This window comes from Rhizocola hellebori, from assembly GCF_016862955.1.
Lineage (GTDB): Bacteria > Actinomycetota > Actinomycetes > Mycobacteriales > Micromonosporaceae > Rhizocola > Rhizocola hellebori.
In genome coordinates this window covers 1-84,700 of the sequence record NZ_BONY01000043.1, presented here as the reverse complement: position 1 = coordinate 84,700, position 84,700 = coordinate 1, and the positions used below count along the sequence as shown (strand labels likewise).

The 84,700-nt window shown below is 67.3% G+C and carries 72 protein-coding genes and 1 pseudogene; 42 read left to right on the top strand and 31 right to left on the bottom strand.

From position 1 onward, the window contains the following. The 5 genes from Rhe02_RS30180 to Rhe02_RS30160 form a co-directional block, all read left to right on the top strand. Positions 1-1,293, top strand: a 1,293-nt coding sequence (locus tag Rhe02_RS30180; RefSeq protein WP_203911793.1) for a helix-turn-helix transcriptional regulator, incomplete at its 5' end; no start/stop codon positions are given. A 248-nt stretch (positions 1,294-1,541) separates the two neighbouring features. Then, complete coding sequence (locus Rhe02_RS30175) at positions 1,542-4,949, top strand: M28 family peptidase (RefSeq protein ID WP_373320726.1); 3,408 nt, start codon at positions 1,542-1,544, stop codon at positions 4,947-4,949. 100 nt (positions 4,950-5,049) lie between these two features. Beyond that, the gene (locus Rhe02_RS30170; RefSeq protein ID WP_203911792.1) at positions 5,050-6,264 is read left to right on the top strand and encodes a helix-turn-helix domain-containing protein; all 1,215 of its coding nucleotides are present in this window, start codon (positions 5,050-5,052) and stop codon (positions 6,262-6,264) included. A gap of 353 nt (positions 6,265-6,617) precedes the next feature. Continuing rightward, positions 6,618-7,385, top strand: coding sequence for a hypothetical protein (locus tag Rhe02_RS30165; RefSeq protein WP_203911791.1), 768 nt, complete (start codon positions 6,618-6,620; stop codon positions 7,383-7,385). A 20-nt stretch (positions 7,386-7,405) separates the two neighbouring features. Beyond that, positions 7,406-8,944 carry an Hsp70 family protein gene (locus Rhe02_RS30160; protein ID WP_203911790.1) on the top strand — a complete coding sequence of 513 codons (1,539 nt, stop codon included), beginning with the start codon at positions 7,406-7,408 and terminating at the stop codon, positions 8,942-8,944. Positions 8,945-9,035: 91 nt separating this feature from the next. On the opposite strand, the gene Rhe02_RS30155 is transcribed toward Rhe02_RS30160, so the two are convergent. Genes Rhe02_RS30155 through Rhe02_RS30145 form a run of 3 tightly spaced genes read right to left on the bottom strand, consistent with a single transcriptional unit; the run spans position 9,036 to position 15,036 of the window. Then, the gene (locus Rhe02_RS30155; RefSeq protein WP_203911789.1) at positions 9,036-12,191 is read right to left on the bottom strand and encodes a helicase HerA domain-containing protein; all 3,156 of its coding nucleotides are present in this window, start codon (positions 12,189-12,191) and stop codon (positions 9,036-9,038) included. Continuing rightward, on the bottom strand, positions 12,188-12,820 hold the full coding sequence (locus Rhe02_RS30150; protein WP_203911788.1) for a hypothetical protein: 633 nt from the start codon (positions 12,818-12,820) through the stop codon (positions 12,188-12,190). The genes Rhe02_RS30155 and Rhe02_RS30150 overlap by 4 nt, the downstream gene beginning before the upstream one ends. Then, positions 12,805-15,036, bottom strand: a complete 2,232-nt coding sequence (locus Rhe02_RS30145) for a hypothetical protein (protein WP_203911787.1) — start codon at positions 15,034-15,036, stop codon at positions 12,805-12,807. Before Rhe02_RS30145 ends, Rhe02_RS30150 begins: the two co-directional genes overlap by 16 nt. A gap of 295 nt (positions 15,037-15,331) precedes the next feature. Here Rhe02_RS30145 and Rhe02_RS30140 point away from each other — a divergent pair, with 295 nt between their 5' ends. Further along, on the top strand, positions 15,332-15,940 hold the full coding sequence (locus tag Rhe02_RS30140) for a DUF8371 domain-containing protein (RefSeq protein ID WP_203911786.1): 609 nt from the start codon (positions 15,332-15,334) through the stop codon (positions 15,938-15,940). Positions 15,941-16,635: 695 nt separating this feature from the next. Here the strand turns inward: Rhe02_RS30140 and Rhe02_RS30135 are convergent. The 5 genes from Rhe02_RS30135 to Rhe02_RS30115 form a co-directional block, all read right to left on the bottom strand. Further along, positions 16,636-17,169: a GNAT family N-acetyltransferase gene (locus tag Rhe02_RS30135; RefSeq protein WP_203911785.1), complete on the bottom strand. Its 534-nt coding sequence runs from the start codon at positions 17,167-17,169 to the stop codon at positions 16,636-16,638. Between the two features lie 154 nt (positions 17,170-17,323). Further along, the gene (locus Rhe02_RS30130; protein WP_203911784.1) at positions 17,324-18,175 is read right to left on the bottom strand and encodes a DMT family transporter; all 852 of its coding nucleotides are present in this window, start codon (positions 18,173-18,175) and stop codon (positions 17,324-17,326) included. Positions 18,176-18,257: 82 nt separating this feature from the next. Then, positions 18,258-19,478 (bottom strand): helix-turn-helix transcriptional regulator, encoded by a 1,221-nt coding sequence (locus Rhe02_RS30125; RefSeq protein ID WP_203911783.1) that lies wholly within the window; start codon positions 19,476-19,478, stop codon positions 18,258-18,260. Between the two features lie 870 nt (positions 19,479-20,348). Then, positions 20,349-20,675: a hypothetical protein gene (locus Rhe02_RS30120; RefSeq protein WP_203911782.1), complete on the bottom strand. Its 327-nt coding sequence runs from the start codon at positions 20,673-20,675 to the stop codon at positions 20,349-20,351. Next, a complete protein-coding gene (locus Rhe02_RS30115; protein ID WP_203911781.1) occupies positions 20,659-20,931 on the bottom strand; it encodes a hypothetical protein in 273 nt (90 codons plus the stop codon). The genes Rhe02_RS30120 and Rhe02_RS30115 overlap by 17 nt, the downstream gene beginning before the upstream one ends. 240 nt (positions 20,932-21,171) lie before the next feature. On the opposite strand from Rhe02_RS30115, the gene Rhe02_RS30110 reads away from it, so the two are divergent. The 3 genes from Rhe02_RS30110 to Rhe02_RS30100 all read left to right on the top strand — a co-directional run bounded on the left by Rhe02_RS30110 (position 21,172) and on the right by Rhe02_RS30100 (position 24,152). Then, positions 21,172-22,473: a tetratricopeptide repeat protein gene (locus tag Rhe02_RS30110; protein ID WP_203911780.1), complete on the top strand. Its 1,302-nt coding sequence runs from the start codon at positions 21,172-21,174 to the stop codon at positions 22,471-22,473. A 31-nt stretch (positions 22,474-22,504) separates the two neighbouring features. Then, complete coding sequence (locus tag Rhe02_RS30105; protein WP_444544532.1) at positions 22,505-23,539, top strand: sigma-70 family RNA polymerase sigma factor; 1,035 nt, start codon at positions 22,505-22,507, stop codon at positions 23,537-23,539. Positions 23,540-23,603: 64 nt separating this feature from the next. Beyond that, positions 23,604-24,152, top strand: coding sequence for a dihydrofolate reductase family protein (locus Rhe02_RS30100; RefSeq protein WP_203911778.1), 549 nt, complete (start codon positions 23,604-23,606; stop codon positions 24,150-24,152). A 43-nt stretch (positions 24,153-24,195) separates the two neighbouring features. On the opposite strand, the gene Rhe02_RS30095 is transcribed toward Rhe02_RS30100, so the two are convergent. Continuing rightward, positions 24,196-27,255 carry a glycoside hydrolase family 9 protein gene (locus Rhe02_RS30095; RefSeq protein ID WP_239124137.1) on the bottom strand — a complete coding sequence of 1,020 codons (3,060 nt, stop codon included), beginning with the start codon at positions 27,253-27,255 and terminating at the stop codon, positions 24,196-24,198. A gap of 177 nt (positions 27,256-27,432) precedes the next feature. Here Rhe02_RS30095 and Rhe02_RS30090 point away from each other — a divergent pair, with 177 nt between their 5' ends. From Rhe02_RS30090 to Rhe02_RS30080, 3 genes are all read left to right on the top strand, one after another. Then, positions 27,433-28,221: an RNA polymerase sigma factor gene (locus tag Rhe02_RS30090; protein WP_203911803.1), complete on the top strand. Its 789-nt coding sequence runs from the start codon at positions 27,433-27,435 to the stop codon at positions 28,219-28,221. 57 nt (positions 28,222-28,278) lie between these two features. Next, positions 28,279-29,262: an aldo/keto reductase gene (locus tag Rhe02_RS30085; protein ID WP_203911776.1), complete on the top strand. Its 984-nt coding sequence runs from the start codon at positions 28,279-28,281 to the stop codon at positions 29,260-29,262. A 111-nt stretch (positions 29,263-29,373) separates the two neighbouring features. After that, the gene (locus tag Rhe02_RS30080) at positions 29,374-31,206 is read left to right on the top strand and encodes a discoidin domain-containing protein (RefSeq protein ID WP_203911775.1); all 1,833 of its coding nucleotides are present in this window, start codon (positions 29,374-29,376) and stop codon (positions 31,204-31,206) included. Between the two features lie 44 nt (positions 31,207-31,250). Here Rhe02_RS30080 and Rhe02_RS30075 read toward each other — a convergent pair whose 3' ends face one another. The 6 genes from Rhe02_RS30075 to Rhe02_RS30050 are packed head-to-tail and all read right to left on the bottom strand — an operon-like array spanning position 31,251 to position 38,596. After that, the gene (locus tag Rhe02_RS30075) at positions 31,251-31,754 is read right to left on the bottom strand and encodes a hypothetical protein (RefSeq protein ID WP_203911774.1); all 504 of its coding nucleotides are present in this window, start codon (positions 31,752-31,754) and stop codon (positions 31,251-31,253) included. 25 nt (positions 31,755-31,779) lie between these two features. After that, on the bottom strand, positions 31,780-32,220 hold the full coding sequence (locus Rhe02_RS30070) for a type II toxin-antitoxin system VapC family toxin (RefSeq protein ID WP_239124136.1): 441 nt from the start codon (positions 32,218-32,220) through the stop codon (positions 31,780-31,782). Beyond that, a complete protein-coding gene (locus Rhe02_RS30065) occupies positions 32,217-32,462 on the bottom strand; it encodes a type II toxin-antitoxin system Phd/YefM family antitoxin (protein ID WP_203911773.1) in 246 nt (81 codons plus the stop codon). The genes Rhe02_RS30070 and Rhe02_RS30065 overlap by 4 nt, the downstream gene beginning before the upstream one ends. 12 nt (positions 32,463-32,474) lie before the next feature. Beyond that, positions 32,475-33,521, bottom strand: a complete 1,047-nt coding sequence (locus Rhe02_RS30060; RefSeq protein WP_239124135.1) for a 1-acyl-sn-glycerol-3-phosphate acyltransferase — start codon at positions 33,519-33,521, stop codon at positions 32,475-32,477. Between the two features lie 14 nt (positions 33,522-33,535). Then, positions 33,536-34,378, bottom strand: coding sequence for a patatin-like phospholipase family protein (locus tag Rhe02_RS30055; protein WP_203911772.1), 843 nt, complete (start codon positions 34,376-34,378; stop codon positions 33,536-33,538). A gap of 12 nt (positions 34,379-34,390) precedes the next feature. Beyond that, on the bottom strand, positions 34,391-38,596 hold the full coding sequence (locus tag Rhe02_RS30050) for an ATP-binding protein (protein ID WP_203911771.1): 4,206 nt from the start codon (positions 38,594-38,596) through the stop codon (positions 34,391-34,393). 131 nt (positions 38,597-38,727) lie between these two features. Between Rhe02_RS30050 and Rhe02_RS30045 the strand changes: the two genes are divergently transcribed. The 4 genes from Rhe02_RS30045 (at position 38,728) to Rhe02_RS30030 (ending at position 44,399) form a co-directional block, all read left to right on the top strand. Next, the gene (locus Rhe02_RS30045) at positions 38,728-39,795 is read left to right on the top strand and encodes a class I SAM-dependent methyltransferase (protein WP_239124134.1); all 1,068 of its coding nucleotides are present in this window, start codon (positions 38,728-38,730) and stop codon (positions 39,793-39,795) included. A gap of 37 nt (positions 39,796-39,832) precedes the next feature. Further along, positions 39,833-40,354 carry a GNAT family N-acetyltransferase gene (locus Rhe02_RS30040; RefSeq protein WP_203911770.1) on the top strand — a complete coding sequence of 174 codons (522 nt, stop codon included), beginning with the start codon at positions 39,833-39,835 and terminating at the stop codon, positions 40,352-40,354. Positions 40,355-40,427: 73 nt separating this feature from the next. After that, a complete protein-coding gene (locus Rhe02_RS30035; RefSeq protein WP_203911769.1) occupies positions 40,428-43,679 on the top strand; it encodes a hypothetical protein in 3,252 nt (1,083 codons plus the stop codon). 96 nt (positions 43,680-43,775) lie between these two features. Then, positions 43,776-44,399, top strand: a complete 624-nt coding sequence (locus Rhe02_RS30030; protein ID WP_203911768.1) for a hypothetical protein — start codon at positions 43,776-43,778, stop codon at positions 44,397-44,399. A 48-nt stretch (positions 44,400-44,447) separates the two neighbouring features. Here the strand turns inward: Rhe02_RS30030 and Rhe02_RS30025 are convergent, their stop codons facing one another. The 7 genes from Rhe02_RS30025 to Rhe02_RS29995 form a co-directional block, all read right to left on the bottom strand. Beyond that, positions 44,448-46,058 (bottom strand): sulfatase-like hydrolase/transferase, encoded by a 1,611-nt coding sequence (locus tag Rhe02_RS30025; RefSeq protein WP_239124133.1) that lies wholly within the window; start codon positions 46,056-46,058, stop codon positions 44,448-44,450. Further along, complete coding sequence (locus Rhe02_RS30020) at positions 46,048-46,707, bottom strand: GTP cyclohydrolase II (protein ID WP_373320725.1); 660 nt, start codon at positions 46,705-46,707, stop codon at positions 46,048-46,050. Before Rhe02_RS30020 ends, Rhe02_RS30025 begins: the two co-directional genes overlap by 11 nt. An 8-nt stretch (positions 46,708-46,715) precedes the next feature. Beyond that, the gene (locus tag Rhe02_RS30015) at positions 46,716-47,411 is read right to left on the bottom strand and encodes a RibD family protein (RefSeq protein ID WP_203911767.1); all 696 of its coding nucleotides are present in this window, start codon (positions 47,409-47,411) and stop codon (positions 46,716-46,718) included. Next, on the bottom strand, positions 47,404-48,342 hold the full coding sequence (locus Rhe02_RS30010; protein ID WP_203911796.1) for a lysylphosphatidylglycerol synthase transmembrane domain-containing protein: 939 nt from the start codon (positions 48,340-48,342) through the stop codon (positions 47,404-47,406). The genes Rhe02_RS30015 and Rhe02_RS30010 overlap by 8 nt, the downstream gene beginning before the upstream one ends. 79 nt (positions 48,343-48,421) lie before the next feature. Next, a complete protein-coding gene (locus Rhe02_RS30005; protein ID WP_203911766.1) occupies positions 48,422-49,528 on the bottom strand; it encodes a glycosyltransferase family 4 protein in 1,107 nt (368 codons plus the stop codon). Beyond that, positions 49,525-49,923 (bottom strand): 6-pyruvoyl trahydropterin synthase family protein, encoded by a 399-nt coding sequence (locus Rhe02_RS30000; RefSeq protein ID WP_203911765.1) that lies wholly within the window; start codon positions 49,921-49,923, stop codon positions 49,525-49,527. Before Rhe02_RS30000 ends, Rhe02_RS30005 begins: the two co-directional genes overlap by 4 nt. Before the next feature lie 8 nt (positions 49,924-49,931). After that, on the bottom strand, positions 49,932-50,912 hold the full coding sequence (locus Rhe02_RS29995; protein WP_203911764.1) for a zinc-dependent alcohol dehydrogenase: 981 nt from the start codon (positions 50,910-50,912) through the stop codon (positions 49,932-49,934). 46 nt (positions 50,913-50,958) lie between these two features. Between Rhe02_RS29995 and Rhe02_RS29990 the strand changes: the two genes are divergently transcribed. After that, positions 50,959-51,735, top strand: a complete 777-nt coding sequence (locus tag Rhe02_RS29990; protein ID WP_203911763.1) for a CDP-alcohol phosphatidyltransferase family protein — start codon at positions 50,959-50,961, stop codon at positions 51,733-51,735. Here Rhe02_RS29990 and Rhe02_RS29985 read toward each other — a convergent pair. Continuing rightward, the gene (locus tag Rhe02_RS29985) at positions 51,652-52,392 is read right to left on the bottom strand and encodes an FkbM family methyltransferase (protein WP_203911762.1); all 741 of its coding nucleotides are present in this window, start codon (positions 52,390-52,392) and stop codon (positions 51,652-51,654) included. The two genes, Rhe02_RS29990 and Rhe02_RS29985, sit on opposite strands and share 84 nt — an antisense overlap. A 55-nt stretch (positions 52,393-52,447) precedes the next feature. Continuing rightward, on the bottom strand, positions 52,448-53,587 hold the full coding sequence (locus Rhe02_RS29980; RefSeq protein WP_203911761.1) for a sensor histidine kinase: 1,140 nt from the start codon (positions 53,585-53,587) through the stop codon (positions 52,448-52,450). Between the two features lie 134 nt (positions 53,588-53,721). On the opposite strand from Rhe02_RS29980, the gene Rhe02_RS29975 reads away from it, so the two are divergent. Further along, positions 53,722-54,309, top strand: a complete 588-nt coding sequence (locus tag Rhe02_RS29975; protein ID WP_203911760.1) for a hypothetical protein — start codon at positions 53,722-53,724, stop codon at positions 54,307-54,309. Between the two features lie 29 nt (positions 54,310-54,338). After that, the gene (locus Rhe02_RS29970; RefSeq protein ID WP_203911759.1) at positions 54,339-55,001 is read left to right on the top strand and encodes a response regulator; all 663 of its coding nucleotides are present in this window, start codon (positions 54,339-54,341) and stop codon (positions 54,999-55,001) included. A gap of 4 nt (positions 55,002-55,005) precedes the next feature. Here the strand turns inward: Rhe02_RS29970 and Rhe02_RS29965 are convergent, their stop codons facing one another. Then, on the bottom strand, positions 55,006-56,145 hold the full coding sequence (locus Rhe02_RS29965; protein ID WP_203911758.1) for an alpha/beta hydrolase: 1,140 nt from the start codon (positions 56,143-56,145) through the stop codon (positions 55,006-55,008). Positions 56,146-56,269: 124 nt separating this feature from the next. On the opposite strand from Rhe02_RS29965, the gene Rhe02_RS29960 reads away from it, so the two are divergent. The 15 genes from Rhe02_RS29960 to Rhe02_RS29890 all read left to right on the top strand — a co-directional run bounded on the left by Rhe02_RS29960 (position 56,270) and on the right by Rhe02_RS29890 (position 72,037). Continuing rightward, positions 56,270-57,403 (top strand): sensor histidine kinase, encoded by a 1,134-nt coding sequence (locus tag Rhe02_RS29960; RefSeq protein WP_203911757.1) that lies wholly within the window; start codon positions 56,270-56,272, stop codon positions 57,401-57,403. Further along, positions 57,400-58,080: a response regulator gene (locus Rhe02_RS29955; RefSeq protein WP_203911756.1), complete on the top strand. Its 681-nt coding sequence runs from the start codon at positions 57,400-57,402 to the stop codon at positions 58,078-58,080. The genes Rhe02_RS29960 and Rhe02_RS29955 overlap by 4 nt, the downstream gene beginning before the upstream one ends. Positions 58,081-58,099: 19 nt before the next feature. Further along, positions 58,100-59,059, top strand: a complete 960-nt coding sequence (locus Rhe02_RS29950) for an anti-sigma factor RsbA family regulatory protein (RefSeq protein ID WP_203911755.1) — start codon at positions 58,100-58,102, stop codon at positions 59,057-59,059. 54 nt (positions 59,060-59,113) lie between these two features. Beyond that, positions 59,114-59,974 (top strand): STAS domain-containing protein, encoded by an 861-nt coding sequence (locus Rhe02_RS29945; RefSeq protein WP_203911754.1) that lies wholly within the window; start codon positions 59,114-59,116, stop codon positions 59,972-59,974. Then, positions 59,974-60,387, top strand: coding sequence for an STAS domain-containing protein (locus tag Rhe02_RS29940; RefSeq protein ID WP_203911753.1), 414 nt, complete (start codon positions 59,974-59,976; stop codon positions 60,385-60,387). Before Rhe02_RS29945 ends, Rhe02_RS29940 begins: the two co-directional genes overlap by 1 nt. Beyond that, entirely contained in the window at positions 60,384-60,803 is a 420-nt protein-coding gene (locus Rhe02_RS29935; RefSeq protein WP_203911752.1) for an anti-sigma regulatory factor, read from the top strand. Before Rhe02_RS29940 ends, Rhe02_RS29935 begins: the two co-directional genes overlap by 4 nt. Continuing rightward, positions 60,800-61,807: an ATP-binding protein gene (locus Rhe02_RS29930; protein ID WP_373320724.1), complete on the top strand. Its 1,008-nt coding sequence runs from the start codon at positions 60,800-60,802 to the stop codon at positions 61,805-61,807. The genes Rhe02_RS29935 and Rhe02_RS29930 overlap by 4 nt, the downstream gene beginning before the upstream one ends. Continuing rightward, a complete protein-coding gene (locus tag Rhe02_RS29925) occupies positions 61,804-63,129 on the top strand; it encodes a sensor histidine kinase (protein WP_203911750.1) in 1,326 nt (441 codons plus the stop codon). The genes Rhe02_RS29930 and Rhe02_RS29925 overlap by 4 nt, the downstream gene beginning before the upstream one ends. Beyond that, positions 63,126-64,664 carry a fused response regulator/phosphatase gene (locus Rhe02_RS29920; protein ID WP_203911749.1) on the top strand — a complete coding sequence of 513 codons (1,539 nt, stop codon included), beginning with the start codon at positions 63,126-63,128 and terminating at the stop codon, positions 64,662-64,664. The genes Rhe02_RS29925 and Rhe02_RS29920 overlap by 4 nt, the downstream gene beginning before the upstream one ends. A 12-nt stretch (positions 64,665-64,676) precedes the next feature. Next, positions 64,677-65,024: an STAS domain-containing protein gene (locus Rhe02_RS29915; RefSeq protein ID WP_203911748.1), complete on the top strand. Its 348-nt coding sequence runs from the start codon at positions 64,677-64,679 to the stop codon at positions 65,022-65,024. Positions 65,025-65,154: 130 nt separating this feature from the next. Continuing rightward, positions 65,155-68,196, top strand: a complete 3,042-nt coding sequence (locus tag Rhe02_RS29910) for a carbohydrate binding domain-containing protein (protein WP_239124132.1) — start codon at positions 65,155-65,157, stop codon at positions 68,194-68,196. Between the two features lie 17 nt (positions 68,197-68,213). Beyond that, positions 68,214-68,702 (top strand): SsrA-binding protein SmpB, encoded by a 489-nt coding sequence (smpB, locus tag Rhe02_RS29905; protein WP_203911747.1) that lies wholly within the window; start codon positions 68,214-68,216, stop codon positions 68,700-68,702. A gap of 50 nt (positions 68,703-68,752) precedes the next feature. Continuing rightward, positions 68,753-69,490 (top strand): hypothetical protein, encoded by a 738-nt coding sequence (locus Rhe02_RS29900; RefSeq protein ID WP_203911746.1) that lies wholly within the window; start codon positions 68,753-68,755, stop codon positions 69,488-69,490. A gap of 11 nt (positions 69,491-69,501) precedes the next feature. Then, positions 69,502-70,410 carry an LLM class F420-dependent oxidoreductase gene (locus Rhe02_RS29895; protein WP_203911745.1) on the top strand — a complete coding sequence of 303 codons (909 nt, stop codon included), beginning with the start codon at positions 69,502-69,504 and terminating at the stop codon, positions 70,408-70,410. Then, entirely contained in the window at positions 70,403-72,037 is a 1,635-nt protein-coding gene (locus Rhe02_RS29890; RefSeq protein ID WP_203911744.1) for a non-homologous end-joining DNA ligase LigD, read from the top strand. The genes Rhe02_RS29895 and Rhe02_RS29890 overlap by 8 nt, the downstream gene beginning before the upstream one ends. 3 nt (positions 72,038-72,040) lie before the next feature. Here Rhe02_RS29890 and Rhe02_RS29885 read toward each other — a convergent pair whose 3' ends face one another. Continuing rightward, positions 72,041-72,445 (bottom strand): VOC family protein, encoded by a 405-nt coding sequence (locus Rhe02_RS29885; RefSeq protein ID WP_203911743.1) that lies wholly within the window; start codon positions 72,443-72,445, stop codon positions 72,041-72,043. Positions 72,446-72,640: 195 nt separating this feature from the next. Between Rhe02_RS29885 and Rhe02_RS29880 the strand changes: the two genes are divergently transcribed. Together Rhe02_RS29880 and Rhe02_RS29875 are read left to right on the top strand one after the other, a co-directional pair. Next, positions 72,641-74,434 carry a galactose-binding domain-containing protein gene (locus Rhe02_RS29880; protein ID WP_203911742.1) on the top strand — a complete coding sequence of 598 codons (1,794 nt, stop codon included), beginning with the start codon at positions 72,641-72,643 and terminating at the stop codon, positions 74,432-74,434. A 112-nt stretch (positions 74,435-74,546) separates the two neighbouring features. Further along, positions 74,547-75,602: a hypothetical protein gene (locus tag Rhe02_RS29875; RefSeq protein WP_203911741.1), complete on the top strand. Its 1,056-nt coding sequence runs from the start codon at positions 74,547-74,549 to the stop codon at positions 75,600-75,602. A gap of 83 nt (positions 75,603-75,685) precedes the next feature. On the opposite strand, the gene Rhe02_RS29870 is transcribed toward Rhe02_RS29875, so the two are convergent. After that, entirely contained in the window at positions 75,686-76,903 is a 1,218-nt protein-coding gene (locus Rhe02_RS29870) for an NAD(P)/FAD-dependent oxidoreductase (protein ID WP_203911740.1), read from the bottom strand. Beyond that, the gene (locus Rhe02_RS29865) at positions 76,864-78,207 is read right to left on the bottom strand and encodes a DUF2207 family protein (RefSeq protein WP_203911739.1); all 1,344 of its coding nucleotides are present in this window, start codon (positions 78,205-78,207) and stop codon (positions 76,864-76,866) included. Before Rhe02_RS29865 ends, Rhe02_RS29870 begins: the two co-directional genes overlap by 40 nt. A gap of 93 nt (positions 78,208-78,300) precedes the next feature. On the opposite strand from Rhe02_RS29865, the gene Rhe02_RS29860 reads away from it, so the two are divergent. Both Rhe02_RS29860 and Rhe02_RS29855 read left to right on the top strand, forming a co-directional pair. Continuing rightward, positions 78,301-78,768: a CBS domain-containing protein gene (locus Rhe02_RS29860; protein ID WP_203911738.1), complete on the top strand. Its 468-nt coding sequence runs from the start codon at positions 78,301-78,303 to the stop codon at positions 78,766-78,768. A 3-nt stretch (positions 78,769-78,771) separates the two neighbouring features. Then, entirely contained in the window at positions 78,772-78,945 is a 174-nt protein-coding gene (locus Rhe02_RS29855; RefSeq protein WP_203911737.1) for a DUF1059 domain-containing protein, read from the top strand. 13 nt (positions 78,946-78,958) lie between these two features. Here Rhe02_RS29855 and Rhe02_RS29850 read toward each other — a convergent pair whose 3' ends face one another. The 3 genes from Rhe02_RS29850 to Rhe02_RS29840 all read right to left on the bottom strand — a co-directional run bounded on the left by Rhe02_RS29850 (position 78,959) and on the right by Rhe02_RS29840 (position 81,677). Then, positions 78,959-79,258, bottom strand: a complete 300-nt coding sequence (locus Rhe02_RS29850) for a GlsB/YeaQ/YmgE family stress response membrane protein (protein WP_203911736.1) — start codon at positions 79,256-79,258, stop codon at positions 78,959-78,961. A 52-nt stretch (positions 79,259-79,310) separates the two neighbouring features. Beyond that, positions 79,311-80,069, bottom strand: coding sequence for a MerR family transcriptional regulator (locus tag Rhe02_RS29845; RefSeq protein ID WP_203911735.1), 759 nt, complete (start codon positions 80,067-80,069; stop codon positions 79,311-79,313). A gap of 1,044 nt (positions 80,070-81,113) precedes the next feature. Next, positions 81,114-81,677, bottom strand: a complete 564-nt coding sequence (locus Rhe02_RS29840; protein ID WP_239124131.1) for a GNAT family N-acetyltransferase — start codon at positions 81,675-81,677, stop codon at positions 81,114-81,116. 124 nt (positions 81,678-81,801) lie between these two features. Here Rhe02_RS29840 and Rhe02_RS29835 point away from each other — a divergent pair, with 124 nt between their 5' ends. The 4 genes and pseudogenes from Rhe02_RS29835 (at position 81,802) to Rhe02_RS50085 (ending at position 84,618) form a co-directional block, all read left to right on the top strand. Next, the gene (locus tag Rhe02_RS29835; protein WP_203911734.1) at positions 81,802-82,875 is read left to right on the top strand and encodes a hypothetical protein; all 1,074 of its coding nucleotides are present in this window, start codon (positions 81,802-81,804) and stop codon (positions 82,873-82,875) included. Between the two features lie 91 nt (positions 82,876-82,966). Beyond that, the gene (locus tag Rhe02_RS29830) at positions 82,967-83,500 is read left to right on the top strand and encodes a hypothetical protein (protein ID WP_203911733.1); all 534 of its coding nucleotides are present in this window, start codon (positions 82,967-82,969) and stop codon (positions 83,498-83,500) included. An 11-nt stretch (positions 83,501-83,511) separates the two neighbouring features. After that, a pseudogene (locus Rhe02_RS50090) lies at positions 83,512-83,934 on the top strand (ASCH domain-containing protein); the annotation flags it as partial. After that, a complete protein-coding gene (locus Rhe02_RS50085; RefSeq protein WP_373320727.1) occupies positions 83,908-84,618 on the top strand; it encodes a maleylpyruvate isomerase family mycothiol-dependent enzyme in 711 nt (236 codons plus the stop codon). The pseudogene Rhe02_RS50090 and the gene Rhe02_RS50085, both read left to right, overlap by 27 nt. The last annotated feature ends 82 nt before the right edge of the window (positions 84,619-84,700 follow it).

Sequence of the window (84,700 nt, the reverse complement as noted above, 5' to 3'; positions counted from 1 at the left end):
CGCCATAATCACAGCATGCAGTTGGGGGCTCGGATTCGTGACCTGCGGGTCGAGCGGGGGTTGACGCAGCGTGAGCTGGCCGAGCCCGGCTACAGCCGGGGGTTCCTGGCCGCTGTCGAGTCCGGCCACCGGGTGCCCACCGATGAGGCGCTGGCCTATCTCGCCGACCGGCTCGGCGTCGGCACCGACGATTTGCGCTACGGCCGGCCGATCGGCGTGCGTGAAGAGCTGGTCGAGCGTCTGGCGCAGGTTCGCCGGCGACTGTCGGCCGGCGATGACGGCTTCGCAGCCAGCGAGGCGGCGCGGGTGCTGGCCGAGGCGCAGCGTTACCACCTGCCCGATCTGGCCGGGCTGGCCCGCCTGGTCGAGGGCGACGTTCTGTTGCACCGCAACGATCCGGCCGCCGCGCTCGCCGCCTTCCGGGCCGCCGCGGCCGAGCCGATCACCGGGGTGGTCGCCGCGGAGACGATCGCCCGCGTGTCCAACAGCCTCTTCCTGACCGGTCAGACAGCGGCCGCCATCGAGCTGGTCGAGTCGGAGCTGCGGGCCGTGCGCGCCGCGCCGCCCATCGATCCCGCGGTGGAGCTGCGCCTGCTCACGCCGCTGATCTACCCGTATGTCGAGGTGGGAGCCGTTCAGCGGGCGCGGCGTCTGGTCGACGACGGGCTTGCGCTGCTGCCCCGGGTCACCGACATGTCGATCGTGGCGTCCTTCCACACCGTGGCCAGCCAGGTGTGGAATGCCCAGGGCGTGCTGGCCGAGGTCGACGCCGCGCTGAACACCGCCCGTCGCATCTGGGCCGAGCTTGGCATGGAGCGCGAAATCGGGCGCTGCCATTGGATGCGCGGCTATGTGCTGTTGCGCATGGACAGGCTGGCCGAAGCCGACGGTGAGCTGGTGCTGGCCCGCGACATTCTGGGCCGGGTGGGCGCGCAGCACTTCTACGGCGGAGCCACCATGGAGCTGGCCGAGGTGCGGCGGCGGCAGGGCCGCTTCGACGAGGCGGAGTCGCTGTGCCTCGAGGCGGCGCAGGTGGTCAACGCCGCCGGGTACGACGAGGGCATCGCCGAGGCCGACCGGCTGCTGGGCCGCATCGCGGTGGCGCGCGACGACCTGCGCGGCGCGGAGGCGCTGCTGTCGAGGGCTGCCGACCGGTACGAGGCGGCCGGATTATTCAACGAATTGATGCGCACTTGCCGTGAGCTGGGTGAGCTGCTGGTCGGGCAGGAAAGGCTGACCGAGGCCGTGTCTGTTATGCGACGCGGAGTGTCCTGTGTAGACAAGATCGATTGAAGTTTGCCTCTTGACAGGGACCTGCGCCATCCTCTTAACTCCGGTGTTACAGGAGCAGTAACAGAAGTTAATATCGAAGAAGCACTCTCCATTCTGCTTCACCCCTGACCCGGATTCTGGCCGCGCGCAACGGGCCTGACTTTGCGTTGGGAAATCCATTTATTCGCATTAATAAACAGCTAGGCCCATCGGTCGGCCTGATCGACGCTGCCCGGCCACCGGACGCACCGAAGGAAGGAGCACCTCACGTGAGACCGAGAGCCAGACTCGCCACGACCGTGGGCATCGCCACGATCGTGGCGATGGCACTGTTCACGCCCACTGCCGCGGCCGCACCGACCCCCGAGGGCCCCACCACCACCACGGCAAGCCAGGACCCGGCGGCGCTCGCGATCGCGGTCGCCGACCGTGCCGCCGCCAGCGGTCTGGACGCGCTGCGCAAGGGACTCGACGAGAGCTTCCAGCGCCGCACCGTGGTCCCCGCCGCGGGCGGCATTTACTACATCTCCTACGAGCGCACCTACCGTGGCCTGCCCGTGATCGGTGGTGACGCGGTGGTCGTCACCGACTCCGCCGGCCGGGTCAAGCACACCACCTCAGCCGCTTCGCAGCCGCTGCGCGCCATCTCCACCCGCGCCCGGGTGAGCGCGGACACCGCCCTGGCCACCGCGAAGAACCAACTGTCGCGAGTGGACGATTCCGCCGCGCCGCGCCTGGTCGTGCTCGCGTGGGGGCAGGCGCCCGTGCTGGCGTGGGAGGCCGTCGTCTCCGGGATCGCCGACGGCAAACCCGCCATCCTGCACGTCTTCGTCAACGCGCAGACCGGCGCGATCAGCGACTACTACAACGACGTGCACGCCGGAACGGGCAACAGCTACTACAACGGCACCGTCACCATCAACACCTCCGGCTCGGGCACCTCGTGGTCGATGGCCGACTCCACCCGCAGCGGCATCCGGTGCGGCGGCCAGACCGGCACCACGTTCACCGGTACCGATGACACGTGGGGCAACAGCTCCGGCACCAACCTCGAAACCGCTTGCGTGGACGCGCTTTACGCGGTGCAGCGGGAGTGGGACATGCTCAGCTCCTGGCTGGGCCGCAACGGCATCAACGGCAGCGGCGCCGGCTTCCCGGCCCGGGTGGGCCTGAACGAGGCCAACGCGTTCTGGAACGGCAGCTACACCAACTTCGGCCGCAACTCGGCCAGCACCCAGCAGGCCACCGCGATCGACGTCGTGGCCCACGAGTTCGGCCACGCCATCTTCCAGACCACCCCCGGCGGCGCGGGCAGCGGCAACGAGAACGGCGGTCTCAACGAATCCACCGGCGACATCTTCGGCGCGCTGACCGAGCACTTTGCCAACAATGCCAACGATCCGCCGGACTACCTGGTCGGCGAGGAGATCAACCTCTCCGGCTCGGGTGAGATCCGCAACATGTACAACCCGTCGGCCGAGGGCGACCCGAACTGCTGGTCCACATCGATCCCCAACACCGAGGTGCACTCGGCCGCGGGTCCGCTCAACCACTGGTTCTACCTGGTGGCCGAGGGCTCGTCGCCGGGTGGCGGCAAGCCCAGCAGCCCGATCTGTTCGGGCGGCCCGGCTTCGGTGACCGGTATAGGCATCCAGAAGGCCGGCAAGATCTTCATGGGCGCCCTCAACCGCAAGACGTCGACCTGGCGCTACGCCAACGTGCGCTCCGCGTCGCTGGCGGCCGTGGTCGAGCTCTACGGCGCGGCCAGCACCGAATGCGCCACCACCAAGGCGGCCTGGAACGCGGTCAGCGTTCCGGTGCAGTCGGGCGAGCCGACCTGCAGCACGCCCGGCAACGACTTCTCGATGTCGCTCAACCCGACCTCGGGATCTGTCCAACCCGGACAGTCGGCCACCTCCACGGTCGGCACCCAGACCACGAGCGGTAGCGCCCAGACGGTCAACCTGAGTGCCACCGGGCTGCCCAGCGGCGCTACCGCCTCCTTCAGCCCGTCGTCGGTCACCTCCGGCAACTCGTCCACCCTGACCGTCGCCACCTCGGCGTCCACCCCCAACGGCAGCTATCAGATCACCGTCACCGGCGCGGGCAGCACCAGCCACAGCGTGACCTTCACCCTCACCGTGGGCGGGGGTGGGCCTGGACCTGGTACCCCACCAAATGTGAATGTCGATAATGTGCGGGCGCATCTGCAGCAGCTGCAGACCATCGCCTCCAATAACGGCGGCAACAGGCGCTCGACCGGCGCGGGCTACACCGGCTCGGTGTCCTATGTGGAGCAGAAGCTGGTCGCCGCTGGTTATAACGTTGTTCGGCAGAACTGCGCCTCGGGCTGCACCGCCGGAGCCGGGCCGAACCTCATCGCGGACTGGCCGGGCGGTGACGCCAACGAGATCTACATGTTCGGCGCGCACCTGGACAGCGTGTCGGCGGGGGCCGGCATCAACGACAACGGGACCGGATCGGCGGCGCTTCTCGAGACGGCGCTCGTGCTCGCCGAGCAGAACCCGCAGATGACCAAACACGTCCGCTTCGGCTGGTGGACCGACGAGGAGCAGGGCCTCAACGGCTCCGAGTTCTACGTCAACAACCTTGCCGCGACTGAGCGGGCAAAAATCAAGGGATACTTCAACTTCGACATGGTCGGCTCGACCAACGCCGGCTATTTCATCGATGCCATCACCTCTACCCTGGCGGGCAACCTGAAGGGGTACTTCGACTCCATCGGCGTGCAGACCGAGGAGATGAGCGAGTGCTGCAGCGATGACGGCCCATTCCGCAACGCGGGGATTGCGGCAACGTTCCTTTCCACCGGGGCGTCGGCGGTCAAGTCGTCGGCCCAGGCCCAGAAGTGGGGCGGCACGGCAGGTCAGGCCTTCGACTCCTGCTACCACTCCTCATGCGACACCTATCCGAGCAACGTGAGCACCACGGCTCTGGACCGCAGCTCCGACGCGGTCGCCTGGGCGCTGTGGAAGGTCGCGGTCGGCACCATCACCCCGCCGACCCGGGACTTCTCGCTCGCGTTGAGCCCGACAGCGGGGACAGTCCAACCCGGACAGTCAGCAACCGCCACGGTGAACACCCAAACCACCGCGGGCACCGCACAGACAGTCAACCTCACCGCCGCCGGGCTGCCCAGCGGCGCCACCGCATCGTTCAGCCCGGCCACGGTCACCTCGGGCAGCTCCTCGACGATGACCATCAGCACCTCCGCCTCGACCCCGGCCGGCAGCTACAGCGTGACCGTCACCGGAGCCGGGGAAACCGCCACCCGAAGCGCCACCTACACGCTGACCGTGCAATCCACCGGTGGCGGGCGGACCTTCACCAACGGCACCAACTACAACATCTTCGACAACAGCTTCATCCAAAGCCCGATCACCAGCACGGCCACCGGTGCGGCGAACTCACCGGTCACCGTCTCGCTGACGATCGTGCACAGCTGCGCGGAGGACCTCGACATCTGGCTTCGCGGGCCAAATGGCGTCTGGTACCAGCTGAAAGCCGAGACCTGGGGAACGTGCACCCCATGGTCGGGGCCGCGCAGCTACTCCGTCCCGGTAAGCCAGCAGGCCGCGGGCACCTGGTTGCTCTACGTCGGTGACAACTTCGTCAACGACACCGGCTATCTGGACACCTGGAGCATCACGCTCTAAACCGTGGGTGGGGAATAGGCGGCCCCGGGATCTCGTGGATCCCGGGGCCGTCTGGTTACAGTTAACCGAATCGACCACCGGAGTTGACTGGAGGCGCCGGGTGAGCGACGCGCCCGACGACCTCGGCCAACGCATCCAACAGCTCCGGCTGGCCCATGGCCTGACCCAGCGAGCCTTGGCCGAGCCCAAGTACACGGCCGCCTATGTGTCCTCGGTGGAAAGCGGTAAGCGCAGCCCATCGGGCGAGGCGTTGCGCCACTTCGCCCAGCGGCTGGGAGTCCCCGACGCCGAGCTGACCGCCGGGCAGCCCGGTGACAGCCTCGGCCTGGAGCTGGCGCTGACCGACGCGCTCGCCACCGGCTCCGGCTTCATGTCCGTCGCGGCTGCCGCCGAAAAGGCTGGCGATTCACGGAGATGGGCCTGGGCTCTGCTCTTCCTCGACCCCGAAGCCCACCTGGCCGATGCCGCCCGGATGCTCGAGGGCGAGCCACCTTCCGATCGCGTCCCGCTAGTACTGGCCCAGGCCCGCGCGGCCGAGCCGCGCTACGCGATCTACCTGCTGGAGGAGTTCCGCGATGCTTTGCACCGCGGCGGGCTGCCCGACCCCGATGCACGTTACGTCTTGCACGCGCACCTCGCGGAGCGGTACCTGCAGATCGGCGACGAGGAACGGGCCGCCGCCGCCGCACAGGTGGCCCTGGCCCTGGCCGGGCCGCAAGACCCCGCCGCCGTCGGCGCCGACTACCTGGCCACCGCGCAGGCCCTGCTAGCCCTGCGCCGTCCCGCGGACGCCGCTGTCGCGCTTGGCCAAGCCAAAGCCGCTTTCTTGCGCGCCCATACCCGCCCAGCCCTGGCCGCCTGCCATCGCGCCCGCGGCTGGATGCGCCGCGAAGCCGGACAGCTGGAAGAGGCCGCCGCCGACCTGGCTCAAGCCCGCCACCTCTACGGCCCCACCGAAGCCGCCCTCGACATCGGTGTCGAACTGGCCGAAGTACAACGCCGCCGCGGCCGGCCAGACCAAGCCGAAACCTTGCTTTACGAAGCCCTACAAGCCTCCACCGACACCCAAACCGCACCCCTCCGCGCCGCCGGCGCCTACCGCGAACGCGGCCTACTAGCCCTCGACCGCGGCGACGACACCGAAGCCGAATCGATGCTGCGCCAAGCCATCGCCCTGTACCGCGACACCGGCCCCCGCCGCGAACTAGCCCGCAGCCTGCGCGCGCTCGGCGACCTACTGACCGCCCAAACCCGCCTAGCCGAAGCAGCCGACCTCCTCCGCACCGGCCTACTCGACCTCGAACGCATGGAGTGACCGGCTTTCAGTCACACGCCGCCGGGCCAGACGCGCCAGAATGCGAAGAGGATCATCGCCGTGGTTGGCAATCCTCTCGCAGTGTCCACGGCGGGATCTCGATGAGCCCTATCTCGCAGCCCGCCATACTACGAATGACCCGCCATACTACGAATGAGTCGCCGGCGGCGTGAGCCTCAGCGCCGAGGACCGGCACTACTGATTTCGGCCATGCCAGTCGAAATCGCCCAGTTGAGCAGATTCGCGCCGCTCTGGCTGCAGCGTTCCAGGAATGATCACCTGCACGGATCATGGAAGAACCGTAAGCCGGTGCGATCCTGTTACTCGATTGATCGAGGTACTACAGTGCTGTCGTGACCAGACCTGGCAAAGCTCCACGTGGACGGACACTGGCGACCCTGTTCGCGGAAGACGCCGATGCTGCCATATTGCGCGTCCTGGAAGACGCAGCTGGCAAGGCACTCGATGCAGGGAAGATCAAAGCTGCCCTGAGGTCTGGCGGAGTCGAGAAAGTCGCGGCGGATAAAGCGTGGAAATCCATTCAGGCCAAGCGCCTCAAAGCACACGATCAGGTGGCCGTTGACACTGGTAATCGCTATCGCTGGACGACGGCCAAGGCTGAACTGACCGCTTCGGAGGCACTAGACATTCTTGCCAAGGGGGGCGGAACCGCGCCGCGAAGGGCAAGGCTTGTAGAGATTATCCGGGGCGCCCTGCTGCAGCGGGCGCCGGCCGTTGAAGCAGCGCGTGAGCCTGTCGCTGAGGGCAAGATCTCTCCGTCCGCCGGTGAGCAGGCTGACCTTGAGTGGGCAGCGCGCGTGCGAAGGGCTGAGGGCGAGGGTATCCGGCTACTTGCTGACCTGGCCAGTACCGTCGAAGGTTTGATCGACAACGAAACCCCGCCAGACGCGATGCTCAGGATGGTTCGGGCACGGGTCGGCCGTAGTGCGCTTGAAGCGGTAGGCCATGCGGGGGAAGAGACCACGTTCGATCGGAAGAGGCATGAGCCGATCGGCAGCGCCATACGCGACGGAGCGCCTGTCTTTGTTGTCCGACCCGGGTATGTCTGGAAGAAGACCGATAACGATGTACTAGTGCTGAAGGTGGTCGTCGAGGAGTAGTAGTCGAGGAGTCGGGTCAGTTGAGCAGTAAAGCCAAGCCAGCAATTGGATTCGACTTCGGGACCTCTACCACCTTGATCGCCAATCCGCGAGGCGTCGTACATATCGGCACCGATACGGAAGCTTCTTGGATACCGTCGATTGTGGGGTACGGCGACGACGGTTCGATTGTCGCTGGGGATGCGGCGCGAGATCTGCCGCAAGACCAGATGATCCGATCGATCAAGAGATGCATCACGGATGATCGTGTGTTTGTCCGTCTGGACACTCCGACCGGGATTCGGGATATCCGCGCTGACGATCTCATGGTCGCGATCCTGCGCGAGGCGATCCAGCGCGCGAAGGCTAGCGGCCAAGACATGACCGACGAGTCGGCAATACGGATCGGTTGTCCGGCGATGTGGAACGGCAAGCAGCGGCGCCGCCTTGAAGCTGTGGCGCGGCAAGCCGGGCTGCCTGTATCACTTGCAAACTTTGTGGACGAGCCCGTGGCGGCGGGCATCGCCTGGGTGGTCAAGCACGAAGTCGACGCCACGATGCCGCTACGCGTGCTGGTTTTCGACATGGGCGGCGGCACGCTGGACATCGCCGTGCTCGATGTACGGGGTGCCAGCCATTATGACGTTTCCGTCCTGGCGGCAGTCGGTGCTGCTGAGGCCGGTGATGCGTTGGACGATGCGCTCACCGCCGACCTTGAGCTCCAGCTCGCCGTGGCAGGTTACGACATCCAGGCGGCATCCAACTCACGCCAGGCGAGGGATCGTTTGCGGGACTCTGCGCGGGCCGTGAAGATCGATCTGACAAACTATGCACAGATTGATGTAGCACTGTCGAAACGAATATATGGGATTGCGACCATTCCCTATAGCCGCGAGCAACTCAACGAGGTGTTCGCGGAGCAAATAGACCGTGCTGAGTTTTACATCGCGGCCGCACTACGGGCGGCTCGGCTGGCCGAGCCTGGTGCCGTCTCCGCGCACGAACTGCTGCGTACCCCCATAAACAAATTGGTAGAGAACGTCGATGTCGTCGTGCTTTCTGGCGGCATGAGCCAGATCCCTTACGTGACAGAACGAATGAGGGAACTATTCCCCGCCGCGACACGCATCGAGATGGCCACCACGCCGTCTGAGGACGCTGTGGCTATCGGCCTGGCCAACGCCACACGCTTCGGGCGGATCAGCATGTACCGTCCGGCGTTCGACATCCTGCTTGAGTGGGATCACGGGCAGGAGTTCCGAGTGGTCTATGACGCCTTCACCCCCCTAGTCCAGCCTGGTCAAATCGCGCAGGGAACCAGCGATCTTCGTTATGTGGTCAACGGCTTGGACCTCATGCTTCCACGCAAAGGAACGGGACGGCTCCGCGTGGTTTCCCAATCAGGTCAACGGATTCACGCGAGCATAGGCGGGGCAGACCTGAACGGATTCCAGGTGATGCTAAGCGAGCAGAAGTTCGAATTCTCCATCTATCCCAGCGGTCGCATACGCATGACAGACGGCGGCGGCACATACGACGGCCAGGTCGACGCATGGCATTTCACAGACGCAATTCTGTGACCGATGTCCTAGACCGAACCGAGCCCGATTTGCTTGCCTCATTTGGGACCGGCCACGAAACGCAGCGGATGGGACCGACATGCTCGTACGGTCAACCGGGACTCGTTCCGGCATTGGAAGACCGGGCCAGAGCCAAGACCTCGTCGGTCGTCAGCGGGCTGCGCGGATGGTGGCTGAGGCACATCGACGTACGCACCTTCTGTGGCGGTTCACCTTCGACCGCCACATAGAATTCGCCCGACTTGAGGCGCGAAAGATCTGATATGTCGCCACCCCTCATCTTTGCCATTTCACGAGCGGCCTCGACCTGCACTGGCGCATGGAGTGCGCCGAAAAATTGCGTCGTGGCGTTGCCAGAGACGCGATTATGCAAACCTTTGGGCGCTTGGGTTGCGAAGATCAAGCCGAGCCCGTATTTGCGGGCCTGCGCGGCCAGAGCCAGGGTGCTTTGGGTGCATGCGGTCATAGGACCTGACGGCGCCAACGTCTGCGCCTCGTCCATCACGAAGAGACCGAGTAGTGGCCGGTCGACTGCGGGGTTCTTCTTGATCCAGGCGAACAAAGCCATCTGCAGCTGATTGACAAAGCTCTGACGGGCTTCTTCAGCTGGCAGGCCGACCATGCTGATCACCGAGATCCTAGCTCGCTTGCCGGGCGTCGGGGTGAGCAGTAGCCCGGGATCAGCGGGGCTTCCGTCTCCTCCAAACATTGGGTCATTGTCCATTGAGGCGGTGAGCGTCTGTGCCAGTCCAGCGGCGATCCGATCGGCGTCGCCGAGCCGACTCACCCCGTCAGGCAACGCCGACAGCAGCTCGACCAGCCCGCGAAGGTCGCCGCCCCCCTGTCGTCCGTAGTGCTCCACCGCGCGACGCAGCACCGCCAGGCCGAGCTGAGCCTTGTTGGCTCGGCCAACAAGGCTGGCCCGCGGGGCCAGGGCGGCCACCGCTGCCTCCACGGCCTCGCCAAACTCGTCTGGATCATCGCGCATTTCGCCGAAGTCTGGAAGCGGTTGGAAGCTCAGCGGACGGCCAGATTCGCGACGTGGCGTCCAGACCACCACCTCTGTGTTGGCAAGGTACGTCGTTGCGCATTCTTGATCGTCAGGCCGCCAGGATGAGGGCGGTTCCGGCCATTGCTCGCCGAGCCTAGCCAAGTCGTTGTTGGGGTCCAGGACGATCGCAGATACGCCCTGCAACGCGCAGTCCTCGACGAGACGCCGTATAAGCACCGTCTTGCCGGAGCCCGATCCTGCGAAGATCGCTACATGCTTGCGCAACGACTCCAAGGCAACCGGCACGGGTAAACCATCCTGATATCCATACCCGACCACGACCTCGGGCGAGGTCTCGTCGACCTCCGGGTCTCGCCCCAGCGGGCCTGGGATATGACCCGCAGCAGTCCACGCATCCGCATCCCCCAACGCTTCCTTAAACAATGCAATATCAGCGGTGGGCCTGCGCTTCACCAGCCACGCCTGATATTCCGCAGGGTTCTCGTCGCGCAGGCCATGCAATGCGGCCAGCGTCCGCAGGTCCGCATCATCGACGCTGAGCATGACACCGCCAGCGCGCCGGAACTCCCGGAGCGACTGCTGGGTCTTGACTCCGGCGGACCAAGGGCCGTTGCGGATCAGGAACAGCATGCGTTTGGCGACATCAGTAGACAGTCCCGCGCCGGTGCTTGCGCGGCGCAGCCGGTTGAGCGCGGCCACGGCATGATGCGTGTCGCTGATCGCCCGGAAGCACCAGTGCACTTGGTCCTCAGTGTCTTCATTCAGGGTCCGGCGTAGTCGTGCGTGCAGGTCCGGATCGGCGCTTGGTGGCGGGTCGAGGGTGAACACTTTGGCGCCTTCACCGCGTTCCAGGATCCAGGCGGTCAGTCCGGCGGCTAGTAGCAGCGGGAACTGTGAGTCTTCGACGTCAGCATCAAGCGGGGACGTGATGTCGGCCTCGTGTTGCAGCTCTTCAAAATGAGCATCAATACGGGCGAGTGCATCGTCTGAAACTTCGGGAGTCAGCGGGCCTGGCGAACCCGGGTCGTCCTCACCGTCCGGAAGGTCGCTCAGATAAGTCAGCTCTCGGATCTCGCCGGCCTTCAGGCAGGTGTGGATGTGCCGGTCGATCTCCATCAGTAACCGACGTGGCGTGTATGTCCCCGCCGCCGCGAACGCAGACTCCCGAACGGGCCAGGTCGGGTAATCGGGGTGAAACCCGAGCCTGGCGTACGGTTCAGCGAACCGTCGCTCGACGATCTCCCGGGCCAGCTGACCATCGATGATGCCTTTGATCACCGCCGATTTACGGAATCGATCGGCGACCGTGTTGGTAACCCGCTTCTCTATCAGTGTCCAGATCTGCGGCAGGCAGGCGACCACCGTCAGTGTACGGCGGGTACGTTCGCGCAGCGTCATGAGACCGCTCGCTACGTGTTCGAGCGAACGTAACTCTTGCTGGCTTACTTGCGTGTCCTCGTTGAGTGCCAAGTCGGCGCTGAGCGAGGACTGGGCGATCAGCGTGTCGATCTGATCCACTGCGATGACCGATGGTCCGGTCATCGCCAGCAGGAATGAAAGCTGACGGACGATCTCCTCTGCGGTGTACGGCTTGCGCCGCATGCCCCAGTCGGTGCGTTCACCGGGGAACGACTCCTCGTCTGATGCGAAAAAATTGTCAGCGATGTCTCGATGCGCGGAGTTGTGGGAAGCGTTGAGGGCCAATGCTCGGGCAGTATCCCGGCTGACGCCCTCGACGAACGGGTCGAGGTCGGCGAGCCCGCCAATGAAGGAGTCGAGTGCAGCTGAGGTCAGCTCGGTCTCCCCCATCACCGCCCTACGGGCCGCCCGACTCGCACCGATCCGTGAGGACAGTCGGCGTAGCAGCAGGCGGCGCTGCGCCTCGCTGCCCGGGACTGGCCGGGCCAGGCCATCCCTCATGGAGGCCAGCACGCTGGGCCAGAAGGTCTGTTCGTCCTGCAGGCTGACGAGAAAGAAGTACCCACCCTGCTCCTGGACGCATTGCCGCACCCAGCCGAGCAGGTGGGTCTTACCTGAACCCCGCCGGCCCAGCAGCGCCAGGCTGATTGGGTTCGTAGTGCTGGCTTTCGCATCATCGATTCCGGCCAGCAGGTCCGCGACGACCTCGGTGTGCAGGCCATCCACATGCATCGGCGATGGCTGCCAGACGTCGTCCGGCACCGGTGCCCAGCTGAGCCTTAGAGCGCCCAGTGCAGCACGCTCCTCGTCGGTCATCGCACGCCAATCGACAGCAAATGCCGGTCCTCGCCACCTATCCGTACCGCCGCACGGCGTTCGCTCGACGTCAGCCGCGACTGATTAGCTTCCGGCTCAAGGTTGACATCCGGAGCATCCAGCAGGGATCTCAGTGCTTTGTCCAGATCAGCCTTTGACACGTTGTCGAAGAGCGGACGAAGCCGGCTGAGGCTGACCCACGCTCCCGGCTCCGTGGCCAGGTCAGCGTAGGCGCCCCGGATCTGCCTCTCCAGGCTCTGCTCATCGCGGAGCGGCGCCAACGTGCGGGGCTTGTCGCCATCGTTAAGGTGGTACTCGTGTAGGGCGGCGAGTGCGGCCCAGAACGGCAACTCCTTGGCGCCGAGCTTGCTTTCCTCAACGCCCTCTCCATCCCCGGCCACCTCCAAAGGCACCTTGAGTACCTTGATGCCCTTGGGAGAAATAGCGTGCCGGTACGGACGCTGATCCGTCTTTGAAATAACATAGCCACCCGCGTTGAGCCGCGTACAGCTCGCACCCACCAGTCGCACGCCATGATGATCATTTAGGTCGGTGTTGGAGATCTCCTCACGTTCAATGTCGAGCAGGATAAGAAACGCATAATCTGTTGGAGTCAGATCGTCGGCCATAGTTGGTCCTTTCCGAAGGTCATTGGCTCGGAGCCGGGAGTGACTGGCTCTCCATCGGCGGCGAGGCCGAAGGCGCGTAGCCGTCCCAATTGCTCAGGCGGGATAACTTCCTGCGCTGTATAGAGCGCGATCAGGAGGGCGGCGGCGCTGTGGGTACCGGCTTCCAGTTCGGTGCGCAGACCGTCCTCGTCGCGTAGCTCAAACAGCACTGTGCACAATTGCCGCGCCACCCCCGGGTCGCCACCAGCGGCCGCCCTCAGCTTTGCCACCTCCGACTCGGTACCGCTCGAACGCACACCCTCCGCGCGGACCTTCGACAGACGCAGCTCCGCGGCCTCGTCGCCACGACTTGCGCGGGCCTGTAAGAGATCCACGTCGCCCCAGGCGAGGTACAGATCAGCGAGGGCTTCCGCCGCGTACTTATCGCCATGGTCCGCACGCTCCCGCAGCTCCCTCAAGCAGCCGCGGTCAACAAGCCGCTCCACGAGTTGCTCGGCGGCGATGGTGTCGCCATCGTCCGCACGAACTCGCAAGTCGTCGCACCTGCCACCATCCGAGAGGATCTCGGTGAGTCGCTCACGAGCCACGGGATCCCCAGCATTGGCTCCGGGACGGATCTCTTCCGCCCGCTGCCACAGTTCCTGCGTACGCATGAGGCGTTCGCCGAGGTCCCGGTCCCTTGGGCGCACTGCCAACTGCCGTCGCAGCACGTCCACCGCCTGTTCAAACCGGTCCTGGCGGATCAGCAATTCGGCGAGCTCGGTCGCGGCGGAGCAGTCACCGAACTCGCCGACGAGCCGTGCGAGGGCCGGTTCGACGTAGCGGAATCGCAGCCTAGCGGCCGCACTGTCCGCGACTCGGCGCAGATCCACTGCGCGGTCCGTCCGCGTGACGAGTGCCATCCAGGCTTCATGTGGGACAGGCTCAGTCCGGCGGCGCCTCCGCAAATGCTGGGCCAGGTAGTCGGCGATCATGTACCCGCCGAGGACGCCAGCCCGTCCTCCGTCCGCCGGTGACAACGCTGACACGTCGCCGTGCAACGGCCTGGTCGCATGGGGGATGGCCTTGGCCAACCACTCCTCCTTCGACCTCACCCGCTGAGCTGTCTTGAGATAGCCGAACATGGCTTCTGTCAACAAGTCCTCGTTTAACGGAGCCTGCACGCCGAGGCGGTGCGCATCGGCAGCCACAGTGATCAATGCCTTGGCATACGGGTTAGGCGCCTGCTCCCAGCAGAGCACCAGGGCAGGACCACCGGCCAACGCCTGGGTCAGCCCCGTGTCGCGTGTTTCTAGCGCAACCCGAATCCGGCTGTCCTGCTCTCCTTTGTCACGTGCCGACTTGAGCTCCGCTGGGGTGAAGGTGTCTGGGACGCTGATCATCGTCGCGCTCCTAAGCAGACGACGGACATCTTCGCCCTCATCGGTGGCCGCCTGCATCGCTATCGCCCCAGAGATGTGCTCCGGCCACAATGTGCCGACGACAATGTTCTCTTTGCGGGTCAACGCGCGCACGCATTCCGAGGACAGTGGCGGTTGGCTGCCCAGGAAATGCTGCAGTTCGTCGAGCCAGAAGATTGTCCGATTCGGCGGATTGTCCTTCAGCTCGAATAGCTCGTCAGCCGCCGCCGGTTGTAGCAGCCGCCAGTCTGGCGCTACGTCGTGGACCGCTTCGTACAAGGAGCGGGTCTTGCCAGTCGACGAGCCGCCGACCAATATGACGAAGTAGCCACCGCCTAGACCGTTGCCGGCCAAGGCTGTACGGAGCTGGAAATCAAAGTCGCGCTCTACGTAAGCCGGAAGATCATCGGTCGTGTCCGAAGTGACAATGGCGCTATGGATGCCGAGGGCGAGCGGGGAGGCTTCATTGAATCTGCCCTCAATGACCGGCTGCCACGCCGCGACGCGTGACCGAGCTTCGAGCCATTGACCATAGTCGCCCCGTGGCACGTCACACACGGTTAGGACGCCCATCAAGACCTGCGGATTAATGAGCGTCTTACCGTTGAGCGCGTCGCTAAGGGTCGAGCGCTTCAATTCCTGCCGTGAGCCCCTGCTCCTCTTTTCAATCTCGGCCAAGGACAAACCTTTGTGCTCGTAGAGAGCCCTGAGCGCCGCCCCGAGATCCGTCCGTGAACGCACCCGGGAAAGATCCAGATAGCGTTGGGGCGTCAGTACTCTCACCTCCCGCCGCTGGCAGTCCAGATTTGCGGTCATGATATCGATAAGCCACGCGCCGCACCATCAGCGCTGTTGACTCAGTACATGGCCACTCGGATCACTCACACCATCCGACTGGGGCATTCCCGCCCGCTCACGCCTCCGGTCCGCGTCCGGCAGCCATGCCGGAGGCAGACATCGGCTCGGCGACATCGCATTTCCCAAGTCCTCTACGGCGTTGCGCCCATCCGGATCCCTCCGGCTCCCTGGCCGGAGGGCTAGCCAGTTGGTCCACTGAACTATCCATTGAGGAGCCCCCCTTGGGCACCAATCACAGCCATAAGGAGACCCGATGCAGCAGTGGGTTGGCATCATTCAGGACACCGACGCGCTCTCCGTACTCGCCATCACAGTCGCTCGCGAGGGGGTGAGGGCCCGCGACTGGCATCGAATCCGAAACGCCCATGAAGGCGCCGATGTGGCGGAGCCCGCCAACAGCTACAGCGAGGCGCTCCATCATGTCATGGCATTCAAGCACTACATCGAGAACCAGGACGGCTACCGTTTGATCAACAAAGGAGAGGGATATTTTGCTAATGAAAGGGACGTTCAGACCTACTTTGGCCTTGCTTGGATAGGCACTACCTCGGACGTAAATCGCGAACCAAACAACGGTCGCGGACCAGTCGACTTCAAAGTCAGCAGAGGGGCGACGGACAAGACGCTGATCGAATTCAAATTGGGCAGCAATCGTCAGCTCAGACGCAACCTGATGAAGCAAGTCGAGATCTATGAGGTAGCAAATCAGACCAAGAGGTCCATCAAAGTGATCGTCTGCTACACAGCGAAGGAGGACGAGCGAGTGCGGGCCATCCTGAGCGACCTCCAGCAAGCGGATGCCGAGAACGTCGTCCTGATCGACGCACGTGGCGACAACAAGCCATCAGCATCGAAAGCATAGCCACATAGCTTGCCAAGGGTCATTTTCGCAAGGTGTATGAGCGCCGACCCACGTAGTTCTGTGGGTTGATCGCGCATCGCATAGCCAGGGGAATGGGTCGGCCGGGCAGCGGTAACTTCCTTTGCCCGGCCAATCGGATCTTCGAAGCTAATGAGACAGCGCGAGCGTCAGAGCCTCCAACAGGTCACGGACCGAGGTGAAGACATCCGTCGCCTGATGGCCAAAGCGCTGACCGCCGCATCCCCGTCTCGATCGGCTGCAGTTGCCACTGCAGCAGCCTCACTTGGGACCAGCGCGACCGCGAAACTGGGTCATCGCCGTTGTAGCCGGTGACCAATAGTTCTGTGACCTCCATCAAGAGTCCTCTCGCTTCTGGGCGTTCTCGTTCGGGTGAGCAGTTCGGACCCGGAGCTGGCATTGACCTTGCACGGGATAACGGATCATGGCCCCGACGTCAGGGGGTTGCGGACTTGGCTCTCGTTTTGATTCAACGCCTCGTGCAGCAAAGTATTTGGTTAAGCGCTCGACATCAGCGCCAAAGCGTTTGGAGGGCGTTAGTTCCAGTACGGCCGCGGCGCAATCAGCCCCGGAAAACATGTCGGACAGGACGCTGCATCGCTCAATGTCAGCACGCTGCGGTGCCAGCTCACAAATAATCACGTGATCCCAGGCGAGGCCGCCGGCGCGTAGCGCCACTATCCATCTGTCGTCACTCTGGAGTAGAGCAGCGAGTCTCGCCATGTTCCGTTGGTAAACACGTGGTCGCGCATACGGCCCTCATAGCCGAAGCCGAGCTTGTCCAAGACCTTCTGAGAACCATGGTTCTCTGGCCCGCAAGCGGCCTGAATGCGGTGCAGACCAAGGGTATTGAAGCCGAAGTCCATCATTAGCAGGCAGGCCTCAGTGACGATACTTTTGCCCCAATGGTCCTTGCGGAGTGCGTAGCCGAGTTCGCCACGTTGGTGGGCGTCGAGGGCGATGCGAACAAAACCGATCAGCTGATTGGTGTCGCGCTCGGCGATGGCGAGATAGTAATCGGGACGCGCGTCGGACTGTGCTCGCTGGATGTCTTTGGCCAGCAGTTCCGACTGCTGTTCGCGGGTGCGGGAGTCGAAGGAGAGGAAGACGGTGACGTCTGGGTCGCCGACGATGGCCATGCTGTCGTCGAGGTCGGACTCGACGAATTCACGCAGGACGACTCGGGTGCCTTCGATTCTGACCGGGTACACAGGCGGACTCTATCGCCGAGTGGGTCAGGCAGTAACCACAGCGACCGAGTTTCGGCCGAAGGTTTCGATCTCGTCGTAGGTGAGTCATACCCATCAATGTTAGGTCTGAAGACCTGGCGTGGAGTCAACGTGGACCAGTTCCTTGGGACGCAATTTAGACGGCAACAACCGGCGGTCTCGCTGCCAAGACCGAGCCTGCCACGATCGCTCCTAGACCAAACATTGTCGACCATGTTATCCGCTCAGCGAGCAGCAGCCAGCCGAGGATCATTGTGACACCCGGCGAGAGGTAGAACGCCATGGTCGTTTTGGCTGGCCCAACGCGAGCGATTAGGCCGTAGAAGAGGCGCAGCGTGAAGCCTGTAAATACCACACCGAGCGCGATGAGAGCCAGCACGCTGGGCATGGAAGGCGACTGGCTTGGTACCGAAAGTGATGCAGGGATGAATAGCGTGGCGGTCGCCACCAACATCGCAGAAGTCGCGATCCCAAGCGGCTCAGCGAACGTGAGCTTGCGGTGGATCAGGATGGAGCCCATGGCATAGCAGAGGGCAGCGCTGGTGACCAGGATGCCGCCAAGGAGTGGGTCAGCGCTGCCGCCGATGTCGACTCCGAAGATGAGTGCCAGCCCCGCGAAGCCGAGAAGCAAACCTGCCAGGCCTGCGGCACCTTTCGGCCGCTCACTCGGGTCGAAGCGGACAGCGAGTAGCGCCACAAACAGGGGCTGCGCGCCGATCAAAATGCCGGTTAGCCCAGTTGAAAGCCATTGCTGGCCGTAGGTCAGAAGCAGAAGCGGGGCTGTGGCCTGGAGCAAGACCGTGAGCAGGACCCACCATGGATGTCTCAGCAGCGACTGGAGTGCACCCCGATGCCATGCCAAAGGCAGCAGTACCGCGGCCGCCAGAGCCGCACGGCCAAACACCACGACCACTGGCGAAAAGCTCTGAAGCGCGACGGCTATGAGCAGGTATGCCGTTCCCCAGAGAACAGAAAGCGTGATCAACATGAGCCAATCTCGACGGCTCATGCTGCAGCTCTGGATCTCGCGGTCTGAAGATCTCCGGGCGGGTGCTGCACGACACCGGAGGCTACCCGACAGTGGCGAGTAGCGTCCTGGTCGAGTTCAGATAGCGGTACGGCGTGAACTGCGGCAGCATCCGTCGGATGCGGCGCTGGTTGCGGGCGGAATTGGTCTTGGCCGCCAGTCCCCATGCATCCAGTGCGGCTTGCGCAGCGGCCTCGGCGTCGGTGGCCCAGCCGCCCGCCATGCGGGACATTAGCTGGGCAGTGGCCAAATCGATGAGGGTGCCTGATCGTTCGCGGACGTAGTGCGCCGGGAGTGCGGACACCGCCTCCTCAAGGCTGGCGATCGCGGCTCGCGCATCGCCGAGCTTGACCAGGCAACGGCCCTTGAGCCGGGTTACGTGTTCCGGGCTGTTGAAGAAGCCCAGCCAGTTGGGAACGTCCTGCGCAGCCACGAGGTCGAAGAGCCGTTCAGCCTGGGCCAGGAAGGCGGCGCCTGCGGGTCGGTTGCCGGCGAGTGCTTGAGCTTCGCCCATGGCTTCGAACAGCCAGCTGCGAACTGCGGGGCTGACCCCGAGGCGTGGGTTCTCGGCCAGGCGCAACGCCGCGGCAAGGAGCCGGACGGCGTCTGGTCCGCGTTCGGCGTGGAGGTGGATGTAGCTCATGATGCCGAGCACGTAGGCATGAAGGGTGGGGTCGTCGCCTTCCTGCGCGCTGGACAGAGCTATCGCCGTATAGTGCCGCGCCGACCCGTAGTCCTGACGGTCGATCGCCAACCACGCAGCAAGCTGGGCCGAATCGCCTAACGCCCGCGCAAAGCGTTGGTACAAGGGCGACGGCACGTTGTCGGCAAGCGCCATCATGCGGCCGAGCTGAGCGATTGTTTCTGCATAAACCGAAGCCGATCCGGTTTGGTAGTCCATCTGCCGGTAGGTGTCCGTCAACGTCTCGTATCGCATTAGCAGCTCGGGGTGGACGGCCTGACGGCGCATCAATTCTCCTCCAACAGGCGTTGTCGGCAAAGCCTTCGGCGAGACGCACACACCGGATATCGCGTCGGGCGAGATATTGACACTGGCCTGGTCGGCGCATGCCAGAAGGGCATCCAGCTCTTCGACGGAAACCTTAAGCGCCATCGCGATGTTCGGTCGCTGCCAAGGTTGCGGTTCGTTGTCGCCGCGTTCCCACCGGATGACTGTCGTGCGGTCGACGCCGAGCTGTTCGGCCAATGCTTCCTGGCTCAGGCCAACTGTTCTGCGTCGCTGCGCTAAGCGAATCCGTCTCATGACAACCTCTCGCACCCCGTCGACCGCGTTCCATGATATTGACGCAAATCAGGATTGCCATGGCAACGCCCATGCCACGGCTCTGCCACATTGCCACTCTGTCTGGCATGGATCCCAACCGACAGGGTGATTCGCGTGACAACGAAACGGGATGCTGGGACCTCAAACTGCCTGTCCTGGCCCGACTGTCTCGACGTCGCACAGAGACCACCAGCCGGAATGCGGTTGCTCCGATGGCTCGCACCCAGGAGAACCCAAGGACTTCCGGCTGGTGGCCATCACTTCGACAGGGCACCGGGTCGTAGGCGACGGATGGTCCATGCGGCTTGGTGCAATCGAGGTCTGCCGAAATGATCAGTGGCACGAAAGGGGGTGAACGGAATGGACTACTACCTTGCGGCACCGGAGATCGAGTTGGAAAGCCATCCAGACAGCGGGAGCGATCCGCGTGGCGACGATGACGACCTCAGCTGAGACCCGTCAATAATGGGACTGCGTGGCCGAATGATGGCCGCGCAGTCCCGATACCCGCCAGCATGACACGACGGCCGCCGGAGCCGATTACGAACGGGCGTTCGCGCTTTATGGGCGCTACCGGCTGCCCGTAGACCGCACCGGACCCAGCAGATGCCAGTACGATTGCCGATCTCATGGAAGGTGGATCGGTACCACGGCGGGACCGAGTTTGAACCGGTTGACGAACGGATTGAGCACATCATTGCCACGCTGTTCCGGCAGCAAACCTACCGCGTGCCTGTTGCTTGCCAGAGATGACAGAAGCCGGCCAGAGCTTCCTTAAGACCAGCGGAACCCTTGCGCTGCGCATCCCGCCGAGGCCGCCGACCTCCTGCGCAATGGCGTGGCACTGCTTCAGTCGCGAGGATTGGCCTGTCGCAGTGCGTTGAGCACCGCAGACTTGAGCTTGCCGGCCTCGTCGGCCTCCATTTCGGCCATCGTCTCCACCCGGCCACGCAGCAGGTGAATCTCCTCTTCGCGCTGGCGCACCCGCGTGGCCATCGCGGGATCGGCGCCGTCCCAGGCTTCGGCCAGCTCGCGGTAGTCCATGGCCAGCCGGTCCAGCTTTTCAAGCAACGCTTCGTTGTCGCGCTCATCCTCGATCATCCGGTCGAGGCTGGCCTGGAGTTCCTTGGCCAGCTTGAGCGCCTTCTGCTTGTCTTCCTCACTGGCCTGCGCCATTGGAGGACCCTTCCTCTCGATTGGTGGGGTTCTCTGTCCGCAACGCCCTCGCCTCCTCGGAGATCGCATGTGCCACAAGATCGAGCGCATCGCCTTCCAGATGCAGCACCTTTCCCGAAAGCACACGAAGGTTCTCCTCGACATCACGTGCCTTGGCAGCAAGATCGTGAGCTCCGGCGGTCTGCCATTGGGAGGCGAGCTCGCGCTGTTCGCTGACCAGCTGAATCAGCTGTAACGCCAGCTCCTGTTGTCGCATCGCCAGAGCCTGGACGTGCTCTGTGCGCTCCTGCAGGCGATAGGGATCCTCATTTGCGGCTCCCAACCCTTTCCTCCCACCCAGTAGGCTCACCAACGATTGGGTGTTGCGGCGTTCGCTAGTCGTCAAGCGAATGCCACCGTAAGCCCACGGCGCGGGCCCGGCAAGGCGATCAATGTCCAAGAATCTTGACTATGTGTTCGATATTGATGTTGTGAGGTGTCTGTATATTGTGCCCGCGTGTCAGGTCATGCGTTCATTAGCTACAGCCGCAACGACTTGGCCTTTGTCGAGCGCCTCGCCACCTTCCTGACCGATGCCGGGGTCCCCGTCTGGTTCGATCGCGAGATCGGCCATGGCGAGCGATGGACAAGGGTGATCGAGGAAAGGATCATTTCCTGCTCGGCGATGGTGGTGGTGATGACACCCGACGCGGCGGAGTCGCACTGGGTGGACATCGAGGTCAACCATGCGATGAAGCAGCAGAAGAAGATCTATCCGTTGCTGCTCAAGGGGGAACCGCTCTTCATTCTCAACAATCTTCAGCTGTACGACGTCTCCGGCGGCCGGATGCCCGGCAACGCCTTCGTGGCCCGCCTGCGCCGGGGGTTGCCCGCCCCGCTTGGCATCGACCCGGTGCGCGCCGACGCGGAGACCGAGGACCTCATGACGGAACAGCGATCGCTGATCGCCGACCTGACCCGGACCAAGGGGCGGGTCAGCCCCGAGGTCCTCACCGCCCAGAAGGATCTGGCCGCCTTGCTCTGGGACGACGGCAGGGCCGCCGAAGCGATCCGTGTCATACGGAGCGTTGTCGCCGACAGGTCCCGCACGCTGTCGGCCGACCATCCGGAAACCCTTGCCTGCCGCCACCTTCACGCGTTCTACATAGGAGAGTCGGGCGAGGCAGCCGACGCGGTCACCAGATTTCGCGGCATAGTCAGCGATCGCGAGCGGGTGCTCGGCCGCAATCATCGGGAGACCTTGGAAAGCCGGCATCTGCTCGCCTTCTACCTCGATCTTTCGGGCCGCCGGGCGGAGGCCACCCTCATTTTGCGCGAGGTCGTCGCCGACCGTCTGCTGGTCCTGGGCTCGGCCCACCCGGACACCATGGCCAGCCGCCACCTGCTCGCCGCCACCGTCGGCGCCAGCGGCAAGCCCGAGGAAGCGGCCAGAATGCTCGACGGTGTGGTCGCAGACCGGGCCGCGGCGTTCGGTGCCGATCACCCGGACACCATGGTCAGCCGGCATCTGCTGGCCTACTACCTCGGCGAGATCGGCCGCCGGGCCGACGCCATCGCGCAGCTTCGCGGCGTGGTCACCGACCGCACTCGGGTCCACGGCGTCGACCATTTCCAAACCCTGTACAGCCGCCACCATCTGGCGTGCAACATCGGCGAGGCCGGGGACAACGCCGAGGCGGCACGGCTGCTGCGAGACGTGGCGTCCGACTGCCTGCGGGTGCTGGGAGCCGGGCACCCGCAAACCCTGGCGAGCCAGCAAAGCCTGCTGCACTATGCCAGCCGCAGAGATCAGCGCTAGAGCGGTTGTCGCACCGCTGTGGCAGGGTGGCCTGGTGAGCAGGGGTCAGGACGGCGAGCTGGTGACGGCTGCCCGGGTGGGCGATGAGGCGGCCTTCGCCGAGTTGGTGAAACGTTATCGCGAAGAGTTGCGGGTGCACTGCTATCGGATGCTGGGTTCCTTCGAGGAGTCCGAGGATTTGGTACAGGAAACGTTTTTGCGGGCGTGGAAGAAGCTGGCGGGTTTCGAGGGCCGCTCGTCCTTTCGCACCTGGCTCTACCGCATAGCCACCAACGCCTGCCTCGACGCTCTCGACGGGCAGGCACGGCGGATGCTGCCCCAGCACGCGGCTGGGCCTTCGCAGCCGGGTGCGCCGTTACGGGCGCCCACCGATATCGCTTGGCTGCAACCATATCCAGACACGCAATGGGAGCCGGCCGCGCCAAGCGACGATGAGCCCGACGCGGCGGTGGTGTCGCGGGAGACCATCGAGCTGGCGTTCCTCGCCGCGATCCAGCACCTGCCGCCTCGCCAGCGGGCAACCCTCATTCTGCGCGACGTGCTTGGCTGGCCGGCCGATCAGACGGCCGTCGTGTTGGAGACCAGCGTGGCCTCGGCCAACAGCGCGCTGCAGCGGGCCCGGGCCACCCTGCGATCGGTGCTGCCGAGCAGACGCCAGCAATGGGCGCCGACCATGCGGCCGACCACCGAGGAGAAGGAGATCCTGCGCCGCTATATGAAAGCCATCACCAGCGGCGATCTGCACGCCGTGGCCGCGCTGCTGGCCGAGGATGTCCGCACCGGAATGCCGCCCTTCGCCAACTGGTATTCGGGGCGCGACGCGGTGCTGGCCGCCCTCGCGGCGGGTTTCGACACCGACCGGTTTCATCTCGTGCCGGTGGGCGCCAATCGGCAGCCCGCCCTCGCCAGCTACCTGCGCGACCCGGACACCTTGGTATACAACGCCTTCGCCATCGGCCTGTTCACGATCGAGCAGGGGGTCATCACCGAGATCACGTCGTTTCACCTGCCTTCCCTGTTCGCCTCCTTCGCGCTGCCCGATCGGGTCCTGGCTCACGACCGATGAGTTTTCGCGGCGGTCACCGTCTCAATGAAGGTCAAACACGATGATCAGCATTGGGAGGTAGTTCATGGGCAAGGTTCTTTGGCACATCACGATGTCGCTGGACGGATTCATCGCCGGGCCTGGTGGCGACATGTCATGGATGGCCGGGTACGGCGGAGCAAACCCGACGGCCGAAGAGGTGATGAGCAAGATCGGCGCGCTCTTCATCGGCCATCGCACCTTCCTCGGCGACGACGACGCGGGGGCGGGCAGCGAGGAGGGCAAGCCCTACGGCGGTGTGTGGCAGGGGCCGATGTTCGTGCTCACGCATGACAAGGCCCCCGCGCCCACGCCCGGCTTCACCTTCGTGGGTGATCTGGAAAGCGGCATCGCCGCGGCGAAGGCGGCGGCCGGCGACGGGTATGTCGTTGTTCTCGGTGCGAATACCGCACAGCAGTGCCTCGACGCCGGGGTGCTCGACGAGATCCTGATCCACGTCGTCCCGGTGCTGCTGGGTGACGGCGTGCGGCTCTTCGACCGAAAGGGCGGCGATCTAGTGCGGCTGGAACGCCTCAGCCTGACCCACTCGCCGCAGGTCACCAACATCTGGCTGAGCGTGGTCCGCGCCCCGTAAACCAAGGCCCCGCCGGTCCGTGGACCGGCGGGGCCTTTTCGCGTTATCTAGCGACGCAGGCGTTGCTGTTGAGGGTGATCAGCCCCGGGTTCGGGTTCGCGTAGGCGCCGCTCATGGTGGCGTTGAAACCGACGAACACGGTGGCCCCGGGCTGGATCCTGGCGTTGAACGACTCGTTGAGCACGGTCATGGTCGCCCCGTTCTGGGTGAACCGGCCGCTCCAGCCTTCGCGCAGCTTCTGGTCACCGGTGAAGGCGAACCTGATCGCCCAGCCGTTGACCGGGGTGAGGCCCGAGTTGGTGACCTCAACCTGGGCGGTGAAACCGCCGCCGCCGTGCCACGTGCCGTAGTTGTTGTAGCTGACCCGGCAGGTGACCGCTCCCCCCGGCGGCGGAGTCGGCTGCCCGCCGCCGCCCTGGTCGGCCAGGAACGAGGCGACCCAGGCCAGAGCCGAGTTCCAGTTGATGGCAACCTCGTTGGTGGCGTAGGAGTTGATGTCGTCGACGTAGCAGAACATCGGCTTGCACCCGTCGAGCAGTTGCTTGGCGAACGGGTCGTCCAGCGAGGCGTTGGCGCCACCGGCGATCGAGCCCGCCGGCGGGTTCGGCAACGCCGCGTTCATCTGGTGGCCGAAGATGCGGCTGTGCTGGTTCTCCGACGCATTCTCGCCCCAGCCGGTCACATAGGACTGGTTGAGCGCGTTGCGGCCCAGGATGTAGTCCATGGTCTGCACCGCGCCATTGCGGTAAGCGGCCGTGCCGGAGAGGTCGAACGCGGTGGCCAGCACGACCGCGTTGTTGAGGATGTTGCTGTTGGCGCCCCAGAAGTAGGCGCCCGCGTGACCGGGCATCGCCAGACCGTAGGCCTGGGTGCCGATCGCGGCGAGGTAGGCGTCAGCGGCGGTCAGCACCGACTGGCGCACCCGGGCCTTCTCGGCGGCAGGGAGTCCACTTGGGACGGTCGCCAGATCGAGGCGGCCCAGCGCTGCCGTGCTGCCCCAGCTGAAGCCGGTGGAGGTGAACACCTCGCCGGTGTGGTGCGGCGACGCGGTCACGTCGGCCAGGTAGGCCGCCGCGCCGGTGGTCAGGTACAGCTCGGCCGCGGCCCAGTAGAACTCGTCGCTGACATCACCGTCGCTGTACGAACCACCGCCGTTGCCATCCGCCGGATCGGCGAAGACGGCCGGGTTCGCCTTGGCCGCCGCGTAAGCCTTCTTCGCCGCGGCGAGCGCGCGATCGGCGAACGCCTTGTCGTAGGGCGCCCACAGCCGTGCGCCCTGCGCGGCCGCGGCGGCCAGGTTCAGCGTCGCCGCGGTCGAGGGCGGGTGCAGCTCGCGCTGCTCCGGGTCGGCCTGCGGCGCGAGCGGCAGACCGGTCCAGTTGCGGTCGTGCATCTTGTGGTGCGCCATGCCCGCTCGCGGCTTGCCATCGGGAACCTGCATGCGCAGCATGAACTCCAGCTCCCAGCGGGCCTCGTCGAGGATGTCGGGCACGCCGTTGCCACGCTCGGGCACCCGCAGCGTGGAGTCGCCCAGCGCGGTGCCGAAACCGGCCGTCGGCGCGGTCTTGGTGCGCTCGAAGGCCCCGAGCAGCTGAGCCGCGGCTATCCCGCCGTTGACGACGTATTTGCCGTGGTCACCCGCGTCGTACCAGCCGCCACGGGTATCGAGCCGATAGTCGCAAACCCCTTGCTGGCACGGCACATCGGTGTCACCGAGGTTGGGCGCCACCCCGAGGTGCCCGGCCGGGCGGGCATACTGTGCGCCCACCAGCGAGCCGTCGATGGCTATCCCGCTGCGCTGGATGTAGAAGAACTGCAACGAGTCCGACCGCAGCTGCTGATAGAGGTTGCTCGAAATGTCGAAGGGGTGACTGGTCTCGCCGTCGGCCACCATTGTGTAGCCGGTGCCTTGCCCCGCGTACCCAGAAAAATCAATGGTTTGAACGTTTTGACCCGACGCCTGGTCCACTCCACGAGGTGTGGTCTGGCCGGAGGCCACCACGGATCCGGCGGCGTTGCGCAGCTGCCACGGCAAAGCGGTGGTGCTTGTGGTGACCACGGTCGCGTTCTTGGGACCTTGCAGCAGGTAGCCGACCTGATTGACCCGCACGCGCGGGCCGGTGTCGGGCACATACGGCGGTGCCTCGTCGCCGCCGAGCAGCGAAACGTTGTCCAGGCAAAGGGTGTAGCCGGCGGCGTTCGCGCCGACCTGGAAGGCAACCTGGGCCAGATCGGTGTCGGCGGGCGCGGTGAAGGTCGCCGCGAGGTGGCCGCCGGACGCCGTCATCGGCAGGTCCCGCGAGAAGTAGGACGTGAACGGGTCCGCGCCCAGCTGCACCGCAACCCGCACGGTCGCGCCGGGATCGGCCGAATAGTCGAAGGAGAACGCGTATTCACGGCCGGCCATCAGCGTGATGTCGTTCTGGCCGACTCCGGCGTCCCAGGGGTTGACCAGGCCGCCGGGCACGACCGAGCAGAACCGGCCGTCCACGACCACCGAAGACGTGGTGCCGTAGGAGTACCAGCCCGCGCTGCCATCGGCGAAGTCGCCGTTCTCCACCTGTTCCGCCCCGCCCGCAGGCGGCCCACTGTCCTCACTGGACAGTGACACGTCGTCGAGGCAGAAGGTGAACGCGGCGGGGGTGCCGAGCTGGAAGGTGAACGTGCCGTTGGCCGAGTCGAGGCCGGCGGTGAACGTATAGGTGAAGGTCTGTGCTGTCGGGGTCAGGGCCACCTCGCGGGACAGCGCGGCGGTGAACGGCGCCTCGTTGAGCTGGACGTTTGCCCTGACCGTGGTGGCCACGCTGGCGGAAGCGGTGAAGGTCAGCGTGTAGGCCGCACCGTCGATCAGCGGGATTTCGTTGTGCCCGATGCTGACGTCCCAAGGGTTGACGCTGCCCGCGGGCACCGGCGCGCAGAGCTGGCCGCCGGTGGCGGACAACGAGGTGTTGGCGGTCGACCACCAGGGATCGGTGCCGCTGGTGAAGGTGCCGTTGACGATGTGTTCCACGGGTGCCGCCTGCACCGGGGCGGCGGCGGAGGTTATGGCAAGCAGGGCGGCCGCTATCAGAGCGCCACCTCGCTTGCGGGCAACAGAAATCACGGGACGGGTCCTTCCAGGGCATAGAAGGGGATAACTGGGAGCGCTCCCATTCGGATGGTGCCAGGACCACCTCAGGTTGTCAACCAACCGGTGGCACTTTGCCAGCCCAACGGCGGAGGAGCGACCTGGCCGGACTCCTCGTTGAGAGTCACGGTGGCGGACCCCTAGGACCACGAGGTGGCTATGTACGACGAACGCGGCAAACCCGCGCCGGGTCAGGAACATCGCGCTTTCGAGCCGTTCCTGCGGCGTCATTCCCCGGCCGCATACCGATACACCCGCCAGGCATTCGACTCGGCCACGGCCCACGACATCTGCCAGGAGGCCTGGATCGAGCTGCGGCACGGCTGGGGAACCTGGCACGGCAAGCCGATCGTCTGGCTCGACAAGCTGCTGCTGCGCCACATGATCCGCTGGCGTCTGGCGCAGACGAAGATCGCCGATGAGCCCGCCTTCGCCCTGCAGGTGTGCCCGGCGCCCAGCGACCGGCGCAGGCAACCGCCGGCCACCTCGCCCTACGACGATCTCGCTCGCGCCTACCGCGACCGAATCCAGGACCCTGACCTGCGCAGAGCCCTGGACTCCTCGATCGCCGACTTCCGGCGTTCGCAACGGCAGCGCCGATCAGGGCGGCTCGCCGGGACCACCGAGCGGATCACCGGATGGCTCACCGGCCGGGCCTGGGACCTGCAAGCCCCCGGCCTGGCCAGGTGGCAGATCGCCCGGATGATCAACCTCAGGACGGAGCTGATCACGCTCGCGGTCGACACCCTGCGCAGCCGCCGCCCGGGCGAGGAATTCCGCGACCTCGACTCCGCGCACCGCATCGTCGCCGAGGTCTTCGCCCTGGCCGAGGTGCATCAGCAGGGCAGGCTGCGGATCGCCCCGACCCGTTTCGACACCTGGCTCAAAACGCACATCCAGGCTCGGGCAGCGACCGCCCAATGGTCCACAGTGGACAGATGAGGGCGCCTGGGCCGGGCTCAAGGAAGGCGGCCAGAGCCGTTCACTAGCCTGGTCGCTATGGAACAGCGAATTTTGGGTGGTACCAGGCGAAGCATCGGCGTAGTAGGCCTGGGCGCCTGGCAGCTGGGCGCCGACTGGGGTCACGTCAGCGACGACGATGCCCTGACCATTCTGGGGACAGCGGTCGACGCCGGGGTGAGCCTCATCGACACCGCCGACGTGTACGGCGACGGCCGCAGCGAGCGGCTCATCGGAAGGTTCCTGCGTGAGCGAAGCGGAACGCAGCTGACCGTCGCCACGAAGATGGGAAGGCGGGTGGCACAGGAGCCGCAGGCCTACTCACTGCACAACTTTCGCCAGTGGAACGATCGGTCCCGGGAGAACCTCGGCGTTTCCACCCTGGACCTGGTACAGCTGCACTGCCCGCCGACCGAGGTCTACCACACCGACGCGGTCTTCGACGCGCTGGACACCCTGGTGCAGGAGGGCCGGATCGCCGCCTACGGGGTCAGCGTCGAGACGTGTGACGAGGCGCTTGCCGCGATAGCACGGCCGGGCGTGGCCAGTGTGCAGATCATCCTCAACGCGTTGCGGCTCAAGCCACTGGAGCGGGTGCTTCCGGCCGCGGCCGCCGCCGGAGTGGGCATCATCGCTCGCGTTCCGCTCGCCAGCGGGCTGCTGTCGGGCCGATACGACGAGAACACCACCTTCCCCGCCGATGACCACCGCACCTACAACCGTCACGGCGAGGCCTTCGATGTCGGCGAGACCTTCTCCGGCGTGGACTTCGCGACGGGCCTGGCCGCGGCGCGCCGGCTTTCCGCTCTGGTCGGCGAGAACGCCACCCTGGCCCAGTTCGCGTTGCGCTGGATCATCGACCAGCCCGGCGTGAGCGTGGTGATTCCGGGCGCCCGCAATCCCGCCCAGGCCGAGGCGAACGCGGCCGCCGCCGCGTTGGCGCCGCTGGACAAAGCCACCCTGGACGAGGTCAACGAAATCTATGACGAGCTGATCCGCCCGCAGATCCACCATCGCTGGTGACATTGGCAACGCGTTTGGCAATTTCTATTCATCACTAGAAGCGAATGATAGCTTCCGATGGAGAGCGCTCTCCCCTCCAATAACGCGTCCCGCTCCTGAAAAGGGAGAGCCATGAACACGTCCATACGCGTATGCGCTCGCGCCATCACCGCGCTGGCAGTCCTGTCCGCCCTCGGCTTGGCCGCGGTGCCCTCCGCGACCGCCGAGGTGGTGGTGGCCGCTGTCCCCGCAGCGCCGGAAGAGATCGAGCTGGTGGCCGGCAGCGACTCCTCGATCACCATCGAGTGGGAAGCCAGCCCGGGCGCCACCAGTTACCGCGTCTACCGCGGCACCGCCTCCGGCGGCGAGGCCACCACACCGATCGCCACCACCACCGAGCTGGAATACAAGGACACCAATCTCAGCCCGACCCCGGTCTACTACTACCAGGTGACCGCGGTCAACGCCGAGGGCGAATCACCGCGTTCGGTCGAGGACGCCTCCAAGACCCCGCCGCCCATCGGCACCGGCGGCACCACACCCGGCGTGCCGTCGGGCAACTCGATGATTTACTACTGCAAGGACGCCCTCCTCGGCGGCTTCGATTGGTTCAAAACCCTCAATGGCTGGTTCCCTTCTGTCCTCGGCTCGTCGGGCTCCGAGTCCCCCGGTGATCGCGTGGTGGACATGGCCTACGCCGAGGAGGGCTTTATGACCTTCAACAACGTCGTGGTACCCACCACCGGCCTCTACAGCGTTTCGTGGCGCTACGCGTTCCAGGGCGGGCTGTTCCCCGGGGTCAACAACCGGCAGATGGGCTTGAAAGTCAACGGCGTGGTCATCACCACCACGCAAAGCTTCCCGATCACGGGCAGCTTCGACGTCTACCAGCTGTCCACCCTTCAGGTCCGCCTCAACGCGGGAGTCAATTCGATCAGCCAGATCGCCGTCTCCGACCACGGACTGTCCAGAGTGGACCAATTGATAGTCACCCCCGCCACGGCTTCCAGCCCGAGCGGGCCCACCAATCTGCGGGCCACCGCGGGCAACGCCGGCGCCACCCTCACCTGGAACGCCAGCGCCAGCGGCAATCCCACCTCGTACAGCATCTACCGGGGCACCAAGTCCGACGGTGAGGTGAACACGCCGGTGGGCACCACCAACGGCAGCACCACCACGTTCACCGACACCGGTTTGCAGAACGGCAAGCAATACTTCTACTTCGTCGCGGCCAACAACGCCGTCGGCGGATCGCCGAACTCCAACGAGGTCACCGTCACTCCCGTCAACACCGGTGCCGCGCCACCCACGCCGTCGGGCGTCACCGCCTTGGCCGGCAACGGTTCCGTGCAGCTCAACTGGAACGCCAGCGCGGGCGCGACCGGCTACAGCGTCTACCGCGGCACCTCGCCCGGCGGCCAGGGCGCGACCGCGATCGCCAACCCCACCACCAACAGCTACACCGACACCGCCGTCACCAACGGCACCACCTACTACTACAAGGTGACCGCGCGCAACGCGGCCGGCACCTCCGGCAACTCCGCCGAAGTCAGCGCCACGCCCACCACAGGCGGCGGCGCCGGCCTGCTCTCCCAGGGCCACCCGGCCACCGCCTCGTCCACCGAGAACGGGAGCCTCGTCGCCGCGAATGCCTTTGACGGCAACAACTCCACCCGGTGGTCCAGCGCGTTCGCCGACCCCCAGTGGATTCAGGTCGACCTCGGCGCTGCCCATTCGGTCAACCGGATAGTGCTCAACTGGCAGACCGCCTACGGCCGCGCCTTCCAGCTGCAGACCTCCGCCAACGGCACCACGTGGACCACCATCTACTCGACCACGACCAGTACCGGCGGCCTGCAAGACCTGGCCGTCACCGGATCCGGCCGCTACGTGCGCATGTACGGAACAGTGCGTGCCACCGGATACGGCTACTCGCTGCTGGAGTTCCAGGTCTACGGGACCTGATCCCCGCCACGGGGTGCCGGCCCCCACCCCGGCACCCCGTGGCGTCACTCGTTTTCGGCCACCGATGGCGGTGGGTAGGTGCGCGGGGCGGTGCCGGCCACGCGGGGTGAATAGGCCCGCACCGCCGCGTCGAAGAGGTGGCGGCGGAACCGGGTGCCCGCGATGGGAAGGCCGCGCAGGTGCAGCCGCACCGGTTCCAAGCCAGGGCGGAAGTCTGCTTCGTCGTCGAAATCCTGCGGTGTCAGCTCCCGCAGCTCGCCAGAGGCGATCGTGACATACCGTTTGTCAACCTCGAGCCACAGGACATCGTTCCACGGCACCACTTCTGAGTCGTCGCCGATCCCGGTCTCGTCCACTCGCAACGCAACCTCGCGCTTGATCAGCATGATCCCGGTGCCGACCGCGCCTATGCCGAAGAGCAGCACGCCCGGCACCATGAACCATGGTTCCCGGTAGAGCCCCATCGACCCGAGCGTCAGCGCCGTACACCCAAAGAACATCGCGCCCAAAGAACTGAACCAATGGTGTCGCGTCACATACGCAGTCATGTGCTCCCCGACCAGGCCCGGCGGCTCAGTTTTTCCGTGATGGCGGTGGAATCGGGACTGCCACCACGGTGAGCTCGTCGATGCTTGAGAAGTCTGCTGGGTTGCAGGTGTAGACGGGCAGGTCGTGGGCCAGGGCAGTGGCTGCAATCATGGCGTCGTATGCGCGGGCTGCGGGTTTACGCCCTGCCTTGCGAAGAGAAGCGGCGACCCTGCCGAAGGCCCGCGCGGCGGCGGCATCGAAGGGCAGCGGGTCAAAGTCGGCCTCGGCCTGTTGCACATGGGCTTGGCGGGCGGCGCGTTCGGTGTCGTCGTTTGCCACGAGCGGCCCCACCGACAACTCGGCAAGGGTGACCGCGGTGATGAGCGGCTCGGCCGGAAGGCTTGCCGCGTCAGTGATGCGCGACAGCATGATCACGGTGTTGGTGTCGAGGATGCCGCGCAGATGCCTGACCGTCGCGTCGCTCACAGGGTCGAGTCCAGCACATCGTCGATGTCAGCCCTTAGCTGAGCGGGATCGACGGCTGGAAGCCGACGCCACCGCTGCAGCAGAAGGCGCGCCGGCACCGGCCTGCGGGGCAGCGGCCGCAGCTCTGCGATGGGATCGCCGTCGCGGGTGACAGTCATCGCCTCGCCGGCTGCGACGCGATTGAGGATCTCACCACCGTGATTACGCAGGTCACGGACTGCCACTTCAGCCATGTCAGCCATGAGAACACTGTATCACGGGTGAGACGCGGCACGCGGAGCGTTGGCACGGACGGGGCGGTTGTCGGCGATCCAGTTGTCGATCTGCTCCCACCAGCCGTACAGCCACGTCACCTGTTCGTCTCGATCGCGGGGGATCTGCGCCGCGGGTACCCGCCACCAGCGGGACCTGACGGTCTGTTCCATGGGCAGGCTGTGCCAGATGTCCTTGACGGTGATCAGATCGTCCAAACCGGTGTGGGCCACGAAGATGACGTCGGCGGTGGGGGCGGCGGTCACCGCGGCGAGCACCCCACCTGTGCGCGGGGCCAGCAGATTGGACATGCCGCGGGCGCGCTGGGCCGCCTCGTGCTGGCCGCTGCTCTCCAGCCTTTCGATCGCCCGCTCCCGGCGGCCGTGGGTGAAGTTGCCGCCCTCGGGGAAGATGAGCAGCGCGTCCTCGTCACCCATCTGCGCGGCCAACCGGGTGACCTCCTGGGTCACGCCGCTGCCCGGACCCTTGCTCGGCCACACAAAGGCGTGCGGCAGCCGGTTTATCACCACGTCGACCACGGGGTCGAATTGCAGCGCGCCCTTCATGACTATCGAAGGCTGCCGTTTGTACTGGGTGAGCAGGAAGGTCAGGATCAGGAAGGAGTCACCGGGACCCGCGTGGCGGCTGAGCACGATCACCGGGCGGGTCAGCCGCGCGGCGGCCTCCTCCGGGGTGAATTCGGGCTCCTCCACCTGCACGGTCACCTTGAACAGGCGGGTCAGCACCGGGTAGAGGGTGCCGAGGAACCAGCCGACGAGCCGGTAATGGCGCGCCTGATGGGGTTTGGTGCGAATCCTGCCGCCGAAGCCACTGGCGACCCACAGCCCAAGGCTGGCAAAGAGGGTGGCCGACTCCATCACCAGCCAGGCGACGCTGAACAGCAGCAGGCGCAGCAGGCGCCGCCGGCCGTGCCGCGAGGGCGTGATGAGAGCGAGCACGGTCATCAGCGGCAGTATCACTATCCAGCCAAGCGTGATGACGATGACCAATGGCGCGATTATCAAGCGCCGCACGATGCGGGGTGGCACGACGACGTCCCTCCCTATGCGATCGACTCCAAATAGGAGATAGATGCCTTGTACGCCCGTTGGATATGCACATCGATACGCGAAGCGTCGCGATAGCGCAAGGGCGACAGATCCCCCTTCGGGCTCGGACCTTCTGCCCCTGCGGGCAGCACATGCACCTTGACGTCAGGCGACAGGGCGGACATTTCCTCGAAAAAGCGGTGCCTGCGGGCGATTTCGAAGGCCACCGTGGCCACCTGCCACGGCCGCCGCGGCGGGGTCAGCGGCTGCTCGATGCGCCCGACGTGCAACACGTAGACCGTCTCCGCGCCAAGGGCCACGGCGCGGCCCACCGGAATGCTGTGCACCAGGCCACCGTCGAGGAAGTGCTCCTCATCGATGGTCACCGGCGGGAGCAGGCCGGGCACAGCGCAGGAGGCCAGCACGGCCGGAATGATCGGGCCTTCGCAGAACCAGTGCGCGCTGGCCTTTTCGACGCTCGCCGCGACACATTGGAACGGGACCTCCAGCTCTTCTATCCGCTCCACCGGCAACAGCTCGCCGAGCAGCTCCGCCAAACCGTCATTGCCCTGAACATGGGTGCCGGAGCGCAGGATGGTGCCGATGCGCGACACCAGGTTGCCGTCGAAGACCGACATCACGCCGCGGGTGCGCCACAGCTCAGCGAGGCGGCCGACCCCCTTGGGATAGGCGGCGGCGAAAACGCCGTTGATCGCGCCGATGGAGGTGCCCACGATCAGGTCCGGACGGATAGCGGCCTCGTCGAGGGCCTGCAGCATGCCCACCTCGTGCGCGCCGAGGATGCCCCCACCGCCCAGCACGAAAGCGACCTTGCCTGTGCCTGTTGACTTGGCCATCCGGTAACTCCCCTAGGGCTGGGCTCGGGCGGCGTCTGTCTTCGCGCCAAGGCGAGTGTAGGTGTCCAGTGCGGATCGCAGCAGCTCGGCTGCGCGGCCCGGGACGAGACGGGCAAGATGCTCCCGGGAACGGGCCGCCTGCAGCGGCAGGCCCAGCCGGTCGAACCCCTCGACCGCGCCCGTGAGCAGCCCGACCGCATCGGCAACGTCGCCCTGCGCGGCCAGAGCCAGCGCTTCGGCCCGGTCGCAGAACGGGGCCGTGGCCGCGAGGAAGTCGCCTTCGGCGCGGGCCTGGGGCAGGTATCGCCGCAGGGCCTCGTGGTCTGCTTGTGCCTCAAGCACTTGCACCAGCACCACGATCTCGTGCGGCACCTCCTCCGGCCCGGGACGGCGGCGCTTGCTTACCAGACGCTCGGCCAGATCGCGGGCCATGCTCAGGTCGCCCAGCTCGACGGCCAGCTCGGCGCGCAGCGACTCGGCATTGCCCGGGTGCTCCAGATCCATCGGCACCAGATCGGCAAGCTGCTGCGCGCGTGCGATTTCGCCCATCCTGGCCAGCGCCAGCGCGGCCACCAGGTGACCGCCGCGCAGATAGGGACAGCTCGTCTCGTACTGATAGGACTCCAGCAGCGCCAAATGCTCCCCGAGATAGGGCTCGATCTCGGTCCACCTGCCCAGCTGCTCCAGACACCACATGACCATGTAGGTGCCGTGCATCCGGTCATGCGCGGACAGATCGCGCGAAACAACATGCGACCTGCGCGCGTAGCCCAGCGCCCGCTCTCGGTCGCCCTGCACGTCGCCGATGGCCAGGCAGGCGATCGCGTTGGCGAGCGCCTGGTCACGGCCGTTTGAGCCCTGTTCGGAGAAGGCAAGCAGGTCAAGCGCGGTGGCCACCGCGCTGTCGTGATCGCGCTCGACATACTGCACCGCTGTGCGCCCCAACAGAGCCTGGGCGCGCAGCGGCGCGGAGTCCAGCTCGACGGCCAGCCGATAGGCGTGGTCAGCGGCGTGATGGCGTTGTGCGACCGGCACCGGATCGGGCCGGCCGGTCCACGCCCATCGGCCGGCGCTGAGGGCGAAAAGCGACAGCAGGTGAGCTTTGACCGACGGGTCGGTCACCACGGTGAGACCTTCCTCGATGGCCGGATCCCCCTGGTCGGGCTCGGGCGGAACCCGGAACCCACCCCACCGCGCCACGATCATCTGGCCTATCTTGAGGCACAGCCGCACCCGCCGGTCGACGTGACTGGGCTCCGGCCGCAGCAGCTCGACCGCCGCCTGCCACGCGGCCACCGCCGCATCGCCGTTGAACGGCACCTCGTGGTCGTCTCCGATGGCCTCCAGCGCTTCGGCTGTCTCGCCCACGCCGCAGGCGTAGTGCCGGGCCTTCTCGTGCAGGTCCAGCGCCTTGGCCACGGCGTTGCGGTGACGCGCGCTCGCGCCAGCCTCGATCAGCGAGCGGAAAGCCTTGGCGCGCACCCACTGTCGCTGCGGAGTGCGGGCCGGCTCCCACGCGTCGGCGGCAGCGGCGTAGTGGAAGGCGACCAGCTCAATGACCTCGCCGACCCTTTCGCGTGAGATCTCCTCCAGCCACGCCGCGGTTTCCGCGTGGCCGCGCGCGCGTTGCCCGGCGGGAAGCGAGGCATAGGCGACGTCGCGCAGCAGCGCATGCTTGAACGCGAACTCCGTCTGGCCGGTCAGGCTCGACGTCTGCCGGGCCAGGATGAGGCCACGGCTCTCCAGCGCCGCCAACGTTTCCGCGGCATCGCCGGTGACCCGCGAGCCCACCGGCTCCGCCCAGAAGATGCGGCCCACCACCGCCGCCGCCTGCAGCAGCTGCTTTTCCGCGGCGGGCAGGGCGTCCACCCGGGCGGCTAGGGTGGCATGGATGGTGTCGGGCAGGACCCCCGAGCCACCGTCGGCCACGTGTGCCACCAGCTGGTCGAGAAAGTAGGGGTTGCCTTCGGCCCGCTCCACGATCTCGTCGCGGCGCGACGCACCGATGTCGCCTGAGCGCGGAAGGCTGGCCACCAGTTCCCGGCTGGATCGGTCGCCCAGTGGGCGCAGCGAGATCATTGACATGTCGCTGCCTTGCCCGGTACCGAAAAGGGGATGCTCTTCAAGGAATTCCGGACGGGCGGTGGTCAGCAGCACGACCGGGCCGGTCGAGCGGGAAGCCAGCCGGGCCAGCATTTCCAGCAGGGGCGCCCCGGCCCAATGCAGGTCTTCGACCACCACGAGGGTCGGCCCACCCGCCGCCAGCGCGCTCACCAGGCGAGGCCAGGCCCGGGCCAGCTCCTCGGCGACGATGCGCGGAATGGCGGTGTCCAAAGGGTTGTCGGGCATGGGGATGGCGGCGGTCGCCGCCAGCGCGAAGATGGTCGCCTCCACATCGGACTGTCCGATGTGCTCAGAAAGCAAGGGCTGAAGCCATCGGCGCAGCCGCTGTTGCGCCACCCTGCCCGCCTCACCGAGCGCGATGCCGCAGGCGTTGCGCAGGATCTCGCCGAGCGCCCAGTAGGTGATGCCGTCACCCGCGGCCAGGCAGCGCCCCCGCAGCACTTTGGTATCGGGACGGCGGTGCACGGCGGCCGAAATCACCTCGCGCACCAGGCGGCTCTTGCCGACGCCCGCGACGCCGACGATAGACAGCAGCCGGGGCCGGCCACTGGTCGCGGTCTCGTCGATCAGGCTGGTGATGGCGCGCAGCTCGTCGTCGCGGCCCACCATCGGCGGCTCGGCTCGCGGCTGGCGCTGTGCGGCCCAGGACGCCGAAAGCAGCCGATGGGCCACCACCCCGGGCGTGCCCTCCCGGGTCAGCCACATCGCGTTGCTGAAGCGGAAATCGCCGCCCCCGGCGGCGCGGCGGGTGCGTTCGGCCGCCAGCACCTGGCGCGGCGCGGCCGACTCCCGCAACCAGGCCGCCGCATCGAGCACCGCGCCGCCGATGTCCGCCAGCGACACCGGTGCCGCCGTCGCCGAAGCGATGATCTCCCCGGTGTCGATTCCTACCCGCACCGGAACCGGAATGCGTTGCAGCACCTCAAAACCGGCCCACAGCGCGCGGGCCGCGTGGTCTTCGCGCGCCGCCGGGTAGCCGAAGACCGCGACCACGCCGCCACCGATGACGCGCTGCGCCTGGCCACCCCATCGCCCAACGACATCGCAGAGCACCTCTGTCCAGGTGGACATCTCCCGGCGCGCCTGCTCCGGATCGGACTCCCCCCGCACCCGGCGCAGATCGGCCGCCAGCACGGTAACCAGCTTCCGCTCCTCAACCGCCGCCGTGGGGATGGCCGGGGCCAGCCCGGCATGCGCGGGAAGGGCCGGTGCGGGGAGGGCCGGTGCGGGGAGGGCCGGTGTGGCGGCGGCGGAAGAGGCCGCAGCAAGGGCGGGGGGAACGGCGGCAGGGGCGGCGGGGGGAACGGCGGCAGGGGCGGCGGGGGGAACGGTGGCAAGGGCGGCGGGGGGAACGGCGGCAGGGGCGGCGGGGGGAACGGTGGTGGGGAGGCGGCCGGTGGTGAGGTCGGTGTGCAGGCGGCGAAGCTCTTCGCTGGGGTCGACGCCCAGCTCGTCGCGCAGGCCGGCGGCGAGGCGCTCGTACCAGCGCAATGCCACGTGCCGGAAGCCCTGTGCCGCTTCGAGCCGGATCAGGCGGGCGTAGGCCTGCTCATGCAGCGGCTCGACCTCGATCACCCGCTCGAATGCCGCGATCGCCTCGCGCGGCTGCCCGCCGGACTCGCAGGCCAGACCCTGATCGACCAGGAGCCGCACCAGCACGGCCCGAAGCTGGTCGCGGCGGGGCTCCGCCCACGGCTCAAAACGGTTCTCCGGCAGCAGATCACCGGTGTAAAGCGCGAGCGCCTCCTCGAAGTCGCCGCGGCGCGCGGCCTCCTCGAAGGCGTCGACGTCCACCCACAGCACGCCCGCTTCCAAACTGAGCAGGTCATCGCGCAGCCGCACCTGCTCGGCGGCCAGGGCCCGCCGCGCGAAGTGCAGGGCTTTGTTCAGCCTCGCGGCGCCGGCCTGCTGGCTCAGCGACGGCCACAGCGTGTCGATGGCCTGTTCGCGGTGCAGGCGATGACCCGGGCTCAGCGCCAGCAGCTTGACCAGCGCGGTGGCACTGCTGCGCCGCCACAGCTCCGGCGGCACAGGCTGCCCGCCGACCTGCACGCGAAAGCCGCCGAACAGGTGGATCCGCAGCTCGCCCAGCACGCCTGCGATTGTGCCACCGCCCGCGGATGGCAGGGGGACATCAAACGGACAGATGGCGGACAGCCTGGTCGATAGCGTCCCGCCATCAAAGACGCCGGTTGACGGCGCCCACGTCCACTTAGGAGGCAGCGGTGACTACAACCGCGACACCCATAGACCAGCAGCGGCTCATGGACTTCGTTTTCAAGGCGGTCGGCGACTTCGGCGCGCTGCTGACCGGCTCGATGGTGGTCATCGGCGACAAGCTTGGTCTCTACCGGGCCATGGCGGGGGCCGGGCCGCTCACCTCGGCACAGCTGGCCGATCGCACCGGGACGGCCGAACGCTATGTGCGCGAATGGCTTTGCGCCCAGGCCGCGGCCGGCTATGTCGAGGTGGACGGCGAGGATCGCTTTTCGCTGCCGGCCGAGCACGCCATCGCGCTGACCGACGAGTCCAGCCCGGCCTGCGTGGTGGGCGGCTTCGAGCTCATGCTGGCCGCCGTCCGTTCCACCGACCGGCTGGTCACCGCCTTCCGCACCGGCAACGGCGTCGGCTGGCACGAGCATCACCCCGACCTGTTCAGCGGGTGCGAACGCTTCTTCCGGCCGGGCTACGCCGCCCACCTGATCAGCACGTGGATTCCCGCCCTGGACGGGGTCGAGGCCAAGCTGCGCAAGGGCGGCCGGGTCGCCGATGTCGGCTGTGGCCACGGCGCCTCCACCGTCCTGATGGCGCAGGCATTTCCCCAGTCGACTTTTGTGGGTACCGACTACCACTCCGGCTCGATCGAAGCGGCCCAACAGCGCGCGGCCGAAGCCGGCGTCGGCGCACGCACCCGTTTCGACACCGGCCGGGCCAAAGACCTGGCGGGCACCTTCGACCTGATCTGCCTGTTCGACTGCCTGCACGACATGGGCGACCCGGCAGGCGCCTGCGCCCACCTGCGCGAAAACCTCGCGCCCGGCGGAACCCTGCTGATCGTGGAACCGTTCGCCGGCGACAGAGTGACCGACAACCTGAACCCGGTGGGCGCGGTCTACTACGGAGCGTCGACGTTGCTGTGCACGCCGAACTCCCTCTCCCAGGAACACGGTGCCGCGCTGGGCGCACAGGCCGGCGAAGCCAGGCTCCGCGAGGTGGTCACCGGCGCGGGTTTCAGCAGCTTCAAGCGGGTCGCCGAAACCCCTTTCAACCTAGTGTTCGAGGCACGCCCCTAGCGAGGGGAGTCCATCGCCGGTGAGCGATAATTGCCGGATGGACCCAGCCTTCCGGACCGCCACCGCAGACGACGCCGAAGCCATTGTGGCCCTGGTGCAATCGGCCTACCGTGGCGAGGTCAGCAAAGCGGGCTGGACGACCGAGGCGGACATCCTCGACGGCCAGCGCACCGACCTCGCCGCGGTCACCGACATCCTCGCCGACCCGCAAAGCCTGATCCTGCTCACCGCCGCCGACATGACCGCCTGCTGCCACCTGCAGAATCAGGGCTACTACGCCTATTTCGGGATGTTCGCCGTCGATCCGGGCCGCCAGCGGCACGGCGTGGGCAAGGCCCTGCTGGCCGAGGCCGAGCGCATCGCGGCCACCCACTGGGGCGCCGACGAGATGCACATGACGGTGATCACCGCGCGGCAGGACCTGATCGCCTGGTACGTGCGCCGCGGTTACACCCCGACCGGCAAGCGGACCCCATTTCCTTATGGGGACGAGCGTTTCGGCATTCCGCTGCGCGACGACCTGGAGTTCGAGCTGCTGGTCAAGTCGCTGGGCGCCTAGGCTCACCTTCAGCTTGTGTAAATTTTCACGGCGGACCGGCGGACCCGATCGCCGCCGCTCCTAGCATCGGCCCATGACTATGCTTCGCTGGGCAGCCGCGCTGGTGAGTGCGGCCACGCTGGCCGCCGTGACCATCGCTCCCGCCGCGCAGGCGGGGGCACAGGGTGGGCTGCGAGCCGCGGACGCCGTGCTCCTACGCGACGGGGACCGCTGGGTGAGCCTGGCCTCGGGCGAGTCGCTCAGCTCACCGGGCGCGGTGGCGTGCACCCCCGCCGATTCGGTGTGGGTCAAGGGTTTCGCCCACCTCCCCTATCGGGTCGGGGCCACCCCGGATCAGCTGGGCGGCTGCCTGTCCGGGGACGCCATGCCCGACGGGCCCGCGCCCTGGGCCGATCCTGCGGCCGGTTCGGTGCGCACCCCGTCGGCGGCGTTCGCGGGTGGGGTGTGGTGGATGGTGTACGCGGCCCGCAAGACCGGCGTCACCCAGACCTGCCTCGGCTACGCCGCTTCCAACCGCCCCACCGGGCCGGGCTGGTTCCACGGCCAGCAGCCGCTGGTCTGCCCGGCGGACGGAAGTTCCGTGGGCGAGCCGGAATTCTTCTACGACCGCGCCTCCGCCGCGTGGCACGTGGTGTGGCGGCAGAACGTGGGCGGCTGCGTGACCCGGATTTCGGTGCAGCGCTTCGATCCGGTGGCCGGTCAGCTGACCGGCCCACAGCGGCAGCTGCTCGCCGCGGACGACCCGGTGATGGGCTTCGACGACATCGTCGCCGCCTCCTGCCCGGGCGGACGCCGTCACCTGATCGACAGCCCCACCATGCTGCGCGCGGCCGACGGCAACCTGTGGCTGTTCTTCGGGGCCAACACCCGCGACTCGGCCGACTACGCCACCGGGTGGGCGCTGTGCGGCACCGCATCCCCCACCACCGGCGGGTCCTGTGCGCTGGTCAACGCGTTCAACCCGGCCCACCGCTACCGCCCGGCCTGGGGCTCGTCGACCCGTTCCTCGCCTGAGCCGGGCGCCAATGCCAAGCCCTATCTCGGTTTCCCCGACCTGCCCGGATTCGGCGGGCTGTCGCTGGCCACGGCCGATCCGACCGGCAGCGCGGCCCAGCCCGTCTTCGCGGTGGCCCACCTGTGGTGGGGTGGTGCCGGAGCGTTGCGCACCCAGGTCACGTTGCGGCTCGACGCGACCGGAACCCTTCCCGCCCTTTACGAGTCGGAAGTGGTGACCATTCACGGCCGGGCCGGTTCCTTCGGGACGGACCTGCCCGGCGGGCTGAGCCCCTCCGGGCATCGGCTCGCCACCCGGGCTGTGCCCGGATGGGGCTGGCCCGCCGGGCACATCGGCATCTTCAGCGCTGTCACCGCGCAGGGCGTGGTAGCCGTCCAGGGCGGGCGCGACACGACGGTCGCCGACGACTATGTGGCCGCCGGAATCTACGACCCGAAGACGAGCCGGTGGACCAATGTGCGGGCCAAGACCGCGCTGGGCTTCGACAGCGTCACCCCGATCTCCGAAGGCGGGCAAACCTTCCACGGCGGCGCGGACTCGTGGGACGTCCAGGTCGTCGGCGATGGCAACGCGGTCGCCTTCACCAACCTGTTCGGCGTGCCGTGGCAGTCCTACCTTGAACGCAAACGGATCCCGGCCGAGGGTGTGTGGCCCAGCTTCGGCATCATCAGCAACGTCAACGGCACCTGGCAGGTCTCCCGGCAATGGACCGCGGCGCAGCTGGCCAACTCCAACCCTGACTCCGATGTGGACGAACGCGCCTGCACTCCTTACGCGGGCCTGCCCAACGGCACCAGCCTGTGCGGCGGCCTGAACGAAATGGCGATGTTTCCCCGCTCCCGAGACATCATCGTCGCGCTCTACGCCGGTGACGGCGTGCGCAGCAGCGGCGGGCTGATGGCAATCCGTGTCCTCGGCCCGGACGCCGCGGGGCAGTATGACGCCAGAGTTGTTGGCTACTATGCCTATCCGGAGGTGCGCGACATCGAGCCGCCGAACCCGGCGCGCCCGGGCAACCTCGGTATCGCCCTCAAGTCGGTGGAGGCCGACCCGAGCGGCGTCATCGGCGACGAGCGCTTCAACGTGGTGGCCGACATCTGGCACGCCGACGACGACGGCAACCCGGCGACCATCCCGCCCGGGCTCGATCCGAGTGTGACCCAGGAATTCAGCTACGACTCGCGGAACGGGGCCATCACCCCGGTCTCGGCGCCCTTCCTGGCCGGGCTCACCCCGGCCGGCACCGCCTTCCGCGGCACCCACGGCGGAATCTACGACCACCAGGGCAACATGTGGGCGATCAGCAACGGGCTTGCCGTCTACGCGAAGTCCAACGGGACTCGCAAATTGGGTGGGCCGCTGTGCCCGTTCGACCTCAACCGGTGGAACACCCAGCCACACACCTACACCACCACCGCGCTCGGACGCACCGTGTGGGGCCAAACCTGCGCCCCGGACTACGACATCCTGCAGAGCGCCGGCTTCGGCGGCGGTGGCTACTTCCCCAGCTTCCCGCAGCTGGTCGAGGATCCGGTGAGCAAAACCATTGTGGCGGTTGACACTTGGACCACCGGCAATATTTTCTCGGTACGCCACACCGGGACCGGAGACGCGAAGACCTTCTCGTTCGGCAACCTGCTCGACACCGGCCGCAACCTGTTGCCGCGGCTGGGGCAGCCGACCGAACAGCGGCCACCGGTTTTCGACCGCACCGGCCGGATGTGGGTCACCTTCCACCAGTGGCCGCGCCCGGGACAGACCGGGGTGCTCGACCACTGGATCGCGTCGGTCGACATCGACCGGCTCTTCACTCCGGACCCGGTGACGCTGGCCGCCAACGTCAATGGCGTCACGACCGTCCAAGCCGAACACACGGCCACCACGACCGGCGAACGCCGCGCGCAACGGCCGGACGGGACCGTACCCATAGACGCCACGGCTTTTATGGCGCAATGCTTGGACGCCTGCGCCAGCGACGGCATCGCCGGTGAGGGTTTCACCTTGGCCGACGATTCAGGATCCGGGCATCAGGAGGGTTCAGTCGAGTATCGCGTCTATGTCCCGACAGCCGGCACCTACCGGCTGGCCTATCGCGTCAACGGCGACGACGTCGCCGCCCACCCGAACCCGGCCATCACGGCCACGGTCGGTGCTGTCAGCCAGACGACGGCGGTGAACACCGCCGGTGTCTGGCAAACCGTGACCGCACAGAGCTTCACGCTGGCCGCCGGGCATCACACGATCCGGCTCAGCCCGCCCGCCGGAGGCGGAAACTGGCAGCTCAACTGGTTCACCCTGACCCGCCAATAGCGACGGCTGTCGGGAACGGGTCAATGTCGAGACCGCATCGGTCCCCGTGATTACTGTGCGCGCAATCGCATTGACCCATATAGTTGGGAGGCATCAATGGAGATCGCCAAGCGACTCCTGCTCACGATGGCGCTTGCCATCAGCACCGCGTTTCTCGTCCCGGCGAACCCCGCAAGCGCCGGGGGGCAAGAGATACGGGTGTGCTTCGAGGTGGGCACGTTCGGAGGCCATCGGGTATTCGACTGTTTCACTGTCGTGGTACCCGACCTGGCGCCCAAGCCGCCATGGCCACCGACCTGCCTGTCCTGTCCGGCCGCGCTCATCATCGACAACGAGCTGGACCCGAAGTTCCGCTTCGACTTCATCGCCGAGCTCGGGGAAGGCTTGCAGCTGCTCGGAGAGGCGGAGCTGGCCGGTGATCCGGGCAAGGCCAAGGAGCTCATCGCGAAGGCCACCGACGTTTTCCTCGCCTCGGCGGCCCGGCTCGACGGAGCTGAGGCCAGGCTGGAAAACGTCGGCTGGGCCGACCTGAAGAACGGCAAGTTCCACGACGACACCACCAACAACCCGGCGCTCAAAGCCACCGGGGAGGACCTCGTCGCGGGCCTGTCTTTGATGCAGCTCGCCATGGGCGACCCGCATCCCGAGCCCAACATCGAGGCGGCCATGGCCCGGTTCGGGCAGGCCTACCAAGACATCGCCACGGTTTACGGCGGTTAGGCACCACCCGGGTGCGGCGGATCGAGCCCAGGCCGCCGCGCCCGGCCCTTAACCGAATGCGGTCAGGAATCTGTCGCGGAAGGTGTCCATGCGCCAGACCGGGGCCTGCGGGCCGGGTCTGAGCCCATCTGTCCAGCCCCAACCGGAAACCCTTTCCAGCACGGCCGGATCGCGGGCGACGATGGTGATCGGCACATCGCGGCTGGCCTTCGTACCGGTCACGGCGGTGGATGGCTGGTGGTCGCCGAGGAACACGAGCACCAGGTTCTCATCGCCGTACTTTTCCACATACGAGACAAGGCTTTGCAGCGAATAGGCGATCGCCCGCTCGTAGTCGGCGTTGACCCGGTCGCTGCCGAGCATGGCGTCCTGTGCGCCGGCCCCCTTCACCTCCTGGAAGGCCGAGCCATCGCCGATGGTGTTCCAGTCGACAAGCGGCGGGACCGGATTCCACGGCCCGTGGCTGGAGGTCAGCGGGATCATCGCCATCAGCGGGGAGTGCGCCGTGCCCGCCTCCTCGGAACGCTGGAAAGCGGCGAGGGTGAACTGGTCGGGCATGCTGGAGAAGCTGAACCTGGGGCCGTGATAACCCAGATCGGTGGCGGTGTAGATGCGGTCGTAACCGAAGAACTGGCCGCCCTCCGGCCACTGCTGGTTGGTTCCGGGCATCACTGCGACCGTGCGCCAGCTTGCCTTCTGAAACGCCGCGGTCAGGGTCAGCCGGTCGCCGGCCAGCAGCTGGCGGTAGCGCTGCTGGTTGTTGACCCACAGCCCGGAAAGCATGGTGGCGTGGGCAAGCCAGCTCCCACCGCCGGCGGTCGGGGAGGTGAGAAAGCCGCTGCGGGAGCCGAAGCCGGCCGCGCGCAACCGGTCGCTGCCGTCGTCGAGCAGGGCGCGGATCTGTGGGCCCATGCTCGGGTCGTCGAGCGCCACCCGCCCGTAGGACTCGATGAACACCAGCGCCATGTCCTTGCCGCGCAACGCGGTCAGCAGCTGATCGTTCGGCGTGCCGGCGAAGGCGTCCACCGCCGACGCCGCGTTGAACGCCTCCCGGTCGCGCAGGCTCGTGTTCACCCGGGCCAGGCGGTCGAAGTAGTCGCGGGAGGCGACCGGCACGTTCGGCACCAACTGGACCGCCGCCACCAGGCAGACCACCCACGCCAGCGCCCCGGCCACCAGCACCCGGATCGTCATCGGGCGATGCCTCACCGCCAGCCGGGTGGTGCGCACAAACGCCAGCGCCACCAGCGTCACCACCGCGGCGGTCAGCAGCAGGGCGCCGATCACCGCACCGATCGCGGCGGCGCGTCCGCTGGACTGGGCGAGAAAGTCCACTCCCGCTTCAAGAAAGGGCCAGTCGTAGACCGGATCGAAAGACCGGTCGAGCGCCATCGAGAACCCGAGGCTGATTATCTTCACGACGGCCAGCAGGCCGAAAGTGATGCCCAGGGTCCAGGCCGCGATCCGCCTGGCGCGCGGCGCCAGCACCACCATCAAGCCGATGGCCAGCAGCGCGTCGATCGGGATGCGCAGGAACGCCAGCGGGGTCAGCACACCCAGCTCGCCCGGTGCCACCAGAACGAGCAACACCACCAGGCAGGCCACCACGGTGACCGTGCGCACGGCCACGCCGCGCCAGTTGACCGGATCAGTCGACAACTCTGGCTCCTCCAAAGCGGACCTGCAACGAGTGGGCGGCGCGGCGCGCCTTCGCGGCCAGATAGTTGGCGTTGGCCGGTGACATGTGCACACCGGTCGGCACGCACTCGGTCACCGCGACACCGAGCTGGCGCAGCTGTTCGGCCTTGTCCGGATTGTTGCTCAGCAGGGCGACCCTGCGCGCGTCCAGCGCCTGCAACATCTGCGCCGCGACGGTGTAGTCGCGCTCGTCCTCGTCGTGGCCCAGCGCGACGTTGGCCTCATAGGTGTCCAAACCGGTGTCCTGCAAAGCATACGCCTCAAGTTTGGGGTAAAGGCCGATGCCCCGGCCCTCCTGGCGCAGGTAGAGCAGCAGACCTCCCGCGGTCGCGATGCGTTCCACCGCCTCGCGCAGCTGCGGCCCGCAGTCGCAGCGCTGGCTGCCGAAGACGTCTCCGGTCAGGCATTCGCTGTGCGGGCGTACCAGTGGGACGTCGACCGGGCCGGCCGGCCGATGCGCCCAGTCGCCCAGGCCGAAGGCGAGGTGTTCCCGGCTGTCGACCAGCCCGTTGAAGGAGATCACGCGCGCGGTGGTGGTGTAGCCGTCGTGGAATCTCAGCGGCACCAGCACCTGCGTACGAACCGATGCCCTAGGCAGCACGTTGTCCATCGATCTCCTTAGTCAGCATGGCCAAACCGGGGCGACAGCGCATAACGCAACAGGACCACGTCCCCTATCTGGCGAACGTCGGCAAGTGTTGCCCGGCGTTGCGGGTTCCAGGGGAAGCGGCCGTCGCTGACGAACCGGCGGGCTCGCGAGTCACCGACGAAGAACGGCGCCACCACCAGGTGCAGCTCGTCGGCTAGGTCGGCGGTGAGGAACTGGGTGTGCATGCTCCCCCCGCCCTCGACCATCAACCGGCCCACCCCGCGCGCATAGAGGTCGTGGGTCATCCGGCGCAGGTCCACGGGCTGGCCGCCGTCGACCACGGTGGCGACGCGACCCAAGCGCTGCAACGCATCCGGCATCGACGCGGTCGCGCAATACACGATCTTTTCCATGTCCCCGGCGGTGAAGAATTCGGCGCGGGCATCCAGCTTCGCGCGCCCGGTCACGGTCACCTTGATCGGCGAGGGTTGCATCCCCTTGGCCACCCGCTGCTCGCGTCGCTCCTGGGACCTCACCAGCAGCCGCGGGTTGTCCCGGCGCACCGTGCGCGCGCCCACCAGGATGGCGTCGCACTCGGCCCGCACCGCGTCCACCCGATCGAAATCGTCGGCATTGGACAGCAGCAGGCGTTCCTCGGTCGCCCCGTCGAGGTAACCGTCGATCGACATGCTGCAGCTGAGCAGCACGTAGGGCCGCTCAGCCATTCGCTTCCCCCTGGGCGAGGGCGGCGACGGGCGTTCGGGCGCCCAGCCTTCCGAAGAGGAGCACCGCAGCCCCGGGCAATCCGGCGACCAGAGTCAGCACGCCGTAGGTCACCGCTGTGGCGACGCCCTGGGTGGCGGTCAGCCCGGCCGCGCCGAACACCCAGGCGGCAGCGCCTTCTCGCAATCCCCACCCCGCCACATGCAGCGGCACCGCCATGGCCATCAGGGCGAAGAGGGTGAGCGGCACCAGCAGAGCCAGCGGCGCGGCCGAGCCGCTGACCCGGGCCGCCAGAACGAAGGTGGCCAGCTGGCCGGCGAGCACGACGGCGGAGGTGAACACCACCCCCGCCCACAGCCGCGGGGTGAGCAGCCCCAGGCGCATCCGCGACAACGAGCGGGCCAGCGCCGCCACCCACCGGATCGATCCGCCACGGGACACGCCGAACGCCAGCACCGCCACCACCAGACCCACGGCCGCGAGGACCGCCAGCACCGCCGGCAGGTGCGACCGTACCGGCGACGGGAACGCCGCGAGCACGGTCACCGCCAGCACCACCTGCACCACGTGTCCTGCCACCCGCTCCAGCACCACCGCCTGTACGCCAAGGCCGACATCGCCGACATCGCGGCCGTGCCGCACCGCGCGGTGCACATCGCCGACCACCCCGCCGGGCAGGGTCATGTTAAGAAACTGTGACCGGTAGCAGGCCGCGACCGCTTCCCGCATCGGCAGCCGCACGCCCAGGCCCCCGGCCACCAGACGCCACCGCCAAGCGCAGCAGGAGGTGGTCACCGCGCCGATGACGGTCGCCACGACCAGACTGGACCGGTCGATGGCTCGTACCCCGTCCAGGAACGGGCCGGTGCCCAGCCGCCATCCCAGCCAGGCAAGGATGCCGATGCCGAGCAGGTTTCGGGCCCACGTCCACATTGGCCGGGCGATGGCCGACGTCAAGACGCTGCGCAAGAGGACCTCCAGTCGATGCAAAGTCCCTTTCTAGATGTTGGGGTCATGGTGTGTCTGCGAAATCCTCCACAGAGGGCGAGTAAATCTTGCTCATGGTGACCGCCGACGCGGAAAGGACACCGGCGAGCAGCCGTGCGGTGAGCGCCCAGCCCGAGAGCGTGGCCCGGCGCTCACGGGCGGACCGTCGAAGGTCATCCCTTAGCTTTTCCCCGGTCAGCCACCGCCGAAGCGCAGCGGCCAGCTCCAAATGATCGCCGGGACGCACCAGCATCCCGGGCAGAGCGCCTTGCGGAGCCCGCCCGAGCGCCTCGGGCAGGCCGCCCACCGCAGGCGCGAGCACCGGGATTCCGCGCGCGAGCGCCTCGGTGACCGCCATCCCGTAGGTCTCCACGCGGGAAGCCGACACGAGCAGGTCGGCCTGGGCGTAACGGAATTCGAGGGCGGATCCGCGGCATGGGCCTACCAAGTGCACCCGGTCGGCTATTCCAGACACCCGGATCAGCTGGCGCAGCTCATCGGCAAAGCCCTGCTCACGTTGCAGCGGACCCACCCATACACAGCTCCAGGGCAGGTCGGCCACTTCCGCCAGCGCCTTTCCCAAAAGGTCGTGCCCCTTGTGCCGGGCGAGCGCGGCCACGCACAGCAGGCGATTGCCCGCCCGGGACGCGGTCGCCAGGCGGGCCGCTTCCACGCCCGGCGCGGCGACGTGAATGCGGCCGGGTGGCAGGTCATAGAGCTCCAGCAGCCGGCCACGGCTCCACAGGCTGGTGGTCACGATCGCGGCCGCGGCCGCCAGCGCCCGCCCCTCGCCAGCGCGAAGCGAGGACGCCGCCTCCGCCAGCGGCATGTGCACCAGGATGACCAGCCGCAGCCGTGCCGCCTGCGACCACATCACCTCGGGCGCGGCGCAGGCCACCAGACCGTCCAGGAGCACGGTCTGGCCCGCGGGCAGGGATGCCAGAACCGCCGACAGCGCGGCGGTTTCCGCCTGGCTGGGATGCGGCCAGCCGCCGCGAACCGGATGCTCACGCACCGCCCAGCCCAGCGCCGCCAGGCCTTGGCTGACCCGCCGGTCGTAGACGTTGCCACCGCTGGGCGACGCCGGGTCGTCGATGTCGTTGGGCAGCACCAGATGCACCGTGCCGGTCATAGTGCCCGCTCGTAGCTGGCCCAGGCGATGTGCGACTCGTGCAGGGTCACCGTTATTCCGGCCAGGCCGAGCGCGCCCGGGCCGAAAGCGCCGGCTTTCACGCGGCCGGCGAGGCGGTCCGCGATCACCTGGGCCAGCGCCTCGGTGGTGGTGTTCATGCCCGCCAGCGCGGGATCGTCGTCGAGGTTGCGCAGGTTCAGCTCGCCCACCACCGCCTTGAGCTCGTCGGCGGCCCGCGCTATGTCGACCACGATGTTGTCGGCGTCGAGTTCGGCGCGCCGAAACGTCGCGTCGACCACGAACGTCGCGCCGTGCAACTGTTGCGCTGGCCCGAAAACGTCTCCCCGAAAGCTGTGCGCGATCATCATGTGATCCCGGACGGTCACGCTGAACACAGGATTCTTCACTCTCCGCCGTAGGTAATGACATGGGCCAGCGCGGAATTCGTACCCGCGGATAGAGCAGCCAGAACATCTGGCAGCTGGTCGAAACGCGACTCGCCGGAAAGCAGCGCGTCAAAGGCCGGATCGCCGAGCAGATTCAGGGCGAGGGCCAGGCGGTCGGCATAGGAGCGGTTCGCCCGGCGCGCCGGGGCGACCATGCCGACCTGGCTGGCTTGGATGCTGAGCCTTCCGGAGTGGAAGAAGCCGCCCAGCGCCACGTTCACCTCACGGTCGCCATACCAGCTCAGCTCGGTGACCGTGCCCTCGCGGGCGAGCAACTCCAGACACAGCTGCAGCCCGGCCGCGCTGGCACTGGCGTGGAACACCACGTCGCGGTGCGGTTGCGCCTGCTCAGGCGTGGCAAAGTGGACGCCGAGGGCCGCCGCCACGGCGGCCCGTTGCGGGTTGATGTCGACCAGCTCGACCGAGGCGCCCGGGAGCCGGGCCAGCACGGCGGCGACACAGCAGCCGACCATTCCCGCGCCCACCACGGTGATCCTGTCGCCGACCAGCGGCGCGGCGTCCCAGGCCGCGTTCACCGCGGTCTCCACCGTCCCGGCGAGCACGGCGCGCGTCGGCGGCACACCGTCGGGAATGGCCACCACCGCGTCGACCGGGACGACGTAGGCGGTCTGATGCGGATAGAGGCAGAACACCTTGCGCCCCAGCAACTTTTGCGGCCCTTGCTCGACCACGCCCACGTTGAGGTAGCCGTACTTCACCGGACCGGGAAAGTCGCCCTCCTGGAACGGCGCCCGCATCACCTCGCGCTGGTTCACCGGAACCTCACCGCGGAACACCAGGGTTTCGGTGCCCCGGCTGATGCCGGTGTGCAGCGTGCGGACGAGCACCTCACCGGGGCCGGGCTCGGGAAGCGACACCGTGCGGATCTCGCCCATACCGGGCGAGATGACCCAGAAGGCCTGCGCGTAGTATGCCATCGGCCTCCCTTCTTTTTAGGTCATCAACGAACCTTACGGAGATGCGGTGCCTTCGGTTCGACTGGGCCCGATAATCGGGCTGATCTTTTCGGCGGCGTTCCTCGGCGCGCTGTGGCTCACCATCGGCCTGCGCGCTGCCGGATGGATCATCGGAGGCTGCTACGCGGTCGCCATAGCCATCCTGGTCACTCGCGCGATGCACCGCACGGAAACGGCCCGATTTGGACCAGCCGACTGGGTGACGATCACACGAGCCGCGCTCGTCGGCGGGGTCACCGCGCTGACCGCCGACTCGTTGACCGGCGCCGTCCCGGCCACCGTCTTCGTCTCGATCACCACCGCGGCGCTTGTCCTAGACGCGGTGGACGGTCTGGTCGCGCGGCGCACCCTGACCGCTTCCAGCTTCGGCGCGCGTTTCGACATGGAGGTCGACGCCTTCCTCATCGCGGTTCTCAGCGTCTATGTGGCGCCCATGGTCGGGGGGTGGGTGCTGACCATCGGGGCGATGCGCTACGCCTATGTCGCCGCGAGCTGGGTGCTGCCGTGGATGCACCGCACACCCCCGCCGCGCTACTGGTGCAAGGTGGTGGCCGCGATCCAGGGCATCGTTCTGGTGGTGGTGGCCGCAGAGGTGGTGTGGCCCTGGCTGAGCATCGCCGCCCTGCTGATAGCCCTGGCGTTGCTGGTCGAATCGTTCGGCAGGGATTTCCTCTGGCTGTGGCGACGCCGGGGTGAGCCGTTACCGCAGGCGGGCGTAGACGTCGCCGGAGCGGCCCAGCGGCCGGAAGCGCTCGAGCAGCCGCTGCAACGCGAGCGGGTCTAGCCAGCGCTCACTGGCGAAACGCATCGTCTCCACGGGCGCGTAGTTGTATTCGTACGCGCCCAGTCGCTCCACGATGCCCAGCACGGTCAGGGCTTCCTCGTGCGCCATCGGCAGGTACTCGAAAGACAGCCCCCGCAACGGTTTGCTCAACCCGGTCAGCACTTCGGCCTCGAAACCCTCCACATCGATCTTGCAGAAGGCCGGCTCGCCGTGCGCGGCGATGAGGTCGTCAAGGGTCACCACCTCCACCTCGACCGAGCTGTCCCAGTGCACCTGCGCGAAACGACGGTCGGCGGCGGTCACCGACTCGATCCATTCCGACGACATCGACGACACGGTCGGGGTGGCGCTGGAAAGGGCCAGCCGCGCCCGGCCCGGCGCCGCGCCCACCGCCTTGGGCACAATGGACACCCCCGCGTCGCGGCCGAAGAGCAGTCGCAGCACCCGCAGGCAGTCCGGCTGCGGCTCCAGGGCGATCACCCGCACCCCCATCCGCCGCCACGCCCGCACCCGGCTGCCCACATGCGCGCCGATGTCGAAACCGGTCTCCCCCGGCCCGAGGAACTGCCGGTAGAACCGGACCATGCGGCGCTGCCTTCCGGGCACGCCGTGGTACATGAGCATCGATCGGGTAATCCCCCACGCACGGGCAAGCATGTGGCGACCATATCGCGGCCCGGACCACGGCAACACTGTCCACATTGGAGCAAAGCTAGAGCGGCCAGCTGCCTTCGTGATTCGGCGTCATGGTGGCCGAGGCGGGCAGGTGAGCCTTGAGCCGCCATCCGCCGCCGGCCATGCGCCCGCTCTGCAGGCTTCCGCCGAGCTCCATAATCCGCTCCTTGAGCCCGATGAGGCCGAACCCGCTTATCGCGAAGCGAGAGGTCTCACCTCGCCCGTCGTCGGTCACCTCGATGTCGATGTCGCCCGCGGAATCGCTTCTCACCTCCACGTCCACCCGGGTGACCCCGCGCGCATGCTTGCCGACGTTGGTCAATGCCTCCCTTACGATCCGGTATATCCCAGCTGCCAGGTCGGGGCGAACGCCGGCCAGCGCGGGATCGAGGTCCATGGCGACGTGCACCCCGCTTCTGCGCAGCGGGACAGCCACCGCCGGAATCTCGGCGATCCCCGGGGTGGGGTCCAATGGCGCGGTGGAGCTGTCGCGCAGCAGGGACACCAAGCGCCGCATGGCCGTCATCGCCTGCTTTCCGGCCTCTTCGATGTCGTCGAGCTTCTCCTTGACCTCTTGTGGCCTATTGAGTACCAGACGGATGGCATTGGTTTGAATGACTATTCCGGTGATGTGGTGGGCCACCAGGTCGTGAAGTTCGCGGGCGATGCTTAACCTCTCCCTGATGCGCGTCTCCGACACGGCGAGCCTGTGTTCGGAGTCGAGCCCGCGCAGGTAGACGAAGGTCGCCGCGGTGCACAGGGTCAGCACCCCGATCGCCGAGCTGAACGGACCCGGCTGCTCATCACGCATCGGGGCGATGATCGCCGCCGTGCCCAGCGCCAGGCCCAGGCCGAGCGCCTGGGGCGAAGGCAGCTTGCGGATCGACTGGGCCATCAGGATTCCCAGGCCGATCGACTCCCCCACCCCCCATGAGTGGTCAATCGGCCCAAGCGTCAGCACCGCGGCGGTGGTGAGCCAGGACACGCCCGCGGCCGCCCCCGCCCGCGCGGTCAGCGGGAACCAGCGCCCGGAGAGGGCACAAAAGATGACGGCAAGGCCGGAAATCCACAGCGCTATGCGCACCAGGTCGTGCTGGCCCTTGTCGATGCTCAGCCGTTCCCAGCTCACCACGGCAGCAAGCGCGAAGGCGAGCACGGAGATCGGGAACAGTCGCACTCCTCGATTATTCGCCTCCCCGACTTTCGTCAGGGGCGAATGCTGACCCACGACAGAGGTGGGAGCACCCCCCTGACCGGAAGACTGGTGGCCAGAACGAGGGAAAACATCCCACGTCTTGCGAAGGAGAAATCTTGCTTAAGTACACCCGAGCCGCCATTGTGACCGCCATTGCCGCTGCCACCGTGACCTTCGGAGTACAGCTAGCCCACTCCGCCCCCGCACAAGCTGCTTCCATCCCCACCGTCCCCTGTGCCGCGCAGGGTGTCACCGACGCCGACAAGAACCTCGCCAAGGACATGGCCCCCAAGCTCGACGCCGACCTTGCCGGAAACCTTGACGGGTACCAGGTTTCGTGTGCCCGCGCGGTCGTGGACCAGGTCAAGGCGCGCGGCATGGACCAGCACGCCGCCACCATCGCGCTGTCGACCACCATCGTCGAGGGTCACCTGCACAACTACAACAAGGCGGTCGACTATGACAGCCTTGGCCTGTTCCAGCAGCGCCCCTCCGCCGGCTGGGGTAAGCCCGCAGAGCTGGTCAACCCGGCCTACGCGACCGACGCGTTCCTCAACCGCATGATCGAGTTGCACCCGAACGAGAGCTGGAAGAAGGCTCCGGCCGGAGATGTGGCGCAAAACGTCCAGGTGTCCGCTTTCCCGGACCGGTACGCCACCCAGGTCGGCGACGCTTCCAAGCTGGTTTCCGCGCTCTGGAAGTGAGCCGCCCCCATCGGTGGTGAGATGGACTCGTGGTCCGAGTCCTCATCGTCGATGACAGCGACATCGTTCGCCGTGGATTGACGACGATCATCGACACGGCCGAAGGATTCCAGGTAGTCGGCACGGCCACGGACGGCAGAGATGCGCTGACCGTGGCCGGCCGGCTTAAACCCGACCTGGTGTTGATGGACATTCGCATGCCGGGGCTGGACGGCCTCGCCGCCACAAGAGAATTGATGTCCGGCGAAAGCCCGCCCCGCATCGTCATCCTCACCACCTTCAACGACGACGAGTACATCACCGAGGCGGTGGCCGCAGGCGCCGTCGGTTTCATGCTCAAAGACGCGCCGCCCGAACAGCTCCTGCGAGCGCTCCGGGCGGCCGCTGATGGTCTGGCCATGCTCGATCCCGCCGTCACCATGCAGGTCATGAGCCAAGCCGCGCAGGGCCGCACCGGCACCCAGCTCTCCGACGAGGAAGACCAGATGGTCGCCACCCTCACCGACCGGGAGCGAGAGGTGCTCGGCCTGCTGGGCCAGGGATTGTCCAATGCGGACATCGGCACCGCGCTGTTCATGACCGAGGGAACAGTCAAGGGACACGTCAGCGCCATCTTCTCCAAACTCAATGTCACCAACCGGGTCCAGGCCGCCCGCTTGGCCTTCCGGGCCGGCCTGGACGAGCCCGAATAGCGCATCAGGGCTGAAAGTCGACCTCCGGAAAGGCGGGCGACTCGTGACGCAGCAACGGTTCCTGCCCGCCCAGCAGGGTCTGGACGAGCCAGGCGCCCAGATAGCTGCGGCCGATCGTCATCGCACGCCGCCCGTCGATCGGCCCCAGCTCGAAGACCCCACCGAGGTCGATCTGCTGCTTGAAAACGGTGAAGTCGCTGAAGTCGTAGTGCTCGCTGCCGTGAACCACCAGATGCAGGCGAGCTCCGCGGAGCCGGTCGTAGAAGCCGGCCCAGTCCGGGTCGGTGGCCCGGCTGTGGCTGGGGTTGCCCATCATCAGGAACGGCTGGGTCAGGCTCGCCTCGCCCAGCGGGTTGCCGTCCATCGCCACCCCGGTGGTGAACCGGCTGTCCTGCTCCAGCGCGCCGATGACGGTCATGCTGCCCAGCGAGTGGCCCATCGCGGCGACCGCACAGCGATCGGCCAGCCGGGCACGCACGAATCCCATGTCCGCCACCCGAACCGCGAGCAGGGTTTCCGGCGATGGATCTTCGGCGGGCAGCTCGATTCTGCCGTCGGGGAACTCGACCAGGCCGTCATAGGTGTGGTCGACCCCGATCACCTTGAACCCTCGGCTGGCCAGGTCTTGGCACAGGCCCGTGTAGAAGGCCACGTTGGTGTTCAGGCCGGGCGAGAAAAGCACGACCGGGTGTGGCCCGGGCCGTGGTGCGGCGCCCTGCCGCGCGGCGGTGGCGAAGGTCAGCAGATCCTGCGGGTAGGCCGAGCCGATGAGCGCGTTGAGCTGTTCGACTAGCAGGGTCGAGACGCCGGGCGTCAGGTAGCCGGCGGCCGGGCCGCTGCCCTGCGCCGGGTACCACAGCGTCACCATCAGCTCGCGCGGGCGTGGCTGCGGCGCGAGCGGGTCGGGACGAGTCGCCTCCACCAGGTGCAGGCGGCGCGTGCCGACCGGGAACCGGCCGGTGGGTGCGGGCAGCCGCAATCCTGCCGAGGCACCCATGGCCATCCCCGGCAGGCCCGCCGCGCCGATGGGTGCGGGCAGCCGCAAGCGGGCCGGGGTGGCGCTGGCCGGGCCAGGCAGCGCTGCCGCCAGCAGGCCCGCCGCGCCGGCGAGAACGGCACGTCTGGTCACATCAAAGGAATCCATGGCCGCGACGGTAGGAGACCGGCGGGCACCGGCACATCGCCCTGCGGAGCGCGCCGCTGTGCCACCCGAGAGCTAACCTTCGCGAGGGATGCGCCCGCCGACGCGCGGCCCGCACAATGGCGGGGTGCAGACACCTCTCGACCGAGCCGCGCGGCTGAAGGGGTGGCCGCAATGGCCGCTTGCCGCCGTTACCCTGCTGACGTTGGCCGCGGCCGCCGAGCTTCCGCTGGCCTGGCCGGCGTGGGGCGACGCGGAGCTCGGGGTGCTGATCAACGTGCTGGCCGTGGCGCCGCTCCTGCTAGCCCGCAACCGGTTGCCGCTGGCCGCCGCGGCGATCGGCTCGGGAGTAGCGATGATGCTCACTCTCTACGGCACCCTCACTGTCACTGCCCTAATTGGACAGTTGGCCGTGCTATACCTTTGTTTTTCACGGTACGCACGCCCAGCCGCCAGTGCCGCGCTGTTGCCGTTGGCGGCCAACGCCGTCTACCCCTTCACCGGCGACGATTCCTCGCGCCCCTTGGGGTTGCTGCTGCTTTGCGCGGGGCTGGCCGCCGCCTGGCTCGGCGACGCCCGCCGCCAGCGCGCCCAGCTGATCGCCACGCACGACTCCACACTGGCGCAAGCCCACCATGAGCAGGCCGTGCTCGCCGAACGCACCCGCATCGCCCGCGAGCTGCATGACGTTGTCGCCCATCACGTTTCGATGATGGTGGTGCAGGCCGAGACCGCCCGGGTGGGCACAGCCGATCTGCCGCAGGCGGGCCGGGACAGCTTCGCCGCGATCGGTGCGACCGGGCGGCTGGCGCTGACCGAGATGCGGCGGCTGCTCGGCGTGCTGCGCATGGAAAGCGCACCGGCCCTGGAGCCCCAGCCCGGGCTGGATCGCCTCGACGAGCTGGTCGCCGCGGCCCGGGCCGCCGGAAACGAGGTGCGGGTGCGCAGAATCGGCCGCCCGCAGCCACTCCCGGCCGGTCTGGACGTGTCGGCCTATCGCATCATCCAGGAGGCGCTGACCAACGTGCGCAGGCACGCGCCGCAGGCGGCGGCGGAGGTGGTGGTGCTCTACACCGAAGAGGGGGTGGAGATTTCGGTCGACAACGACGGCCCAGCGGCCGCGATCCCAAGCAGGACAGGGCACGGCCTGCTCGGGATGCGGGAGCGCGCGAACATGGCCGGCGGCGTCCTGAGCGCAGGCCCCAAAACCGATGGCGGATTCCGGGTTTACGCGCAGTTGCCGGTCTGGGCCACGCCATGACGATAAGGGTGCTGATCGCCGACGACCATGCGGTGGTGAGGACCGGGTTCAGCACGATGCTGCGCACCCAGCCCGACCTTGAGGTGGTGGCCGTGGCCGCGGATGGCGTCGAGGCGGTCGCCTGGTGTGGCCGCGAGCGGGTGGACGTGGTGCTGATGGACATCCGGATGCCTTCGCTGAACGGCATCGAGGCCACCCGTCAGCTGACCGCGCAACCCAGCCCGCCGAAGGTGATTATGCTCACGACATTTGATGTCGATGAGTATGTTTACGACGCGCTCATAGCCGGGGCCAGCGGTTTTCTGCTCAAGGATGTCACCGCCGAAGACCTGATCGCCGCGGTGCGCGTGGTCGCCGCGGGCGACGCCCTGCTCGCGCCCTCCATCACCCGCCGGCTCATCGCCGACGTGGTGCGGCAACGGCCGCGGGCGGTGCGGGCGCAGGAAACGCTGACCCCGCTCACCCCGCGCGAGACCGAGATCATGCTGCTGGTGGCGGGAGGACTGTCCAATGCGGAGATTGCCGGGCGGCTGACCATCAGCGAGGAGACCGTCAAAACCCACGTCGGCCGCATCCTGGTGAAGCTCGGCCTGCGCGACCGTACCCAGGCTGTCATCTATGCTTATGAGACCGGCATAGTCGTCCCCGGGCCGCGCAGGTTGCCTGGTAGCAGCTAGCGGACTAGTTTGAACAGTTGTGGCCATCTCCCGCCAGGCCAGCGCACCGGTGTTTCATCACATTGGGCTGCTCCACGATTCCCCGGCTTCCTACACGCGCGGATGCGTCACCTTCATCCGCGAAGGTCTGGACGCTGGGGCTCCGGTACTGGTGGCGGTTCCGGGCGGTGGGAAGAACGAGGCGATTCGCGACGCGCTCGGCGACGCCGACCACCGGCTGCAGTTCGCCGACATGTCCATCGCGGGCCGCAACCCGGGCCGGATCCTCCCATGGATTCTGCTGGAATTCGCCGATCGTCATCCCGGGCAACGGGTCTGGCTGATCAGCGAGTCAATGTGGCCGGATCGCAGCTGCATGGAATACCAGGAGTGCGCCGCTCACGACGCCATGATCAACCTTGCTTTCACCGGCCGCGACGCGGCTATCCTGTGTCCCTTTGACACAGTAGCGCTGCGGCCGCAGACCATCGCCGACGCGCATCGCACCCACCCCACCCTGGCCGACGGGGTGAACACCTGGCGCAATAGCGCATACGCAGACCCGGTCGACGCCGCGCGCGACTTCGATCTGCCGATTCCCCATCCGCCCGGCGACGCCTACCGATGCTCGGTGGCTGACCGGGGCGACCTGCGCGGTCTCAGGCAGACGGTCACCGCACAGGCGACCGCGGCGAACGTTGCCCCGCAACGGGTTCGCCAGCTGGCCATCGCGGTCAACGAGCTGGCCTGCAACAGCATCCTGCACGCCGACGGCCATGCCAGCCTGAGCCTCTGGTCCGAGCCGGGGGTGTTCGTGTGCCAGATCGACGATGCCGGCACCTGGCCCGACCCCATGGCCGGACGCGTTCCACGGCCGGCTGGCAGCACCGGTGGCTATGGCCTGTTGATTGTGCATGAACTTGCAGACCTGGTTCGCGTTCATAGCCACCAGACGGGCACAAGCATTCGATTGCATATCAATCTGCCCAATCAGCGGTGATACAGTCGCCGCGAACCGCTTACCCCTTCTCGCCACGCGCAGAGGATCGAAACCATGGCGCTGAACGCAGAGCAAAGCGAACGACTCAACGTGCTTCTCACAGACCGCGCGGAGGAGATCTCCGCCCGGTGGGCAGAGGTCGCCGCCGCGCCCCTGCGAGGGCGGCTGACCGTCGCCGAAGCCGCGCGCCAGACATTGGATCTGCAGCGCCAGCTGCAGGCGACGCTACGCGCCGGCGCCACCGACGTGGCCAGCGATCGCAGCGCGGAGCTGCGGGCGGTGCTCAGCGAGTTTTCCCGCGGCCGGGCGCGTCAGGGCTTCACCGCGACCGAGACCGCCACCACAGTGCTCGCCCTCAAGACGGCCATTTACGACGTTGCCGGAGTGGAGAAGGGCGACGAGGCGACATTGCGCGACTACGTGGCCTGGACCTCGTTCATCGACGAGCTGAGCCTGTTCACCTTCGAGAGCTACACCAAGGCCCGCGAGAGGATCATTACCGAGCAGAACGAACAGCTGCTGGAGCTGTCGACACCGGTGGTGAAGCTGTGGGAGGGCGTGGTCTCCGTTCCCCTGGTCGGCACGCTTGACTCCGCGCGCGCCCAGGTCGTCATGGAGAGGTTGCTCCAGGCCCTGATCGACACCGGCTCGCCCTGGGCCATCATCGACATCACCGGGGTACCGGCAGTGGACACCCAGGTCGCCCAGCACGTTCTCAAGACCGTGATGGCCGCGCGGCTGATGGGCGCCGAATGCATCGTCTCCGGCATCCGGCCACAGATCGCGCAAACCATTGTGGCGCTTGGCATCGAGTTCGGCGACATCGTCACCAAGGCCAGCCTGGCCGACGCGCTGCGGCATGCGATCAAGATGTCCGGTTCAGAGCTTGCCCGCTCCCAGCGGCGGGCGGCGTAATGGATCGGGTGCCGATTCTTAAGATCGGCCCGGTGCTCCTCGTCTCCATCCAGGTGGACATGCAGGACCAGATGGCGCTCGCCCTGCAGGAAGACCTCGGGCAGCGCATCGTCGACACCGGCTGCCGGGGCGTCATCATCGACATCACCGGCCTGGACATCGTCGACTCTTTCGTCGGGCGCACCCTGTCCACCATCGCGTCGATCTCGCGGGTGCTCGACGCGGAGACCATCGTGGTCGGCATGCGCCCCGCGGTCGCGATCACCCTGGTCGAGCTTGGCTTGTCGCTCAACGGAATCCGCACCGCGCTCAACGTCGAGCGCGGCATGGAGCTGCTGGCACGCCGGGCGGACGAGGACGATTTCGCCGAGCCCGACTTCGTGGATGAGCACGAGATCTCGAAGTCACCATGAGCGCCGCCGGAGACGTGGAAGCGGCTGCGGTTCAGGCCATCAGTGGCGATGAAGACGTCGTCCGAGTGCGTCAGCTGGTGCGCACAGCCGCTGTCGCCGCCAAACTGTCACTGGTCGATCAGACGAAACTGGTCACCGCCGCCAGCGAGCTGGCCCGCAACACGCTGGTCTATGGCGGGGGCGGGAAGGCCGAAGTCAGCCACCTCGACAACGGCGCCCGGCGGGGCATCCGCATCGTGTTCAGCGACTCCGGCCCCGGCATCCCCGACGTCGAGCTTGCCCTCACCGACGGCTACACCAGCGGCGGCGGCCTCGGCCTGGGCCTCAGTGGTGCCCGCAGGCTGGTCGACGAGTTCGAGCTGGAGACCGCGGTCGGCGTGGGCACGACAGTATCGGTGACCAAATGGGCCCGGTGAGCTCGGTAACCCCTGTCCCGTCATGGTTCCGCTTCGATGAGGAGAGCGTCGTCGGAGCGGCCCGCCGCTATGCCGTCGAGGTGGCACAGGCGCTGCAGCTGAGCGAGCGCAAAGTGGCCGATCTCGCGATTGTCGTCACCGAGCTGGGTACCAATCTGATCAAACACGCCACTGAAGGGGTGCTGCTGGTCCGTCCCGTCCGTGAGGTCGACAACGCCGGCCTGGAAGTGGTCAGCGTCGATGCCGGGCCCGGAATCGCCGATCTGACAAGGTTTCACCGCGACGGGCACACCACCGCGGGATCGCTGGGCATCGGCCTGGGCGCGGTGGCGCGGCTCGCCGACCGCTACGACGTCTATTCGACCCCGGGCCGGGGCACGGTGCTGATCGCCCAGATGTGGCAGCAGCAGAAGGATCCGCCATCGGCCTGGGCGGAAGGGCTGACCCGGCCGATGACCGGAGAACACGTCACCGGAGACGGCTACGCCATCCGCCGCGAAGGCAACCGTAGCCAGGTGCTGGTTTGCGACGGCCTGGGCCACGGCCCGCTGGCCGCGGCCGCCACCCAGGCCGCGTTGCACATCTTCGGCTCGGCGCCGATGGAAAACCCGGCCGCCTTGGTGAACAGGCTGCACCGCGGCCTGTCGCATACCCGCGGCGCGGCCCTTCTCGTCGCGCAGATCGACCCCGACGAAGCGTTGATTCGCGTGTGCGGCTTGGGAAACATCGCCGGCACCATCCTCAATGGACACGAGCGGCGCGGTGTGGTCTCGATGCCCGGGATAGCCGGCCACGGAAAGGCCACCATCCGCGAGTTCGAGTACCCGTGCACGCCCCATTCCCTGCTGGTCGCCCATTCCGACGGGGTCAGCGACAAGTGGAGCCTCGATGGGTACCCCGGCCTGGAATCCAGGTCGCCCTTGCTGATCGCGGCGACGGTGTTGCGCGACGCCGGCGTTCGCCGCGACGACGCCTGCGTCCTCGCGGCCCGGACGCACCCATGACCGACGCCAATCTGCTGCAGCTGGCGCTGCGCCGCGAGCAGGACATCTTCGAGGTCAGGCAGCGTGGCCGGGAAGCCGCGGCGGCGCTGGGGCTGGAGCACCAGGATCAGATCCGCATCGCCACCGCGCTCAGCGACATCGGGCGGCAGATGCTGGTCCACGCCCCAAACGTGGAGGTGCGTTTCACGGTCACCGGCGAGCCGCCGAACCTGCGAATCCTTATGCACACCAAGGGTCATCTGGATGGCCAGACGATCGCGCCAGTGGGCAGGCTGGTCGATGTTTTGGAACTGACCTCCGATGGGCAAGGCACCACCGTCATGTTGTCACGCCGCCTCCCCGACGATCATGTCTCCGCCGAACGAGTCGGCGAGGTCAAGCGCATGCTCGCCTCGTCTGCGGTGGCCAGCCCGCTGGACGAGCTGGCTTCGCAGAATGAGCATCTGCTGTCCGCATTGGACGAAGCGCACCGCCAGCGCGACCGCCTTGAGGTGCTCAACAACGAGCTGGAGGAGACCAACCGGGGCGTGATGGCGCTCTACCTGGAGCTCAGCAGCGAGCTGGAGGAGACCAACCGGGGAGTGGTGGCGCTCTATGCCGAGCTGGACGACAAGTCGGGTCAGCTGCGCGCTGCGAGCGAGGCGAAGACCCGGTTCCTGGCCAACGTCAGCCACGAGCTACGGGCTCCGGTCACCTCGGTCATCGGGCTGCTTCGGCTGATCTCCGACCCCGGCTCCGATCCGCTGACCGCAGCGCAGGCCGAGCAGATCGGGCTGATCCGCGCCTCGGCCGCAGACCTGCTGTCACTGGTCAACGATCTGCTCGATCTGGCCAAGGCCGAGTCTGGCCGCCTCGATCCGATGTGGACACAGGTCGACCTCGGCCAGATGTTCAAACAGCTGCGCGGCACGCTCAAGGCAGTCCTCACCACGCCGGAGGTGGAACTCGTCGTCGACATCCCCGAGGACGGCTCCTGGATCGAATCCGACGAGGCGCTGCTCTCCCAGATCCTGCGCAATCTGCTGCACAACGCCGTGAAGTTCACCGACCGGGGCGAGGTGAGCATGCGAGCCCGCTGCGAAGAACGCAGCTGGATCATTACCGTGGCCGACACCGGCATAGGCATCGCCCCCGCCCATCACGAGCGGATTTTCGAGGAGTTCTACCAGCTTCCCACCCGGCAAAAGGTGCGGGGCACCGGGTTGGGCCTGCCTTATGCGCGCAAACTGGTCGCAGTGTTGGGAGGCAGCATGAGCATGGAAAGCGAGCCGGGCCGGGGAAGCGTCTTCACCGTGACACTTCCGGTGACGAGGCAGCCGTGAGCGCGCCCGCCGAACCCACCATCCTCGTCGTCGACGACCGCGCGCCCAAGCGCTATCTGCTCAACAGCTGGCTCACCCGCGCCGGGTACACCGTGGCGGAGGCCGAGAACGGCCACGACGCGATGGAACAGCTGCAGCGCCGCGCCTTCGACATGGTGGTGCTCGACGTCAAGCTGCCCGACATCAGCGGCCTGGACGTGTGCCGCTGGATCAAGAACGACCCCGAACGCGGCGGCACGCCAGTGATCCACGTGTCGGCCCACGCCACCGCCTCCGCCGACCGCACCATCGGGCTTGTCGGCGGCGCCGATGCCTACCTCGTCGAGCCCATCGACCCGCACGAGCTGGTGGCCACGGTTCAGGCGGTCCTGCGCTACTACCAGGCGCGACGCCAGGCCGAGCAGCTCGCCGACGGGCTGGCCCAGCTGGCCGACACCACCCTGGCCGTCACCATGGCCGGGACCTTCGATGAGCTGCTCACGGCCGCAGCCTCCGGTGCCTCGCAGCTTTTCGGCGCGGCGGCGCTGGTGGCCACCGAGAGCCTCGACGGACGCTGGACGGCGGCGCTGGCCGACGGCCCGGTGGCCATGCATCCATGGGATCCGCCCACGGACAAGGTTCCTATCGGCTCGCGTATTCAGACCGGCACCGCGGGCGAGTGGAATCTGGCGCAGTGGCCAAGCGACGCGACGGTGACCGTGGCCACGGCCCGGCTGCGGGCCGACCGGCCCTCGCTCTACGTCGCTGTCGCGCTGTCCGCCGATGAGCGCGAGACCCAGCTGCTGGCCCAGCTCACCCAGGCGCTGGGCGCCGCGGCCGAGGCCCAGCGCGCCCAGGACTCCGACCATCGCATCGCCATCACGTTGCAGCGCAGCCTTTTGCCTCGCGCGCTGCCGACCGTGGCCGGGATAGACCTGGCTGTGCGCTACGAGCCGGCCAGCCCCGAAGCCGAAATCGGCGGCGACTTCTACGAGCTTTCGCTACACGACGGCCAGCTCCTGATCGCCATCGGCGATGTGGTGGGGCATTCGCTGCACGCGGCCACGGTGATGGCCGAAATCCGTTACGCGCTAAGGGCTTATGCGATCGAGGGGCATTCCCCCGGGCACATCGTCGGCCTCATCGACGAATTGATGGTGAGGCTGATCCCTGGCGAGCTCGCCACCCTATGCCTGATCGTGCTGGATCCGCAAACAGGCCGGGCGCGGATGGCCAACGCGGGACATCTGCCCCCGTTGCTGATCGCCGACGGAACCTCCACGCAGCTGCGGCACCGGGCGCCCCTGCTGGGCCTGAACCGGCCCCGCCCCGCCGATCTGGAGTTCTCGCTTACCAAGGGCAGCACGCTGTTGCTCTACACCGACGGGCTGATCGAGCGGCGCGACTGCTCGATCCTGGGACGGGTCGAAGAGCTCAGCGAGCTTGCCGCCACCGTGGAACCCGATCTGGAAAGTTACTGTGAGCGTCTTCTCACACAGCTCACCAGCCCACCCAACGAGGATGACGTCGCCGTTGTCGCTTTGCGGCGGCTGTGATTGGCTAGCCGGATGGAACGTGCCGAGCTTCCGCCCCAAGCGACACATGAAGTCGATGTGCTCAGCGGTGCTGTGCGCGTCGCGCTGGCCGGTGAATTCGACCTGGCGACCGAGGCCGACCTCGCGGGCTGGCTGCGCCAGGCCATCCTCGATCACCCGGGCCTGGACCTGGAGGTCGACCTGCATCAGGTTGGCTTCATTGACTCCAGCGGCATCCGGGGTCTGCTCATCGCGCACCGCTTCGCCGGCGAGCACGGCCGCGCCTTCCGGCTCACCGGCGCCCGCGGCACTGTCCGCGAGGTCCTGGAGATCGTCGATGTCTACGACATGCTGACCGGGCAACAGCCGACATCGAGCTAGCGATCTTTGCAAATCTAGGCAACGGTAGGCAAGCCGTTTCAGCTCCTCAACCCCAATAAGGCCAATCACCTGCAGAAATTCTTTGCAAGAAGATTGACATCGATGGCGGTGGACGCGCAATCTTTCGGCCATGAGCGCGTCACCCGTGCGTAACATGGCGACGGCCGTCCACAACGGACAGACCCGCCCCCTGCGTGCCCTGTTGTCCGCGATGCTGTGCCTCGCCCTGGCCGGCGTGATCGCGATAATGCCGGGCCCGGCCGCGGCGGCCAGCACCGTCACCGTCTTCTACCGCCCGTCGTCAGCGTGGACGACGGTCAACATTCACTACGCCCCGGCCGGGGGCGCGTGGACCGCCGTACCGGGGGTGGCGATGGCTGCCGCCTCCTGCGCGGGCTGGGTAACCAGGACTCTCGACCTGGGCACGGCCACCACCGCCCAGGTCGTGTTCAACAACGGCAGCGGCACCTGGGACAACAACAGTGGCCGCAACTACAGCATCGGCACCGGAATCGTCACCGTGTCGGGCGGGGTGATCGGCAGCGGCGACCCGTGTTCGGCCACACCGCCGCCGGGCAACAGCGCCACCGTCTTCTACAACACGGTCAGCCGCAACTGGACCACGGTCAACCTTCACTACGCGCCGGACGGCCAGCCCTGGACCGCCGTACCGGGTGTCAGGATGGACGCCCCCGCCTGCGCGGGATGGGTGCGCAAGACCGTCAGCCTCGGCGCCGCGACCTCGATGCAGGCCGTGTTCAACAACAACGCCGGGACGTGGGACAACAACAACGGCAACAACTATCGCCTCCAAGCCGGGGTCAGCACCGTGCGCGACGGCGTCGTCACCACCAACGCCGCCGACCCCTGCGCGGCCGTGCCGCCCGACACCATCCCGCCCACGGTGCCCGGCAACGTGACCGCCACCGCCGACCACGTGACCATAACGGTGTCGTGGACGGCGTCGACCGACAACCGCGGCGTCACCGGCTATCAGCTCACCCGGACCGGAGGCAGCCCCTCCCCGGTCGTGCTGACCACCGGTGCCACCACCTACGCCGACGGCGGCCTGGCCCCGCAAACCACCTACAGCTACACCGTCAAGGCGCTCGACGCGGCCGCAAACCTCTCCGCCGCAAGCACTTCAGCCACCGCCACCACCAGCACGGCGCCGCCTGTGCCGCCCGCGGGCAGGATGCTCGGCGGCGACCCGCGCAAGGAGTCCATCTACTTCGTGCTGACCGCGCGTTTCAACGACGGCGACAGCTCCAACAACCGGGGCGGCAGCCAGCACGTGCGCTCGGGCAACGCCGCGCTCAACGATCCGATGTTCCGCGGCGACTTCAAGGGACTGGTCGAAAAGCTCGACTACATCAAAGCGCTCGGGTTCTCCGCGATCTGGATCACGCCGGTGGTGCTCAACCGGTCCGACTACGACTATCACGGCTACCACGGCTGGGACTTCTACCGCGTGGACACCCGGCTGGAGTCGCCCGGCGCGAGCTACCAGGACCTGATCAATACCGCCCACGCCAAGGGGCTGAAGATCTATCAGGACATCGTGCTCAACCACAGCTCCCGTTGGGGCGCAAAGGGTCTCTACGTGCCACCGGTCTGGGGCGCCAAGGACGGCCAGTGGGACTGGCTCTACAGCACCAAGGAAACCGGCCGCCAATACGATCCGATGGCCGAACACCAGGGCAACGACCCGGCGCTGACCCCGGCCCAGAACGAGCTCGCCAAGGGCCGCCCCTACAACGGGGACCTGTGGTCGACCGCCGAACCGGCCGGCAACACCTGCCGCAACTGGGGCACCCCCACCGGTTTTGTCAGCCCGGAGGGGTTCACCATCCGCAACTGCCAGTGGCCCAGCCCGACCTCGGGCATGTTCCCGGCCAACCTGTACCACCAGTGCTGGATCGGCAACTGGGAGGGCGAAGACGCCCGATCCTGTTGGCTGCACGACGATCTGGCCGACTTCAACACCGAGGACCCGGCCGTGCAGAGCTATCTGATCGGCGCGTACAACAAATACATCGACATGGGCGTGGACGGGTTCCGCATCGACACCGCCGTACACGTCCCGCGGGTCACCTGGAACAGGCGTTTCCTGCCCGCGCTGCAGCAGCACCTGACCGCCAAGTACGGCGCGGCCGAGGCGAAGAACTTCTACATCTTCGGCGAGGTCGCCGCGTTCGTGAACGACAAGTGGAACCGGGGCTCGGTCAACCACTCCGCCCAGTTCTTCACCTGGAAGGAGCGCCGCGACTACAGCGCCAACGACGTGACCGCCGCGCTGGAACAGTACAACTACGAGAACGGTCTCGGCCCGGCCGGGCAGCCCACCTCGGCCAACGCCTTCCTGGCCGGAAACAGTTACCACAGCCCGGATTACAGCCAGTTCTCCGGCATGAACATCATCGACATGCGCATGCACATGAACTTCGGCGACGCGGGCAACGCCTTCCGCAACGGCAAGGACAGCGACGATTCCACCAACGACGCCACCTTCAACGCCGTCTATGTGGACTCGCACGACTTCGGGCCCAACAAGTCCGGCATGCGCTACACCGGCGGCACCGACGCCTGGGCGGAGAACATGAGTCTCATGTGGACATTCCGCGGCATCCCCACCCTGTACTACGGCTCGGAAATCGAATTCCAGAAGGGCAAGCAGATCGACTGCGGCCCGACCTGCCCGCTGGCCAACACCGGCCGCGCCTACTACGGCGACCGGATCGCAGGCACCGTCACCGCCGCCGACTACGGTGTCGTCGGCACCGCCAGCGGCGCCGTCGCGAGCACCCTGCAGCAGCCACTGGTCAAACATCTGCAGCGGCTCAACCAGATCCGCCGAGCTGTCCCGGCGTTGCAGATGGGCCAGTACTCCACCGAGGGGGTCAGCGGTCCCATCGCCTACAAACGCCGCTACACCGACGCCGGCCGCGGGATCGACAGTTTCGCCCTGGTCACCGTTTCCGCCTCCTCGACGTTCACCGGCATCCCCAACGGCACCTATGTCGATGCGGTGACCGGGGACGTGCAAACCGTCACCGCGGGCACCCTCACGGTGAGCCTGTCCGGTCAGGGCAACGCCCGCGTCTACGTGCTTTCCCTGCCCGGCAACCCGGCGCCCGGAAAGATCGGCACGGGCGGACCCTACCTGCAGTAACCGCTACCATGGGCGGGATGGAAGCTAGGTCCAGGCAAACCGAGCGCGTCGTCATCGCCTCCAACCGCCGGGCGCGACACGATTACGCCATCCTGAAGACCTACGAAGCGGGAATCGCCCTCCTGGGCGACGAAGTGAAGGCGGCCCGGGCCCGGCAGGTGTCCATCGTGGAGGCGTTCGGCCAGGAACGAGACGGCGAGATCATGCTGCACGGCCTGCACATCGCCGCTTACGGGCACGCCAACCGGGCCACCATTCACACCCGCCGGGTCCGCAAACTACTGCTGCACCGCACCGAGATCAAGAAGATCCTCGACAAGACCAAGGAGAGCGGGCTGACCCTGATCCCGTTGTCGATGTACTTCGAGAACGGCTGGGCGAAGATCGAGCTGGCCATCGCCCGGGGCAAGCGGGAGTACGACAAACGCCAGGCCATCGCCGAGCGGGACGCCAACCGGGAGATCGCTCGGGCGATGGGCCGCCGACTGAAGGGCCGGAAAGGGTAGCTCGCCTCGCCGGTGCAAAAGTGGATACCCCGGGGGTAGATTTCGCGGCGATGCCACTTCAGAATCGGGTGACACCCACCTCAGAGATCGTTGCCGTGTCGGCGCGGGGGCTGCTGATGGGCAACCGGGGCTGTCTTCACGGACCCGACCGCAAGCTCGGGGTCCCGCGCTGGCGGTCGAAGGCATGGCTGTGCTGTGTGCTGGCCTACAAGGACGTGCAGCGCGATCCGATGCCACCGGGCCGGTGGACGGCGCTGTTCTTCCTCGATGAGGCGACCGCGCTGGCGGCCGGGCACCGGCCGTGCGGGTTCTGCCGCCGCGCCAGCCTCGCCGCCTTCGCCGACGCCTGGCGGCGGGCCCGCGCTCTGCAGGAGCGGCCGCGTGCTCCCGAGCTGGACAACCAGCTGCACTCCGAGCGGGTCCATTCTCGTACCCGCCGTCAGCTCACCCGCCAGGCGATGCTCTACACGCTTCCCGACGGGGCCATGGTCCGCCTCGACGACGCGACCTACCTGGTCGTGCGGGGAAGGCTGTTGCGCTGGTCATTCCTGGGCTACTCGGAGCCGCAGGTCTTCGCGCCGACGACGACCGTCGAGGTGCTCACGCCCGCGTCCACCGTCGCCACCCTGGCCGCCGGATATCAGCCGATGATCCATCCCAGCGCGCGGGCGATGCAGCTGCGGGTGGCGGTCGCGATCGAGAAGCTGCAGCTCAGCATCGCCCCGACCCAGCGCAGCGCGATCGGGCGCAACCTTTCGATCAGCAACGGGTTCAGCCCTGGCGGCTAGGATCGGTTCCTATGCGGGTTGCCGTTTTCATCGAGCCTCAGCAAGGTGCCTCCTATGCCGATCAGCTCCGGCTGGCTCTGCACGCCGAGCAGCTCGGCTTCGAGGCGTTCTTCCGCTCCGACCACTTTCTGCGGATGGGTAAGCGTTCCGGGATGCCCGGCCCCACCGACTCGTGGGCCACGCTGGCGGCGCTGGCCGTGCAGACCTCACGCATCCGCCTGGGCACCCTGCTCACCTCGGCGACGTTCCGGATGCCGGGCCTGCTCGCGATCACCGTCGCTCAGGTCGACCAGATGAGCGGTGGCCGCGTCGAGCTGGGCCTGGGCGCCGGCTGGTACGACGCCGAGCACACCGCCTACGGGGTGCCGTTTCCCCCGGTCCGGGAGCGCTTCGACCGGCTCGAAGAGCAGCTGGCCATCATCACCGGCCTGTGGACCACCCCACCCGGCGAGCTGTTCAGCTTCCACGGCAAGCATTACCAGCTGGCCGACTCCCCCGCGCTGCCCAAGCCGGCGCAGTCGCCCCGGCCGCCGATCATCGTCGGCGGGGCCGGCCCCAAGCGCACACCCGAGCTGGCCGCCCGTTTCGCCGACGAGTTCAATGTGCCGTTCCGTTCGGTGGCCGACACCCGCGAGGTCTATCAACGCGTAACGCAGGCGTGCCAGGAGCTTTCGCGGCCGCAGCCGGTCTACTCGGTCGCGCAGACCGTCGCATGTGGACGGACAGACGGCGACGCCAAGCGCCGCGCGGAAGCCATCGGCGGCCCGCCGCCGCTGTACGGCACACCCGATCAGGTGGCCGAGCAGATCGCCCAGTTCGCCCAGGCCGGTGCGAGCCGGGTGTTCCTGCAGATCCTGGACCTGTCCGACCTGGACCATCTCGACGTCCTCATGGGCGAGGTGCTACCTCAGCTTGCCTGAAAGACCAGCTTCGCGCGCCAAGGAACAGCTTGCGACCTACCAACGCAAGCGGGACTTCGCGTGCACCCCGGAGCCCTCGGGCGAGCGGTCGATGCCCGAAGCCGGCGCGGCACCGCGTTTCGTGGTGCAGCGCCACCGAGCAAGGCGGCTGCACTACGACTTCCGCCTGGAGATCGACGGCGTGCTGGTCAGCTGGGCGGTGCCCAAGGGGCCCACGCTCGACCCGGCCGTGCGGCGGGCCGCCTTCCACGTCGAGGACCATCCGCTGGACTACTTCGATTTCGAAGGGGTGATCCCAGCCGGCCAGTACGGCGGCGGCGACGTCATCGTCTGGGACGTGGGCACCTTCGAGGTCCACCGGCACCGCGCCAGCAAGAGCGCCGACGCCGGGCAGGCTGTGGCCGACGGGGAAATCCACGTCGACCTGCAGGGGCAGAAACTACGCGGCCGGTTTGTGTTGGTGCGCAGCAACTCCAGCCGGTCCGGCAAGAACGAGTGGCTGCTGCTGCACAAGCGCGACGAGTTCGCCGTGGCGGGCTGGGATCCCGAAGACCATCCGCGCTCGGTGCTTTCCGGGCGCACCAACGACGAGGTCAAGGCCGACCCCGACCGGGCCTGGCATTCCGAGCTGCCGGCCGAGCAGGCCTCGGTGGCGCTCAAACCGGCCACCGCGCCCCCGGTTTCGCCCGACGAGCTGGCCGCCCTGGACGACCTGCCCGCCGCCGGCGGCCGCTGGCAGGTGTTCGGCCGCGAGCTCAAAGTCACCAACCTCGACAAGGTGCTCTTCCCGGCGCTGCCCGCGCAGGAGCCGGTCACCAAGCGGGAGCTGTTGGCCTACAGCGCTCAGGTGGCCCCGATCCTGCTGCCCTACGTGGCCGGGCGGGCGATGAACCTCAACCGCTTCCCCAACGGCGCTCAGACCAAAGGCTTCTGGCACAAGCAGCTGCCCGACCATGCCCCGCAATGGGTGCCGCGCTGGGAGAATCCGGGCGCCGACCGTGGCGAGACGCACACCTACCTGGTGGTCGATGAGCCGGCCGCGCTGGTCTGGGCCGCCAACTTCGGCGCTTTGGAGTGGCACGCCTGGACTTCGCTGGCGCAGGAGCCGGCCAAGCCGACCTATGCGCTCATCGACCTCGACCCGGGCACCCAGACCAGCTGGGACGATCTGCTGGCGCTGGCACGGTTGCACCGCACCGCCTTCGAGCATCTCGGGGTGTCCGCCCGTGCCAAGGTGACCGGCAGACGGGGTATCCAGATATGGGTACCGATCGCGCCCGGCCCCAGCTTCGAGCAAACCCGGGTCTGGGTCCAGCAACTGTCCAAAATGGTGGGAGCGGTGGTGCCCGATCTGGTCAGCTGGAAATGGCAGAAGAGCGACCGCTCCGGGCTGGCCCGCCTCGACTACACGCAGAACGCGGTGAACAAAACCCTTGTCGCGCCCTACAGTCCGCGCCCGGCGGCGGGGGCGCCGGTCTCGGCCCCCATCACCTGGGACGAGCTCGACGACCCCACCCTCACCCCGGACGGCTTCACCATCCGCACCCTTCCCCAGCGGCTGGCCGAAAAGGGTGACCTGTTTCGCGACGTGCTGCTGCACACCCAGCACCTGCCGGCGCTGAGCTGACGGTCACGTATACAGGCAGAACGGGTGGCCCGCAGGGTCGAGCATCACCCGGACATTGGACTGCGGCTGAAACTCGGCCTGGACCGCGCCAAGCTCGATGGCGTGGCCCACCGCGGTCTCCAGGTCGCTGACCTCGAAGTCCAGATGCATCATCATCTGCTGGGCCTGGGCCGCGTTGGGCCACACCGGCCGCTGGTAGCCCTCGGCGGTCTGGCACGCCAGGTAGGCCACGCCGTCGGGTGGGGCCACCGTAACGAACGCGGGCTCGGCCTTGTAGATCTCCCACTCCAGCAGGCTCGCGTAGAAGCCCGCCAGCTCGCCCGCGTCTGGCGCGTCGAGCACCACTCCCCAAAAATCGTTTCTGGACATGCGCGGCGCGGCCGCGTCACCTTTGATTCGTCCTCGCATCACCCGATGATCGCCCATGGGTAGGACAAGCCTCTTGACAGTGCGGCGGGCATCGACAACGCTGACCGAATGGGAGAGCGCTCTCCCAGATAGATGATCGTCCGTCGTGCACCAGCGGCAACCCTTTTCAGGGGTCGGCGGCGCCTCTGGCAACGACTCTGACTGTATGCCCGTCCCCAGGTCAGGAGCTTTGTCATGCTCTCCATTCGCTCTGCCCCCCATCCCGCGCGGCGCCGCGCGCTGCTGGCCGCACTGGCCGCGCTGCTCGGCCTGCTGACCACCTACGCCGTGGTGGCCGTCACCGGCGCCAGCGCCGCCGGTCCCCTTATCTCGCAAGGAAAACCGGCCACCGCCTCGTCGGCGGAGAACGCCGCCACCCCGGCTTCGGCCGCCGTGGACGGCAACACCGGCACCCGCTGGTCGAGCGCGTTCAGCGATCCCCAATGGATTCAGGTCGACCTGGGCGCCAGCGCCGCGATCGACCAGGTGGTCCTCAACTGGGAGGCCGCCTATGCCCGCGCCTTCCAGATCCAGGTCTCCGCCAACGGGACCACCTGGACCACGATCTACAGCACCACCACCGCGACCGGCGGCATCCAGACCTTGGCCATCACCGGAACCGGCCGCTACGTGCGGATGAACGGCACCGCGCGGGCCACCGCCTACGGCTACTCGCTGTGGGAGTTCCAGATCTTCGGCACCATCAGCGGCACCAACCCGGGCTGCGGCACCGCCAACGTGGCACAGGGCCGGCCCGCCACCGCTTCCTCGGTGGAGAACGCCACCTTCCCCGCCTCCGCTGCCTTCGACGGCAACACCGCCACCCGCTGGGCCAGCGCCTTCAGCGACCCGCAGTGGATCCAGGTCGACCTGGGCAGCTCCCTGAGCATCTGCCAGGTGGTGCTGACCTGGGAGGCCGCCTTCGCCCGCTCGTTCCAGATCCAGGTGTCGGCCAACGCTTCCACCTGGAGCACCATTTTCAGCACCACCACCGGCACGGGCGGCACCCAGACCCTCGCCGTCTCCGGCAGCGGACGCTACGTGCGGATGAACGGCACCGTCCGGGCCACCGCCTACGGCTACTCGCTGTTCGAGTTCGCGGTGCGGTCGGGCACGTCGCCGACCACCAGCCCCACCGCAAGCCCCACCACGAGCCCGAGCCCCAACCCGGGCGGATTCTGGGGCGACACCTCCACCATCCCGCCCGCGCAAAACGTGGTGATGGTGAAGATTCTCAACCGCACCAACGGCCGTTACCCGGACAGCCAGGTCTTCTGGAGCTTCAACGGGCAGACCCGCTCGATCGCCGAACAGCCCTACATCGACATGCCCGCCAACTCGGCCGGCCGGATGTACTTCTACCTCGGCTCACCGACCGGCCAGTACTGGGACTTCATCGAGTTCACGGTCGGGCCCGCGGTCTTCAACGGCAACACCACCCGGGTGGACGCCTTCGGCCTCAAGCTGGCCATGCGCCTGCGCGCCCAGGACGGCTACGACGTCCAGGTGGGCGAGGATCAGGCGACCTTCGCCGAGGATCGCGCGGTCACCTTCCAAAGGTTCATTGACGAGGTACCGGCCCAATTCCGTGTGCTGGCACAGAACTACACCCCATTCCGGATCGTGGCCCCCGGCAGCGACCCGAGTTTCCGGGCCGGCGGCGTCAACGCCGGCTACTTCACCGCCTACGCGCAGTCGGTCGGGGTCACCGCGGCCACCTCGGACATCTTCGGATGCGCCGGGAGCCTGGCCAACAACCCCAGCATGTGCGCCGCCCTCAACCGGCATGTCGCCACGCTAACGCCTGCGCAGCAACAGATTCCGGCCAACTTCTATCTCACCGGTCCGGCCAACTACTACTCCAAGTTCTGGCACGACCACGCCATCAGCAAGCTGTCCTACGGATTCCCGTATGACGACTTCGCCAACCAGTCGTCGTTCGTCTCCCACGGCAACCCGCAGTGGCTGCTGGTGGCGGTCGGCTGGTAGCAACCCGATATCGCCCGGGGTGGGCACGCCAGGCGTGCCCACCCCGACCCCGTCGAATGCCGCATGGCGGTCAGGGACATCGCGTAGCGTGGATCGGGGGGAGGCGGTTGACATGACTTTTCTGACATCGATCGCCGTTTTCGGCGCCGGCTCGTTGCTCATGGCCGGTGCCGCAGTATCTGTGGAGCCCACGCCCACACCGACTCCAAGCTCACCGCCGGGCACGGCACGGGTGCTGACCATGCAAGAGGTGAAGGACATCCTTTTGGAGCCGGCCGATTTCGAAGGCCCCTTCATCGTCGAGGACAGCGCCGGCACCGACATCGCCCCGATGACCTGCCTGGAACGGCTGGATTACCTTCCGCAGGGCGCGACTTCGGGCAGCCGCACCATGACCGACGACATGTACACCGTCGTGCTCAGCGGAATCTCCTCGCATTCCAGCGCCGAGGAGGCCAGCGGCGTGCTGGCGGCGGCCGAGTTCGTGGCGCGCGGGTGCCCCGAGATTGACATCGACGGCATGAAGCTCAAGGTCACTGTCAGCGACGGCCCCGACGTCGGCAGCGACGACCAGTTCCTCATCACCCTCGACCCGGGCGTCAACAAGGCCGAGCTGTTCAAGGCGGAGCTGCTCTATGAGCGGGTGGGCAACAACATCGGCTACGTCGGGGTGCTCTCCGCCGACGAGCCGCCGCCGGTCGACACCTCCGCCACCGCCCAGCGCTTCCACGACAAGCTCAACGCCGCGAGCCTCGGCGAGCCGATTCCGCTCACCGACGAGCAGGCCGCGCGGCGGCTGGCGCTTGGCGCGACCTACCAGGGCACCCGCTCCACGGTCACCGTGTCGACGCCGAAGCCTTACCCGACAAGCGGTTCCGCCCCCGCGCCGCAGGGCAGGGCGATCGCCGTGACGGTCACGGTGGCCAATCAGGGCACCGAGGTCATGCCCAAGGACCAGATCACCTCGACGGCCAGCTGCGACGGGATAGAGGCCGCACCCATCGACAACGCCGCCGGCGGGCTGGGCACCTCCCCGCCCACCGATATCGCCGCGGGCCAGACCGTGTCGTGGGACATCGGATACATCATCGACCGCGACGCCTGCGAGCTGACCGTCGTCATGACCTACGCCATGAACGACCACATCTACTTCACCGGCCCAGCCTGAGCCGGCCCGGCCTGAGCCGAGTCCGCCTGAGCCGAGTCCGCCTGAGCCCTGCCAACCCGGCCTGGTGCCTGCGCCGGCCGCGGTCAGGAGGCCAGCAGCTCGCCCAGGGGCACTTGCGCATCGGCCAGCTTGCCGGGGTCGACGCTGCGGCCGGAGTGCCCGGCGGTGGCCAGCGCACGGATGTCGTCGTGCACGTCCCAGACGTTGACGTTCATACCGGCCAGCACCCGGTTTTCCTTGAGCCAGAAGGCGATGAACTCACGCGCGGCGGCGTCGCCGCGGAAGACCACCCGGTCGGCCTCACCGGGGCCGGCGTAGCCCGAATATTCCATGCCCAGGTCGTACTGGTCGGAGAAGAAATAGGGCAGCCAGTCGTAAACGCCCGCCTCACCGAGCATGGCCCGCGCCGCGAACTGGCCGCTCTGCCGCGCGTTTTCCCAATGCTCGACCCGGATGCGTTGCCCGATAAGGGGATGCTCCCAGCTGGCGATGTCGCCGCAGGCGTAGATGTCGGGGTCGGAGGTGCGCAGCGACGAGGAGACCAGCACCCCGTTGTCGACGGCCAGCCCCGCGGCCGAGGCCAGGGCGGTGCGCGGCGCCACGCCGATGCCCACCACGACAACGTCTGCGGGCACCGAGGTGCCGTCGTCGAGGATGACCGCGTCGGCGCCGATCGACTGCACCGACCGTCCAAAATGGAAGGTCACGTCGTGGGCCTGGTGCAGGTCGCGGAAGACGCCGGCCACCTCGTCGCCCAGCACCCGGCGCAGGGGCAGCGCATCGGTCTCGACGATGCTCACGTTCGCGCCGTGATGGCGGGCGGCGGCGGCCACCTCAAGGCCGATCCAGCCCGCCCCGATCACCGCCACGTGAGCACCCATGCGCAACTGCTCGCGCAGCGCTTCGCTGTCGGCCAGCGAGCGCAGATAGCGCACGTGCGGCTGGTCGGCGCCGGGCACGGGCAGCCGTCGCGGCTCGGATCCGGTGGCCAGCAACAGCTTGGCGTAGCCGATCTGCTCGCCCGAGGCGAGCGTCACCGTGTGCGCGGCGGCGTCGACAGCCACGGCCTCCTGACCCAGCCGCAGATCGACCGCATTTTCCTGGTACCAAGATGAAGTCTGGACAAAAACCGAAGAGCGCTCGGCATCGCCGAGGAGGTATCCCTTGGACAGCGGCGGCCGCTCATATGGCGGCTCCTGCTCCTGCCCGATCACGATGAGCTCGCCCGGGTAGCCCTGCTCGCGCAGCGCGATGGCGGCGTTTACCCCCGCCAGGGAGCCGCCGACGACGACGAATGCCATACCGTCGATTCAACCAGAGCCAGCTGGATCACGCGACGGCTCCACGGTCTGACCGCAATCCGCACCCGCATTCCGGGCTCGGGGAACTTGCCCTTGGGCAGCGCCCAGGCGGTGAGCCGGTCGGATTCGCCGTCGTCGACCACGAGGTAGGCCACGTGCGGCACCCGCCAGACGTAGAGGTCCTGGCGCACCGAGAACCGGCCGGGCCGCCACGCGTCGATGCGCAGCACCTCGCCGGCGATGGTGCGCGGCGGCGTCAGATCGATCAGGGTACGGATGACCAGGTACAGGCCGCGCAGCACGAGGTAGGCGCCGGCCACCAGCCCGAGGTTGGTCGCCACGGTGGACTCGAAGCGCCAGAACAGCAGCAGCGCTCCCCCCGCCGCCAGCCTGGTCCCCGCCTGGCGCAGCAGGTCGGGCACTGAGCGGCCGTATCGGTCCCATCCGCGCGGGTACTCCACACGCACCCGCCGCCAGCGCCCGTCGTGGTGGGCCCAGATCAGGTGGCGATCGCCGGCCAGCAGGCTCGCCCCATGGGTGACCCCCATGGCCGCCCCATAGCCCAGATAGCGCTCCCAGCGCTTGGCTGCCGTGGGCGGGTCCTCGACGAAGGAGGAATGCCCGCGCATGAACTGCCTTACGCCCAGCCAGTGCTGGGCGGCCGTGATCCCGGCCGGGGTGTGCTGCACCCGCTGCCCCGCCGCGATCAGGCCCAGCAGGGCCAGCAGCACCAGCACTCCGGCGGTCAGGTGCAGCACGAGCCCGGAGGCCCAGAACAGGCTGCCGCCGACGGTGGCCGCGGCGGCGACCGCGCCCACGATGAGCCAGCTCTGGGTGCGCCAGTCGAAACGCAGCTGGCTCAGGCCGGCCTCACGTGCCTCGCGCTGCGCGGTGCGGTACAGGTCGTCGAAGACGGTCCGCTCGAGCTGGGCCACCCCGCCGATGGCCGAGCCGCTGACCCGGTCGAAGACCTGCTGGTCGAAGGCGCTGAGCCCGGACGGAAACTCTTTTCCAATGTGGACGGTGTGCCGCCCGGACTCGCTCGGGCGGAACTCCAGGAACCCCCGCGCCCCAAGATCGAGCAGCGTCGCCTCGACGAGGTCGAGCCCGGGCTCGAAGTTGTTGACCAAAAGGCTGACCACGGCCGGGGACTCCTCACGCAGATCCTCGGTCGCAGGGTCGGGCTTGAGCGTGCGCTGGCGGAAATACGCCAGCACCATCGCGTAGGACAGCAGCCAGATCGCTACGGCGATGACACTGAGGTTGATGCTGGTCTCCCGGCTCACCGGATGATTAAACGGCATGCGCCAAGGCGACGCCAGTGCGGCCAAAACCCTGCGACGGAGCAACCTGCCGCCGGATGATGATCCAGGACCCAACCGTTGAGGGAGAGTGTGATGACCACGGCAAAGCAGATGATGCACCTGGGCGTGGAGTGCGTCCCGGCCACCGAGACGCTGGACCGCGCGGCGCAGATGATGCGCGAGATGCAGGTCGGCTCATTACCCATCTGCGGAACGGACAACAAGCTCAAAGGCATCCTGACCGACCGCGACATCGTCATCAAGTGCGTCGCCGCGGGCAAGGACCCGTCCAAGCTGACGGCGGGCGAGCTGGCGCAGGGCGAGCCGATCTGGGTGGACTCCAAGGCCGACGAGGACGAGGTGCTGCGCCTGATGGAGCAGCACCTCATCCGGCGCGTGCCGGTGATGGAGGACCACAAGCTGGTCGGCATGATCAGCGAGGCGGACCTGGCTCAGCACCTGTCCGACGAGAAGCTGCACCACTTCGTCAGCACGATCACGCAGGCCCCGCCGACTCCGGCGATGGCGAAGGCCGGCGGGCGCAAGTCCAAGACCAAGTGAGCTATGGATCCGCTGAAGATCGTCACGTGTGACTGCGGCTTCGAGGCCATAGGCACCGACGAGGACCTCGTCGAGATCATGCAGGCTCACGAGCTGGACACCCACGGCAGAGAGGTGTCACGCGACGAGGTGCTAGCCCTGGCCAACCCGATCGATCCGATCGGCGGCCAGGGCTAGGCCGCTGTGGGCATTACCGGGGCCGGGCCACGGCCCCGGTAGTGCCCGTGGGTCCGCGCCTTCCCATGAACCTGGCCACCAGCCAGACGAAGAAGATGGCCAGCGCCAGCTGGATGGCGTGACGCCACCAGTCGATGCCCTTGGTGTCGCCCACGCCGAGCCAATCAGCGATGATCCCGCCCAGCGTGGCCGCGAGGATTCCGGCCACTACCGTCATGAGCATCGAGATGTTCTGCTTCCCGGGCAGCAGAAGCCGCCCCAGGATGCCGATTATCGCGCCCCCGACGATTCCCCAGATGATTGTTCCGAGCATAAGGTCATTTTTCTCTGGGGTACCGGATCAGCGTGCATAAATAGATAAAGCGCTACGACCTGGCCACCGCGTTGGCAAGGATCGCGTCGTGCAGAAAAACGGTCAGACCGGGCTTGATGGCCTCATAGGTGGCCATGAACCGCTCATCGGCCAGGTACATCTCGGCGAGGCCGGTCTGGATCTCGTAGCTGCACTCGTAGTACCACTGGCTGATGTGCTGGCGGTGCTCCTCGGCAAGCTCCATCGCCTCCGGCGACTGCGCCGAAGCGCCCGCGTCCATGACCGCCACGATGCGCCGGCCCCAGTCCTCGCTCTGTTCCTTGATGCGCAGCCAGTCCTGCTTGGTGTACCGGCTGGTTTTGCGCATCGACTCCCGATAGGCGTCGGTGTCGCCCCAGCGCTGTTCGGCCTCCTGCGCGTGCTCGTCGGGGTCAAAGCCGCCCCACACTTCGAAGCGCTCCTCAGGCGTCAGGTTGATGCCCACTTTGCTTGCCTCCATTGCGAACTCGATCGCGTTGACCATCTTCGCCAGCCGGGCGATCCGCTCCGAGAGCAGCTTGTGCTGCCGCCGCAGGTGCGCGGTAGCGTCGGCTTGCGGATCGTCGATGATCGCGGCAATCTCCTCGAGCGAGAACTCCAGCTCCCGGTAGTAAAGGATCTGCTGCAGCCGTTCCAGGTCGGCGTCGTCATAGCGGCGGTAGCCGGTAGCCGAACGCTGACTTGGCGACAACAACCCGATCTCGTCGTAGTGGTGCAACGTGCGCACCGTAACTCCGGCAAGTTCGGCCACCTTCCCGATCGGGTAAGCCATGCTTCTCACTCCCTTCCGCCCTCCAGGCTGCATCCTCCCGCTACGTAAGAGTCAACCCACAAACTCCAGCACGCAGCCTCCATTCGCCGCAGCAGCCCTCGGCCCACCCCCACCCGCCCACAAGGTCCGCCGAAAGCGTCCACGTCACCCACACCTCAGCCCCACCGCCCTAGCGCAGCCATGCAGCCGCCCTGGCAACATCAGGCAAAGACCGCCACAAGCAGCGCACGCAGGCAGGGACGGCCGAAGGCCGAAGGACCCACCGCACCTACATCTCTGCCCCACCGCCCTAACGCAGACATGCAGGTGCCACGGCAGCCGTAGGCAAAGACCGGCGCAAACACAAGGTGCGCGGGTCGAAGGCGGAGGGGTCCGTGGCACCTACATCTCTGCCTCAGCGCCCTAACGCAGACATGCAGGTGCCACGGCAGCAGTAGGCAAAGACCGGCACAAGCAGCGCGGCGGGCAGAGGCGGCCGAAGGACCCACCGCACCTACACGTCTGCCTCAGCGCCCTAACCCAGACATGCAGGCGCCACGGCAGCAGTAGGCGGAGACCGGCGCAAACACACGCAACGCGGCAGGCAGCCAGGGCCGAAGGCCGAAGGGTCGACGACACCTACACCTCTGCCTCACCGCCCTAACCAGACATGCAGGCGCCACGGCAGCCGTAGGCAAAGACGGGGCACAAGCAGCGCGGCGGGCAGCGAGGGTCAAAGGGGGGAAGGCGCCAGGGCACCTACATCTCTGCCTCAGCGCCCTAACGCAGAGATGTAGGTGCCACGGCAGCAGTAGGCGGAGACCGGCGCAAACACACGCAACGCGGCAGGCAGCCAGGGCCGAAGGCCGAAGGGGCCACGGCACCTACATCTCTGCCTCACCGCCCTAACGCAGAGATGTAGGTGGCACGGGAGCAGGGGCAGAAGGAACAGCGCGGCGGGTGGTGGGGTCGAAACACGGCACAGTGGCGAAGGCTGGGTGGTGCGGTGGGGCGTGAGGCGAGGCAACATTGGCGCGGGCGGAAGCAAGGCGTGGCGGTGCCGCTTTAAGCCACTGCTTTGTTTTTCATCACCCAGATCGGCACCGGGCCGGAGTCGATGGCTCGGGCCACCTCCCAGCCCGAGCGGCGGTAAAGCTCCACGTTGCCGGGGTTGGTGGTTTCCAGGTAGGCGGGCAGGGCGTCGGCGGCCGCCCGGTCCAGACCGGCGCGCATGACCGCCCGGCCCAGGCGCTTCCCGGCGTGGCCGGGATGGGTGGCCAGCACGCCCAGGTACCAGTGCGGCGTCTGCGGAATCACGCCGTGCACCGCATCTCGGTAGGCGTCCAGGCGGGCCAGCACCGCGGCGGGCAGATCCAGGCTGGGCAGTGGGCCGTCACTGGCCGGACCGTCCCATAAGGACACTGCTTGCGCCTGCCCCACCATCCACACTGTGCCCCGGGAAACCCGTTTGTCGAACAGGTATCCGGCGAAGGTGGCCGCCTGTGCGGTGAAGTCGTCACTGTCGAAGAAATAGCGGAAGGCCGGGTCGCGGTCGAAGGCGGCCACCACAGTGGCCACCACGCTTTCCCGGTCTTGGGCAGTGGCGGGCAGCACTTCGGGTTCACTCATGCCGATGATCATAGGCATCCGTCGGAAAACCGTCAGCGCACCTGGCAGATCAACGTCGATACATCTACGTATTGCGATTTGAGTCGGTAGTTTGGCGCCACCTGTCCCCTATCTGGAGGTGGAAATGTTCCGCCGAATCCTGGTGGTTCTCGCCGCAGCGACGCTGACCGCGGGAGCGCTCGTCACCCCGGCGCAGGCCGCCGTACCGGACAAATGGGCCTTCGCCTTTATGCACAACCCGACGCCCCCACCCGGGCTGTTGATGGACCCGACCCGCCAGTTCAAGAGCGACGGCCTGATCAACAGCACGGTGAGCGCCGGACCCGTCGGCCGGTACCGGGTGGTCTTCCCCAGCATCGCCTCCGCCAACGGCGTTGCCCATGTCACGGCGGTGGGCCCCGACGCGCGCTGGTGCCAGGTGTTCAACATCTTCACCTCCGGCGCGGACCAGGTCGTGGAAGTCCAGTGCTACAAGTACTCCGGCGCCCTTGTCACCCTCGACTGGTCCCAGTTCAGCGTCATGTACTCGACCAGCTCAGGAATCCCGGTCGGCGCGGGTGCCTACGCCTACGTCCACGGAAAGATCACTGGCGGGACAGGGCCGTCCTACAACCCGTTCGGGGTCAACACGGTCTCGCACGGGGGCATCGGCACCGGGGTCTACAAGGTGTTCCTGCCCGGGGTGAGCACCGGCCTGTTCGACGGGGACATCCAGGTGACCGCTCAGCATCCCAACAGCCCGCGGCGCTGCAAGGTCGACGCGTGGAACCCGATCGCCGCCGGGCAAGACATCCTGGTGCGCTGCTACGACCACACCGGCGCTCCGGCTGACAGCTACTTCAATCTGACCTATCAGCGCGAGCGCTCGATCTACGGCGCGCTCAACCCGCCCAAGCACTTCGCCTACCTGTGGACCCCGGGCTTTCCGGGCGGGCCGTCCAACTACAACTCGGTCGGCTCCGTCAACACGATGATCCCCTCCGGCCCGGGGCTGAAGTACATCGAGTTCCACAAGGTCGGGTACCGCGAAACCCACGTGCAGGTAACGGCTTTCAAGAACGGCGCCTTCTGGTGCAACCTGCAGAACGTGTGGAACATCGGCGGCGCCGTCGTCACGGTGCGAAACGTCATCTGTTTCAACCCGGCCGGGGTTCAGACCGACACCGACTTCTTCATCTCCTACACCTCCCGCGTCTAGCGGGGCAAGCTCGGGCGGCGGGGCAGCAGGCCGCGCTGCCCGAGCGCATACTGTCCAGGTAGGACAACAGCTCAGCACGGGGAGAACGGCGATGAGGTTTAGGGCTGGCGCGGCGGGGTTCATTTTGCTGCTGTTGCCGATCATCGCCGGTTGTCAGGCCCGAGAGCAGACCGAGCAGGCGGTGTGCCCGCCGACCTCCACGCCGGGCGGGTCCAGCCCGCAGCCGCTACGCCCCTCCGCACCCGACTACGACCAGCTCAAGGCGATCGACGACAATCTGCGCTGGATGGCCACCCCGTGGGGCGAGTCCTATGCGGGCCATCAGGTCGATTCCGACAGCGGGCGGGTGACACTGTGGCGCAAGCCTTCCCACGAGTTCGACGCGGCGGTCGACGCCGTCCCGCACGCCGAGCGGATCACCGTGATCTGCGCCCCGCACAGCTTCCTCGAGCTGTGGTGGGTCGTGCACGACCTGCCGAGCGAGGCGGCCGGGCACCGGTTGTCCGCCTGGGCACGCTACGACGGCACCTGCGCACAGGTGGAGACCGATGCCGTCGAGGAGGTCCGGCGTGAGCTGACCCTGCGTTTCCCGGCCGCTCCGCTGTGCTTCGCCGAGCCCGCCTGAGCCGGCCACCTATGCTGGGCGGCGTGCGCTATGACGATCTGCCCCGAAGTGAGTTCGCCTTTCCCGGCCCGCTGCGCGATCAGCTGGTGGCCGCGATCCTGAGCGGCGCCAAAACGTCCACCACCGGTTTGTGGCTCGACTATCAGCTCTGCGGCGACGAGCTTCCGGTGCCCGGTGAGCTGAGCGTCGTGATCGACTCGCAGCTGCAGCCGGTGGCGGTCATCGAGACCACCGCGGCCGGCACCTGCCGGGTCGGCGACATCGACCTGCAACATGCCATCGACGAGGGCGAGGGCTATCAATCGGTGGCGCAGTGGCGCGCCGGGCATGAGCGCTTCTGGCACTCCGATCAGGTACGCGAGGCGCTGGGCGATCCCGGGTTCACCGTCGACGACGACACCATCGCGGTGACTGAACGGTTTCGGGTCGTCGAGCGGATCTGGTCGCGCGCCGAGGCCGTCGCCGCGTTCACCGCGGAGGTCACCGCGCTGGTGGAGGCGCTGCGCGGCACACCCGAGACGGCCTTGGCCAATCCGACCCGCTGTCCACCTTGGACGGTCGCCGATGAGCTGGCCCACACGGTGATCGCCTGCTCCCGGCTAGAGTCGATGCTCGACGAGCCCGAGCCGCAGGGCTCCGCAATGCCGGCCGCGCACTATTTCCGGCCCGACGAGCGCTTCGCCTCGGCGGCCACGGCAAGCAGGATCGCCCAGGCGCAGGAGAGCGCGGCTCAAACCCCGGTGCCGCAACAGCTCTCCCTGCTGCAAAGCCAACTCGACCTGTTGCCGCGGCTGGCCCAGGAGCCGCCTGAGCGGCTGGTGCGCACCCGCTGGGGTGACGTGCTGACCTTGACCGATTTTCTGGTCACCCGGGTCTTCGAGCTGGCCGTGCACGGCATCGACCTGGCCGACGGCCTCGGCGTGGCGCCGTGGCTGACCGAGCAGGCCTGCCACATGGTGGAGGGCCTGGTGCTCCCCTCCGGCGCGGCCGTAGTGCGCAACGCGACCGGCTGGAGCGGGGCCACCCTGTTGCGCAAAACCACCGGCCGCGAGCCCCTAACCCCCACCGACCAAACCCTCCTCCACCAAGCCGGCCTCACCCACCTAACCCTCGCCTAGCCCAAACCCCAACGCCGCGCCCAAATTGCAGCGCCACGCCGCTGCCTGGAGGAAAGACACGGCTCTCGAGCGGCGCTGCCGC

Excerpts from the sequence above, each read along its gene's own strand:
- Rhe02_RS30155 (WP_203911789.1), bottom strand. The coding sequence starts at position 12,191 with ATGACCGACGAGGAGCGTGCTGCACTGGGCGCTCTAAGGCTCAGCTGG.
- Rhe02_RS30150 (WP_203911788.1), bottom strand. The coding sequence starts at position 12,820 with ATGGCCGACGATCTGACTCCAACAGATTATGCGTTTCTTATCCTGCTC.
- Rhe02_RS30145 (WP_203911787.1), bottom strand. The coding sequence starts at position 15,036 with ATGACCGCAAATCTGGACTGCCAGCGGCGGGAGGTGAGAGTACTGACG.
- Rhe02_RS30140 (WP_203911786.1), top strand. The coding sequence starts at position 15,332 with ATGCAGCAGTGGGTTGGCATCATTCAGGACACCGACGCGCTCTCCGTA.
- Rhe02_RS30130 (WP_203911784.1), bottom strand. The coding sequence starts at position 18,175 with ATGTTGATCACGCTTTCTGTTCTCTGGGGAACGGCATACCTGCTCATA.
- Rhe02_RS30125 (WP_203911783.1), bottom strand. The coding sequence starts at position 19,478 with ATGAGACGGATTCGCTTAGCGCAGCGACGCAGAACAGTTGGCCTGAGC.
- Rhe02_RS30120 (WP_203911782.1), bottom strand. The coding sequence starts at position 20,675 with ATGGCGCAGGCCAGTGAGGAAGACAAGCAGAAGGCGCTCAAGCTGGCC.
- Rhe02_RS30115 (WP_203911781.1), bottom strand. The coding sequence starts at position 20,931 with ATGCGACAACAGGAGCTGGCGTTACAGCTGATTCAGCTGGTCAGCGAA.
- Rhe02_RS30100 (WP_203911778.1), top strand. The coding sequence starts at position 23,604 with ATGGGCAAGGTTCTTTGGCACATCACGATGTCGCTGGACGGATTCATC.
- Rhe02_RS30085 (WP_203911776.1), top strand. The coding sequence starts at position 28,279 with ATGGAACAGCGAATTTTGGGTGGTACCAGGCGAAGCATCGGCGTAGTA.
- Rhe02_RS30080 (WP_203911775.1), top strand. The coding sequence starts at position 29,374 with ATGAACACGTCCATACGCGTATGCGCTCGCGCCATCACCGCGCTGGCA.
- Rhe02_RS30075 (WP_203911774.1), bottom strand. The coding sequence starts at position 31,754 with ATGACTGCGTATGTGACGCGACACCATTGGTTCAGTTCTTTGGGCGCG.
- Rhe02_RS30065 (WP_203911773.1), bottom strand. The coding sequence starts at position 32,462 with ATGGCTGACATGGCTGAAGTGGCAGTCCGTGACCTGCGTAATCACGGT.
- Rhe02_RS30055 (WP_203911772.1), bottom strand. The coding sequence starts at position 34,378 with ATGGCCAAGTCAACAGGCACAGGCAAGGTCGCTTTCGTGCTGGGCGGT.
- Rhe02_RS30040 (WP_203911770.1), top strand. The coding sequence starts at position 39,833 with ATGGACCCAGCCTTCCGGACCGCCACCGCAGACGACGCCGAAGCCATT.
- Rhe02_RS30035 (WP_203911769.1), top strand. The coding sequence starts at position 40,428 with ATGACTATGCTTCGCTGGGCAGCCGCGCTGGTGAGTGCGGCCACGCTG.
- Rhe02_RS30030 (WP_203911768.1), top strand. The coding sequence starts at position 43,776 with ATGGAGATCGCCAAGCGACTCCTGCTCACGATGGCGCTTGCCATCAGC.
- Rhe02_RS30020 (WP_373320725.1), bottom strand. The coding sequence starts at position 46,707 with ATGGACAACGTGCTGCCTAGGGCATCGGTTCGTACGCAGGTGCTGGTG.
- Rhe02_RS30015 (WP_203911767.1), bottom strand. The coding sequence starts at position 47,411 with ATGGCTGAGCGGCCCTACGTGCTGCTCAGCTGCAGCATGTCGATCGAC.
- Rhe02_RS30010 (WP_203911796.1), bottom strand. The coding sequence starts at position 48,342 with ATGTGGACGTGGGCCCGAAACCTGCTCGGCATCGGCATCCTTGCCTGG.
- Rhe02_RS30005 (WP_203911766.1), bottom strand. The coding sequence starts at position 49,528 with ATGACCGGCACGGTGCATCTGGTGCTGCCCAACGACATCGACGACCCG.
- Rhe02_RS29995 (WP_203911764.1), bottom strand. The coding sequence starts at position 50,912 with ATGGCATACTACGCGCAGGCCTTCTGGGTCATCTCGCCCGGTATGGGC.
- Rhe02_RS29985 (WP_203911762.1), bottom strand. The coding sequence starts at position 52,392 with ATGCTTGCCCGTGCGTGGGGGATTACCCGATCGATGCTCATGTACCAC.
- Rhe02_RS29965 (WP_203911758.1), bottom strand. The coding sequence starts at position 56,145 with ATGGATTCCTTTGATGTGACCAGACGTGCCGTTCTCGCCGGCGCGGCG.
- Rhe02_RS29955 (WP_203911756.1), top strand. The coding sequence starts at position 57,400 with ATGACGATAAGGGTGCTGATCGCCGACGACCATGCGGTGGTGAGGACC.
- Rhe02_RS29945 (WP_203911754.1), top strand. The coding sequence starts at position 59,114 with ATGGCGCTGAACGCAGAGCAAAGCGAACGACTCAACGTGCTTCTCACA.
- Rhe02_RS29940 (WP_203911753.1), top strand. The coding sequence starts at position 59,974 with ATGGATCGGGTGCCGATTCTTAAGATCGGCCCGGTGCTCCTCGTCTCC.
- Rhe02_RS29935 (WP_203911752.1), top strand. The coding sequence starts at position 60,384 with ATGAGCGCCGCCGGAGACGTGGAAGCGGCTGCGGTTCAGGCCATCAGT.
- Rhe02_RS29925 (WP_203911750.1), top strand. The coding sequence starts at position 61,804 with ATGACCGACGCCAATCTGCTGCAGCTGGCGCTGCGCCGCGAGCAGGAC.
- Rhe02_RS29915 (WP_203911748.1), top strand. The coding sequence starts at position 64,677 with ATGGAACGTGCCGAGCTTCCGCCCCAAGCGACACATGAAGTCGATGTG.
- Rhe02_RS29910 (WP_239124132.1), top strand. The coding sequence starts at position 65,155 with ATGAGCGCGTCACCCGTGCGTAACATGGCGACGGCCGTCCACAACGGA.
- smpB (WP_203911747.1), top strand. The coding sequence starts at position 68,214 with ATGGAAGCTAGGTCCAGGCAAACCGAGCGCGTCGTCATCGCCTCCAAC.
- Rhe02_RS29900 (WP_203911746.1), top strand. The coding sequence starts at position 68,753 with ATGCCACTTCAGAATCGGGTGACACCCACCTCAGAGATCGTTGCCGTG.
- Rhe02_RS29895 (WP_203911745.1), top strand. The coding sequence starts at position 69,502 with ATGCGGGTTGCCGTTTTCATCGAGCCTCAGCAAGGTGCCTCCTATGCC.
- Rhe02_RS29885 (WP_203911743.1), bottom strand. The coding sequence starts at position 72,445 with ATGCGAGGACGAATCAAAGGTGACGCGGCCGCGCCGCGCATGTCCAGA.
- Rhe02_RS29880 (WP_203911742.1), top strand. The coding sequence starts at position 72,641 with ATGCTCTCCATTCGCTCTGCCCCCCATCCCGCGCGGCGCCGCGCGCTG.
- Rhe02_RS29875 (WP_203911741.1), top strand. The coding sequence starts at position 74,547 with ATGACTTTTCTGACATCGATCGCCGTTTTCGGCGCCGGCTCGTTGCTC.
- Rhe02_RS29870 (WP_203911740.1), bottom strand. The coding sequence starts at position 76,903 with ATGGCATTCGTCGTCGTCGGCGGCTCCCTGGCGGGGGTAAACGCCGCC.
- Rhe02_RS29865 (WP_203911739.1), bottom strand. The coding sequence starts at position 78,207 with ATGCCGTTTAATCATCCGGTGAGCCGGGAGACCAGCATCAACCTCAGT.
- Rhe02_RS29860 (WP_203911738.1), top strand. The coding sequence starts at position 78,301 with ATGACCACGGCAAAGCAGATGATGCACCTGGGCGTGGAGTGCGTCCCG.
- Rhe02_RS29855 (WP_203911737.1), top strand. The coding sequence starts at position 78,772 with ATGGATCCGCTGAAGATCGTCACGTGTGACTGCGGCTTCGAGGCCATA.
- Rhe02_RS29850 (WP_203911736.1), bottom strand. The coding sequence starts at position 79,258 with ATGCTCGGAACAATCATCTGGGGAATCGTCGGGGGCGCGATAATCGGC.
- Rhe02_RS29845 (WP_203911735.1), bottom strand. The coding sequence starts at position 80,069 with ATGGCTTACCCGATCGGGAAGGTGGCCGAACTTGCCGGAGTTACGGTG.
- Rhe02_RS29840 (WP_239124131.1), bottom strand. The coding sequence starts at position 81,677 with ATGAGTGAACCCGAAGTGCTGCCCGCCACTGCCCAAGACCGGGAAAGC.
- Rhe02_RS29835 (WP_203911734.1), top strand. The coding sequence starts at position 81,802 with ATGTTCCGCCGAATCCTGGTGGTTCTCGCCGCAGCGACGCTGACCGCG.
- Rhe02_RS29830 (WP_203911733.1), top strand. The coding sequence starts at position 82,967 with ATGAGGTTTAGGGCTGGCGCGGCGGGGTTCATTTTGCTGCTGTTGCCG.